Here is a 113,908-nt window from a genome sequence, read left to right on the forward strand (position 1 = left end):
TCGAGGACTTCGTCCGCTGACCCCCGGCGGTGGCAGTCAGGCGGGGAGGTCGGCGGTGGTCAGGAGCGGGGTGATGCGTAGCTCCGCCGCAACAGTCGGCGCGCACCCGGCTACCACCGTGGCAGTGCCGACCGGTTCGGCTCCTCGCGCCACGCAGATCTCGTAGAGGGCGCGTACCTGGGCGGCCGTGTCCACCCAGTCGTCCACCACCAGCACCCGGTCGCCCGGGCCGAGGTGCCGGTCACGCACCCCGAGGTCCATCCGTCGGCCACGGAAGTCGGGGGGACTCTGCGCCCACGTCAGCGGTCCCGCGGGCAGCCGTCCGTCGCCCGGCTTGTGCGCCGCCACGAATCCCACGCCGAGGGCGGTGGCGGCCAAGGGTCCGAGGAGGAACCCGGTGACGGCGGGGGACACCACCACCGTGGGACGGGCCGCCCGGAACGGCGCGACCAGTGCGGGTCCCAGGGCGGCCAGCGTCGCCGGATCCCGCCACCACCCGGAGATGTCGCTGACCAGGTGGCTCGCACCGGGACCAGGGTCGATCCAGGCGAACGTCTCGACGAGGCGTTTTCTCAGCTCAGCGGGCATGGCATCATCCTGCGCCAGGCGAACCCCGAAGACCGACCCGGCCGGCCCACCGCGGATCGGATGATCGGCTTCACGTATCACCGCAATTACGGTCAAAGCATCATGATCACGTTGACTTCGGAAGTGCTTCTCTCGTTATGGTCCGACCCGGTTTGACCCGCTGAGGAAAGGACCGGGCTGGTGGCTGGCAAGCACTCCCGTACCCGCAGATTCACCTCGCCGGCCGGTCTCACGGCCAGCGCCGTGGTGGCGGTCGCGCTCGCCGTTGGAGGAACCGTCGGCGCCGTACGGCTGACCGCCGGTTCGGAGCCGGCGCGACCGGCGGCGATCGACCTGTCGCCGACCATCGAGACGAGTGCCCCTGTCACCGGCTCGCCGAGTGCCAGCGCCAGCGCCAGTGCCTCGCCGAGTCCCACGGCGAGCCCGACGCCGAAGCGCACCGCGCAGGCACCCTCACGCAGCAAGCAGCGTACGGCCAGCCCGACGCCGAAGCCGACGGCCAAGAAGACGACGGCGCGCCCGGTGGTGGACACCGGCTCCTGCGGTGCCTCCTTCTACTGGCAGGGGCAGATGACCGCCAACGGCGAGACGTTCAACCCGGAGGCGATGACGGCCGCCCACAAGACGCTGCCCTTCAACACGAAGGTGCGGGTGACCAACCCGGCCAACGGCAAGTCGGTCACCGTCCGGATCAACGACCGCGGTCCGTTCATCGAGGGGCGCTGCCTTGACCTGGCGCGGGCCGCGTTCGCCGAGATCGCCTCGCTCGACCTCGGTCACATCGAGGTTCGCTACGAGGTGCTCGGCTGAGCCGGTGGAGCGCCGCGATCGGTTCCGGCTCGGGATCCGCGCGGCCAGATACCTCTCGTCCGAGGGGCCAGGGTCGTTCTTTCGCTCACGTCCATCGGGCATGCTGTCGGATGTACGTACGCAACTCCTCCAGCCGGGCCGCGGCCCGCTGAGCCCCGGATCCCGCGCCGGCCTCGGCGCGGCCCTCGTCCTGCTCGCGATCGTCTCGGCGGTCGAGTTGGCGGATGGCCGCGCGGCGAACTACATCGCCCTGATGGTGGCCGCACCCTTCCTGGCCGCCGCGCTCGCCTCCTGGCGGATCGTGCTCGGCGTCGGTGCCGCCGCCTCCGTGCTGGGGGCGGCCTTCGCCCTGGCCGAGCGGACGGCCTCGCTCTCCACGGCGGTCGCCGTGGCCGGCATCGCGCTGGGGACCGGCATCGCGGCGGCGGTGGCGGCGGTACGCCAGCGCCAGGCGGAGCAGATCGCCGAGTTGTCGAAGCTGGCCATGGTGGCGCAGCAGGCAGTGCTTCGCCCGCTGGGGCCTCGGGTGGGCGCGCTCTCCGTGGCCGGCCGGTACATATCGTCGACCGCCACCGCTGAGATCGGCGGCGACCTCTACGAGGCGATCGAGACGCCGTACGGCGTCCGGATGATCATCGGAGACGTGCGCGGCAAGGGTCTGGAGGCCGTCCGGCTGGCGAGCATCGTGCTCGGCTCGTATCGGCACGTGGCGTACGAGCGGGCCGATCTGCGGGCCGTCGTCACGGACCTGGACCGGGCGGTGGCGCGCAACGTCGGCGACGAGGACTTCGTCACCGCCGCCTTGGTCGAGGAGCGGGGCGGCACCCTCACCATCGTCAACTGTGGCCACCCCGCGCCGCTGCTGCTGCGCCACGGCGCGGTGATCTCGCTTGAGCCGCCGGCGCCGGCACCTCCGCTGGGCTTCATGCCGGTGGTCCGGCCCCGGGTGGAACGGCTGGAACCGGGCGACCGGTTGCTGCTGTTCACCGACGGGCTCGGTGAGGCCCGGCGGGACGGCGAGTTCTTCCCCACCGCGGACCGGGCCTGGCGGCTGCTCGGCCACGGCACGGTCGGTGACGGTCTGGCCTCGCTGGAGACCGCGCTGGTCGAGTGGGTGCACGGTCGGCTCGACGACGACATCGCGCTGGTCCTCATGGAGTACACGGGCTCGCCGGGCGATGCGACGGCGGCGGTGCCGAGCTGGGAGGTCGGCGCGGCCGAAGGGTGACGTCCGATCCGGGTCACGATGGCGATGTCCACGGCTGGCCGGAACCTGAACGGCGGGTGTGTAATGCCTGTCACTTCCGGAACCGGGTTGTCGCTACCTACCCGCGAGTAATAGAGTCTCGGTTACTGATCGGTAACACCTGTCCGGAAGCGGGGCCAGCGAGATGACCCACTACAAGAGCAACCTTCGGGACCTCGAGTTCAACCTGTTCGAGGTGTTCGGGGCGGACCGGGCGTTCGGCCAGGAGCCGTACTCCGACCTCGACGTCGACACCGCCCGGAGCTTCCTCTCCGAGGTCGACCGGTTGGCTCGCGAGGACCTGGCCGCCAGTTACCAGGACAGCGACCGCAACCCGCCGGTCTTCGACCCGGGTACGCACACCGCGCCACTGCCGGAGTCGTTCAAGAAGTCGTACCGGGCCTTCATGGAGTCCGAGTTCTGGCGCCTGGATCTGCCCCCGGAGCTGGACGGCACCAACGCCCCCCGGGCGCTGTGGTGGGCGCTCGCCGAACTGGTGCTCGGTTCTAACGCCCCGGTCTGGATGTACGCTTCCGGCCCGTCCTTCGCGCACGTGCTGCACGTCGAGGGCACCGAGCAGCAGAAGAAGTGGGCCAAGCTCTTCGTCGACCGGCAGTGGGGCTCCACCATGGTGCTCACCGAGCCGGACGCCGGCTCGGACGTGGGTGCCGGTCGTACCCGCGCGATCCCCCAGCCGGACGGCTCGTGGCACATCGAGGGCGTCAAGCGCTTCATCACCTCCGGCGAGCACGACCTGAGCGACAACATCGTCCACTACGTGCTGGCCCGCCCGGTCGGGGTGGACGGTGTGGGTGGCCCTGGCACCAAGGGTCTGTCGCTCTTCGTCGTGCCGAAGTACCACTTCGACGAGAACACCGGTGAGCTGGGCGAGCGCAACGGCGTCTTCGCCACCAACGTCGAGCACAAGATGGGCCTGAAGGTCTCCAACACCTGCGAGATGACCTTCGGCGAGCACGGCGTACCGGCCAAGGGCTGGCTGCTGGGCGAGAAGCACGACGGCATCCGGCAGATGTTCATGATCATCGAGTACGCCCGGATGATGGTCGGCACCAAGGCCATCGCCACCCTCTCGACCGGTTACCTGAACGCCCTGGAGTACGCGAAGAACCGGGTGCAGGGTGCCGACCTGATCCAGTCGGCCGACAAGACCGCACCCCGGGTGACCATCACCGCACACCCCGACGTGCGTCGCTCGCTGCTGCTGCAGAAGGCGTACGCCGAGGGCCTACGGGCGCTGGTCCTCTACACCGCCACCTGGCAGGACAAGGTCGCCATGGCCGAGGCGGCCGGCGACGAGAAGGCCACCAAGCTGGCCAAGCGAGTCAACGACCTGCTTCTTCCGCTGGTCAAGGGCGTCGGCTCGGAGCGGGCGTACGAGCTGCTCGGGCACGAGTCGCTGCAGACCTTCGGTGGCTCCGGCTTCCTCCAGGACTACCCGCTTGAGCAGTACGTCCGAGACGCCAAGATCGACACGCTGTACGAGGGCACCACGGCGATCCAGAGCCTCGACCTGATCTTCCGGAAGATCGTTCGGGACAACGGCAAGGCCCTGATGGCCGTGGCCGGTGAGATCCAGGAGTTCATCGCCACCGAGGTCGGCAACGGCCAGCTCAAGGAGGAGCGTCAGGCGCTCGGCAAGGCTCTTGCCGAGATCCAGAACATCCTCGGCGTGATGACGGGTTGGCTGGGCGAGGCGCAGGGCGGGGACACCCGGTCCCTCTACAAGGTCGGGCTGGGCAGCCGGCGGTTCCTGCTGGCGATCGGCGACCTGGTCGTCGGGTGGCTGCTGCAGAGGCAGGCCGACGTGGCGCTGACGGCTCTCGCCGGTGAGGTGACGGCGGCGGACAAGGCGTTCTACACCGGAAAGGTGGCCGCCGCCCGGTTCTTCGCCCGTGAGGTGCTGCCCCGTATCGGCGCCGACCGGCGCATCATCGAGGGCACCGACCTGGACGTCATGGACCTCCCGGAGGAGGCGTTCTGAGTCACGGGGCACCCGACCGCGACGCACGGTGGTAGCGGCGTCGCGGCCCGTGCCAGCGCGACAGCCGGCGGGCTCAGCCCGCCGGCTGTCGTCGTTCCGGCGCCCGGCGACGGACCGCTCGGCGGCGTTCGCGTCCCGGCCGTGCGGGTAATCGCGGGGCGGGCGGGTAACCGTCGCGGACCAGTCCGAGTACGCCCAGAGCAACCGCACGGGGGAGTGCCGCGCACATGGGCATTGGTAGTGGGATCTTCCTGATCGCGATCGGCGCGATCCTGACCTTCGCCATCCGGGCCAACGTCTGGTGGGTTGACCTGCGGGCGGTCGGTTGGGTCTTCATCCTGGCCGGGCTGGCCGTGCTGCTCACCACGCTGTGGTTCTGGCAGGATCGCCGAAAGCGGGCACGGACCCTGATCGTGGAAGAAAACCGACTGTCGCACCCGACCGCGATGATGCCGCCACCTCCCGATCCACCGCCACCGACCGCGCCACCGAGCTGAGCGGTCGGCCTCGGCCGCCCGGACTCCGGCACACCGTACGTCGCTGAGCGATCTCAGCCGCGTGCGGTGTGCCGCCTCTCGATCCCGGCCGAACCTCGGCTCACGTCGGCCCAGGGCGCGGTCGTCCGGTGCACCGCGATCCCACTGGTACGCAGCCCTTCCGGGTCCGCCCGGAGCGGATCGAGCAGTTCGGACAGCAGCGAGATACCCGGGTTGTGGGCGATCAGCAGAACCGTCGTCGCGGCCGGTGGCACCCGGCGGATCAGGTTCAACAGATCCTCCGGGTGCGCCTCGTACGCGTCGGGTTCGTAACGGATCACGGGAGCCGGACCTGCGGGGCCGCTCTCCGGTGGTGATCCGGTGATGCCCAACTGGACGCCGTGCCACGTCTGTCGGGTGCGCAGGGCCGGCGAGCAGAGCACCACGTCCGGCAGCAGCCCGTGCCGGGCAAGCCACGCGCCGGCCGCGGCGGCATCGGCGCGACCACGGGTGGCCAGCGGACGATCGACGTCGGGGCATTCCGTTGTGGGCTGTTCGGCCTTGGCGTGCCGCAGCAGCACCAGTGTCCGCTCCGGTGGCCGGCTGTCCGTCATGTCTCCAGCTTGCCCGATTGGCGATCTCGCTGCCGGGGTAAGTCGTCCGTGCCGCAACCTCATCCGTGGCCGCGGCGGAGTGGATGTCAGCTTCGATAGCCAAGGAGTCGACGAGATGGGCATCGGTGGCAGTATTTTCCTGATCGCGTTGGGTGCGATCTTCGCGTTCGCCGTCGAGGCGGACCTGGGCTGGCTCAACCTGAGCGTCGTCGGCTGGGTGCTGATGCTCGCGGGCGTCGCCGGCCTGATCGTGACCCTTTACTTCTGGAACTCGCGTCGGCGTACGGTCGTCGCCCCGGTACGCGAGGAGCGGGTGGTGGCCGACCGCGCGGTGCCGGTCCAGGACGACCGGGTGGTCCAGGAGTACCGCGAGGTGCGCCGACCCGGCCCCACGGTCTGACGTTCGGCGAATGGCCCGATGGGGGCGGTGGGCAACGAGGCCCATCGCCCCCATCGTCGTCGAGCGCCTGTTCAGGCGAACAGCGCGAAGTAGATGGCGATGTGGTGGCAGATCGCGGCGACCAGCGTGCAGGCGTGGAAGAACTCGTGGTGGCCGAAGACGGTGGGCCACGGGTTGGGGCGGCGCAACGCGTAGAAGACCGCACCGACGGTGTAGATCCCGCCGCCGACGGCGAGCAGCACCAGGGCCGTCACTCCACCCTGGTGCAGGATGTCGGGCAGCATCGCCACCGACACCCAGCCGAGGGCCAGGTAGAGCGGTGCCGATACCCAGCGGGAGGCGTGCGGCCAGATCAGTTTGAGCGCCACCCCGGCCAGGGCACCGCCCCAGACGACCGACAGCATGACGACGGCGGCGCGGGTCTCCAGCAGCAGGAGGCAGAACGGTGTGTACGTGCCGGCGATGAACAAGAAGATCATCGAGTGGTCCATCCGGCGCATGACCTGGTAGCCGCGCGTCGACCACACCCGACGGTGGTACAGCGCGCTGGTGCCGAAGAGACCGCAGACCGTGAAGCTGTAGACGGCCGAGCTGATCAGCGGTGTCCAGCCGGGACGGACGGCGGCGATCGAGCAGAGCACGATGCCGCAGACCAGGGCGACGAAGAACGCGTACGTGTGCAGCCAGCCGCGCATCCGGGGTTTCCCGATGTCGACCGGCTTGAGCCGGGGGCGTGCTGAGGTGGTCACATCCTCAGGTTACGGCACCGTAGGTTACTTTCGGGTAGTGCAACTCGTCACGCTGTCCGACCAGCGGAGGACGCGTAGCGGACCGCTCTTCCGGGAGGATGGCGGGATGCGGATCAGACCGGTCGGCACGCACGCCCTCCTGCTCGATTTCGCCTCGCCCGAGGACACCGTCCCCACGGCCGCACCGGGGCGGGACAGCGACGTGGCGGCCGCCGTCGAGGCGTGGCGGGCAGAGCTGTGGCACCGACGCGACCTGGGCGAGCTGGTGGCGGTCGAGATCGTGCCGGCCGCCGCCACCGTGCTGCTCGACGGAGTACCGGACCCGCCGGCCGCGGCCGCCCGACTCGCCACCTGGACACCCGCCGCGCTCTCCGCCAGCGCGATCGATGCCGCGGACGCCGCCATCTCCGAGCCCGCCCCCGCTCAGGCCGACACCACCCGGGCCGCCGCTGCTCAGGCCGCCGCCGTCACGGCCGCCGTCGAGGTTGCCACCGGGGAGGCCGTCGAGCAGAGCCGTCTCGTCGAGGTTCCCGTGACATACGACGGGGAGGACCTCTCCCGGGTGGCCGACCACTGGGGGATGGACGTGTCGGGCGTCGTCCGGCGCCTCGGCGACACCGAGTTCCGGGTGGCCTTCTGTGGTTTCGCGCCCGGCTTCGGCTACCTCACCGGGCTACCGGCCGAACTGGCGGTGCCCCGGCTGGCGACCCCCCGCCCCCGGGTACCGGCCGGGTCGGTCGCCCTGGCCGGCCGGTACGCTGGGATCTACCCCTCCGCCTCGCCCGGTGGCTGGCTGCTGGTCGGGCGGACCGACCTGACCCTCTTCGACGTCACGGCAGACCCACCGGCTTTGCTCGGTCCGGGCACCCGGGTCCGGTTGGTGCAGCGGTGAACGGTGCCGTCGAGGTGCTCCGGGCCGGCGCGTTGACCACCGTGCAGGACCTCGGCCGCCCCGGCTGGGCACACCTCGGCGTGCCCCGCTCCGGTGCGCTCGACCCGGCGGCCCTACGGCTGGCCAACCGCCTGGTCGGGAACTCGGAGCAGGCGGCCGGGCTGGAGATCACCCTGACCGGCTGTGCACTGCGCCCCACCCGGGCCACCACGGTCGCCGTGGTCGGTGCCGAGGCCGACGTGCGGGTCGGTCACCGTCCCGGCGACACCGGACGCCCACTGGCCGTGCCGGCCGGTGCGGTGCTGCGCGTCGGTCCCGCCCGACGTGGCCTGCGCTGCTGGCTCGCGGTGGCCGGCGGTATCGCCGTCGCACCGGTGCTGGGCAGCCGGTCCACCGACACCCTCGCCGGGCTCGGACCGGCACCGCTGCGCGACGGCGACCTGCTGCCGATGGGCGCACCCGCCGGTCCTCCCGCCCCGGTCGACGTCACCGTGCCCGTCGCGCCCGCGACGGAGCTGCGGCTCGCCGTACGCCTCGGTCCCCGGCACGACTGGTTCACCCCGGCGGCGCTGGACCGGCTGCTCGGCACCGCGTACGAGGTGAGTCCGTTGAGCAACCGGGTCGGCGCGCGACTGAACGGCGCGTCGCTGCCCCGCGCGGTGGCCGGGGAACTGCCCAGCGAAGGTCTCGTCCTCGGCGCGGTGCAGGTGCCGGCGGACGGTCAACCGTTGATCTTCCTCGCCGACCATCCCACCACCGGCGGATACCCGGTCATCGCGGTGGTGGACGACGTGACCCCGCTCGCGCAGGCCCGCCCAGGCACTACGGTGACATTTCATGGACCTCAACGCTGACCTCGGCGAGGGCTTCGGCATCTGGCGTCTCGGCGACGACGACGCGCTGCTCGGCCTGGTCACCTCCGCCAACGTCGCCTGTGGCTTCCACGCCGGCGACCCGGCCACGATGCGCCGGGTCTGCGCCGCCGCCGCCGAGCGGGGGGTCGCGATCGGGGCCCAGGTCGGGTACCGGGACCTCGCCGGCTTCGGCCGGCGGCACATCGCGTACGAGTTCGCGGAGCTGCGCGACGAGGTCCTCTACCAGCTCGGGGCGCTCAACGCGTTCTGCCGGGCGTACCGCACCCGGGTGCGCTACCTCAAGCCGCACGGGGCGCTCTACCACGCGGCGGCCGGCGAGGAGATGCCGGCGGCGGCCCTGGTGGCGGCGCTCGACGACTACGACCCGGAGCTACCCGTGCTCTGCCCGCCCGGTTCGGTGCTCGCCCAGCTCGCCCAGGGCGCCGGCATCCGGGTGGTGGCCGAGGGCTTCGCCGACCGCAACTACCTGCCCAACGGGCGCCTGGTGCCGCGCACCTCGCCGGACGCGCTGGTCACCGACCCGCAGGAGGTGGCCCGGCGGGCGGTGCGGATGGCCACCGAGCGCGTCGTGGTGACCGTCGACGGCGGTACGGTCCCATGCGCGGTGGAATCGGTGTGCCTGCACGGCGACAGCCCCGGCGCGGTGGACGCCGCGGCACTCGTCCGGGCCGCCCTCGTCGACGCCGGAGTCACCCCCGCCCCGTTCGCCTGACGTGCAAGGAAGGGCACCCTGTTAACGCCTGGTGGGGGTAAAGGGGCCCTTCCTAACAAGCGGCCGGGCCTCAGCCGGCGTCCATGCCGCGTAGCACCAACGGCAGGCGGTTGGCACCGCCGTCAACCACCCGCACCGGTACGCCCCAGTCCTGCCGGGTCAGATGGCAGGCCGCATGCTCCACGTCGGCGTCGCAGGTGGCCGCCTGAGCGGTCACCTGGAGCACCCCGTCGGTCACCGTCGCGTCGATCACCAGGCGGCGGGACAGCTCCGTGCCGGTACCCGCCCCCTCGACCAGCAGTTCTGGTGGCGACGCGGAGACCACGAGCCGGGTGGACGGCCCGAACGTGTCGTCCAACTTCTGCCCGGGAGCCGGCGTGAAGACGACATCCAGCATGACCTCACCCGCGGCCAGGTCCGTGGGCCGGCGCTCGGTGCGGTGCCGCGGACCGTCGACGGTTTCCGCACCGGCCGCCGAGAGCGCACCCGGGGCCAGGCGGGTGATCCGGTGTGCCGCCGACTCCACCACCAGCACGGCACCGGCGGGGGTGAGCACCAGGTCGCTCGGTTCCGCCAGGCCGGTGGCGACGGTGGCGACCCGATCACCAACCGGGTCGTAGCGGCGTACGGCGCCGTTGTACGTGTCGGCGATCAGTACCGAGCCGTCGGGCAGGGCGCATACGCCGAGTGGGTGCTGTAGCAGAGCCTGCGCCGCCGGCCCGTCCACGTGACCGAAGTCGAACAGGCCCTGGCCGACGGCGGTGCCCAGGACGCCGTTCTCGACGTAGCGGACGGCGCTGGTCTCGCTGTCGGCGACCCAGAGCCGCGTGCCGTCGGTGGAGACGGCGAGCCCGGACGGCTGGGCCAGCCATGCCTCGGCCAGCGGCCCGTCGCGCAGCGCCTCCACGGTGGTGCCGGCGTACATGCCGGCGGTGCGCTTGATCGGGTCGAACCACCAGAGCTGGTGGATGCCCGCCATGGCGATGACGATCTTGTCGTCGTACCAGGCGAGGTCCCAGGGGGACGAAAGGTCGATCGAGAGGGCGTCGTGCGCATGGTCGTCGACGGTGGAGCGCCACTGCCGCCCGGTACCGGCCACGGTGACCACCTCACCGGTGGCCAGCCGCACGCCACGCAGCAGGTGATTGACGGTGTCGGCGACCACCAGGTCGTAGCCGGAGACCTCGGCCACGTGCGGCGGGAGCAGGCAGAGCCCCTGCGGCTCGGAGAAGGTCGCCGCACCGGCGGGACCGTCCGCCCGGCCTCGCTCGCCGGTGCCGATGGTACGGAGGACGGTCTCGCCGTCGGCGGCCAGCTCGACCAACCGGTGCCGGGCCGAATCGGAGACCAGCAGGCCGCTCCCGTCGGGCAGGGCCACCGCCTTGCCCGGAAAGCGGAGCACGGTCTCCGGCTCGGCGACCGGGACGTACGGACCGTCGCCCCGGTGCAGCGTGCCCTTGGCCTCGTGGGTGGCGATCAGGTCGTCGATCAGCCGGGCCAGCCCTTCGGCGTGGCCCTCGCCCGCCATGGTGGCCACCACGTACCCCTCCGGGTCGATCACCGCGAGGGTCGGCCAGGCACGGGCCGCGTACTGCTGCCACATGTCCAGCTCAGGATCGTCGAGCACGGGGTGGTGCACGCCGTACCGCTCGACGGCGGCGGCCAACGCGTCGGGATCCTTCTCGTGCTCGAACTTCGGCGAGTGCACGCCGATCACCACGAGGACGTCGGCGTACTTCTCCTCGAGGGGACGCAGCTCGTCCAGCACGTGCAGGCAGTTGATACAGCAGAAGGTCCAGAAGTCCGCGACCACGATCTTGCCGCGCAGGTCGGCGAGCGTCAGCTCCCGCCCGCCGGTGTTCAACCAGCCCCGCCCTCGAAGCTCAGGAGCCCGTACCCGTGCACTCATACCCCCATCGTGCCCTACCGGCGTAGGTCAGCCGGATCGAAGGGGAGGGCCGAAGTCACCGGGCGAAACGAGGCGGGGCCACGGTTGCCCGTGACCCCGCTGTCGTCAGGCGTGAGATCACCCGCCGGTCGACTCCTTGAGGCAGAGCACCGGGTTGGCGGTGGCACCACGAAGGTCCACGTGCGGCATGGCCGGATCGGGGCACTTGTCCTTCGACTCGACCTTCGACACCACGCTGAACGCCTCCGGCTCGGTGCAGTCGGCGGCCACGGCGGTGGTGCCGGAGCGCTTGACGCAGGAACCGACCGGCGGGTCGAAGGCACCCGACTCGTCCGACCCGCCGATCATGCCGAGGAGCATGAGCAGACCGAGCGGGATGGCCAGGATGAGCACGGCTGCGACCAGTACCGCGGCGAGCACCCGCCCGTTGCGTACCTTCGGTGCCGGGGCTTCCGGAGCCGGCTCGGCGACCGGCTTGAACGCGTCGAAGCGGCCCTGATCCGCGTCACCCGGACCGGAACCCGGACCCGGGCTCCACGGCGGCGCGGACTGCGGCGGCGGGGGGAACGCCGAGTTGTGCTCGCCGCCCGGCTCGGACCGGACGGGAGCGCCGTAGGCACCGCCCGGACGCTCGGGCGGGCCGCCGAACGGGTCGTTGCCCGGCCCACCGAACGGGTCGCGCGGCGCACCGCCGAACGGGTCGGCCGGGCGCTCCGGCTCGGCGTGCGGCCGTACACCGTTGACCGGCCGGTTGGTCGGCGGCGCGTCGACGAAGGACGGCATCCCCGGAGGGAAGGCCGGCGGGGCAGCCGGCGAGGCCGGGGCGGCCGGACCCGCGAAGGCGTTCGGCCCGCCCATCGGCTCCCGGTCGACGAAGCGCGGCTCCGGGGCCTGCTCGAACCGGTCCGAGCCTTGATCGTTGCGCTCCATGCTCTGGTCGAACCGGCCCGGGCCCTGGTCGAAGCGGGGCACCAGCGGCTGCTCGACCTGCTCCTGGGCCGGCTCCTCGGTGTGCTCGGGGCGGGTCGGCCGGCCGTACACCCTCGGTTGCGGCGCGGACGAGCCGGCCGGGCGGGCCGCGTGGTCGGCCGGGGGCATGACCCGGCTGGAGAGCGGTACGGAGGCGCTCGCCGCGACACCGCCGCCGGCCGGCGGAGTGGCCCGGCCCTCGGCCTCCGGAGAGGTGCGGGGTGCCGGGATGGCCGGGGACTGCGGGTCGTCCTGCCGAGCCTCGGGTTGCCCCCAGGCACCTCCGCCGGCCGACCCGGCCGACCCGGCCGGGTTGTCGGTGAACGGCGTGGGCTGACCGAAGTTGGCGGGCGGTGTGGCGGCCAGGCTCGCGCCCGGCACCCGCTGCTCCTGGGGCGGCAACGGCACCATGTTGGCCGGCGAGATGCCCGGGGCAGGCGCGGGCTGGTAGGCCGGGCCGTCGTCGGAGCTGCCCGCGTCGGGCGCGGCATCGGTACGCGGTGCGGCGGTCTCCGCCGCCTGACCCCACGCCTCGCCGGGTGCCCACGGCTCGATGTCGGGCATGGAGGACCGGTCGCCGGCGGTACGCGAGGGAAGCGGCTCGGCGGACGGGCTCCAGGACGGCGGCGGGCCGCCCACCGGGGCGCCCCCGGCCCAACCGGTCGACTCGTCGCGCCCGGGGGTGGCCCAGTCGGGCTGCGCCGGCCGGTCGCCGCCGGGGTGCCGACCCTCTGCCGGCTGCTCGGCGGCCCAACCGCCGGGGGTGGGCTCCTGCCGTTGACCGGTCGCCCAGGCGGGCTGTTCCTGCTGCTCCGCAGGCCATGCCTCGGCGCGCGGTGACCCGTCGGTGGGCCGCTGGCCCGGGTCGGCGGTCGGCACCTGGGCGCTCGCTCGGGCCGCCGGTTCGCGGCCGGGCATCGGCTGCTCGGGCTGCGCCCAGGCGGGCTGGGCGGACTCGGAGTGACCCGCAGGAGGGGCCCAGCCGGGAGCATGGCCGTCGGCTCGCGGCGCGGTGGCCCAGTCCGGCTGCTGGCCGGTCCATCCGCCGGCCGACTCGGAGTTGGCCTGGCCAGGCGCGGGCTGACCATTGGCCCAGTCCGGCTGGGTGGTCGCCGGCTGGTTCGCGGCCCAGTCGGGCTGGACCGACGTCGGCTGGTTCGGCGTCCAGTCCGCAGGGGGCGCAGCGTCCCCAGTGGCGGGTTCGGTGGCCCAGGCGGGTCCGGTCTGGCCGCTGCTGGCCCAGGCGGGCTGATCCGATGTGGGCGGTCCGGCCGGGGCCCAACCGGGGGCTGGTTGCTGCGGCTGGTCTCCCTGGGCCGCCCACGCCGGCTGGTTGCCGGCGGGCTGGTCCCAGTTGCCGGGCGTCGTGGCTTCCGCCTGTCGGGTCGCCTGGCCGCTGCCCCACGCACTGCCCTGCTGGTTCGCCCAGGCGGGCGCGGACGTGTCCGGACGGGCGGGTGGTGGCGGAGCCCAGCCGAGGTCGGGGGCGGATGCGCCGTACCCGTTGTCCTGCTGAGCCGGTCGGTCGCCGTACGGCGCCGGTCCGCCGCCGCCCGGCGGCACCTCGTCCGGCTCCTGGCCGGGGCGGTGCGGGCCCTCGGACGTCATGCGTGCGCCTCCTCCATCACATGTCGGCCGCCGTCGCCGATGGTCTCGGCAGGGCAGCCGGCGGTGCCGGCGTACCGGCCGTGCCGGCTCCCCGCACCGTATCCCGGTGACCGCTGGTGGGCTTCCGGGGAGCTTCGATCGTCACTGTCCGTCGCCGGGTGGTGTCGAGGTGCTTCTATCGCCTCGGCCTGTCCCCGGGCGTGGACGACGACCGAGCCCCACCGTACCGGGCGCTGCGTCGGGGCGGTATCCCGGTGTCAGCGGCCGGTCGTAACGCCGACGGCCCGCCCGGTGTGCCCGGGCGGGCCGTCGATCTGGAGGAGGCGGATAACGTCGTGCGGCGTCAGTACATGTGACGCTGGGCGATGGCGCGGATCTCGTCGCGAACCGCGGGCGAACTGGCGGAGCGCAGGGCCCGCTCGATGGCGCGGGCGCGGCGGTTGGCGTCGCGGCGGTTGCGGATTCGCTCGATCATGCTCATGGTGTCTCTCCTCCTGGACTATTCGGTTGTTGTCCCGTCGTCCTCTCTATTGAAGCGCACGCGAGGGCGGATCGCCAGCGATTGTTAGGTGAGCTTGACCACGAGCCTACGAATCTTAGGCTAGCCGCACCGTCTGACGGCCTTTTCTTCACCGATTGGCAACGGCCGGTGTGCCGGGCGTCAACCCGTGGCACACCGGCCGTCACCGTCCTTACGGTCAGGTCCAGGCGAGCAGCGCCGCCTCCGGATCGGCGAGGAAGTCGCCCACGTCGCGGAGGAACTTCGAGCCCAGCTCACCGTCGATGATCCGATGATCGAAGGAGAGACCGAGCGTGGTGACCAGCCGCGGCTTGACCTTGCCCTTGTGGACCCAGGGCTGTTCGCGGACCGCGCCGAAGGCCAGGATCGCCGACTCACCCGGGGGCAGGATCGGCGTACCGGTGTCCACCCCGAACACCCCGACGTTGGTGATGGTCAGGGTGCCGCCCGACATGTCGGCGGGCGAGGTCCTGCCGGCCTTGGCGGTCTGCACCAGATCGGTCATCGCGTCGGCCAGCTCGCGCAGCGTCAGCCGACCGGCGTCCTTGATGTTCGGCACGATCAGGCCGCGCTCGGTGGCCGCCGCGATACCGAGGTTGACGTACTCCTTGACGACGATCTCGTCGCCGGCCCAACTTGAGTTGACCATCGGGTGCCGCCGGACGGCCAGCAGCACCGCCTTGGCGACCAGCAGCAGCGGTGAGACCCGTACGTCACGCCACTCCCGCCGCCCGCGCAAGCGGTCCAGCGCCTTCATCGACCGGGTCACGTCGACGGTCAGGAACTCGGTGACGTGCGGGGCGGTGAAGGCCGAGCGGGACATGTTCTCGGCGGTGAGTCGACGTACGCCCTTGACCGGGATGCGCTGCTCGCGGTCGGCGCCGAAGCTCGCGGCCGAGCTGGCCGCGGCGGTCACCGTCAGCGGCTCGGCCGCCGCCGGGGCTGCCGCCGCCCGCTGTACGTCCTCCCGGGTGATCGAGCCCGACGGCCCGGACCCGGTAAGCGTGCCCAGGTCGACCCCGAGGTCCTTGGCGAGCTTGCGGACCGGCGGCTTGGCCAGGACCGGGCCCGCGCTCCGACCGTTGCCGTTGACCCCGGACACGGGCCCGGCCTGGACCGGAGCCGCGACGACCCGCGCCGGTGCGGCCTGGACCGGTGCGGCCTGGACCGGTGTGGCCTGGGCCGGTGTGGCCTGGGCCGGTGTGGCCTGGGCCGGTGTGGCCTGGGCCGGTGCGGCCGGAGCGGACGCGGCCGGGGCGGAGCCCTTGCGCGGGCGACGCTTGGCCGCCGTGGTGCGCGGGCCGTAGCCGACGAGAACGGCGGTACGGCCGCCTGGGGCGGGACCGCCGATCAGGCCCGGCTCGACCGCGCCCTCGGCCGGTGCCACCTCGACGGCGGCCAACGACGCCGCTGACGGGGTGGGCAGGTCGGTGGCGGGTGCACCGGTGGTCGACTGCTCGACCGGGCCGGCGCCCGGGTCGGTGTCGATCGCGATGATCGGGGTGCCGACCTCGACGGTGGTGCCCTCCGGGTGGAAGATCGCCTGAACCTGGCCGGCCCACTTCGCCGGGATCTCCACGGCCGCCTTGGCCGTCTCCACCTCGACGATCGGCTGGTTCAACTCGATCGTGTCGCCCACCTTGACCAGCCAGGCGAGGATCTCGCCCTCGGTCAGGCCCTCGCCCAGGTCGGGCAGGTTGAACTCCTTGATCCGCGACATGCCGCTCACCAGCCGAAGGTGCGGTCGACGGCGTCGAGCACCCGGTCGAGGTCGGGAAGGTACTCCTCCTCCACCCGGGCTGCCGGGTAAGGAGTGTCGAAGCCAGTCACTCGCAGCACCGGCGACTCCAGGGAGTAGAAGCACTCCTCGGTGATCCGGGCCGCGATTTCCGCGCCCATGCCCAGGTTGCCCGGAGCCTCGTGCACCACCACCGCGCGGCCGGTACGCCGCACCGACTCGTACACCACACCGAGGTCCAGTGGGGAGAGCGTGCGCAGGTCGATGACCTCCAGGTTCCGCCCGTCCTCGGCCGCGGCGGTAGCCGCGTCGAGGCAGGTACGCACCATCGGGCCGTACGCGAGCAGGGTGACGTCGGTGCCGGCCCGCGCGACCCGGGACGAGTGCAGCGGGTACGCCTCGGTCAGCGGGGCGTCCAGGTCGACCTGCCCCTTCTCCCAGTAACGCCGCTTCGGCTCCAGGAACACGATCGGGTCGTCCGAGGCGATGGCCTGCTGGATCATCACGTAGGCGTCCTGCGGGCTGGCGCAGGAGACCACCTTCAGCCCGGCGGTGTGGGCGAAGTAGGCCTCGGGCGACTCCGAGTGGTGCTCCACCGCTCCGATGCCGCCGCCGAACGGGATCCGGATCACCATCGGGATGTTCAGCTTGCCGCGCGAGCGGTAGTGCATCTTCGCCACCTGCGAGACGATCTGGTCGTACGCCGGGTAGACGAACCCGTCGAACTGGATCTCGCAGACCGGGCGGTAGCCCCGGATGGCCAGGCCGACCGCGGTGCCGATGATGCCCGACTCGGCTAGCGGGGTGTCGATCACCCGCTGGTCGCCGAAGTCCTTCTGCAATCCGTCGGTGATCCGGAAGACGCCGCCGAGCTTGCCGACGTCCTCGCCCATGATGACGACCTTCGGGTCGTTCTCCAGGGCCCGGCGCAGGCCGACGTTGAGGGCCTTGCCGAGGGTGAGCGTCTCCGTGGCCATCAGTGCGCGCTCCCCTCGAACGACTCCAGGTACCGGCTGAACTGCGCGCGCTGCTCGTCCAGCAGCGGCGACCCGTTGGGGTAGACGTGGTCGAACATGGTGGCCGGCTCCGGGTTCGGCATGGCCAGCACCCGCTCACGCAGGTCCACCGCCTCGCGGCGGGCCTGCTCGTCCACCTCGGTGAGGAATCCGGCGTCGGCGATCTTCTCCCGCTCCAGGAAGGCCTTCATCCGGGCGATCGGGTCCTTGGCCTGCCACGCCTCGACCTCGCTGGCGATCCGGTAGCGGGTCGGGTCGTCGGAGGTGGTGTGGGCGCCCATCCGGTAGGTGTACGCCTCGATCAGGCTCGGGCCCTGCCCGTGCCGGGCGTTGTCCAGGGCGTGCCGGGTCACCGCGTACGTGGCCAGCACGTCGTTGCCGTCGACCCGGATGCCGGGGAAGCCGAAACCGGCGGCGCGCCGGTAGAGGGGGATGCGCGTCTGCCGCTCCAGCGGTTCGGAGATGGCGTACTGGTTGTTCTGGCAGAAGAACACCAACGGGGAGTTGAACACCCCGGCCCAGACGAACGCCTCGTTGACGTCGCCCTGGCTGGTGGCGCCGTCGCCGAAGTAGGCGATCACCGCCTCGCCGTCGTCGGTGCCGGTCTTGCCGTCCATCGCGACGCCCATGGCGTAACCGGTCGCGTGCAGGGTCTGCGCCCCGATCACGATCGTGTACATGTTGAACTTGAACTCGTTGGGGTCCCAGCCACCCTGGTCGACCCCGCGGAACAGGCCCAGCGGCATGATCGGGTCGATGCCACGGCAGTAGAGCACGCCGTGTTCGCGGTAGGTGGGGAACGCCATGTCCTGCGTACGCAGCGCCCGGCCGGAACCGACCTGGGCCGCCTCCTGGCCGAGCAGGCTCGCCCAGATGCCCAGCTCACCCTGCCGTTGCAGGGCCGTCGCCTCGGCGTCCAGCTTCCGAACCAGCACGAGGTCGCGGTAGAGGCCGCGGTACTCCTCGTCGGTGAAGTCGACGCGGTACTCCGTGCCGTCCGGGCCGGTCACGCTCTCGATCCGCTCACCGGCGGGGGTGAGCAGCTGTACCAGTTCCGGATCGCCGGTCGTGGCCTTCCTGGATCGGGGCGCGGCTCGCCGGCCGCGGGCCGGGGCCCCGGGGTCGCCCTTTGCCATCCGTCTCTCCCTGTCGTGTCTGCGTCGGCACCGGGGGGTCACCCGGCCGCGCGACTCGTGCGCCCGCCCCGGCTGGTGCCGGGATGGTTCCTGGCGGCCGCGCCTGACCCCGGTGGGGGTTGCCGCGCGGCGTGAGCCGGATTCTGGCCGAACCCGGTTCGGGAGCGCCGGCGCCCAGTCGCGCCTACCGCGTGGGTGCGCGGAGGTCGCGGCTGCGCTGCCGTCGTAGCCCATTTTCGCATCAGAGGTGAGGCGTCCCACACTCCGCCTGCCCCGCATCCAGTGGCCGGCCCGCTTCGTTACCTGAAGCACCGGAGTGTCGGGTCCAGCGACGCGCGAACGATCCGGTCATGGTTCGTCACCATTCGGCCAGATACGCGTGTCGACACGCGGTGTGGGGTTGGCTGACGCAGAGTCACTGGCACACGCTGATCGCGCGGGCCGGATCCACCTTCGGCGGCCCGTCGGGGTGCGCGTCGGGCGGCCCCGACCAGGGCGACGACGAGGAGTGCGTGGTGTCCGTACCAGGTGAGAATCCCGGGACGCCGATCCTCGGCCGGCACCGGGCAGCCGGCGGCTACCGCCGGGTGGTGGGTGCACACCGGGCCGTGCGTACCGCCGGACCGAGCCGGGGTTATCTGCTGACGGTGGCGCTGCTCGCCGGCACGGCCTCGATGCCCGTGCTCGCCGCGATCAGCACCGGCTCCGCGACGGTCGGCAGTACGGCGCTGCCGGACGGCAGCACGCCCTTCATCCCGACACCCTCCGTCGGTCCGGTGGTGGTCCCGCCGCCACCCACCGCTGCCCCGACGCCCGCCGTGACCGCGATGCCCTCGGTCGAACCGGCGGCACCGCCGGTCAACCCCGTGGTGCCGACGCCACGGACGACCAACGGCACCCCGATCGAGCATCTGCCGGCGCGCCGACCCGAAGCGCCGACGACCGTACCGGCGCCCCGCCCGCCCACCACCACACCGGCCCCCCACCCGGCGCCCACCCCGACCCGGACGCCGACCCCCGCGCCGGCTCCGACCAGCGGATCACCCACGCCGACCGACGATCCGGACCCGCCGACGGCCTCGGCCGACCCGAGCGACCCCGTCGACCCGGGACCGCCGAGCGACCCGCCGACCACGGACCCGAGCGCGTCGAGCGAGCCGTCCGCGTCCGCCGACCCGAGCGCGTCGAGTGATCCGCCGCCGACCACCGAGCCGAGCGCGTCCACCGACCCTTCCGCGTCGACCGCTCCGAGCGCTTCGGCCACACCCGACGGGTCGACGCCGGAGTCGTCGCCGGCCAGCCTGGTCACCGAACCGCTGCTGCCCAGCACCCCCGAGCGCAACGGGAGTGCCCGTCCCCGGGCGCGGATCCGCCTACGGGACCGGTGCCGGCCCGGTGCCGGTTCCACGGACGGTGCCGGGCGCCCGGTGGCCCGCTGACATCGAGGCCGGTGACCTCAAGTCAGCCGTCGTCGGCGAGGCGGTGCCGGTTGGCCTCGATCCAGGCGTCCAGAGCGGCCGGGTCGTCCGGGTCGATGCCGTCGGCCATCAACTGGGCCACCGCGGCGGTGGCCGGGCTGCGCCGCTCACCGGTCGCGTAGAGCCGGACGAACTCCGGCACCATCTCCTCGATGGCGGCGTCCGTCGCGGCCACGGCCGACTCGGGCAGCCCACGCCTGGCGGCTGCGTACCCGGCCCAGGCGCGCAGTACCCGGGGCAGCATCGCCGCGTCGTCCATGTCCAGCACGGCCCGGCGGTGCACCCAGTCGAGCAGGAAGAGGCCGGCGACGGTCGGGCTCCAGCGCAGCGGATCGGCTTCGGGGAAGGTGGCCGCGTGGTCGAGCAGCAGGCCCAGGCAGAAGTGCAGGGAGGCCAGCTCGGCGCCGTCGACTTCGTCCAGACCGGCCCGCGCCGCGTCCGGTGAGGCCAGGAAGCGGCGGATCTCCGTGGCGCGAACCGTGTCCGGCAACGGTTCGTCGACCTGCCGGGGCGGTGGCTCGGTACCGGCGGGCAGGACCGCCAGCCGGGCCCCGACGAGCGCGCGGTCGGTGGCCAGCGAGGCAGCACCGGGCAGTTGACCCAGGTGATCGGTGACCGCCAGGTGCCGACCCACCTCGTCGCGCATCCGGGTGGGGCTCTCCTCCCGGAACCAGGTCAGCTCGTCCTCGGCGCAGAGCTGCCGGACCTGCTCCAGGATCCGATCGGCCGGGCCACCGACGAAGACGTCCTTGGTGATGCCGATGTTGTGGTCGATCAGGGCCACCAGGGCGTGCTCCGGCCCTCCCGCGGCGTCGTCGTAGGCGAACGTGGCCAGGTAGGAGGTCTGGTCGCCGTAGACGTCGCCGTACGCCCAGGTGCCGGTGAGGTGCACCTTGCCGAGCTGCCCGGACCACGCCGGCGCGGTCGCACCCGGACGGACCCGGTCCGCGCCGGCCGCGTCGGGCACGAGGGCCGCGAAGACGGCCCGGACCGTGGTCGCCGCGACCGTCCGCCGTCGCGAGGTGGCGGCGAGGAAGCCGCCCACGAAGTCGCGTACCGCCGTCTCGCGGTCCGTCTCGGCGACCTCGTACACGCTGCCCAGCAGGGCCGCACCGAGCATCTCCGCGTCGAGGGCCGAGTCGAGCTTGGTCACGTCGCGTGCGGCGTGCAGCACCGCGTCGTAAGGGGTCTGTGGCGTGGCCATGACCCCGACCCTACGCCGCTCACCAGTCGGTGACCCGCTGACCGAGGCGACCGGCGAGGCGTGACCGTACGCACGGCGCGGCGTTGGCGCCGTGTCGACCGGCTCACCGGTGCCGGGCGACCTCCAGGACGGTGCGCGCGTCGGCGTGCGCGGCGATCACCGCCCGCACCGGCGCCAGCACGTGCTGGTCGCCGACATCGGAGATGGCCCGGGTCAGCCGGGTCTGCGCCCGTTGGCGGGCCTGTCGGGCGGCCCACCTCACCAGCGGACGGGTCAGGGCGGCGACCAGCAGCCCGGTCAGTAGCCCGCCGAGCAGCAGCAGCGTCGGCACCGGCACCTCGCCGACCATCGGGTGCCGCAGTTCCGGCAACCCCAGTGCCCGCATCCCGTAGCCCAGGACCAGCCAGCCCAGCCCGGCCACCGCGGCGAGCGTCACCAGCCACTGCACCCCGCCGACCAGTCGCCACCAGGTGCGTGGCCGGTCCATGCCGAGGTCGGTGCCGGCCAGCGCGCGGTCCAGGGCGTCCGGCAGGTCGCCGAGACGGGATCGGGCCGCTGCGGCCATCGCGTCCGGCCAGGCGTTCGGCAGCCCGTCACCGGCCCGCTCGGCCACCGTCCGCAGCGCCAGCGCCAGCGCGGACTTGTCGGCCGCACTGGGCTCGGGTACCGCCGTGGCGGCGATCAGGCTCTCCTCCGGGCCGGCGGCCTGCCGATCGGGCAGGTGCAACCGGCGCAGCGGATCGGCACGCAGCCGCCGCCACAGCCGCATGACCGGCCAGCCGGTGGCCGCCGCAGCCCGGTGCCGGTAGGCCCGCTCGACCGCCTCCACGACCGTCGGCACCCCCGCCGCCGCGCAGAGGGCGCGGTCCAGCGCGGAGACCGCCGGATCGTCCGCGGCGAGCGCCGTGCGGGGTGCCCCGACCATGTCGTCCAGCGCGTCGACGACGGCGTCCACGTCGCCGGAGAGCCGGCGCAGGGCGGCCTGCCGTTCGGCGACGGTGCGTTGCAGCGCCGCCCGCAACCCCTCCGGGCCGTCCGGGTCGGCGACGGTGGTGGCCAGCAGGGGCACCCCGCCCAGCCCGTCCGCGTCGAGCAGGCGGCGAAGGTCGGCCAGCACCCTGGGCACCTCGGTCGGCGGCAGCCGGTCGGTCTGGTTGAGCACGACGAGGGTGACGTCCCGGTGCCGGTGGAACTCGCGGAGGTAGCCGCGGTGCATGACCCGGTCGGCGTACTTCTGCGGGTCGACCACCCAGACCACCAGGTCCACGAGGCCGAGGAGGCGGTCCACCTCCAGGCGGTGCGACTGCTCGACCGAGTCGAAGTCCGGCAGGTCGAGCAGGATCAGCCCGTGCAGGGTGGACTCGTCGTCGCCGTCGAGCAGGCTTTCCCGTACGAACCGGTGGCGGGGCAGTACGCCGAGCCAGTCGAGCAGCCGGGTGCCGCCGTCGAGCGGGCCCCAGACGCAGGCGTGCGTGACACCGGTGGTGGGTCGGCGTACCCCGACGGGTGAGAGATCCATCCGGGCCATGGCGTTGAACAGGCTCGACTTTCCGCTGCCGGTCGCACCGGCCAACGCCACCACGGTGTGGTCGCGGGACAGCGCCAGCCGGGTCCCGGCCCGTTCGACCAGGGTGCGGGCGGGCACCAGCGGAGTGTCCGGCAGGTGACCGTCGACGATGCCGAGGAACCGTCGCACCGCCTCCAGCCGGGCGACGAGCTGATCGGCGTCCACCCGCCCGTCGGCGATCCGCAGCGCCTCACGGAGGCGACCGCCCATGCCGGTCACGGCCGCTCCCCGTCGGTCACCGGGGCGTCGACGCCCACCGTCTGGCCGCTGAGCACTGGTGCGGCGTCGACGAAGCCGCTGCCTAGCCGGGCCGCCTCGACCCGCTCGGCCGCCTCGCGCAGCGCCGTCGCGGTCCGGGCCTCCGGCCGGGCCTGCCGGGTCCGTACGAGATATCGGGCGGCCTCCTGGTCCAGCAGCACCACCACCCGCTCCAGCAGGTCCTCCCGGGCCTTGCGGGCCAGCGTACGCACGGCCTGGTCACCGAAGATCGCCTGGAGCACCGCCTGACCGGCGATGGTGGTGCCGGCCCCGGTGGCGACCTCCAGCCCGGTCGGGATGAAGGCCGTGGAGGCGAAGACCGCGATCATCACGGCCAGTCCGGTGGCGTTCACCGCGTACGCCGCCGTCCGGGCCACGAAGCGCCGGTCGCCACCCTCGGCCCGGACCAGCTCCAGCACGCCGCGCTGCCAGTCGCGGACCAGCCGCTCGGCGCGTTCCGGCAGGTCGGCGGAGTGGTGGGCGAGGTCCGGTTCGAGCAGTGCCGCACCGGCCGGGTGCGCCTTCCAACCGGTGTACGCGTGTTCGGCCGCCTCGGCGGCCACGCCCCGCAGCAGGGTGACCAGTTGCGACTCGATCGCGTCCTGCAGCTCGACGGCCGGGGCCGGACGGCGGGAGAAGGCGGCCATGACCCGGTCCCGCAGGCGGCCGATGCGCGCCTCCAGGGTGCGGAAGAGGTCGCTGGTGCCGACGAACTCCTGCCACCGGGCGAGCACCTCGCCGCGCAGCAGCCGGCCGTCGCGCAGTCCCTGCTCGACGGTCCGGTTCGCGGCCCGGTACGCCGCCCGCACCCGATCGTCCATCGCGTCGGCGGCGGCCAACTGCTCGTCGACGGCGCCGGCCAGGCTCTCGACGGTGGGTTGCAGGAGAGCCAGCGCGCCACCGAGCGTCTGCCGGACCACCGCCGAGCGGGCCTCCGCGTCGGCGGCGAGCCGGGCGAACCAGTCCGCCAGCGGCGCGGTGTTCCGGCCGGGCAGCAGGCCCTGCCCGTCGACCCAGGTCTCCGGAAGCACGAACAGCGGCGCCGAGTCGAGTCCTTGCTCGGCTAGCATCTCGGCGAGGTGGGCGGCGACCTCGTCGGTCGCCTCGGCCGGCACCCGGTTGAGCACCAGGGCCAGCACCGCGCCCCGGGCCCGGGCACCGTGCAGCAGCTCCCAGGGAACGGCGTCGGCGTAGCGGGCGGCGGTGGTGACGAAGAGCCAGAGATCGGCGGCGGCGAGCAGCTGGCTGGCCAGTGCCCGGTTGGCATCCACCACCGAGTCGATGTCGGGAGCGTCCAGGAACGCCAGCCCGGGTGGGAGCGCCGGGGCGGTGACCAGGTGCAGGGTGCGGGGGTCCTCGCCGGGCTGGTTGGTGCGGGTCAGCCCGGGCAGCAGGTCACCCCGGCGGAACCAGGCCGAGTCGGCCGGGTTGCAGACCAGCACCGGGGAGCGGGTCGTGGGTCGCAGCACCCCGGCAGCGCTGACCCGGGCCTGCACCAGGCTGTTGACCAGGGTCGACTTGCCGGCACCGGTGGATCCGCCGACCACCACGAGCAGCGGCGCGTCGAGACGGGCCAGGCGTGGCAGCAGGTAGTCGTCGAGCTGGTTGGCGAGGGCGGCGACGGTACGGGTGGCCGGCTCGGCCGAGGGTAGGGCCAACGGGAATCGGGCCGCCCCGATCGCGGCGCGCAGGCCGGTCAGGGCGTCGGGTAGGGCATCGTCCCCGGTGGCCGCGGGCCGGTCCTCCCCGGCGCCGGTGGATCCGGTGCGGGCTGCGACGGCGGGCGCGCCGGACAGTGAGGCGGAATCGCCGTGCGTCGTCACCGCTAAAGCGTGCCCGACCGACACAAGGTAAGACAACCGGTCGGTAGGACTGACGAGTTGCGTCACTTCGACTCAACCCTGACTTGACGATTGCCCGGGGCGTGGCACTATTGAGTCAAGTTCACTCAACTTGAGGTGGGGTCGCTGCGGGTGGCTCCCGCCGCGCAGCGCGACGGGAGGGCCCGTCACCTGCTCAACGTCACGAAGCGAGGAAGCGAAGATGGCACGTGCGGTCGGTATCGACCTCGGCACGACGAACTCCTGCGTCAGCGTTCTGGAGGGCGGTGAGCCCACCGTCATCGCCAACGCTGAGGGCTCGCGGACGACCCCGTCGATCGTCGCGTTCGCCCGCAACGGCGAGGTACTCGTCGGCGAGGTCGCCAAGCGTCAGGCGGTGACGAACCCGGACCGGACGATCCGGTCGGTCAAGCGGGAGATCGGCACCAACTGGTCCGTCGACATCGACGGCAAGAAGTACACCCCGCAGGAGATTTCGGCCCGGACGCTGATGAAGCTGAAGCGGGACGCCGAGGCCTACCTGGGCGAGCAGATCACCGACGCGGTGATCACCGTCCCGGCCTACTTCAACGACGGCCAGCGTCAGGCCACCAAGGAGGCCGGTGAGATCGCCGGCTTCAACGTGCTGCGGATCGTGAACGAGCCGACTGCGGCCGCCCTGGCGTACGGGCTGGACAAGGGCTCCAAGGAGCAGACCGTCCTGGTCTTCGACCTCGGTGGCGGCACCTTCGACGTGTCGCTGCTGGAACTGGCCGAGGGCGTCATCGAGGTCAAGTCGACCAGCGGTGACAACCTCCTCGGTGGCGACGACTGGGACCAGCGGATCATGGATCACCTGGTGAAGACCTTCCGGGGCGAGCACGGCATCGACCTGTCGCAGGACAAGATGGCGATGCAGCGGCTCAAGGAGGCCGCCGAGAAGGCCAAGATCGAGCTGTCCGCCGCCACCACCACCAACATCAACCTGCCGTACATCACCGCTGGTGCCGCCGGCCCGCTGCACCTGGACGTGACCCTGAGCCGGGCCGAGTTCCAGCGGATGACGCAGGACCTGCTGGACCGCTGCAAGGGCCCCTTCGAGCAGGCCGTGAAGGACGCCGGGATCAAGGTCTCCGACGTCGACCACGTGATCCTCGTCGGCGGCTCGACCCGGATGCCGGCCGTGACCGACCTGGTCAAGCAACTCACCGGCAAGGAGCCCAACAAGGGCGTCAACCCGGACGAGGTCGTCGCCGTCGGCGCCGCCCTGCAGGCCGGCGTGCTCAAGGGCGAGGTCAAGGACGTCCTGCTGCTCGACGTGACCCCGCTGAGCCTGGGCATCGAGACCAAGGGCGGCATCTTCACCAAGCTGATCGAGCGCAACACCACCATCCCGACCAAGCGGTCCGAGGTGTTCACCACCGCCGACGACAACCAGCCGTCGGTGCTGATCCAGGTCTTCCAGGGCGAGCGCGAGATCGCCGCGTACAACAAGAAGCTCGGCACCTTCGAGCTGACCGGCCTCCCGCCGGCCCCGCGCGGCGTGCCGCAGATCGAGGTCACCTTCGACATCGACGCCAACGGCATCGTCAACGTCCACGCCAAGGACCTGGGCACCGGCAAGGAACAGAAGATGACGATCACCGGCGGCTCCTCGCTGCCGAAGGACGACATCGAGCGGATGCGCCGGGACGCCGAGGAGCACGCGGAGGAGGACAAGCGCCGCCGCGAGGAGGCCGAGACCCGTAACGTGGCCGAGGCCCTGCAGTGGCAGACCGAGAAGTTCCTCGCCGAGAACGGTGAGAAGCTCCCCGCCGAGAACCGCGAGAAGCTCAACGAGGCCCTCGGCGAGCTGCGCGGCGCCCTCGGTGGCAGCGACATCGAAAAGATCAAGTCTGCGCACGAGCGGCTCGCGCAGGTCTCGCAGGAGGCGGGCTCGCTGCTCTACGCCCAGCAGGCCGAGCAGGCCCAGCCGGGCGGCGAGGCGGGTGCCGGCGCGACCGGTGCGACCGGCGGTGCGCAGGCCGGCGGTGCGCGGCCCGGTGCGGACGACGTGGTCGACGCGGAGATCGTGGACGAGGACAAGAAGTGACGGTCCTGGCCACCCGAGCTCACGGGCAGAGGGATGAGGTAGTCGTATGACGGAGAAGCCACGAGCCGCCGACCCGGATCACACCGGGTCGGCGCCGGGTGGCTCGGCGTCCGAGCCGGCCACCGGCGACACGCCGCGGGTCGTCATCCGCAACAACCGCAAGATCAGCCAGATCCGCGAACCCGACGGCACGGCGGCGGACGCCGGGCCGGACGTTCCGGCGGAGGGCCTGGTCGAGGAGGCCGAGGTCGTGGTCGACTCGATCGAGGTCGAGGCGAGCGCGCTGAGCGAGGCGTCGGCCGCCGCGGGTCCGCCGGTGGTGGACTCTCCGGCCGAGCCGGTCGAGTCGTCGTCCGAGACGGCCGGCGGTGGCGGGTTCGGCGCCGAGTTGGAGGCGCTCCGCGCCGAGCTGGACGAGCGCACCCGCGACGTGCAGCGGGTGTCCGCCGAGTACGCCAACTACCGCAAGCGGGTCGAGCGCGACCGCGCGCTGGTCACCGAGCAGGCGACCGGATCCGTGCTCGCCGCGCTGCTGCCGATCCTGGACGATCTCGACCGGGCCCGGGAGCACGGTGACCTGGTCGGTCCGTTCGGTTCGGTGGCGGAGCAGCTCGTCACCGCGTTGGGCAAGTTCGGGCTGACCCCGTTCGGCGAGCAGGGCGACCCGTTCGACCCGACGCGGCACGAGGCGGTGGCCCACCAGACCTCGGCCGATGTCACCGAGCCGACCTGCGTGCAGGTGATGCGTCGGGGCTACCAGATCGGTGAGCGACTGCTGCGGCCCGCGATGGTCGCGGTCGCCGACCCGGAATAGTGCGCGACGGTGACCCGGCCGCCCCGCCCGCCGACCCCCGGCGGGCGGGGCGGACCGGGCCCGGAGCCGGGGAGGAGGTGTACGGGTGAGTTCGAAGGACTGGATCGAGAAGGACTACTACGCGGTCCTTGGCGTGGCGAAGACCGCCCCGGCTGACGAGATCAAGAAGGCGTACCGCAAGTTGGCCCGCGAGTCGCACCCGGACCACAACCCCGGCGACGCCAAGGCCGAGGAGCGCTTCAAGGCGGTCTCCGAGGCGTACGCGGTGCTCGGTGACGACGCGAAGCGCCGCGAGTACGACGAGATGCGCTCGCTGTTCGGCTCGGGCGCGTTCCGGCGCGGCGCCCGCCAGGCCGGCCAGCCGGGCGGTGTGCCGTTCGATGTCTCCGACCTGTTCGGTGGCCAACAGCCAGGTGGCGGCCGGTTCGCCGGGGGCGGCATCTCCGATCTGTTCAGCTCGATCTTCTCGGGCGGTGGCGGGGCCGGAGGCGCGCCCGGTCCGGCGCGGGGTCGCGACATCGAGACCGAGGTGGCGCTCGACTTCCACGACGCGGTCCGGGGGGTGACCCTGCCGCTGACCCTGCGGGCGCCCGGCGTCTGCGACACCTGCCACGGCAACGGTGCCAAGCCGGGCACCGTGCCGCGAACCTGTCCGGTCTGCCACGGTGCCGGGGTTACCAACCGGAACCAGGGTGCGTTCAGCTTCTCCGAGCCGTGCCGCAACTGTCAGGGCGTGGGCACCGTGGTGGACGAGAAGTGCCCGGAATGCCAGGGCACCGGCGGGGTCACCAAGACCCGTACGCTCAACGTCCGCTTTCCCGCCGGGGTGGCCGACGGTCAGCGGATCCGGCTGGCCGGCCGGGGCGAGCCCGGCGAGCGCGGCGGCCCGGCGGGTGACCTGTTCGTGCACGTCAAGGTCCGGCCGGACGAGGTGTTCGGGCGCACCGGAGACGACCTGACGCTGACCGTCCCGATCACGTTCGCGGAGGCGGTCCTCGGCACCGACCTGCGGGTACCGACCCTGGACGGTGCGGTGACCCTGCGGGTGCCGCCGGGTACGCCGAGCGGTCGGATCCTGCGGGCCCGGGGCAAGGGCGTCAGCCGCCGGGACGGCCAGATCGGCGATCTGCTGGTCACCCTCGACGTGGTGGTGCCGGCGCGGATCTCTGACGAGGCACGGGCCGCCCTGGAGACGTTCGCCGAGCAGACCCCGCCGGCGGCCCGGGAACATCTTGACGCGCGGGTGCGTCGATTCGGTTGATCGGTGATGCGGTCCGGAGGTGAGCGGGATGGACGGGTTCGTCGGCTCGGATGACCCGGCATACGAGGCCAAGGTGCTGATGATCTCGGTGGCGGCGCGGATGGCGGGGATGCACCCGCAGACGTTGCGCCAGTACGACCGGCTCGGCCTGGTACAGGCCGGACGGGCGGCCGGTGGTGGGCGCCGGTACAGCGTCCGCGACGTGGTGCTGCTGCGTGAGGTGCAGCGGCTCAGTCAGGACGACGGCGTCAACCTCGCCGGGATCAAGCGGATCATCGGGTTGGAGCGTCTGCTGGAGCAGGCGCAGCAGCGGGTGGCCCAGTTGGAGGCCGAACTCGACGCCGCGTACCGCCGGATGGCCGAACTGGAGTCGCTGGCTCGCTTCCCCGGCCGGGATCTCGTGCCCACCAACCAGACCTCGACCGCGCTGGTGGTGTGGCGTCCCCGGCGCGGCCCTGGGCGTTGACGCGCCCTGCACCGGCAAGGAGGCGTGGTCCCATCCGGGGCCACGCCTCTTTCGCTTCCTCCCGGCACGATCTGCTCGTGTTCCGGCAAATCCGAGCGGCGGACAGGTTGTCTCGACTAGCCTTCGGGAATCAGGTCTAAACCATCTCAATCCGGACTCCGATCTGGCGGGGGGAGCCATGACGGAATCGGCGAAGAAGGTGGCCGAGGAGGCGGAGCAGCGCCTAGACAGCCTGGCCGAGAAGGTCCGTGGCCGGTTCGACCGGATCACCACGGGGCGCTTCTCCGACCAGATCCGAGCCGGCAGGTTCAGCGGCCAGGCCGGCCGGGGTGGGCACGGTGCCGGTCAGGCGCGCACCGACCAGCACCGCCGCGAGCGGGGCGGATCGCGCTGACGGTCCGCCGACGTGCGGGCCGGGAGCCACGGGGGGTCCCGGCCCGTTCGGCGCGCTCAGAGCCGGCGGTTCTCCCGCACCAGGCCGCCCTCGCACCACTCCCGGTAGACGAACAGCTCCGGTCGGGTCAGCAGCACCCGGCTGTTGTGCGCCCAGGTGCGCATCATCTCGTCGCCGTTGCGCTCCGCCTGATCCACCAGCTTGCGGAAGCGACGTTTCGGGTGTGCCCGGAAATTCGTCCGGATCCCGTCGGCGGCGTAGATGTAGAGGCAGTGCAGCGCGAACCGACGCGCCGGACAACGGGTGTCCATCGCCAGATCGAACAGCGTCATCACCAGCCGGTCACCGGAGACCAACAGGTCCCAGTCCGGCGGCATCGACGTCAACGGGACCGAATCGGGGTGGTAAGCCCACGCTCGCAACTCCGCCGGGGTGGGGTCGACGGGGTTGGCGAAGCCGTGGAACGCTGACTCCTGCACGCTCACCGGCCAACCTTCCGCTTTCGCCCGCGGGGGCGCCCGCCCACCGCGAACCCTGGCTGCTGGGGCGACACGTTAACGCGGTACCGGTGAGTACCGGTAGCCCCTGCGGGAAGCAATTCGGCATCTGTTGGTCGGCGGGGGGTGTCCGGACGGTCAAACCGGACGATGAGCGGTCACGATCCGTCGATCGCCGCGGCGGCCGCGCGGGCCCGCTGCGCCCTCGCCCGTGCCCGCAGCCGCCCCTTGAACCAGGCGAGGTCGGGAAGTCGGGCCAGCATCGGTCCGGCGATGACCGTGATCAGCACGTACGTCGCGGCGAGCGCCGCCAGCTTCGGTGAGACGCTGCCGGAGGCCACGGCGATTCCGGCGATGACGATGGAGAACTCACCCCGGGGCACCAGCACCAGACCCGCCCGCCAACGACCCGGCTCGGCGATGCCCGCCCGCCGGGCGGCCAGATAGCCGGTCAGCGTCTTGGTCACCATGGTGGCCAACGCGAGCAGCAGCGCGGGCAGCAGCACCGGCGGGATGTGCCGAGGGTCGGTGGCGAGCCCGAAGAAGACGAAGAACACCGCGGCGAAGAGGTCACGCAGGGGAGTCAGCACCTCGGTGGCGTGGTGGGCCACCGGTCCGGAGAGCGCGATGCCGACCAGGAACGCACCGACCGCCGCCGACACCTGGAGCTTCGCCGCGATCCCCGCCACCAGCAGGGTCAGCCCGAGTACACCGAGCAGCAGCGCCTCGGCGCTGCCGGCCGAGAGGGCCCGGGAGAGGACGGTGCCGTAGCGCAGGGCGACCACCAGCACGGTGATCACGGTCAGCACCGCGACGGCGAGCGATACGCCGCCCTTGACGAAGCCCACCCCGGCCAGCAGCGCGGTGAGCAGCGGCAGGTAGAAGGCCATCGCCAGGTCCTCGATGACCAGTACGGAGAGGACGACCGGCGTCTCCCGGTTACCGAGCCGGCCCAGGTCGGCCAGGATCTTGGCGATCACCCCGGACGACGAGATCCAGGTGATCCCGCCGAGCACCACCGCGGCCACCCAGCCCCAGCCGAGCAGCAGCGCGAACGCCGCTCCCGGCAGCGCGTTGAGCACCGCGTCGAGCAGCCCTGCCGGTGCGGCCGAGCGGAGATTGCCGAGCAACTCGTCGGCCGAGTACTCCAGGCCGAGCATCACCAGCAGCAGGATCACGCCGATCTCGGCCCCGACGGCGAAGAACTCCTCGCTGGCGTCCAACTCCAGCACGCCGCCGTGCCCGAACGCCAGCCCGGCCAGCAGGTAGAGCGGGATCGGGGAGAGCCCGAACCGGCGACTGAGCCGGCCCAGCAGACCCAGCAGGAACAGCAGCCCGCCGACCTCGATGAGCAGGTTGCTGAAGTCGTGCATCCGGGCCTCAGCCGGCGGGATCGTCGGCGGCGAAGATGGCGTTGGCCCCGTCCAGACCCTGCCGGTTGCCGACGATGACGAGCACATCGCCCGCCGCGAAGCGGAAGCCGGGCTCCGGCGAGACGATCACCTCGCCGGAGCGCAGGATCGCCACGATCGAGGCGCCCGTGCGGGTGCGTACCCGGGCGTCGCCGAGAGGCCGGTTGACGTAGGTGGAAGAGGCCGGGATGGCGATCTGCTCGGTGAGCAGCCCGGCGGCCTGCTCGCGCAGCCCGGAGAGCTGCCCGAGGATCAGTGACGCGCCCAGGATGTCGGCCAGCGCCTCCGCCTCGTCGTCGGTGAGCGGGATGTCCGCCGCCGAACCGTCCGGGTCGTCCGGGTCGTACAGGACGAGATCACGACGGCCGGTCCGGTGGGAGACGACCCCCAGTCGCCGGCCGGACTCAGTCATCATGTCGTGACGCACGCCGATCCCCGGCAAGGCAGTCTGTTCGACGCGTACTCGCACGCGCTCAGGCTACTCTCGCGACGGAGGCCGAATGAACACGCGTCGGGCCCGCCCACTGATCCTGTCTGCGCTGGTGGTGGCACTTGCCGGCTGCTCGATCGGGGACGTCCGCCGAACGGCGCCGGCACCCGAGCCGACGCTGGCGGGCAGCGCCTCCCCGCCGCCGGTCCCGAGGCCCGTGGCGGAGACCCGCACCACCCGCCTCGCGGTTCCCGAGCTGTACGACCCGGCGTACGTCGAATTCGTCGACGCCGAACGCGGGTACGCACTCTTCGCCACCTGTGACGGCCGCCCACCCGGTCCGGACTGCCCCGCCCTGCTCTGGTCGACCAATGACGGCGGCCGATCCTGGCAGCGGCTGCGCCACCCGAGGTCGGTGGCGGAGAACCAGCAGTTGTACGCCACCGTGGACGTGCTCGCCCTCTGGGCCGAGCCGCACGGCTGGTGGACCTCCACCGATGGCGGCGAGACCTTCCGGCACAGCCCAGGAGAGGTTGCCCCGCCCGAGTGGCAGGAGGCCCAGGGACGGTTCCAGCTGATCGAGGAGTCGGGCAAGGTGGGTCACTGGCAGGCCGGCGTGTTGCGTCCGCTGCCCAACCAGCCGCCGGTTCCCGTGGTGCATACAGTCACCGACGGCGGTCCGCGCGGCGTCGGTTCGGCCTACCATCCCCTGATCGTGGCGGGGCTGACCGAGGACGGCAGCCCGTCGGTCGCGTCGTCGTGGGACGGCGACACCTGGGAACGGGCGAAGGTGCCGCCACCCGAGGGAGAGATCGGCGTGCTGCGCGCGGCGGTGACGCCGGACGACCTTTGGCTGATCGGCGAGCGGCCCGACCGGACGGGCTTCCCGGCGCTGTGGCGGCGCACCGGTTGGACCGAGTGGTCCAGGGTGCGGGCCGAGGGGCATCCGGACGCGGGCCGGGTGGTGCCGCTGGGCAGCAGCACGGCGGCGGTGATCAGCCCACGGGGTGCGGGCGCGGTGATCGGCGACCGCTACCTGGACCTGCCCTGGCCGGTCACCGCCGAGCACTCCCTACGGGTCTTGTTCGACGGAACGCTGTTCGCCGCCGCGCCACAGGGTGTCCTGCTCGGTACGGGCCTGCTCGCCGAGCGGACCTGGGTGGCCGTGAACCTGGAGACCGACTGAGGCGATGTGACTCACATCACGGCCGCAAGGTTGAGTGGAATAGACTCAACTCTGGTTCTGTCGGTACCAGTGGACACACCGATCCGGGGGAGCCCATGAACACCGAACGCCTCACCACCAAGAGCCGCGAGACCATCACCGGCGCCGTCGCCCTGGCGAACCAGCGGGGGCACGCCACCGTCGAACCGTGGCACCTGCTGCTGTCGCTGCTGGACACCGAGGGCTCGACCGCTGCCGGCCTGCTGCGCGCCGTCGGGGCCGACCCGGCCGAGCTGCGCCGGGCCACCCTGCGGGCCGTCGACGCGCTGCCCGCCGCGCGCGGCTCCAGCATCGCCGAGCCGACCCTGGCCCGCGAGTTCGTCAACGCCATCGGCGCCGCCGAGCAGATCGCCCGTCCGCTCGGCGACGAGTACACCTCCACCGAGCACCTGCTGGCCGGGCTGGCCCGGGTCGGCGGTGCCGTGTCCGCCGCGCTCAAGGCCGCCGGCGCCACCGAGGAAAGCCTGGTGGCGGCCTTCCCGACGGTACGCGGCGGAGACCGCCGGGTGACCACGGCCGATCCGGAGCAGACCTACCAGGCGCTGAGCAAGTACGGCGTCGACCTGACCGCGAGCGCCCGGGACGGCAAGATCGACCCGGTGATCGGCCGGGACTCCGAGATCCGCCGGGTGATCCAGGTGCTGTCCCGGCGTACCAAGAACAACCCGGTGCTGATCGGCGAACCGGGCGTCGGTAAGACCGCGATCGTCGAGGGCCTGGCCCAGCGGATCGTGGCCGGCGACGTGCCGGAGTCGCTGCGCGACAAGAAGCTGGTCTCGCTCGACCTCGGGGCCATGGTCGCCGGGGCCCAGTACCGGGGCCAGTTCGAGGAGCGGTTGAAGTCCGTCCTGGAGGAGATCAAGAACTCGGACGGGCAGGTCATCACCTTCCTCGACGAGCTGCACACCGTCGTGGGTGCCGGCAAGGGCGAGGGCTCGATGGACGCCGGCAACATGCTCAAGCCGATGCTGGCCCGTGGTGAGCTGCGCATGGTCGGCGCCACCACGCTGGACGAGTACCGCGAGCACATCGAGAAGGACCCGGCGCTGGAGCGCCGCTTCCAGCCGGTGCTGGTCGGCGAGCCCACCGTGGAGGACACCATCGGCATCCTGCGCGGGCTCAAGGAGCGCTACGAGGTGCACCACGGCGTACGCATCACCGACGCCGCCCTGGTCGCCGCCGCCGCGCTCTCCGACCGGTACATCACCGACCGCTTCCTGCCCGACAAGGCGATCGACCTGGTGGACGAGTCCGCGTCCCGGCTCCGCATGGAGATCGACTCGCGTCCGGTCGAGGTGGACGAGATCGAGCGGGCGGTACGCCGGCTCGAGATCGAGGAGATGGCGCTGGCCAAGGAGCCGGACGCCGCCTCCGCCGAGCGCCTGGAACGGCTGCGCAAGGAGCTGGCCGACAAGCGGGAGCAGCTCACCGCCCTCTCCGAGCGGTGGCACCTGGAGAAGAGCCACATCACCAAGCTCTCCACCGCCAAGGAGGAGCTGGAGCGGCTCGGTGGCGAGGCCGAGCGGGCCGAGCGCGATGGCGAGCTGGAACGCGCCGCCGAGCTGCGGTACGGCCGGATCCCCGCCCTGAAGGCCGAGTTGGCCACCGCCGAGGAGGAACTGGCCCGGCTCCAGTCCGCCGGCGCGATGCTCAAGGAGGAGGTCGGCGCGGACGACATCGCCGCGGTGGTCGCCTCCTGGACCGGTATCCCCGCCGGCCGGCTGCTCGAGGGTGAGACCGCCAAGCTGCTGCGGATGGAGGAGTCGCTGGGCGACCGCGTGGTCGGCCAGGCCGAGGCGGTGGCCGCGGTCTCCGACGCGGTGCGTCGGGCGCGTGCCGGAGTCGCCGACCCGGACCGCCCGACCGGCAGTTTCCTCTTCCTCGGCCCGACCGGTGTCGGCAAGACCGAGCTGGCCAAGGCGCTCGCCGAGTTCCTCTTCGACGACGAGCGGGCCATGGTCCGCATCGACATGAGCGAGTACGGCGAGAAGCACTCGGTGGCCCGTCTGGTCGGTGCCCCGCCCGGCTACGTCGGATACGAGGAGGGCGGCCAGCTCACCGAGGCGGTACGCCGCCGGCCCTACTCGGTGATCCTGCTGGACGAGGTGGAGAAGGCCCATCCGGACGTCTTCGACATCCTGCTCCAGGTGCTCGACGACGGCCGGCTCACCGACGGCCAAGGCCGTACGGTCGACTTCCGCAACGCCATCCTGATCCTCACCTCGAACCTCGGCTCGGCGGTGATCAGCGACCTCACGCTGGCGGAGGAGCAGCGCCGCGAGGGCGTTCTGGCGGTGGTCCGGTCGCACTTCAAGCCGGAGTTCCTCAACCGGCTCGACGACATCGTGGTCTTCGCCGCACTCCAGGGACAGGACCTGCGGGCCATCGTGGACATCCAGCTGGCCCGGCTGCGCCGCCGGCTCGCCGACCGCCGGTTGACGTTGGAGGTCACCGACGAGGCCCGCGGCTGGCTCGCCGAGCACGGGTACGACCCGATCTACGGTGCCCGCCCGCTGCGTCGCCTGGTCCAGTCGGCCATCGGCGACCAGCTCGCCAGGGCCCTGCTCGGCGGCGAGGTCCGCGACGGTGACACCGTGCGGGTCGACCTGCGCGACAGCAGGGACGGCCTGTCGGTGACGTCCGCCTGAATGTCGCACCGGGCCCGCCTCCAACGGGCGGAGGCGGGCTCCCCGGGCGAGGATGGAGACATGTTCGGGATGCGGCGCAAGAAGGAATCGGAGTTGGCGACGGCAGTCGCGGAACTCGGCCGTGCCGGAACGCTGGCGTTCGGCGGGGTGGGTATCGCGGGAACGCTGCTGCCGGAGACCGAGGCGTACCGACGCGTCGCGGCCGCCGTGGCCGACCGCCCGCAGGAGGTACGCGATCTGCTCGACCGGCTGCTCACCACCGGTGCCCCCGCGGGCCGCGTGTACGCCGCCACGCTGCTGGAGCGACTCGACCCGGCGGCCGGCCGGGCGGCCTGGACGACGTTGCGGGGGGATCCGGCGGAGCTGAGCACCATCACCGGCTGCGTCATGGGCAGCACCACCGTCGGGGAGTACGCCGCCGAGCGTCTCACCGGAGCATGATCCGTCCGCCCGGTCGGGTCCGCCCGAACGGCGCTGCCGACGCTTGCGGTCCGGCCGTACCGTCCCGGGCATGACCGCGACCGCCGAACCGTCGGCAGCCGTGCCCCCGCCCCGTCCGCCCCGCCCCGGTACCGTCACCGTGGCCTTCTGGCTGCAACTCGCCGCCGTGCTGATCCTGCTCGGGCTGATCGCCCTGTTGGTGGCGCAGGCGATGCAGTGGAACGCCGCCGTCGACCGGGCGGTACGCCAGGTGCCCACCGCCGATCCCGACGAGGTGAGCGCGGAGCGCTGGGGCAGCCTGATGATGATGGCGGTGCCCGGTGTGCTCGCCCTGCTGCTGGCGCTCTGGTTGGCCGTCACGGCTCCGTTCGTGCGCCGGGGCAGCAACACCGCCCGGACCATGGTCTTCGTGGCCGGCGGCCTGCAACTGCTGCTCTGCGTCGTCCAGGGCTGTGCCGGCGCGTTCGTCATTCCGTTGGGCCTGGCGTTCGCGGTGTCCGAGGGACCGTACATCGACGAGACGTATCCCGACGACGGGCCGCCGCCGGAGGACGACTTCTGGCACGAATCGGACTTCAGCGAGGCCCTGTACAGCCAGACGAACCCGTTCGACTCGGTCTTCTTCCCGCTGGCCGGCCTCGGTGTGGTGCTGGTGTTCCTGCTGACCGTGGTGGTGGTGCTGCTGCTGGCGTTGCCGCCGGCTCACCGCTGGTTCGTGCCACGGGCCGAACCGGCCGGCACCTGGCCGCCGACCGGCGGCGGTGATATCCCCAACGCCTACCTGGCCAGCTATCCGGTGCCCCCGGGTCACCCCGGCTACCCGGCGCCGCCTGGGCACCCGCCGTATCTCGGCTACCCGCCGCCGGTCCACCCGGTGCCGCCCGGTTATCCGGTGCCACCCGGCTATCCGATGATTCCCGGCCATTTCCCGTTCGGACCGGCCGTGCCCGGGTATCCGCCGCACGGGTCCGTCCAGCCGCCCGGGCATCCGCCGTCGGCTGTCCCACCCGCCCCGGACGACGCCACCGCTGCCGGCAGCGGCACCGGGACGCCCGATGGAGGTGGATCCGACGATGCCACCTCCGGTGAATCGGGCGAGGGTGCTCGGTAGTCGGCTGGCGGGATCCACCCCGCACCCCGGATCATGGTGGTCAGCGTCTCCGCCGACCTGACGCGGGAGGTGACCGGTGGACGGGGTATCGGCGTACCTGATGATCGGTGGCCTGGTCGGGCTGGCCGTCGTGGTGACCGTGCTGTGGTGGCGGTGGAGCCGGGCACGACGGCCGGCCGGCCGACAGCGGCTCCGGCACGGTGGCGGGCCGCGACGTGATCCGCGTCGGATCGAGGTCGGCGACATCGTCGAGATCGGCGATGTCGTCTACTCCGTGCGAGGCTCGATCCGTCTGGTCGAAGGCGAGTGGAGCTGGGCTCAGCACCTGCTCGACGACCTCGACGAGCACGGCGGTCGGCGCCGACTCTCCGTGGCGGAGGACCCCGGCTTCGAGCTGGTGCTGTGGGAGTCGACGCCACGCGGCGGCACCGTCACGCCGGGCGCGCCAGAGGTGGAGCTCGGTGGCCGGCGCTACAGCTGGCACGAGTCCGGTCAGGCCCGGTACACCGCCTCCGGTGACACCGGGCTGCATCCCAGCGGCACGATGCGCTACCACGACTACCGGGCGCCGGGCGGGGCACGGTTCACCTTCGAGGCGTACGGCGAGGCGGGCTGGGAGATGGCCCGTGGCGAACGACTGGACAGCGGCGAGGTGACCGTCCACCCGCAGAGCGGGCCCTGAGCCGGTAACCGGCCGCACCGGCCCGAACCGTCCGACCGATGCCCGGAGCGCCGGTGGTCGGTGACGCGCGCGCCGATCGGCGTCATGCCGTGCCGGGATGGCCCGTTGCCGTTACGGTGAAGCGCGTTCCAGGGAAGGAGAAAGATGGTCGATCCTCAGAACACCCCGGCCCGGTCGCGGCCGGGTGTGGTGACGATATCCACCTACCTGCTGTTGCTGTTCGCGATCTGCCAGCTGATCGGCGTGATCATCTCGCTGGCCACCATCGGCACCGTCCGTGAGGTGATGGAGGACGCCTACCGGGACTCCACGGTCGAGGGGGCGCAGAACGTCGCCGACATCGTGGTCGCCGTCGGCGTCGGTACCGCCATCTTCCTGCTGGTGGCGGCGTTCGCGTTGTTCGGCCTGGGCCTGATGAACCTGCGTGGCAAGAACGGCACCCGGATCGCCACCTGGATCGTCGGTGGCATCCTGTTCTGCTGCACCGGGTTCAGTCTGCTCAGTGGGCTCGCCGGCGGATTCAGCCAGCCCGGCGACACCAGTGGCGACATGCCCAGCGGCGAGGAGATCCAGCGTCGGCTGGAGGACGCGCTGCCGGGCTGGGCCACGCCGGTCAGCACCCTGCTCGGGGTGATCAGCCTGCTCTCGCTGCTGGCGGCGCTGATCCTCCTGGCGCTGCCGAAGGCCAACGAGTTTTTCCGCAAGCCGACCCAGCAGTGGGAGCCGCCGACCCCCGGCGGCACCTACCCCAACCAGCCGGGCTACCCGCCGGCGCCGGGCTACCCGGGCACCACGCCGGCCGAGCCCGGATATCCGGGCACCCCGCAGCAGCCGGCCGACCCTGGTTACCCGGCCAGCGGCGGCCAACCGACGGCCGGCGAGCCGGGCAGCCAGACCCCACCGTCAAATGGGCCGGAACAGCCCGGTACGCAGCCGCCCACCGATCGCCCCGGCTGACCGCCGGTGAGTAGCGCGGGTGTCGATGGACCTGACCGAAGGCTTCGACACACGCGTTAGGCACGACCACGACGGGTCCCTCCGAGTAGGTTGCTTCCCGAACGCCTACCGGAGGGACTCGTCGTGTCGTACCCCGAACAGGCACCGGCCCGCCGACCGGCCGCGGTCGTGCTGGCCGTGGTGACGCTGGTGGTGATGGCGCTCGGCGCGCTCGCGTTCGCGGTGGCCGGCCTGACCTCCGTCAGCGGCACGGTCAACCGGTTCCGGGTCGCGGCCGGGGCCGGGGCCGATCCCGGACAGGTCGACGCGGTGGCGGCGCTGCTGCGGGCCTCCGTCGTGGTATCGGCGGTGCTGAGCATTCTCGCCGGTCTGCTCCTCGCCGGCCTGGCGCTCGGCCTGGCCGCCCGTCAGCCCGCGGCCCGGGTGGCCACGTGGGTGGTCGCCGGGCTGGGCATGTGCTGCGGGTGCGGCGGGATCGCCACGCTGATCGTGCAGCGCGCGACGCCCCTCGACCTCGGCGACGACCGGGCGACCGCCGAACTGCTCGCCCTGGTCCCGGACGCCCATCCGTCCTGGTGGATTCCGCTCACCGCCACCCTTTCGGTCGCCCAGGTGCTCGGTTACCTTGTGGTGGCCGTGCTGCTGGCGCTGCCTTCGGCCGCCGCCTGGTTCCGGCGTCGGTCGACCTCCCAGCCGCCCGCACCCCCGCACCAGCCGCCCACCCCACCGTTCGGACCTCCACCCGCGCCGTACCCGCACCAGCCGCCGCCGTACCAGCCCTACCCGCCGCCCGGGGCGCCGACGTCGCCCCCGTACCCGCCGAGGTGATGACGCCCGTGACGCCCGACCGGACGACCAGCGAACGATGGGCGTTGATCACCGGGGCCACGGCCGGTATCGGGGCGGCGTTCGCCACCCGGCTCGCCTCCGACGGATGGCACCTGGTGCTGGTCGCCCGCGACACGACCCGGTTGGCGGGCCAGGCCGCCGAGTTGACCGGCCGGTACGGCGTGGAGACCGAGACCATCACCGCCGATCTGTCCACCGACGACGGTTGCGCCGCGGTCGAACGACGGCTGGCGGACGGCCCGGCGGTCGGGCTTCTGGTCAACAACGCCGGCATCAGCCTGAACAAGCCGTTCCTGCGGTCGTCGGTGCAGGACGAGACCCGACTGCTGCGGCTGAACGTGCACGCGGTGATGCGGCTGACCCTCGCCGCGCTGGGCACGATGACGGAACGGGGCGAAGGGGCAGTGATTAATGTCTCTTCCGTTGCGGGTTTCGGCGCGGTGATGCCAGGTTCGACGTATTCGGCCAGCAAGGCGTGGGTCACGAACTTCAGCGAGTCCGTCGGGCAGTCCGCCCGCCCCTTCGGCGTACGCGTGATGGCGCTCTGTCCCGGCTACACCCGCACCGAATTTCATCAGCGAGCCGGCATCGACATGTCGAAAACCCCCGCATGGATGTGGCTCGACGCGGCCGATGTGGTCGACGAAGCCCTGCGTGACCTGCGGAAAGGCAAGTTGGTAAGCGTCCCGTCGTGGAAGTACAAGGTGGCCGTGGCGGGGTTGCGACACGCCCCGCGCCGGCTGCTCGACGTGGTCTCGCGGGACACCCGCGGGCGGATCGGCCGCGATCGCCGTTGACCCGCGGGTGGGCCGGCCGGGGCGGTCCGATCAGGGTGACGTCACTCGATCCGTCAGCATGATCGACGTAGCGTAACCGAACATCGCCACTCATCGGTCCCCCGGAAGGGTTGCCCACGGTGGCCCGCACACGCGGCACACAGACTTGCGCAGTACCCTCTATCGCCATGGGGGACCACGACGACCTGCGTAAATTCATCTCCGACCTGGCTGTGGTCCATGGACGGGTGATGCTCTCCTCGGGACGGGAGGCAGACTGGTACGTCGATCTGCGTCGCGTCACGCTGCATCACCGGGCGGCACCGTTGGTGGGTCGGGTGATGCGGGACCTGACCGCCGACTGGTCGTACGACGCGGTGGGCGGCCTGACCCTGGGTGCCGACCCGATCGCGTTGGCGATGCTGCACGCAGCCGGGCGTCCGTTGGACGCGTTCGTGGTCCGCAAGGCGGGCAAGGCGCACGGGTTGCAACGTCGGATCGAAGGGCCGGACGTGGCAGGTCGTCGGGTGCTGGCGGTGGAGGACACCTCCACCACCGGGGGAAGTGTGTTGACCGCTGTCGAGGCCCTTCGCGAGGCCGGGGCCGATGTCGTGGGAGTGGCGGTTATCGTTGATCGTGGTGCCGGCGACGCGGTGCGAGCCGCCGGATTGCCCTATCGGGCGGCCTATACGTTGGCTGACCTCGGCCTTGTGGCGTAAAAGTCTGCCGATTCGGACCTGCTGATATGCAGGCGGATCGATGCTGCTGGTGGAAGGATGGAATGCGTGGGAACTGCGTTGGCCGAAATGACTATGCCTCAGATCTCGCCGCTTGCCGGCGAGCCGATCGAACGTGCCGACGCCGAGCGGCTGGCGGGGGTCCTCAAGGCCCTCGCCGACCCCGCTCGGCTGCGGCTGCTCAGCCTGATCCAGTCGGCGCCCGAGGGCGAAGCGTGCGTGTGTGACCTCACCGCGCCGCTCGGCCTCTCCCAGCCGACCGTCAGCCACCATCTGCGCATCCTCACCGAGGCCGGCTTGCTGGAGCGGGAGAAGCGCGGTGTGTGGGCCTACTACCGGTTGGTTCCGAGCGCGATCGCCACGATCGCCGACCTGCTGACCCCGCCGCGTAAGCGAGCCACCAAGAAGGCTCGCTGAACCGGACCGCTTGGTGGCCGCCCGCTCGGGCAGCCACCAAGCGGTGGGTGTCAGCGGACGTGCGGCGTCTCGTACGTCTCCTCGGTGAGATCCCGGGCTGCCCGGCGTAGCCGGCGACGCTCGGCGATGATCATTGCCGAGACCACGGCGACGCCGAGCAGGAACAGCGCGATGATGGACGGGATGTTGTCGCCCGGCGCGTGCAGGGCGCGGTCCTCGGACTGCCACGGCCACAACGCGCGCAGGCTGCCCAGGATGACGCCAGCAAGCACTGCCAGGGTCATCCGGCGATGCCGTTCGAGCAGCCACTGGAGCAGCTTGACGAAGAGCGCCGGGCCGATGACCATGCCGGTCGCGAAGACCGCCAGGTAGCCGAAGTCGCGGTCGTTGACCGCATCGATGGTCGGCTCGTACAGGCCGATGGTGAGCAGCAGGAACGACCCGGACACCCCGGGCAGCACCAGCGCGCAGACCGCGACCGAGGCCGCCACCAGCACGATCAGTGGATGCGGCTCGATGGTGGCCTGGGGCAGTCCGGTCAGCACGAAGGCCGCCACCGCGGCGACCAACAGGGCGAACACCTCGGTGCCGCGCCACGACCTACCGACCATCGAGATCGGCACCAGCACCGAGGCGAGGACCAGCCCGAGGAAGAGCCCCCGGGTCTGCTCCGGGTGATCGGCCAGCAGCGGCTCCAGCAGCTTCGCCGCGATCAGCAGGCCGGGCAGCATGCCGATCAGCAGCGGGATCACCACCTCCCAGTGCACCTGCCGCAGCTGATGCCCCGCCCGTGTCCAGCCGCGCCCGCGCGGGACGTCGGACACCGCGTACCGCACGGTGTTCACCAGGTGCCCGGCGGACGCGATGACCCGCTCGTAGACCCCCGTCACCAGCGCGATCGTCCCGCCGCTGACCCCTGGCACGGCCTCGGCCACGCCGATGGCCGCGCCGCGCAGGACATGGCCTACCCGTTCGCCCAATGCCATGAAGATTCCGTTCCGTGAATCGCTGTACCACCGGCCCGTGTGGCGTCCGCCACGGTCACTCAGGCTACCGGTGCGTCCGCCGCCGGCCCGGCCAGGTCACAGACGCGGGTCTACCGGCTCGGATTCGCAGGCCAGGATCGCGAAGACCAGCTCGTGGCGACGCCACAACGGAGCGCCGTCGACCAGGGCGTCCAGGGCGGCCAACCCGAGCGCGTGCTCGCGCAGCGCCAGGCCCCGCTTGCGGCCGAGCGACCGGCGTCGCAGGGCGGCCAGCTGCTCCGGTTCGGTGTACTCGGGGCCGTAGATGATCCGCAGGTACTCCCGGCCCCGGCACTTGATGCCCGGCTGGAGCAGCGAGCCACGCTCGCTACGGGCGGCCGGGCCGGCGTACGGCTTGACGACCATGCCCTCGCCGCCGGCCGCGGTCAGCGCCAGCCACCAGTCGGTCGCCTCCCGCACCGCCCCGGCGTCGGACAGCTCGACCACCCGACGCCGGGTCGGCGTGAAGAACTCCGGATCGGCCGCGCAGAGCCGGTCGGCCAGCGCCAGATGCCAACCGTGGTCGCGGTCGCCGTAGCTGGCCTTCGCCCCGGCGAGCACCGCGAACGGCGCGAGCCGCACGCCGCGTAGCCCGTCGGTTGGTCCCACGTAGGCCCGGTACGCCGCCGTGTAGGCGGTCACGTCGGCCAGACGGCGGATGGTCCGCTCGCGTAGTCCCGCCACATCCAGCCCGCGGTCGGTGGCGGCGTCCAGCGTCGCCAGGGCCGCCGGCAGGGCGGCCCGTCCGGCGGCACCGACACCGGCGTACTGCTCGCGGATGAGGCCGGCGGCCTTGGCCGACCAGGGCAGCAGCTCGCAGTCGAGCAGCAACCAGTCCGTCCCCAACTCCGCCCAGAGGCCGGCGGAGGTCACCGCCGCACGCACCCGGTCCAGCAGCTCGATGTCGAGCGGGCTGCCGAAGAACGGCCGGCCGGTGCGGGTGTACACGACCCCGCCGCCCGACCCGAACGGACCGCCCTCCGGCTCCCGGCAGACCAGCACCACGGCCCGGGAGCCCATGTGCTTCTCCTCGCAGACGACCCGGTCCACCCCGGCCGCCCGGTAGTCGGCGAACGCCTCGGCCGGATGCTCCAGGTATCCGTCCAACTGCGACGTCGAGCAGGGTGCCATGGTCGGCGGCAGCCACACCAGCCTGAGCGGGTCGACCGCGAAGCGGCTCATCACCTCCAGCGCGGCGGCGGCGTTCTCGGCCGGCACGGTCAGCGAGCCGTACGCGTGCTCCACGTGCCGCCGACCGGTCACGTCGGTCAGCTCCAGCACCTCGTCCGGCCGGGTCGGCGCGGCGGTCAGCGGGCGGACCGGGGCGTACCACTCGCGCTCCGCCGGCACCGTGACCAACTCCCGCTCCGGGTAGCGCAGCGCGGTCAGCCGACCACCGAAGACGCAGCCGGTGTCGATGCAGATGGTGTTGTTGACCCACTCCGGCTCCGGGGTGGGGGTGTGGCCGTAGACGACCATGGCCGAACCGCGGTACTCCCGCGCCCACGGGTAGCGCACGGGCAGGCCGTACTCGTCGGTCTCGCCGGTGGTCTCCCCGTACAACGCGAAGGCTCGCACCCGCCCCGACGCCCGGCCCTGGTACTCCTCCTTCAGCCCGGCGTGCGCCACCACCAGCCGGCCGCCGTCGAGGACGTAATGGCTGACCAACCCGTCGACGAAGGCGGCCACCTCGGCGGTGAACTCGGCCGGCTCCGCGTCCAGTTGCTCCAGCGTCTCGGCCAGGCCGTGGGCCACCTTGACGTTCCGGCCGCGCAGCTTACGCAGCAGCTTCTGCTCGTGGTTGCCGGGCACGCAGAGCGCGTGCCCGGCCGCGACCATGCCCATCACCAGGCGGAGCACCCCGGGTGAGTCCGGGCCGCGGTCCACCAGGTCGCCGACGAAGACGGCGGTACGCCCCGACGGATGCGTCGCGTCCACCGCCCGGCCCGCGTCGTCGCGGTCCAGCTGCCAGCCCAGCCGGGTCAGCAGCGTCTCCAACTCGGCCCGGCAGCCGTGCACGTCGCCGACGATGTCGAACGGACCGGTCAGCTCGCGCCGGTCGTTGAACAGCCGTTCGTAGCGGATCTCGGCGGCCTCGATCTCGTCGATGCCGCGCAGCACGTGCACCTTGCGGAAGCCCTCCCGCGCCAACTGGGCGTGGCTGCGCCGCAGATCCCGGGACATCCGGGCCAGCACCTGCCGGCCGAAGGTGCGGTCGGCCCGGGCCTCGGTGCGCTCCCAGGCCAGTGCCTCCGGTACGTCCAGCACGATCGCCACCGGCAGCACGTCGTGCTCGCGGGCCACCCGGACCAGGGCAGCTCGGGCGTGCGGCTGGAGGTTGGTGGCGTCGACCACGGTGAGCCGGCCGGCGCGCAGCCGCTTGCCCGCCACGTAGTGCAGCGCGTCGAAGGCCTCCGCCGAGGCGGACTGGTCGTTCTCGTCGTCGGCGACCATCGCCCGGAACGCGTCGGAGGAGAGCACCTGGCTCGGTAGGAAGTGTCGGCGGGCGAAGGTCGACTTGCCGGAGCCGGAGATCCCGACCAGGGCCACCAGCGCCAGCTCGGGAAGGTCGAGCACGGTCATCTGCACTCCTGCTTGGACGAAAGGAAGGGCCCCCTTTTAACGCCTCCGGTAGAGGAGGGGCCCCTTCTTAACATCAGGTCCGGGTGAACACGGCCAGTTGGGTGGGGGCACCGACCTCCGGGTCGTCCTCACCGACGCCGTGCACGACGGCCGAGTAGCCGTACGTGGCACCGACCCGTCGCACCCACTCGGCGAACTCGGCGCGGGTCCACTCGAACCGGTGGTCGGCGTGCCGGAATGCGCCCGCCGGGAGCCCCTCGTAGCGCACGTTGTGCTCCCTGTTGGGCGTGGTCACCACGACCGTCCCCGGTCGGACGTAGCCGAACACGGCATCCTCCAGCGCCGGCAGCCGAGGCGGATCGAGGTGCTCGACGACCTCCATCAGTACCGCCGCGTCGTACCCTCGCAGCCGTTCGTCGCGGTAGGTCAGCGCGGACTGCCGGAGCGTGACACGGGCGCGCTGACGCTCCGGCAGCCGGTCCAGCCGCAGCCGCCGGGCGGCCAGGGCGAGGGCCTGGGTGGAGACGTCGGTGCCGACGATCTCGGTGAACCGGTGGTCGCCGATCAGCGTGGCCAGCAGCGCTCCGCCCCCGCAGCCCAGGTCCAGCACCCGGTGGGCGCCCGAGTCGACCAGCGCGGCGTGTACCGCCTCACGGCGGCGGGCGGCCAGCGACGCCCGGGGCGGTGACCCGGCCGGCGCTGCGTCGTCCACCCCGTCGTCGGCGACCGGCTCGTCGGTGGGTCGCTGGGCGGCCAGCCGCTCCAGCGCCTGCCCCTCCAACGCCCGCCGGTGCGCCAGGTAGCGGCGGACGATCAGCCCCCGCTCGGGATGGTCGGACAGCCAACCGTCGCCGGCCCGCAGCAGCTTGTCCACCTCGTCCGGAGCCACCCAGTAGTGCTTCGCGTCGTCCAGTACGGGTAGCAGCACGTACAGGTGGTTGAGCGCGTCGGCCACCCGCAGGTTGCCGGTGAGGGTCAGATCCACGTACCGGCTGTCGCCCCACTGTGGGTGTAACTCGTCGAGCGCGATGGCGGTGGCGGTCACCGTCCAGCCGAGCGGGCCGAACAACCGGGCGGCCACGTCGGAGCCGCCGCGGCAGCGCAGCACCGGAACCCGGACCTCCAACGGGATGTCACTGGCCGCCAGCTCGGGGCGCTCCTTGGACGCGCCGCGCAGCGCCGAGCGGTAGACCTTCGACAGCGCCGAGGCGAGCAGGCTGGACGCGGCGTACGGCCGGTCGTTGACGTACCGCCCGAGGGTGAAGCTCTCCGGTGTCGCGGTCGACCTCCGGCCGCGGCCCGGGGCGGCGGCCAGCTTCAGCGGGTCGACGTCGAGCAGCAGCGCGGCCGTGCAGCGCTGTTCGTCGGCCTCCGGGTAGAAGACGTGCGCGGTGCCGACGGGCACGTCGAAGGTGTGCACCCGGTCCGGATGCTTGATCAGCAGGTGACCGAGGTCCGTCGCCGGCTGGTGCGTGGTGGTGAGGGTGAGCAGCACCCGCCCATGGTGTCAGCCCTCTCGATCTTGCGTCGCCCCGTTTCCGGCGGTGCGGGGCGTACGTCAGCGGTAGTCGTCCTCGTCGGCGCCGACCACCCGGGCCTGTTCCATCGCGTCCCAGTCGTCGACCTCCAGGCCGCGGTGCGGTTCGACCTCGACCAGGCTCGGGTCCACCACGGCGGCCTGCTCCACGGCGTCGGCCGGCTCGGCCTCCAGGTCGCGCTCCTCCGGGCTGAGGTGGTCGCCGGGGGCGAAGTCCTCGTCGGGCTGGCCCATTCGATGCCTCCGGGATGTCGGCGGTCCGGTACCCACCCACCGTACGGGGTGTGCCGGTGGTCCGCTGGGAACCGCCGGCCGCCGAGCCGGTGAGGGTACGCCGACGCCGCGTCCGAGTCGGCCGAATCGGCCCACCGGCGACTGCCGCCGGTGCCAGGATGGTCCCGTGGGCTTCCTCATCCGACTGGCGACGACCGCCATCGCGCTGTGGATCACCACGCTGATCGTGCCCGGGGTCGAGGTGACCGGGCGTACCGGCTACGACACCGCGTTCACCCTGATCGTCGTGGCGTTGATCTTCGGTCTGGTCAACGCGGTGCTCAAGCCGGTCATCAAGGTCGTGGGTTGCGTCTTCTACCTGCTGACCCTCGGCCTGTTCGCGCTGGTGGTCAACGCCCTGTTGTTCCTACTGACCGACCGGATCGCCCGGGCCCTCGAGCTGCCGTTCCACGTGGACGGCTTCTGGGCGGCGTTCTGGGGAGCCATCGTGATGGCGGTGGTCACCTGGCTGATCAGCGTCGCGGTGCCGGACCCAGCGGACCGGCGGTGAACCGGCCCGGTTGTGCCCCTCCGGTCGCGCTACGGGATACTGCCCGCGGAGGACAGCGCGGTCCGGCGCACCACGGTAGTACGGGCGGCCGCACGGCCGGCGCACCACGTTAGAACAGGCGGCCGCACGGCCGGGCCCCTACGGAGAACAGCGGCCGTACGGCCGACAGCGGCAAGTAAGGAGCGTTCGACATGCCCATCGCTTCCCCCGAGGCTTACGCCGAGATGCTGGACCGCGCCAAGGCCGGCCGGTACGCGTACCCGGCGATCAACGTGACGTCCTCGCAGACGCTGAACGCGGCGCTCAAGGGCTTCGCCGACGCGGAGAGCGACGGAATCATCCAGGTCTCCACCGGCGGCGCGGAGTACCTCTCCGGCCCCTCGGTCAAGGACATGGTCACCGGCGCGGTGGCGTTCGCCGCGTACGCGCACGAGGTGGCCAAGAAGTACCCGGTCAACATCGCGCTGCACACCGACCACTGCCCGAAGGACAAGCTGGACAAGTTCGTCCGGCCGCTGATGGCCATCTCCCAGGAGCGGGTCAAGCGCGGCGAGGAGCCGCTGTACCAGTCGCACATGTGGGACGGTTCGGCCGTGCCGGTGGCGGAGAACCTGGAGATCGCGGCCCAGCTGCTCGACGAGGCGGCCAAGGGCAAGATCGTCCTGGAGATCGAGGTCGGCGTCGTCGGTGGCGAAGAGGACGGCGTCGAGAACGCCATCAACGACAAGCTCTACACCACCGTCGAGGACGGCCTGGCCATGGTCGAGGCGCTCGGCCTGGGCGAGAAGGGTCGCTACATGGCGGCGCTGACCTTCGGCAACGTGCACGGCGTCTACAAGCCGGGCAACGTCAAGCTCCGGCCGGAGATCCTGAACAACATCCAGGAGGCGGTCGGCGCCAAGTACGGCAAGGAGAAGCCGCTCAGCCTGGTCTTCCACGGCGGCTCCGGCTCGCTGCTGTCGGAGATCCGCGAGGCGCTCGACTACGGCGTGGTGAAGATGAACATCGACACCGACACCCAGTACGCCTTCACCCGTCCGGCGGCGGACCACATGTTCCGCAACTACGACGGCGTCCTCAAGGTCGACGGCGAGGTCGGCAACAAGAAGATGTACGACCCCCGGGTGTGGGGCAAGGCGGCCGAGGCGGGCATGGCCACCCGCGTCGCCGAGGCCTGCGAGCACCTGCGCTCCACCGGCACCACGATGACCAAGTGACGTACTGACGTCCTGACGACGACGGCCGGCTTCCGGGCGGAGCCGGCCGTCGTCGCGTCTGTTAACAAGGGGCCCTTCCTCTACCGGAGGCGTTAATAAGGGGCCCTTCCTTACGCCGTCAGCAGGCTGACGGCCTCGTGCACGTCGTCGGTCAGGTGCACCGTGTCCGACAGGTCACCGAAGGGCGAGGTGGCCAGCAGCGGGCGCAGCAGCGACTCCACCGGCAGTTCCTTCGTCCAGTAGGCACGATCCAGGAAGACGTACGCGCCGCTGACCCCGTCGGTGCCGTAGTAGGTCTTGGTGGCCGCCTGGAACACCTCCTGCACCGTGCCCGCCCGGCCGGGCGCGAAGACGATGCCGCCCCGGGCCAGCCGCAGGATGGTGTCCTCCCGGATCGCGTTGGAGAAGTACTTCGCGATCCGGCCGGCGAACAGGTTCGCCGGCTCGTGACCGTACAGCCAGGTCGGGACCGCTAGCCCGCCGCAACCCGCCCAGTCCAGGTCGCCGGTGGTCAGCGCGGCCGAGTCCGCCCGGTAGGCGGTCACCGGCTCGGTGCCGTTTCCCGGCGGCGTGACCGACCGGCCGAAGAGTTCCCGTACCCGCAGCGCCGCCGCCGTGTAGCGGTCGTGATCGGTGTAGTCCGGCGCGGTGGCCAGCAGATCGATGGCCGCGTCGAGGTCCTCGGCCGGCCGGGTCGACAGGTACGCCCCCAGGTTGGCCGCCTCCATCACCCCCGGGCCGCCGCCGGTCACCACCAGCCGGTGTGCCCGCGCCAGTTCCCGACCCAGCACCGCGGCCATCCGGTACGCCTCGCTGCCCCGGCGGACCGCGTGCCCACCCATCACCCCGACCACCGACTGCGGCCCGTGGGTGGTCAGCCACGCCCGGGTGGCGTCGGCGAGCGCGTTGTCCACGCCGTGGTCGTGCAGCCGCTGGCCGAGCGCCTCCCGGACGTCGGGCAGCGCCCCACCGTGCGCGCGGAAGTGCGCGTACACCCGGGTGTCGTACATCGCCGCGAAACCGCCGTCGGAGAAGCCGGCGGCGAGTTCCTCCGGGGTGTAGAGGTGGGGCGGCTGGGTCGGGTACGGCAGCCCGGAGAACGGCGGCACCACGTTGGCACCCCGCCGGACCAGGTCGGCGCCGACCTGGCGGGAGGCGAAGCGGCAGCCGACGAAGAGCGTCCCGGCCACCTCGACGCCGGTGAGGTCGGGGACGGGTTCCAGGTCCAGTCGGAGCCCCTGCACGGTGAGCCCGACCAGGCTGCCGGTGGCCAGCCGCCGGTCGAACTCCGCCCGGGTCTGGATCTCGTCTGTCCAGGTGTGCGGCTCGATGACGTCCGCGGGGGGTGGAGTCGGCATCGGGCCATCCTGCCGGGCGGACGCAATGCCACGGACACGACCCCGGAACCCTGGTCCGGAGACGGGAGCCCGGCGGCCTGGCCGGGCTCCCGCACTTCCGGTTCCTGGGGAGGCTCCGGATCCACAGTTGTAGTGGATCCGGCCGGACAGCGGCATGGGCCGCAGGCGTGACCGACCTCTCGGCCGTTCAGCCGACCGGCTCCCCGGACCCCCTCGCGAGCCGATGTCGGAAGCGGGTTGAATGGGACGATGCAGAACCTCCTACCTGAGCCGCCCGCCACGCTCCTGCCCGCCAACGTCGAGGCCGACTCCGAGCTGGCCGCGGCCGAGCAGGCCGACAGCGACGAGGCCTTCGCCGAGGTGGCGGCCCGGTACCCGACGCACAGCGCGGCGTGGGCCGCGCTGGCGGCCCGGGCGTTCGCGCAGGGCCAGGTGGTGCCGGCGTACGCGTACGCCCGCACCGGCTACCACCGGGGCCTGGACCAGCTACGTCGCAACGGTTGGAAGGGGCACGGGCCGGTGCCGTGGTCGCACGAGCCGAACCGCGGCTTCCTGCGCTGCCTCTACGTGCTGTCCCGGGCGGCCGACGCGATCGCCGAGTCGGACGAGGCGGCCCGCTGCGCCCAGTTCCTCCGGGACTGCGACCCCGCCGCCGCCGACGCGCTGGCCAGCGACTGAACGTCTCTCCGACCTGTCGCCATCGCCGGCCCGGGTACGTCCGGACCGGCGGCGACGGGTCGTCCGCTAGAGTCCCTCGGCCACCGAGGCTGCGATCTTGAGCCAGGCGTCCCGGGTGGCGGCCGAGAGGTGGGCGTACCGGAGCGGCTCGCCGGTGTCGATGAGCCGCTCGTACGGGGCCAGCAGCACCGCCCGGGTACGCGCGGCGAAGTGCTCCTGGATCGCGGGCAGATCGATCTCCTTGCGCGACGGCGGCATGGAGACCACGGTGACCGCCTGCCGGACCAGCCGTTGCCGTCCGCTCTGCTCCAGGTGGTCGAGCATCCGGGCGGCTGTCTCGGCCGAGTCGTTACGGGCCGACATGGTGACCACCAATTGGTCGGTGGCGTCCATCGCGGCCTGCCAGTTCTGCGCCCGGACGTTGTTACCGGTGTCCACGAAGATCAACTTGTAGAACCGGCTGACCACCTCGCGGATCTCGCCGAAGGCCGCGGCGGTGAGCATCTCGCCGCCGGTCGCCGACTCGTCCGAGGCCAGGACGTCGAACATCCCTTCGCCCTGTGAGCGGACATACTGGGACAGATCGCCGACCCGTCCGTGCGCGCCGTGGAACTGGCCGAGATCCCGCAGCAGGTCGCGCACCGTACGTGAGTGGAAGTCCTGTTGGGCGCGCATGCCGAGGGTGCCCTGGGTCTCGTTGTTGTCCCAGGCCAGCACGTATCCGCCGCGCTTCTGACCGAACGTCATCGCGAGCAGCAGGATGGCCACGGTCTTGCCGGCGCCACCCTTCGGGTTCACCACGGTCACCTGCCGTAGCCCGCCGAAGTTGCGGCGCACCGTCTCGATGTCCTTCTTGAGCTCCAGCTCGTGCCGCCCCGGCGGCAGCTTCACCAGACCGGTCTTGTTGACCACGGCGCGTACGCCCATCGTCGCGACCGGGTCGGCGGGACGCACCTGCCGGCGGCGGGCGAAGTCCTCAGCGGTGGGTGGGGCACCCACCTCCGGGCTCCAGGTCGGCTCCGCGTACGCCGGGGGTACCCGGGACGCGGTGTTCGTCGCCGGGTAGGGCTGCTGCGGTGCCGGCGCCACCGGCGGCGGCGCACCCTGCTGCCAGGGTGCGGGGTTCCAGGCCGGCTGTGGCGGGAACGGACCGGGTGGCGCTGCCGCGTACGGCGGCTGGACGGCTGCGTGCCCGGGCTGGGGCGGCACCCCGGAGCCGCTGTCCGGCGGCTGCGGACCAGCGGTCGGCGACGCGGGATGCGCGCCGGTGTCGGTCGGCACCGGTGGCAGGGGAGCGCCGGGCTGTGGCACCGGGGCGGTGCCGTGCTGCGGCGTCGGCGGCGTGGTGACGGGATGTGGACCGGGCTGTTGGGGCAGCGGCGGCAGCGGCTGCGGAATCGGTGGCAGCGGCTGGGCCGGCCCGGCCCAGGTGGGGCGCGACGTGCCGGCAGCGGGATCGGCGGGCGCGGCCGGGTCCGAACCGGAGCGCTGCGGCGGGTGGGCCCATGGCGATTCCGCCTGCGGACGGGACGACGACGGTGCCGGACTCTCGTCGGCGTCGGCCACCGTGGGGTCCGCCGGTTCCCGGGGTCCGGGTTCGGCCGGCTCGCCGTCCCGCGGAGTGGCGAGCGAGGTGGACCGGTCCAGGGTGAAGGGCAGGTCCAGGTCGACCTGCGCCGGCTCGGGCTGCGGTGCCGGCTCCCAACCGGTGGCGGTCGGTGCGCCGCCGGTCAGTGAGGGATAGTCGGCGGGCGAGGGGGGCTGGCCGGTCGTCGCGCCGGGCGCGTGCATCGGCCGTCCGGCCGTGTGCAGCGGCCCGCCGACCGTGGGTGGCAGCGGCCCGCCGGCGGATGGCGGGGTCGGGTCGGCAGTCGGCTGCGGCGGCGGCCCTGGGTCGGCGGGTGGCTGCGTCGGCCGGCCGCTGGGCGGCGGATCGGTCGGCAGTCCGGGCGACGAATGCGTGGGCGGGGGCGGCAGGGTGGGCGGCACCGGTGGTGGCGCACCCCATGAGGGCGAGCCGATGCCGTCGAGCTGCTCCGGTGGCCAGAGTGGCTCGATGTCCCGTTCCGGCATCCCATGCTGGCCGGGCACGTGCACCCGGTCGGAGTTCTCGTCCACCACGGTTCCTCCCCGATCCTCCTGACGAGGATAGGCCCACCGGCTGACCCGGGCCCGATGCGGCGACCGGTCAGGCCGTCCAGACCGCCCAGGCTGCCGGCTCGGTCCACCAGGACCGCTTGCGCGTCAGTTGGCCCGCTACACCGTCGTCCAGGTACGGCAGCTTCGCCTCGTCCCGCGGCAGCACCGAGGTGGCCCGGCCGCGCGCCCGCCTGACCTCCAGGCGTACCCGGCGCCGACCCAACCGCGACCGGGTGACCACGGGTACGGCCACCGCCACCTCGACCAGTCCGTCGGTCGGGTCCGGCCCGGCGAGCAGGGTGACGTCGTCGAGTCGGGCGTACCCGCCGGCGTTGCCGATCGCGCAGGCGAGCAGCGGTTCGTCACCGTTGGACAGCACGGTGTCGTCCACCTCCACCCGGCCGCGCCAGGGCAGCGGCCGCCCGTCCTCACCGGCGGCGCCGAGCAGGGCGCCGTCCAGCGTCACCGAACCGCCGTCATGACGTAGCAGGTCGAGCCGGCGCGGCGTGCCGTCGAGCACGGCGGCGGCCACCGCCGCTGGATCGCGGGGCAGCCCGAGCTGCGCGGCGAGGTCGCGGTGCGTGGTGCTGCCGGCCGGATCGAGCGGCAGTACGCCGACCGGTGGCAGATCGGGCACGGTCCGGTTCCCGGCCAGGTCGTCCGGACGGCGGCTGGGTGGCGGTGCGTACCGTCGGACGAGTCGGCGTAGCACAGCGCGCAACTGTGCGTCACCGGCGACAGCGACCACGAGTCGGGTCTTGGTGTCGGCGTCCGGCCAGGTGAGGCCGTCGGGTCGGGGCGGCCCGTCCAGCCGGGCCAGCACTGCGTCGATCTCCGCGTCCGAGCGGGCGGTCACCGTCTCGACCCGGGCACCGCGGGAAGTGAGAGCGTCGGAGCAGGCCAGCACGGGTACGCGCGGGGTCTCGCAGCGCTCCTCGCGATCCTTGGCGGCGTCGGTGGCACCGCCGCAGCAGGCTCCGCCGCTGCCACACCCGGCTCCCGGAGCGTCCCGCTCCGAGCCCAGGGTGAGCAGCACCACGTCGTACACGGGTAGCTCCTCCTGCTGTCCCCGACGCGACCCCTGCCGGTCGTGCCGTCACTACTTGTTAACCTGACACCCCGGGCTCGCTGACCGGTCGCCATCTGGCACCCGAGCCTTCTGGAGGCGAGAAGATGCCAGCGATCGTGCTCATCGGCGCTCAGTGGGGCGACGAGGGCAAGGGCAAGGTTACCGACCAGCTGGGTGATCGGGTCGACTACGTCGTCCGCTACTCCGGCGGCAACAACGCCGGCCACACGGTGATCACCCCCGACGGGCAGAAGTACGCGCTGCACCTGATGCCCTCGGGGGCACTCTCCCCGAACGCCGTGATCGTCATCGGCAACGGGGTGGTGGTCGATCCGAAGGTGCTGCTCAGCGAGATCGACGGCCTGGCCGAGCGGGGAGTGGACGTCTCCCGGCTGCGGATCTCGGGCGACGCCCACCTGATCATGCCGCACCACCGGGCGCTGGACCGGGTGGTCGAGCGCTACCTGGGCAGCTCTCGGATCGGCACCACCGGCCGGGGCATCGGACCCGCGTACGGCGACAAGGTGGCCCGGATGGGCATCCGGGTGCAGGACCTGCTGGACCCGGGCATCCTGCGCAAGAAGCTGGAGCTCGCGCTGCGCGAGAAGAACCAGGTGCTGTTCAAGGTCTACAACCGCAAGGCGATCGACGTCGACGCCACCATCGAGGAGTACCTCGAGTACGCGGAGCGGCTCCGGCCGTACATCGCGGAGACCCGGGCGATGCTCTGGGACGCGCTGGACCGGGGCGACACCGTGCTGTTGGAGGGCGCCCAGGCCACCATGCTCGACATGGACCACGGCACCTACCCCTTCGTCACCTCGTCGAATCCGACTGCCGGTGGGGCGTGCGTGGGTGCGGGCATCCCGCCGATGGCGATCACGAAGGTGATCGCGGTGAGCAAGGCGTACACCACGCGGGTCGGTTCCGGCCCGTTTCCCACCGAGCTGTTCGACGACAACGGTCAGCACCTGCGCAAGGTGGGCCACGAGTACGGCACCACGACCGGCCGGGAACGGCGGTGCGGCTGGTTCGACGCGGTCGTCGCCCGGTACGCCTGCCGCCTCAACGGGGTCACTGATCTGGTGATCACCAAGCTGGACGTCCTCACCGGCCTGCCCACCGTGCCGATCTGCGTCGGCTACGAGATCAACGGCAAGCGGGTCGACGACATGCCGATGACCCAGACCGACTTCCACCACGCCACCCCGATCTACGAGGAGCATGACGGCTGGTGGGAGGACATCACCAAGGCGAGAACCGAGGATGACCTCCCCGAGAACGCCAAACGCTACATCGCCCGCATCGAAGAACTCACCGGCACCCGCGTGAGCGTCGTAGGCGTAGGCCCCGGCCGCGAAGAAAACGTGACCCGCCACCCCCTCCTCCCCTAACACCTCGCCGACGAGGGTTGCCTCGATTGAGTTATCCACAGGCGGGCGGTCGGTTTTCCACAGGGGGTTTAGTCGATCTCCGTGGGCCGGGACAGTCGGCTGGGTGGATGCTTTGACGGTGGCCCGGCAGGTGGCGGCCACTCAGGACTGGGTGATCACGCTGGCTCAAGCCCGCGCCGCCGGGCTGACAGTGCACGAGGTGCATCGTCTCTGTCGTGCGGGCCGGTGGCGCGCGGTGGCCAGAGCTGCCTACCTGGTGGATGCTGATCTGCACGACGGTGTGCCCCGCCGGGCTCGGATCAGGGCGGCGGTCGCGTCCTTCGGCCCCGAGGCGGCTGCTGTTCTCGCCACGGCCGCCGAGTTGCACCAGATCGCAGGCCCCGCGGTGACGGAGGAAATTCACGTTTCGCTTCCCGCTGTCGCCGCCCGGCCGGCAAGGTTGACCGATCCTAGGGTCACGTTGCACCAACTCGCCCTTCAGCCGACGCAACTCGTCGCGGTGAACGGGATCCCCGCCACGGGGCCGGTGAGGACAATCGCTGATCTCATTCTGAGGCTGGCGCGCTATCCGGCGGTGTGCCTCGTCGATTCCGCACTCAACCAGGGGTTGGTCAGCGATGATGAGCTGCCCGAGATCCATCAGCTCATCCGGGGACGACGCGGCGCGGTGGCGGCACGTGGTTACCTGGTCGAGGCGGATGGCCGGGCACAGTCTCCGCTGGAGACGCGTACCCGGCTCCGGTGCGTCGACGGGAGGGTTCCACCCGACGTCCTCCAGTTGGAGATACGAGATCAGGACGGCTATCTGCTCGGCATTGGTGATCTGGGTTGGCGCCGGCATCGAATCGTCGCGGAGGCTGACGGGAGAGGGGCGCACAGCGCACCCGACGCCGTCTTCGCTGACCGCCGTAGGCAGAACCGACTGCTCAACGCCGGCTGGGCCGTTCTCCGCTTCACCTGGTCCGACACCCTCCGAGCCGACTACATCCCCTGGACCGTGCGACAAGCCATGAAGGCGGCCGCCGAACGTGGTCGATCATGAAGTTATTGCCGGTCGCACGGCGCGTCGTGGACAACAACTTCATGATCAACCGGGGTGGATGGAGGGTCGGTAGGATGACTCGGCGTGCGGGTTCTTCTTCTTGGTGGTGGCGGGCGGGAGCATGCGCTCGCGCTGAAGTTGGCCGATGATCCGTCCGTCGAGGCGCTGATCGCGGCACCGGGTAACCCGGGGATCGCGGCGGTGGCGGAGTTGCGGTCCGTCGATCCGGTCGATCCGGTGGCGGTGGCGGGGCTCGCCGTCGACGTGGGCGCGGACCTGGTCGTGATCGGGCCGGAGGCGCCGCTGGTCGCCGGGGTGGCCGACGCGGTCCGGGCCAAGGGCATCGCGGTCTTCGGGCCGTCGGCCGAAGCGGCCCGGTTGGAGGGCTCCAAGGCCTTCGCCAAGGAGGTGATGACCGCCGCCGGTGTCCCCACGGCACGCGCGTACACCTGCACCGACGAGGCGAGCACGGCGGCTGCTCTGGACGAGTTCGACCCGCCGTACGTGGTGAAGAACGACGGGCTCGCCGCCGGCAAGGGCGTGGTGGTCACCGACGACCGCGCCGCGGCCGAGGCGCACGCGCGGGAGTGCGGCCGGGTGGTCGTCGAGGAGTTCCTCGCCGGTCCCGAGGTGTCGCTGTTCGTGATCACCGACGGCGAGGCGGCGGTGCCGCTGCTGCCGGCGCAGGACTTCAAGCGGGTCGGTGACGGCGACAGCGGCCCGAACACCGGTGGCATGGGGGCGTACGCGCCGTTGCCGTGGGCACCCGCCGGCCTGGTGGACGAGGTCATGCGTGACGTGGTGCACCCGACGCTTGCCGAGATGCGCCGCCGGGGCACGCCCTTCTCCGGCCTGCTCTACGTCGGATTGGCGATCACCGCCGACGGCCCCCGGGTGATCGAGTTCAACGCCCGCTTCGGTGACCCCGAGACCCAGGTGGTGCTCGCCCTGCTGGAGACGCCGCTGGGCGGGTTGCTGTACGCCGCCGCCACCGGCTCGCTGGCCGAACACCCGCCGCTGCGCTGGCGTACCGGCGCCGCGGTGACGGTCGTGGTCGCCGCCGAGGGCTACCCGGCGGTCCCCCGCACCGGTGACGTGATCACCGGTGGGGAGCAGCCCGGCGTGATCCACGCGGGCACCGCCCGGGCCGCCGACGGTGCCCTGCTCTCCGCCGGTGGCCGGGTGCTCTGCGCCACGGCCACCGGCCCGGACCTGGCCGCCGCCCGGGACGCCGCCTACCAGGTGGTACGCGGCATCGCGCTGGCGGGCTCACACCACCGCCGGGACATCGCCGCAGCAGCGGTCGACGGCCGGGTCGCCCTTCCCGTCTGACGGGCGTGGGGTGGACGGTGTCCGGACGCTGCTGACGGCGCTGGCGCTGGGCGGTGCCCTGCTGATGCTGGCCGCCGGGATCGACCATGCCGCTCGCCCGGGACCGGTCCGCGCACTGCTGGCGCGACAGGGGCTCCTTCCGCCGGCCCTGCGGGAGGCGGCCGCCCCCGTGCTGGGCGCGGCCGAGATCGTTGTGGCGGTGGGGGCACTCGGTCTCGCCGGGCTCGCTCCGGGCTGGGCCCCGGCCGGGTACGCCGTGCTCGCCTTCGCCTACGCGCTCCTGGCGGGCTACGCCGAGCTGCTGCGCCGCCGGCGGCCCGGGATGCCCTGTGGTTGCCTGCCGGGTGCCACCACCACCGCCGGGCTGCCGGTGATGGTACGCGCCCTCTTCTTCGCGGTGGCCACGGCGATGGCCGCCGTCGTGACCGGGGCCACCGGGGCGGGCACCGACGCCAGTACCTCCCTACGACCCACACTGGAGCTTTGGCTGGCGGCGGGCGTGACAGCGACGGCCGGATGGCTGGTGCCGGCGTTGTTCGGCGTCGAGTCGCCCGTCGTCGATCCACAGCGAGACCGGCAGCGGGGCGGGTAGCGAGACCGGAAGGCCCCTGAAGAGTCCACTTTGGTGGCGCTTCACCACGATTGAAGGTGGTGGCCGGGCTGTGTGCCATAGGGGCAGCATGCCGACATTGACTCATATGCCTCGCGGGGCGATGACCTGCTGATGTCGTTGCTACGGTCTGCCCAGGTCGAGAAGGGAGACCGCGGTGCCCGTTCAAACTCTTGAGCTGGTCGCGCCCAGCTCCGCGGTGGTCCAGGTGGAACTCGCCGAACTTCCCCGGGTCACCAGCGTCGCGGCCCAGGTTCGTTTCGCCGGTGGTGCGTACGGCCGTGGCTTCCAGATCGGCCCCCGCGGCTACCACGACTTCGCCTGCACGTACATGGTCGCCGCGAACCCGGTGGACCGGTTCCTCGTGCACGGCCGTGAGCTCGTCGTCTCGGAATCGCTCGACAAAGGCACCTCGGTCGCCACGCTGATCGGCGACTATCACGAACTCATGACGGTCTTCGGCGGGCCCGCACCGCGCCGCGAGAAACTGGTCGAACTCTTCTCCAGCCTGGAAGTCACCGACCAGGTGCGGGGCATGGCGCTGCGGCCGAAGCGGGAGACGCTGCTCGGGGTGATGAGCGAGCACATCTCGCTGTTCGCCGAAGGGCTCGGCTCCCTCTCCATACCCGGACCCGGCGACGCCTTCCGGCAGCAACCCCGCCATCAGGGCGCCCGGACGCAGTTCGGCGAAGTGTGGCGCGCGCCGCTGCCCGGGGTGGCGGCACCGACCGCGTTGGCCGACTACACCTTCACCCTCGGCTTCCCCTCCGCCGTCGCCGAAGTGGTCTTCGTGGACGACGCGACGGCGTCGGAGGCCGAGCAGATGGTCTGGCTGGAGCAGGTCAACATCTCCTGGTCGGCGGCCTGATGCCCGCCTCGACGGCGCTGACGATCCTGAGTTGGACCGCCATCCTCGTCCTCTTCCTGGCGGTCGGAGCGCTGCTGCGTGAGGTTCGCATGCTCCGGGCGCTGGTCGTCCGCGACCTCAGCTACTCGGCCGCCGGTCCGGACCTGCTGCTGACCGGGGCCGTCACGGGAGGGGACGACCGGGTCGTCCTCGCGTCGGACACGGGCTGCCCACTCTGCGGTGCGGTGACCGCGCGACTGGCGGAGTTGAGCGCCGAGGCCGGCGTACGCCCGGTGCTGCTGACCTACGAGCAGGTCGAGCAGTGGCCGGCGGCGGTGCGACAGGCGTACGACGTCGTCTCGGACCGTGGCGAGTGGCAGAAGATCGCCCACCTGAACCCGCCGGTGCTGATGGCCGTCCGGGCCGACGGCCAGGTCGTCGACCTCGCGCTGCCGGTCGACGTGGGGTCGGCCGAGCGGCAGTTCGACACGCTCCACAGGAAGATCCAGAGCAGCGAGGGGAGCTCGACATGGCGTTGACGCTCGACCAGATTCCTGACATCTCCGTCGCTCCGCCCGGCGCCGCCAGGAGCGCCGCGCTGACCGTCCGGGTGAAACCTCGGCGGCGAACGGTGCTCCGGGGGATCGCGTTCAGCGCGTTCGCGGTGGGCGGGTTCGCCGCCACCGCCACCGCCCGGTTCTCGTCCCCGGCCCACGCCGAGACCGGGCCGGGGGGCCTGACCGGCTGGGACCGCAACGACTGCAAGGACGCCTACCCGAACGGCTACAACGAGCAGAAGGACAACGTCGGGGCGCACACCAGCCGGGCGGGCGCCTGCTTCGGCGGCGCGTACCGGGGCAGCACGTACTGCGCCTCGGGCTGGCACCGCTCCGGCACCGTGCGGGACTCGCCGGCCACCTACTACTACAAGCCGGTCTCGAACGCCTGCGGCGCCGGTACGACCAAGAAGAACGCGTGGCGGTGGACCACCCCGGACGGCGTCTGGTGGCGTTGCTCGGACGGCAACACCACCGTCTCGGCCGGCGGCACCAGCAACACCTACTTCACCATCTGCCGGTACTGAGCGTGCTCCGGCACCGACGTGCCGCGCTGCGGCGGCGAATCTGGCATCCGCTCACCGGGCTGGCCTGGGTGGCCGGGTTGACCGCGACCGTGGCCGCAGTCGGTCTGCGGTCCGACGGTCCGGCCACCGCGCTGGCGCTCGCGGGTTGCCTCGGCCTGACCGCCGGGTTCGCGACCAGCGGCTCCACTTGAAGTAGAAACTCGGCCGCCGTGCTGAGCTCGCCGGTCTGGCGAGGTCTACCTGCCTGCTACTTCTGCCTCGGGCTCGTTGCCGGTGGCGTCGTCATCGCGTCGGCGCTGCTGTTGGTCGGCTCCCTGCTGCGGGCGCCACTTCCGCAGCCGGTGCGGGTCGGCTGTCTGCTCGCCGCCGCCGCCCTGGTCGCGCTGCGAGAGTTTGGCGTGCTCCGGTTCCGGTTGCCGGAAAACCGGCGCCTGGTGCCGGAGAGCGTCTTCCGGCTGGGCCGCTTCGCCGGGCCGTTCCAGTTCGGCCTGGAGATGGGGACCGGTGTACGGACGTACCTGCCCAGCGGGCTGGCCTACCTGACCGCCCTCCTGCTGCTGCTCTTCGCCACTCCGCCGCTGGCGGTTGTCGCCGGCATCGGCTTCGGTCTGGGCCGTTCGTTGATGACCACCTCGGCGCTGCTCTTCGACCACGACGGCGGCTGGAACCTCGAATGGGGTCATCGGGCCGGCGCGGTCACGCGGGTGCTCCTGATCACGTACCTGTCGGCGCTGATGGTGCTCCTCCCCTCGCTGTCGTGAGTCGTGCCGCCCGTCAACGGGAAAACGGACGGGCGGCACTGCAACACGGCGCACCGGTGGTGGCGTATTACCGGTGAGGGAGGTGGGATGGACGCCGACGAGTTCGAGACGTTCGTACGCGAGTCCGCACCGGCACTGCGCCGGTACGCGCGCGCGGTCGCCGCGGATCCGGACCAGGCGGAGGATCTCCTCCAGGACACCTACGTGCGGATGGCCACGGCGTGGCACCGCCTCCTGGCCGAGGGCAATCCACTCGCGTACGCGAAGGTCACGATGGTCCGCCTGCACGTCAGCCGGCTACGGACGATCGTGCGCCGGGCCCGGCTGAGCCCGATCGCAGCATCGCTGGTGGCGGACGGCGGGTTCGGCCGGGTGGACGACGGCGACCAACTGCGCCGGCTGCTCGCGGGGTTGCCGCCGTTGCAGCGGGTGGTGCTGGTCATGACCTATCTCGACGACCTGGACGACGAGTCGATCGCGGGGGCGATCGGTCGTCGTCCGGCGACCGTCCGATCTCTGCGCCATCGCGCCCTCGGCACCGTGCGTGCCGGGTTGCCGGTCACCCCGGTGGGTACCGAACGGGAGGTAGCGGGATGACCGACATCCGGGACGCCCTGCGCGAGGTCTGGAACGCCGACTCCGGGCAGCCCGCCCGTGACCCGCTGCCGGCGGTGCGGGCCCGACTGCGCCGTCGCCGCCGGGTCCGGGCCACCGCCGCCGCGCTTGCCTCCTGCGCCGTGGTCGGGACAGCGGTGTTCGCCGCCGCGACGGCCCAGTACGACGAACCGCCGCCACCTGTCGCCGGGCCGCCCGCCAGCCCGGTCGCGCCCGAGCTGCGTGGCCTGCCGTCCGATCTGCGGCCGGTCGATCCCACCGATGCGGTGCTCCGGATGGCCCGGCCGCAGGTGGTGCCGGCGGGCGTCCGTTCGGCGTACGAGGGAGGGGGGCCCGTGACCCGGGTGGTGGTGGTGTTCGATTTCGAGGCTCCGCCGGGCCTGCCCGGCACGCCGCGCGAGGTGACCGTCCCGACCGGAGCGCAGGTGCTGGCCACGGACGACCCGGCGACGTCCACGGCGTACCTGTCGGCGTGGGCGCCGGACGGCCGCAGCTGGTTCATGGCGGTGACGGCGGACGAGGTCGAGGTCCGGTCGTCGGCCCTGGACGCCCTCATCGAGGCCAATCTCGGCTGACACCATCGGTCCCTGAGCCTGACCGGTCAGGCCGGCGGGATCGGCCGATCGGCCACCGTTGGGCGTTGACACGTCGTGTCACGATCATCGTGCCGGCGGCCGACAGGACCACCGGGACGGGGAGGGAGATGCGGTGACCGGCTTTCTCGGCGCGGCACTCAGTTTCCCGACGGTGCTGTTCAGCTTCCTCCTGGTGGTCGTCGTCGGGTACTGGCTGCTGGTGCTGACCGGGGTGCTGGATCTCGGCGACGATCTGGACGTCGACGGTGTGCCCGGCACCTTCCTCGCCGGCCTCGGCCTGGGTGGTGTGCCCAGTGCCGTCATCTTCTCCCTGCTCGTCGCGGTGGCGTGGTTCGTCAGTCTCGCCGGCACCGCACTGCTCGACGGGCTCGGTCTCGGCTCGGGCACCCGGATCGCCGTGTCGGTCGGTGTCCTGCTGGCCGCCGCGCTCGCCGCCCTGCTGGTGACCCGCCTGGTCGCGGTGCCCCTGAGCCGGCTCTTCCCGACCGAGACGGACGCCACCCGGCACTCCTTCGTCGGTCGCCTCTGCGTGGTACGCACCGGTACGGTCACCGCCGACTTCGGTCAGGCCGAGGTGACCGCCGCCGACGGTTCGTCGGCGGTGGTGCAGATCCGGCAGCCGGGCGAGGAGCGGATGCCCGCCGGCAGTTCCGCCCTGATCTATGACTACGACACCGAGGGCGAGTTCTTCTGGGTGATGCCCGCCGGCCCCGCCTTCGACCCGATGAGACACAACCGCACCTAGCCACCCATCGACCAGATCGGGACGGCCGGTCACCCCCTTCCGCCGGCCCGCCCCACGCTGCCCCTGAGACGCCTCGAAAGGAGGATGCGCGGCGTCGTGCCCGGCCTGTCCGCCGGTCGCCGACGCGTGCGCGCCCAGCTATGGATGTCATCACCACCGGTATAGGTGTACTCCTCGCCGTCGTCCTGCTCGTCGCGCTCGGCGTGGTGTTCATGGTCAGTCGGCTGTTCCGCAAGGTCGAGCAGGGCAAGGCCCTGATCGTCTCCAAGGTCCGGCGGGTCGACGTGACCTTCACCGGCGCGGTCGTGCTGCCCGTCCTGCACAAGGCCGAGATCATGGACATCTCGGTCAAGACGATCGACATCGAACGGACCGGTAACGAGGGCCTGATCTGCCGCGACAACATCCGGGCCGACATCCGAATCACCTTCTTCGTCCGGGTCAACAAGACCGTCGAGGACGTCATCAAGGTGGCGCAGGCGATCGGTACCGCGCGGGCCAGCGACCGGGAGACGTTGCAGGAGCTGTTCAACGCGAAGTTCTCCGAGGCGCTCAAGACCGTCGGCAAGCAGCTCGACTTCGTCGATCTCTACACCAAGCGCGACGAGTTCCGGGACCAGATCATCCGGGTCATCGGCACCGACCTCAACGGCTACAGCCTGGAGGACGCGGCGATCGACTTCCTGGAGCAGACGCCGATGGCGCAGCTCGACCCGAAGAACATCCTCGACGCCCAGGGCATCCGGAAGATCACCGAGCTGACCGCGCTGGAGCACGTGCGGACCAACGAGTTCCGGCGCAGCGAGGAGAAGGAGATCACCCGGCAGAACGTCGACGCACGGGAGGCCATCCTGGAGCTGGAGCGCCGGCAGGCGGACGCGGAGGCCAAGCAGCGCCGCGAGGTCGAGACGGTACGGGCGCGGGAGGAGGCCGAGGTCACCCGGGTACGCGCGGAGGAGCGGCTGCGGGCGGAGACCGCGAACATCCGTACCGACGAGCAGCTGGGCATCCAGCACGAGAACCGGGCGCGGGAGATCGCGGTCGCCGAGAAGAACCGCGAGCGGGTCATCGCCATCGAGACCGAGCGGATCGAGAAGGACCGCCTGCTGGAGGTCATCGGCCGGGAGCGGGAGACCGAGCTCAGCACGATCGCCAAGGACAAGGAGGTCGAGGCCGAGAAGCGGGCCATCGCCGAGGTGATCCGGGAGCGGATCGCGGTGGAGAAGACCGTGGCCGAGCAGGAGGAGAACATCAAGCGGCTGCGGGTGGTCGAGGAGGCCGAGCGGACCCGGCAGGCGCTGGTGATCCAGGCCGAGGCGGAGGCGCAGGAGAACCTGGTCAAGGACATCAAGGCGGCGGAGGCCGCCGAGGCGGCGGCGAAGCACAAGGCGCGCGAGGAACTGGTGCTGGCCGAGGCCCGGCAGCAGGCCGCGGAGCTGGAGACCCGGGCGAAGATCCGGCTGGCCGAGGGCGTCCAGGCCGAGGCGGCCGCGGCCGGGCTGGCCGACGTGCAGGTTCAGGAGCGCAGCGCTGAGGCGATCGAGAAGGTCGGGCGCGCCGAGGCCGCGGTCGAGCGGGAGAAGGCCGTGGCCGCCGCCGAGGCGGTACGCGAGAAGCTGAAGGGCGAGGCCGAGGGTCTCACCGAGAAGGCCGCCGCGATGGCCGCGCTGGACGACGCCACCCGGGAGCACGAGGAGTACCGGCTGCGCCTGGAACTGGAGAAGGAGGTCCGGCTGGCGGGCCTGGACACCCAGCGCCAGGTCGCCGAGGCGCAGGCCAAGCTGGTCGCCACCGGCCTGGAGAAGGCGAACATCGACATCGTCGGCGGGGACAGCGTCTTCTTCGACCGGCTGCTCAGCTCGATCTCGTACGGCAAGAGCGTGGACGGTTTCGTGGCCCACTCGGACGTGGCGAAGAACCTGGCCCAGCCGTGGCTGGACGGCAGCGCCAGCTTCACCGACGACCTGGCCCGCATGATCGGCTCGATCGACAGCGCCGACGTGCAGAACCTCACCCTGTCGGCGTTCCTGATGCAGCAGATGCGCTCCGGCGGCGTGGACCAGGGCAAGCTCCAGGAACTGCTGAAGGCCGCGCAACGGCTCGGTGTGGCGGAGACCCCGGTCGCCGCCCTCACCGGCCCACGGCAGCGCGCCGGTGAGTGAGCCGACCGCCGGTCCGGTCGCCGTCGGGCCTACGCCCGGCGACGCCGGACCGGCACCGGCCGGCGCGGCGGCAGTGGCCGGCGAGGGGCCCAACGGTGCCCGGCCGGGACTGGACGACGGCAGCTACGAGGTGCTGCGCCGGCGGCTCGCCGGGCAGGCGGCGGAACTTGCCCGGCGGGCGGAGGCACTCAACGCCCGCCGGCTGGAGGTCTTCGGCAGCACCGAACTGCGGCTGCTGAGCACCGAGCGGATCCGTACCGAGCACAACTGCGTACCCCGGGACATCGTCTCGGTGGGCGGGCTGATGCTCTTCGGCTACAACGTCTTCATCGGGTTGAAGCCGGAGACCTCCGTCGACGACGTCTTCTCCCTGCACCGCTTCACGAGGGAAACCGGCGGCTCCGGCCCGGATCCGACCGGACCGGAGGTGACCGGTTTCCGGTTCGACGAGGCGGGTCACGACGAGCTGCCCGGGCTGCTGCGCGACCCGCAGTTCGTCCGCGACTTCGGTGAGCTGTACCGCTACTACCGGCAGGCTCGGCTGCTGCAACTGCGCCGGGTCGACGGCCGGCTGCTGGCGGTGTTCCAGACCGGACCGCGCACCGAGGACATCCGCGTGCTGCGGTGGCGCGTCGGCGTCGACGGCGTGCCCGAGTACCTGGACAGCCGGGGCGAGCGGGACCACGTCTTCCCACCGTCGCACGACTTCGAGTGGACCGAGACGACCCGTGAGGACCACGTCCTCGGCCGGCACCCGCACATCTCCATCGACGGCCAGGTCTTCGTGGAGACGGTCGGCGGCACGCTCACCGTGAAGGTGGAGAACAACACCGAGGTCGGCGAGGGCATCTACAGCGAGCCGGTGGACGAGCCGTTGCAGAGTCTCGCCGACGCCGACGTGCACTGGGCCCGGGTGGGTCCGCTGATCCTGCTGCGGCTGCGGCCGTACAAGGAGACGCAGTGGCGGCATCTGGTGTTCAACACGCTCACCCGGGAGGTGGTCCGGCTCGACGGCATCGGCGTCGCCTGCCAGCGACTCCCGGAGGACCACGGCATCATCTTCCCGGGCGGATACCACCTGGTCACCGGGGTGACCAGGACCTTTGACACCGACGTCGCCGGCCTGGAGTTCGAGCGGGTGGTGCGTTCGCCCAACGGCGAGGACGTGCTCTACGTCTTCCACGCCCGCGCCGACGGGCGGACCCTGCTGCTGCCGTACAACGCGATCCGCAAGGAGGTGGCCGCACCGGTCCCGTGCCACGGCTTCTCGCTCTTCGACGACGGCACGCTGGTGGTGTTCCGGGCGGTGTCCGAGGAGCCGACCCGGGTCCACCCGATGCAGGTCTGGCAGACGCCGTACGTCTCGGACGCGTACGCGGCGGCGCAGCCCGCCGGCACCGGGCCGCTGGAGCGGGTGGGCAACGCCGACCTGGTACGCGGCATCTCGGACTGCCTCTCGGCGGCCAGGATGGTCGACGGCACCGCCACCGCCGGGGTCTACGAGGCGCTGATCGCCGCCTGCGCCCGGATCGCCGACCACTACCACTGGCTCGGTGAGGACGAACTCGGTGACCTGGCCACCCCGCTGACCGGGCTGCGTCGTACCGCCGCAGCCGTGCTGGAGGAGCACGAGAAGGTCCGGACGCTCACCGAGCGGGCCCGGGCCGAGCTGGACGACAGCGCCGAGCAGATCGCCTCGCTGGCCCGCCGGGCCCGGGGTGAGGCGCCGCTGACCGCCGACGACTGGGTCACCCAGCTGGGCGGGTTGCGCCGCGCCCGGGGACACCTGGAGACCCTGCGCGAACTGCGCTACGTCGACCACGCCCGGATCGACGAGCTGGCCGAGCGGCTGGACGAGGAACTGGCGGCGGCCGGCCGCCGGGCGGTGGAGTTCCTGCGCCGCGACGAGGCGTTCGGCGGATACCAGCAGGAGGTGGAGCGGCTGGCCGCCAAGGCGGCCGCGATCGGCACGGTGGCCGAGGCCGGCACCGTGCGCGACGAGCTGGCCGCCCGTACCGACGGCCTGCAGACCATCACCGACGTGGTCGGCGGCCTGGATATCGCCGACGCGACCGTCCGGACCGGCATCCTGGGCCGCGTCGGTGAGGTGCTGGGTGCGGTCAACCGGGCCCGCGCCGTGCTGGACAAGCGGCGCCGGGAACTGGCCGCCGCGGAGGGTCGGGCCGGCTTCGCCGCCGAGTTCGCCCTGCTCGGGCAGGCGGTGACCGGTGCGCTGGCGGCGGCGGACACCGCCGAGCGCTGCGACGAGCAGTTGGGCCGGTTGCTGCTGCGGGTGGAGGAGCTGGAGTCCAGGTTCGGCGAGTTCGACGACTTCCTCGCCGAGCTGGCCACCCGGCGCACCGACATCTACGAGGCGTTCTCCTCCCGCAAGCAGGCGCTGCTCGACGAGCGCGCGCGCCGCGCCGACCGGCTCGTCGCCTCCGCCGAGCGGATCCTGGTCAGCGTGCACCGCCGGGCCGGCACCCTCGGGTCGCTCGACGAGATCAACACCTACTTCGCGGCCGACCCGATGGTGGGCAAGCTGCGCGCGGTGGTCGAGGAGCTGCGTACCCTCGGCGACGCGGTGCGGGCCGAGGAGCTGGACGGCCGGGTCCGGGCCGCCCGCCAGGAAGCCGGTCGCGGCCTGCGTGACCGCCTCGACCTGTACGCCGACGGCGGCGAGACGATCCGGCTCGGCCGGCACCGCTTCGCGGTGAACACGCAGCCGATCGACGTGGCGGTGGTGCCGGCCGAGGGCCGGATGGTGGTGGCGGTCACCGGCACGGACTACCGGGCTCCGGTACACGACGAGGAGTTCCAGCAGACCCGCCGGTTCTGGGATCAACTCCTGGTCTCCGAGTCGGCGCAGGTGTACCGGGCCGAGTACCTGGCCACCGCGATCCTCGCCGCCGCCGAGGCCGGCCGCGACGGGCTCGACCTGGACGCGCTGCACGCGGCGGCGGTGGACCCCGACGAGCTGCGTGAGCTGGTCCGGGGGGTCGCCGAGACCCGCTACGACGAGGGGTACGAGCGCGGCGTGCACGACCACGACGCGGCCGAGATCCTGCGGGTGTTGCTGCGGCTGCATGCCGGCGCGGGACTGTTGCGCTACCCGCCGACCGACCGTGCCGCCGCCCAGCTGTTCTGGCGCCACGGCACCGACGAGCCGCTCCGGACAGCCTGGACCGCCCGCGCCGCCTCGCTGGCCCGGGCGCGGGCACGGTTTGGTCGCCCGGACGGCGAGGACGCCGCCGACCTGCTCTGCGGTCAGTTGGCCGAGGCGATCGACGGTTTCCTGCGGGATGCCGGACTGCCGGTGCCGCCGGGCGGGACCGCGGTGGCCGGCGAGTACCTGTTCGAGGAGCTGTCGGCGCCGCCGGTACGGTTCGTCACCGGCAACGGCGCGCGTACCCTGCTGGACCGGTTCCGGCGGGCGCTCGGCGGCCCGCAGTCCCGCTCGTCCCGCGAGTTCGACGACGACCTGCGGGCCCTCGGTGAGGACCTGGCCGGTCGGTACCAGCTCATCGGGGCGTGGCTGACCGCCTTCCTGGCCGCCGACGACGGGGACCGGTCCGGGTACGACCTGCCCGAGGCGATCGCCATCGAGCTGTGCGGCCCCGAACTGGCCCGCGAGGACAGCGCCGCCACCATGACGGAGAGCGTCGGCGGGCTGCTCGGCGCCCACCCGCGCATCGAGGGCTCCACGCTGGCGGTGCGGCTGGACGAGACGCTGGCCCGTACCCGGTCGTTCCGCACCGAACTGGTCCCGGCGTACCGGGACTACCAGCGCCGCCGCAACACGCTGGTGGAGGTCGAGCGGGAGCGGCTGCGACTGGAGGAGTACCGGCCGAAGGTGATGAACGCCTTCGTCCGCAACCGGCTGCTCGACGAGGTGTACCTGCCGCTGATCGGCGACAACCTGGCCCGGCAGCTCGGCGCGACCGGGGACGGCAAGCGGGTCGACCAGTCCGGACTGCTGCTGTTGATCTCACCGCCCGGCTACGGCAAGACCACCCTGATGGAGTACGTGGCCAGCCGGCTCGGCCTGGTCTTCGTCAAGGTCAACGGGCCGGCTCTGGGCTCGAAGGTCACCTCGCTCGACCCGGCGGAGGCGCCCGACGCCACCGCCCGGCAGGAGGTGGAGAAGATCTCCTTCGCGCTGGAACTGGGCAACAACGTGCTGCTCTACCTGGACGACATCCAGCACACCAACCCGGAGCTGCTGCAGAAGTTCATCTCGCTCTGTGACGGGCAGCGCCGGATGGAGGGCGTCTGGGAGGGCCGCACCCGCACGTACGACCTGCGTGGCAAGCGGTTCGCGGTCTGCATGGCGGGCAACCCGTACACCGAGTCGGGGCGACGCTTCCGGGTGCCGGACATGCTCGCCAACCGCGCCGACGTGTGGAACCTCGGCGACGTGCTCTCCGGTCGGGAGGAGGTCTTCGCGCTCAGCTACATCGAGAACGCGCTGACCTCGAACCCGGTCCTGGCACCGCTCTCCGGCCGGGATCGTGCCGACCTGGAGCTGCTGGTCCGGATGGCCCGGGGCGACGACACGGTGCGGGCCGACCAGCTGTCCCACCCGTACGAGCCGGTGGAGCTGGAACAGGTCGTCTCGGTGCTGCGCAAACTGCTCCGGGTGCAGCAGGTGGTGCTGGCCAACAACCAGGCGTACATCGCCTCCGCCGCGCAGTCCGACGACGCCCGCACCGAGCCGCCGTTCCAGCTGCAAGGCTCGTACCGGAACATGAACAAGCTGGCCGAGCGGATCGTCCCGGTGCTCACCGACGAAGAGCTGGAAGCGGTGATCGACGACCACTACCTGGGTGAGGCGCAGACCCTGGCGGCGGGCGCGGAGTCCAACCTGCTGAAGCTCGCCGAACTGCGCGGCCGGCTCACCCCCGAGCAGGCCGCCCGCTGGGCCGAGGTGAAGGACGCTTTCCAGCGTTCCCGGGCCCTCGGTGGAGCCGGCGACGACCCGGTGGACCGTGCCGTCGGCGCGCTCGGCCTGCTCGCCGACCGCGTCGGCGGAGTCGCCACCGCCATCGGCCGCGCCGCCGAGCGCTGAGGCATCGAGGTCACGACTTGCGGCAAGTGGGGCCGTCCCGTCGACGTGATGGCCCGATTTGCCGCAAGCCGTGGCACGTGGGCCGGCGGGCCGGCGGGCCGGCGACGTCAGCCGTAGTAGCGGCGGAGTTCGCGGGTGAGCACCTTGCCGGTGGCGTTGCGGGGCAGGTACTTGACGAAGACGACGTCGCGGGGCACCGAGAAGCGGGCGAGGTAGTGCCGGACGTACTCCCGGACCGCCTCGGTATCGAGGGTCTCGCCGGGATACAGGGCGAGGAAGGCGGCGAGCCGCTGGCCGTACTCGGGGTCGGGGACGCCTATGACGGCGGCCTCGCGTACCTGGGGGAGCTGGGTGAGCAGCTGTTCCACCTCGGCGGGAAAGACGTTCTCGCCACCGGAGACGATCATGTCGTCGGCGCGGCCGTCCACGAAGAGCAGGCCGTCGGCGTTGACCCGACCCAGGTCACCGGTGTCCAGCAGCCCGTCGTGCCGGTCCCGGTCTGCGCCCGAGGTGTAGCCCTCGAAGAGCATCTCGTTGCCGACGAGGATCCGCCCGACCCGGCCGCCGGGCACCGGCTGACCGTCGTCGTCGAGGATGGCCAGCCGGGTGCCGTGCGGTGGTCGCCCGGCCGTGGTGGGTGCCTGGCGCAGGTCGGCGGGGGTGGCGATGGAGGCCCAGGACGCCTCGGTCGAGCCGTACAGGTTGTAGAGCACGTCGCCGTAGGTGTCCATGAACGCCGCCGGCAGGCCGCCGGGTAGTGCCGAGCCGCTCACGGCGACCACCTTCAGCGGTGGTCGGGGCTCCGGCGCCGGCATCTCCATCAGTCGTTGCAGCATCACCGGCACCGCGAACAGCGCCTGGCAGCGGTGCCGCACCAGGGCGTCCAGGGTGGCGGCCGGGTCGAACCGGCGGTGCAGCACGATGGTGGCCCGCAGGGCGAAACAGACCTGCAGGGCCGCGTACCCCCAGGTGTGGAAGATCGGGGCGGCGATCAGCACCCGGTCCCGTACGTGCAGCGGGATGCGGTCGATGATGGACACCAGCGGGCCGAATCCGTTCGGGGTGGGCCGCCGGGCACCCTTCGGCGCACCGGTGGTGCCGGAGGTGAGCACGATGATCCGGCCGTCCCGCTCGGGCGGGTGTAGTTCGCCGGGGAGGGCGGTGGTGATCAGTTCCTCGCGGGCCTGCTCGTCGAGGCGGTGCAGTTCCGCCGGCAGTCCGAGGGTCCGTTCGGTGAACTCGTCGTCGTGCACCAGGACCCGAAGGTGCTGCTCCTCCGCGACGGTGGCCAGCTGCGCCGGGGAGAGACCGGTGTTCACCAGCACCGCGTCGGCGCCGAGCAGGGTGGCGGCGACGATGGTCTCGATCAGCCCCGGGTGGTTGCGGCCGAGCACGGCGATCCGGTCGCCGGCCTGGACGCCGAGTCCGGCGCGCAGCGCGCGGGCGAGCCGCATGGACCGGTCGAGCAGTTCGGCGTACGTCAGCTCGGCGCCCTGGTCGTCGATGACCGCGACCCGGCCCGGGTCCCGGGCCGCCGCCTGGCGCAGTTCGCCGGCGAGGCTCCAGCCCCACTTCCGCAGCGCGCTGAGCTGTGATGCGACGCGGATCGGGCGGCCCGGGGCGAGCAGGCCCCGCCGCGTCAGCGTCGCGACGATGAACGGCAGGTCCATGCCCGCGTACCTCCTGGGGGTCAGCGGATCTGCATCCCGGAGATCGCCCGGGAGATGACCAGCCGCTGGATCTCCGAGGTGCCCTCGAAGATGGTGTAGATCTTGGCGTCGCGGTACCAGCGCTCGACCGGGTGGTCCCGCAGGAATCCCGCGCCACCGAGCAACTGGACGGCCTTCTCGGTGACCGACACGGCCACCTCACCGGCCTTGAGCTTGGACATCGAGCCCTCGCCCGCGGTGAACGGCCGGTTGTTGCGGCCCATCCAGGAGGCCCGCCAGACCAGCAGCCGGGCGGCGTCGATCTCCATCCGCATGTCGGCCAGCGCGAACGCGACCGCCTGGTTGGTGATGATCGGGCGGCCGAACTGGACGCGCTCCTTGGCGTACTCCAGGGCGTACTCGTAGGCGGCCCGGGCCACGCCGAGCGCCTGCGCGCCGACGGTGGGTCGGGACAGCTCGAACGTACGCATCGCGGCCTGTCCGGAGGCGCGCTGCCCGGACCGGGCGCGGGCGAGGCGCTCGTCGAGCGCCTCCTTGCCGCCGAGCAGGCACCGACCGGGCACCCGGACGTCGTCGAGGAAGACGTCGGCCGTGTGCGAGGCCCGCAGGCCGAGCTTGCGCAGCTTGCGGGTGGCGCTGAGCCCGGCCGTGCCGGGCGGTACGACGAAGGCGGCCTGACCGCGCGAGCCCAGTTCCGGCTCGACCGAGGCGGTCACCACGTGCACGTTGGCGATCCCGCCGTTCGTGGCGTACGCCTTCTGCCCGCGTAGCACCCACTCGTCGGCCGCCTCGTCGTAGATCGCCCGGGTACGCATGGCGCCGACGTCGGAGCCGGCCTCCGGTTCGGAGGTGCAGAAGGCGGCGACGGTGGGTGAGTCGACGTCGCCGAAGCACTGCGGCACCCACTCGACGAGCTGGTCCGGGGTGCCCGCGCCGTAGATGGCGGCGACCGCGAGCGAGGTGCCGAAGATGCTCAGCCCGATGCCGGCGTCACCCCAGAACAGCTCCTCGCTGGCGATCGGCAGGGAGAGTCCGGTGGGGTCGGCCCAGCAGGTGGCGAGGAACTCGAAGCCGTAGAGCCCGACCTTCGCCGCCTCCTGGATGATCGGCCACGGTGTTTCCTCGCGGGCGTCCCATTCGGCCGCGGCCGGGCGCACGACCTCGCTGGCGAAGCCGTGCACCCAGTCACGCAGATCCCGCTGTTCCTCGTTCAGGTCTAGCGAGAACTCGACCATGTCAGGCCTTGGGGATGTCGAAGAGGTTGGCGATGTTCGCGGCCAGGCCCAGGTCGCCCTTGGCCTTGAGCTTGCCGGTCATGAACATCATCACCGGGTTGGCGCCGCCGGAGACGACCTTCAGGAACTCGACGGGACCCAGGGTCAGGCTCAGCCGGGGGTCGTGCTGCGGGGTCTCGTTGACGGTGCAGGCGCCGTCGGCGATGACCACCTCGTAGGTGTCGGTGCCGCCGTCGGGAGCACCGGTGATGTTCCAGTGGATGACCGCGTTGGTCGAGCCGGCCCGGTCGGCGCGGAACAGCTGCGGCATCCGACCGAAGACCTCGCCGAGGATCTTGCCGCGCAGGTCGCCCGACATCACCTCGGCGAGCTTGCTCTCCGGGGTGTTCTTGACGAGCTGGGCGAACTCCTTCGGGCCGACGTTGGCGAAGTTGGCCGGGTCGAAGTCAGTCATGGAAAAGCACCTCTCGGACAATGGCTACTCGTGCGTAACCTTACGCATGAGTAGGTATGCTCGCAAGGTGTCCACCGGTCCCGCCTTCAAGCGCCTCCCCCGCGCCGTACGGCAGCAGCAGATGCTCGATTCCGCCGTACGGGTCTTCTCCCGGCGCGGGTACCACGGCTCCAGCATGGACGAGATCGCCGAGGAGGCCGGCATCTCCAAGCCCATGGTGTACGCGTACCTGGGCACCAAGGAGGAACTCTTCGTCGCCTGCCTGCACCGCGAAGGTACCCGGATGATGGAGGCCATCGCCGGTGCTGCCGCCCCCGACCTGCCCGCCGACGAGCGGCTCTGGCGTGGGCTGCGCGCGTTCTTCGGCTTCGTCGGCGCCCACCGGGACGGTTGGGCGGTGCTCTACCGGCAGGCCCGGGCCGAGCAGCCGTTCGCCCGCGAGCTGGCCGCGATGCGGGCGCGGCTGGTGGAGGTGGTCGCCGGGATGTTCGACCACGGGCTGCGCGCCGAGGGGCGCGAGGTGGCCGACACCGAGCTGGAGGTGGTGGCGTACGCGCTGGTCGGCGCGAGCGAGTCGCTGGCCGACTGGTTGGCCGACCACCCGGAGGCCGATCCGGAGCGGACCGCCACCCGGATGATGAACGTCGCCTGGCTCGGTGCCGGTCAACTGCTCCGCGGTGTCACCTGGCATCCGCCCGAGGCGTAGCGCTCAACCACGGACGGCCCGGTGCCGGGCGCGACGCCGCAACCAGCGGCCCAGTTCCAGCAGCAGGGTGATCGCGATCGACAGGCCGATCCCGGTCAGGATGCCGTGCAGCGGACTTTCGAACGCCAGACCGCCGAAGGTGCCGAGCAGCACGCAGTACAGCGCCCAGGAGACCGCCGCGATCACGTCGAAGGGGAGGAACGACCGTAGCGGGTACCGGATCGCCCCCATGGTCAGGGTGACCGCGGTCCGTCCGCCCGGAAGGTAGCGGGCGATGATCAGGATCGAGCCGCCGCGTCGGCCGACCGCACGTCGCGCCCACTCCGAGCCGGCCCGGCGTCGGCTGTCCGCCGGAGAGTGGTCCAGCCGCCGCGACCCACCACCACGCCCGATCCCGTAGGAGACGTGGTCCCCCGCGACCGCGCCGAGTGCCGCCGCCACCAGCACCAGCGCGGCGTTCGGCTCGCCACCGGTGGCCAGGACGGTGGCGGAGATGACCGCCGCCTCTGCCGGCACCAGGGGAAAGATCGCGTCGATCGTGGTGAGACCGAAGAGCAGCAGGTAAACCCACGGTGAGGTGAGCGTGTGGCGGAGCAGGTCGAGCGCGGCCTCCATGGACCCATGCTCGCCGTCGGGCGGGCGCACCGGGGCGGGACGGACGGATCAGCGCCAACGGGGCCTTCCGCCCGAAGCCGCCATCACCCGGATCGCCGTACCGCCACCGGGTCGGGTGGTGCCCAGCCCGACCTCCCGGACGGTCTTGTCCTGTGCCGTGGGCCCGTGGGAGGTGAGCACGACGGGCACGCCCAGGGCCTGCTCCACCGCCGTGGGCCAGTCGGTCGGCGCTGCCTCGTCGTAGACCGGTCCGGTCCGCAGCAGGCGGGCGGTGAGCGCCGCCTGCCGGTCGAGGTCGCCGGCCGGGCCCGGCGCCAGCCCGTCCAGGCCGGCGTAGCGGCGGCAGATCCGCAGGTCGAGGCCACGCTCGGCGAGATCCAGGTGGGTCAGCGCCAGACCGTCGACCCCACCGGCGACCGCCAGGGCGTACGCGTGGGCCACCGCGTCGAAGTGGCCGAACCGGAAGTGGCCCTGCCACGGGTTCGTCGGGTTGTGCGGGTCGGTCAGCCGGAGCGCCGGATCCTCGGTCACCAGCGGCCCCGGCCCGTGTCGGGTGGTGACCGTCCGCAGCACCCCGATCCGGGTCGCCACCCCGGCCAACCCCGCCTCGGCCAGCAGCGCCTCGGCGTTGGCGGCGGTCGTGGTGCTCCACGTCGTGTACGGGTGGAAGCCGTGCCACTCGTCCAGCAGCACCCCCTGCGCACCCTCGAACACGCACGGCCCGGCGCGTAGCTCCCCGGCGAGCCAGTCCCGCCCCACGATCGTCACCCGCTCGGCGAACGCCCGGTACGCGGGCAGACAGTCGGAGACCGGCGGGGCGTCCAGCGGGCCGAGTTCGGCGCAGAGCCGGTCCCGCAGTGCGGTCAGCCGGCGGCGCAGCAGCTCCGGGCTGCGGCAGTCCGCCACCCGGGGTGCCTGGTCGGGGTGGGCGAGGCCGTACGCGACCGCCTCGCCCACCCCCAGCCCGCAGGAACCGTGCCGGTCGGCTCCACGGGCCAGCTCACGGGCCCGGTTCGCGGCCCGGTGGTACGGGGTGGCCAGCAGTGCCTCCCCGTCCACGGTCAGCCGGTCGAGCGCGTCGGGTACCCCGACGGCGGCGAGGTGGTCCGCCTCGGCGGCCAGCGCCAGCGGGTCCACCACCACGTGCCGGGACAGGTGACTGCGCACCCCGGGATGGAAGGTGCCGGCTCCGAACTGGGCGAACGTGTGGTGTCGGCCGTCGCGCAGGACGACGTTGTGTGCCGCCTGCGCGCCCCCGTTGAACCGCACCACCGTCCGCACCGGCCGGGTCGCGCAGAGCCAGTCCACGACGGTGCCCTTGCCGGCGTCGCCGTACCCGAGATCGACCACGATGACGTGCGACGAGTCCACCGCCGCCCGGCTCACAGCCGCACGACCCCGCGGCCGGTGGTCCGGTTGGCCGGCAGTTCCGACACCTCGACCCGGGACCCGGGATCGAGCCGCGCGAGCGCCTTCGACACGGTCGGGGTGGCCGCCGACCCGGTGCGGTCCAGGTCCCGCAGACCCTGGTCGAGGTCGATGGCCTGCTCGCCGAGACCGACGGTGAGCGCGATCGTCTCGCAGACCGCGTTCAGGTCGTCCAGTTCCAGGGCGTGCTGGCCGAGCAGGTCGCGCCAGAAGTCGAGCATCCGGCGGTTACCCGAGTAGTGGCTGCCGGCGGGCAGGAGGTAGTAGGTGTCCCACCGGCGGGTGACCTCGTCGACGATCTGCCGCAACGGCACGTCCTCGCGCAGGTCGTCATCGAGCAGCCGGTTCACCTCCGCGGCCTTCACCTTGGGGTACGCCAGTTCGTCGCCGATGACGAACAGGTAGCCGCGGCGGCCTCGCTTCTCCCAGCTGTCGGTGACCGTGCGGCGGGCCATGAAGTACAGGGCCAGCTCGTACGACTCCCGCATCTGGCCGCCACCGCCGCCCTCCAGCACGATCCGGCCGAGATCGTCGTCCATCCGGTTGTCGGATTCGAACTGGCCCACCTGCAACGGCACCCGGTCACAGGTGGCGTCCCCGATCGCGCCGAACATGATCTGCGGGTCGCGGGCGTACCCCTGACGCAGCAGCAGGCCCAGCAACTGCGGCAGCTTGGCCTGGAGGACGCGGGGCACGTGACCCATCGAGCCGGTCACGTCGAAGAGCACCGCGACCGGTGTCGTACGGGGGTGCTCCGCGCAGTCGCGGCTCTCCCGCACCGCGCCGCGCGGGTCCAGCGCCGGATGCACCACCCGCGCCCCGCTGTCGCTGTAGGAGAAGGCGCTGGTGCCGGTGGCCCGGCGGTACCGGTCGGCGGCGTCGTACACGTCGGTGGACCATGTTCCGCTGCCCATGGCAGCCTCCTTAGGGATTGAGGGTGAAGGGGCGGAAGGTGCGCGGCCCGTAGCGGCGGTGCAGCACCTCGTCGAGTTCGCGTAGCAGCCCCCAGGCGTCGTCGGGGCGGGCGCGCAGGAACCGCTGCCGGCAGCCCTGAGCGAAGTCGAGCAGTTGGCGCGGGGCGTCCCGATTCATCAGCCAGGTCATGCAGCGGGTGGCCATGAAGATGTCGGTGCCGGGCCCGCAGGGGCGACGATCCGGAACCTCCGGCGGATACCAGGTCTCGTGATCGGGCACCATCGCCGGCACGGTGCCGCCGGGCTCGGTGGAGAAGCACCAGTCGACCAGCACCAGGCCGTGTGCGTCGGGATCGATGAGTACGTGCGACGGGAGCACCGCGCCGTGCACCACGCCCGCCCGGTGCGCGAGACCGAGGGCGACCAGCAACCGTCGCCACATCCACGCGACGTCACGGGCGTCCAGCCCGTCCGGGTACGCCCGCTTCACCTCGACCAGGCTGTGCAGGGCGGGTGCGGTGCCGAGCACCGAGATCCGGCGTTCCGCCCCGGTGTCGGCGTCGCGGTGGGTGAAGGCGTCGACCAGCCGTGGCACGTACGGCAGCCAGCGTGGGTCACCGCGCTCGGCGAGCGTGCGCAGAGCGCGCTGTTCCCGGACCATCAGGTCGTTGTCGGCCGCGTCGCGTGGCAGCTTGAGCAGTCGGTCCGCGCCGACGTCGTACAGGTCGGCGAGGTCGCCGGAGTACGCGGGCCGGCCGCACCGGTAACCGCGCAGCACGGCCACCCGGCGGGCCCGCCAGCGCGTGGTGACCCGGAGGAAGGCGTCGGTGGCGGCGGCGCGGATCCCCGGCCCGACCCAGCCGAGCCGGTCGGGGTGCAGGGCGCCGACAAGCTCCCGGTAGCGCCGCTCCGGCGCGTCGCCACCGAACAGTTCGTGGTCGTCGCGGGCGGCGGTGACCAGGCGAATCGCCTCGTCGGTCCTCATCGCACCGTCTCCTCGCGCGCCGGGCGGAGCAGCGCCGGGTGCAGCAGCCGCGCGTCGCCGGCCCGGTAGAGCCGGGCGCGCGGGCCGCCTCGGGTGCCGCCCCGTTCGGTGCTGGCGCCGGTGCTCTCCACGAAGCCCGGCACCGAGAGCACCTTGCGGTGGAAGTTGCCGGCGTGCAGCGGATGACCCCAGACCGTCTCGTAGACGGCCCGCAGGTCCCCGATGGTGAACTCGGCTGCCAGGAAGCGGGTGGCCAGCGGGGTGTATTCCAGCTTGGAGCGCGCCCGCTCCAGGCCGTCGGCGACGATCTGGCCGTGGTCGAAGGCGAGTTGCCGGTTGGTCAGTTCGGCGACCGGTGTCCAGGCCGCCTCGTCGGCGTCGGTGCCGGCCATCGCGTCCGGCAGGTCGGGGGCGAAGGCGAGATGGGCGATGGAGACGATCCGCATCCGGGGGTCGCGGTCCGGCGCACCGTAGGAGGCCAGTTGTTCGACGTGGACGCGGCGCAGCGGTTCGCCGTCGAGCCCGGTCTCCTCGGCCAACTCTCGTCGGGCGGCGGTGGCCAGGTCCTCGTCGGGCCGGACGAACCCGCCGGGAAGCGCCCAGTGGCCGGCGTACGGCTGCTCACCGCGGCGGATCAGCAGCAGGTGCAGGGCGCCGTCGCGGATGGTGAGGGCGACGACGTCGACGGTGACCGCGACCGCCGGATAGTCGCGCGGGTCGTACGTGGCGAGGAAGTCCTGCTCGTTCACGCTCAATCACTCTCACTTCGAGAACGTCTCTATGTGAGAAGAACTTAGCGGAAAAGGGAGGGCCGGGCAAGTACCCGGCCCCCGCTCAGCGGATGGTGCCCACCAGATGCGGGCGACCACGCCGGTCGTGCAGACCGAAATCCCAGCCCGGGCCCGCCGAACTGGCGCTGAACGCCACCGTGCCGGGCAACGGCACCGGCAGCTTGAACGCCACCTCAACCGTGTACGCGTCGGGTAGGCGGCTCTCCAGTGCCGCGAGACAACGTGCCTTGCTCCACATACCGTGCGCGATGGGCCGGGGAAAGCCGAGCAGTCGTGCCCCGAGCCGCGAGGTGTGGATCGGGTTGTGATCGCCGGAGACCCTCGCATAGTCCGTACCCACCCTTGGCGTCACCTGCCAGCGGGCGGTGGCGGTCGGCGGCGCGGGCCGTTCACCGCGGTCGCGCCGCTCACCGCCGCCGTCCGGGGCGCGCTGGCGGCCCAGGTACGTCGAGACGCCGCGCCACACCTCCTCGCCGTCGATCGACCCGACGAGGACGACGTCCACCTGCCGCCCCCGGTCGTGCGGGCGCAGGTTCTCCGCCCAGGTGGTGAAGTCCAGTCGGTCGGTGACGGTGACCGGCCGATGCACGGTGATCCGGTTGCCGACGTGCACCACCCCGGTCAGCGGAATCGGGAACTCCGGCGCGGTGATCAGCCGCAACGCCAGCGGAAAGCCCATGACGTGCGGAAACGTCGCAGGCAACCGGTCGGCCAGGCGGAACCCGCAGACCCGGTCGTAGTCGGCCAGCCGCTCCGGATCCACCGGCACCCCGCCGACGGCCAACTCGACCGCCGGCACCCCGGCACCACGTCGGCCACCCAGCCCCGGCACCGCGTTGAGCAGCGCCCGCCGGTACAGCGGACCGGCCGCCGGCAGCCGGGACAGTTCCACCCGGGCCCGCGCCGCCGGCTCCGCAGGGCCGGCCGCGGTGCCGGCGGGACCGTCACCGACTGCGCGCGTACCGGCCTGGCTCGTCCCCGCCGGGTCCACCACCGGCGGGTCGGCGTCACCGCCGGCCGGGGCGAGGCCGGACAGGTCGTGGGTGGCCTCCAGGTCTCCGCCGCCTGCCGGTCCGGCGAGCGCGGCGGCCCGGATCTCCGGTGTCAGGACCTCGGTCGGTCCGTCGATCAGCTCGCCGACCGACAGGTCGTCGACCGGCTCGTCGCCGCGTCTGCGCCTGGCCATCACGCCCCCAGCAGGCTCTGGCCGCAGACCCGGACCACGTTGCCGCTGACCGCGCCGGACGCCGGCCAGGCGAGCCAGCCGATGGTCTCCGCGACGTCCACCGGCAACCCACCCTGCGACAGGCTGTTCATCCGCCGGCCGGCCTCGCGCAGCATCAGCGGGATCCGGGCGGTCAGCCGGGTCTCGATGAACCCGGGCGCGACGGCGTTGACGCTGATCTGCCGCTCCCGCAGCAGCGGCGCGAGCGAGTCGACCAGCCCGATGACCCCGGCCTTGCTGGTGGCGTAGTTGGTCTGGCCCCGGTTACCGGCGATCCCGGCGATCGAGGAGACGCCGATGATCCGGCCGCCGGCCGGAATCAGCTCGCGCTCCAGCAGCAGGTCGTTGATCCGTTCCTGGCTGGACAGGTTGACGTCGATGACCTGGTCCCACCGGTCGGCGTCCATCCGGCCGAGGGTCTTGTCCCGGGTGATGCCGGCGTTGTGCACCACCACGTCCACCCGGCCGTGCCGGCTGGCCAGGTGCTCGGCGAGTCGGGCCGGCGCGTCGGCGGCGGTCAGGTCGAGCTGCACCGCGCTGCCGCCGATCTCGTTGGCCACCGAGGCCAGCTCGTCCCCGGCGGCCGGGACGTCCAGCGCCACCACGGTCGCGCCGTCGCGAGCCAGCACCCGGGCCAGCGCCGCGCCGATGCCCCGGGCCGCGCCGGTGACCAGCACCACCTGTCCGTCGAGTGGGCGGTCCCAGTCCGCCGGTGCGGTGGCCTGCCCGGCACCGACCCGGATCACCTGCCCCGAGACGTACGCGGACCGACCCGACAGCAGGAACCGCAGGGTCCCCTCCAGGCTGGTCCAGGTGCCCTCGTCGGCGTCCCGCGTGACGTACACCAACTGGGCGGTGATGCCTCGACCGAACTCCTTGCCGATGCTGCGGGTCAGCCCCTCCAGGGCCCGCTGGGCGGTCGCCTCGCGGGGCGTACCGCACTCGGTCGGCGGGGTGCCCAGCACGATCACCCGGCCGCTGGGCTGCACCGCCCGGGCCTGCGGGTGGAAGAAGTCGTAGAGCTGGCGCAGTTGGGACGAGTCGGTGATCCCGGTAGCGTCGTAGACGAGAGCGGCGCTTTCCGGCGTACGACCGGTGTCCGGGTCCGGCACGGCGGTGGCCGGATCGCGCAGGGCGAGCCCGGCGGCGGCCAGGGCCTTGCCGACCGGTTCGGTGAGCCGCCCACCGGCGGCGGCACCGAGCAGGACCAGCCCGGGCAGGATCGGCTCGCCGGGTGCGTGCCGGCGCAGTCGCGGCGGATCGGGCAGCCCGAGGCGCTTGACCAGCGCCCGCCCGGCCCCCGACTGGACGAAGCTCGCATACCTGTCGGTCATAGGCGTAGCCTACTGGTGAGTAAGGTGTGGGCAACACTTTCGAGGAGGCGGATCGTGCAGAACGTTCGACGGGTCGCGGTCATCGGTGGCAACCGGATCCCCTTCGCCCGCTCCAACTCGCGTTACGCCAGCGCCTCCAACGCCGACATGCTGGGCGCCGCCCTGGACGGGCTGATCGCCCGGTTCGGCCTGGCCGGGAAGCAGGTCGGCGAGGTGGTCGCGGGCGCGGTGCTCAAGCACTCGAAGGACTTCAACCTGACCCGTGAGGTGGTGCTCGGCTCGAAGCTCGACCCGCGCACCCCCGCGTACGACATCCAGCAGGCTTGCGGCACCGGCCTGGAGGCCGCCATCCTGGTCGCCAACAAGATCGCCCTCGGCCAGCTCGACGTCGGTATCGCCGGTGGCGTCGACACCACCTCCGACGCGCCGCTCGCCGTCAACGAGGACATGCGCCGCACCCTGCTCAAGCTGAACTCGGCCCGCACCCTCGGCGAGCGGCTGCGGATCGCCGCGAAACTGCGCCCGGCCCAACCGTTCAAGCCGGAGATCCCGCGCAACGCCGAGCCGCGCACCGGCCTGTCCATGGGCGAGCACGCCGCACAGACCGCGCTGCGCTGGAACATCGACCGGCAGGCGCAGGACGAGCTGGCGCTCCGCTCGCACCAGCGACTCGCCGCCGCGTACGACAAGGGGTTCTTCGACGACCTGATGACCCCCTACCTGGGGCTGACCCGCGACCAGAACCTCCGCCCCGACACCACCCTGGAGAAGCTGGGCGCGCTGCGACCGGTCTTCGGTGCCAAGGGTCCCGACGCCGAGCGGGCCACCATGACCGCCGGCAACTCCTCACCGCTGACCGACGGCGCCTCGACGGTGTTGCTGGCCAGCGAGGAGTGGGCGCGCGAGCACAACCTGCCGGTCCAGGCATGGTTCTCCTGGTCGGAGACGGGCGCGGTGGACTTCGTGCACGGTGACGAGGGGCTGCTGATGGCGCCCGCGTACGCGGTGCCCCGGTTGCTCACCCGAGCCGGACTCACCCTGCAGGACTTCGACTACTACGAGATCCACGAGGCGTTCGCCTCGCAGGTGCTGGCGACCCTGGCCGCCTGGGAGTCCCCGGAGTTCTGCAAGGACCGGCTCGGCCTCGACGCCCCGCTCGGTTCCATCGACACCGACAAGCTCAACGTGAACGGCTCCTCGCTGGCCGCCGGTCACCCGTTCGCCGCCACCGGCGGCCGGATCGTCGCCACCCTGGCCAAGCTGCTCGCGGAAAAGGGCAGCGGCCGCGGCCTGATCTCGATCTGCGCCGCCGGCGGCCAGGGTGTGACCGCGATCCTGGAACGCTGACCTTCATTCGCCGTTCGTTCACGCCGGAGCCAGTCGCCCGCCACCCGGTTGCGGGAAGGTGAGCGCCCGCGCACGTGCCGTGCGCGGGCCAGGTGGCCAACGCGTCCGGAACGGGGCCGGCAGACGATGGAAACGAGCGCAGCCGGGGAGATCACGCTGTCCGTGGTCATCCCCATGTTCAACGAAGAGGACGTGATACCCGGTCTCGTCGCGCGGCTGCGGCCCGTGTTGGACGGGCTGGACACCGCCTACGAGGTGGTGGCCGTCGACGACGGTAGCCGGGACGCCACTGTGGAGCTGCTGACCGCGCAGGCCGTCGCCTGGCCCCAGCTGCGGATCGTGCGGCTGCGCCGCAACAGCGGCCACCAGGCGGCGCTGACCGCCGGGCTGCACCGGGCCCGCGGCCGGTGGGTGGTCAGCCTCGACGCCGACCTCCAGGACCCGCCGGAGAGCATCCCCGAGATGCTGCGCCTGGCCCGAGCCGGAGCCGATGTGGTGTACGGGGTACGCGCGGACCGCAGCACCGACACGTTCTTCAAGCGGCGCACCGCGCAGGCGTACTACCGGCTGATGCGCCGGGTCGTCGGCGCGGAGGTGCCCGCGCAGGCCGGCGACTTCCGGATGATCAGCCGCGAGGTGGTGGAGACGCTGCGCCGGCTGCCCGAGCGAACCCCGGTGTACCGGCTGCTGGTGCCCGCGCTCGGCTTTCCCAGCGCACAGGTGCGCTACGTACGCGAGGCCCGGCACGCGGGCCAGACCAAGTATCCGCTGCCCCGCATGATCGCGCTGGCCTGGGACAGCGTCGCCAACTTCTCCGCCGCGCCGCTGCGCCTGGCCACCTGGCTCGGAGCGGGCAGCTTCCTGGCCTGCCTGGCGCTGATCGCCTTCGGTGTCATCGGGCACCTGCGCGGGGTGACCATCCCCGGCTGGACCTCACTGTTCGTCGCCGTGCTGCTGCTCGGCGGGGTCCAACTGGTCTGCCTGGGCCTGCTCGGCGAGTACGTGGGGCGGATCTACGCCACCGTGCAGAACCGACCGACGTTCCACGTCGGCGCGGACTCCGCCGAATCACCGGTGCCCGCCGAGCCCGCGGAGGCCACCCGGGACGCCCAGCCGGCGTCGCGGGTGGGTGCGCCCCGGCCGGTCGCCGCCGCCCGTGGCTGAGACGCGCTCGTCGGCACCCGGGTCGCCGGCGGTCGTCGAGCCGCCGGGCGTGACGCGGCCGGCGGTGGAGGTCGACGCGGAGCCGACCGACGGCGAGCCGGCCGCGCCGGGCGAGCCGCGTCGCCATGGTCACCGGCCGGTCACCCGCCGAGTGGTCGTGGTGCTGCCCTGGCTGGCCGTGCTCGCCGCGCTGCCCCTGCTCTGGTGGCGTGGTGGCGTGCCGGTCGCCGACATCGCGGCGTTCGGCGCGTACTGGGCGCTGGCCCTGGTGCTGCCGGGGACACTGATCCACCGGGCGCTGCGCGGTAGCCGGGGCAGCCTGCCCGAGGATCTCGGCCACGGCGCGGCCACCGGCCTGCTGCTGGAACTCGCCGCGTGGGCGTTGGCCGCCGCCACCGGGGCCCAGTCCGTGCTTCGCTGGTGGCCGTTGCCGCTGGTGGTGGTGTTCCTCGCGGTGCCCCGGCTGCGGCGGCACTGGCGCACCGCCGCACCCGGCGGGCCGCGCGGCGGCTGGACGGGTCCGGCCTGGGGCCGACCACCGCCGGTCGCCTGGCACTGGGCGGTCTGCGCGGTGCTCGCCCTGGTCCTGATCTGGGGGTACGCCAACTGGCGGCTGGTGCCGCTGCCTCCGGCGGACCACGCGTACTACCAGGATCTGCTCTACCACCTGGGGCTGGTGCACGAGCTGACCCGGGACATGCCATTCGCCCTGCCGCACGTCGCCGGGGAATCGCTGCGGTACCACTACCTGTCCGACGCCCACATGGCCAGCGGCAGCATGATCACCGGAGTGTCCCCCGCAGTGGTGCTGCTGCGGCTGTGGCTGGTACCGGTGGCCTGGGTGGCGGTGCTGGTCACCGCCGGGCTGGCCCGGGATCTCGCCGACCGCTGGTGGGCCGGCCCGCTGGCCGCCGGGGCCGGGTACCTAGGCGCGCCACTCGCGCTCGGCTCACCGCTGGCGCTGACCGGGGCCGTTCCGCTGTCGTACGCCAGCCCTTCGCAGACGTACGCGCTGCCGCTGCTGGTGCTGCTCGTCGGCTGCTGCGTACCGGTGTTGCGCGGCCGATCCCTCGGCGGCGGCTGGGCGCTGGTGCCCGCGCTCGGCCTGGCCTGCGCGGGCGCCAAGTCCAGTGTGCTGCCGCCGCTGATCGCCGGCCTCGGGCTGGCCCTGCTGGTGGCGTGGTGGCGGGGCCGGCGGGTGCCGTGGCGGGGGCTGGCGCTGATCGGCACGCTCATCGCGGCCATGGCGGTCGGCTACCGGCTGTTCGCCGGCGGCGGGGCGGGCACGCTCCGGGCACAGGCGCTCGGGCTGATCCGCTTCATGCTGCCCTACCAGCAGACGTACGGCTCGGACGACGGCGCCCAGTTCGGCGGCCTGCTCCCGCCCGACCTGGACGCCGCCGGGCGGTCCGGCTGGCTGCTGGCCTTGGCCCTGTTCGGCGCGTGGCTGCTCGGGCAGGGGCCCCGGCTGATCGGCGTGCTGCTGCCGGCCAGCCCGACCGGGCGCGGCGACCCGGCCACCTGGCTGCTCGCCGGTACGGTAGCCGCCGGCACCGCCGCCGCCTGGCTCACCTTCCACCCGTCGGCCAGCCAGGCGTACTTCTGGATGGCGGTCATGCCGCTCGGTGCGGTGCTGGCCGGCTGGCTGCTGGCCCAGACCCGGGCGCCCGGGCCCGCGGTGGTCGTCGCCGGCGTGCTCGGCGTGCTGGCGGAACTGCTCGTGCCGCCGCTCGACCCGCCCACCGCACCGGAACCCCGCACGGTGCCCAGCGGGCCGGCGCTGGACGCCGCCGTCGACGGCTGGCTGTCGGTGCTCGGCTGGTCTGCGCTCCGGTACGCCGCCCTCGTCGCCGTGGCCGCCGCGCTCGCCATGGCAGTGGCCGCGCTGCGGGCTCGGCGACCAGCCGGCGGCCTGGCGCTCGTCGGTCCGGGCGGCAGCGGTCCGATGGTCGCCGAGGTGGCTGGCCGGCGCGGTTCCACCGCCGGTCCGCCGGGTCGGCTCGCTCCGGCGGCCGTGGCCGGGGTGGTGGCCGCGCTGCTCGGGGCCGGTCTCGCCGCCGGGATCGACCATTCGGTACGCGACGCCCTGGCCGACCCGCAGCCGCCCACCGAGGTGGAGCGACGGTTCACGGTCACCGCCGAGGAGATGCGGGCCGCCCTCTGGCTGGACGCCAACACCGGCCGAGACGATGTGGTGGCGACCAACGTGCACTGCCGGCCGGTGCACACCACCCCCCGCTGCGACGCCCGCGCCTTCTGGGTGACCGGGCTGGGCGGACGGCGGGCGGTGGTGGAGAGCTGGGGTTACACCGACGCGGCGCTGGCCGCGCACGGTCGCGACAACCTGGCGTACCCCCGGCAGGCCCCGCCCGATGCCGAGCTGTTCGCGCTCAACGCGCGGGTGTTCACCGCCCCCACCGCCGCCGACCTGGAGCGGCTGCGCCGCGAGCTCGGGGTGCGCTGGCTGCTCACCGACCGCCGGGCCGGCGCGGTCTCGCCCGAGCTGGCCCGCCTCGCGCCGGTCCGGTACGCGGCAGGTCCGGTCACCATCCACGAACTGCGCTGACCCGGTCCCGTCCGGCTGTCCAGCCGTACCCCGCCGGGAGGCCGGACGGCGGTGCCGGAGAATGGCGGGGTGACGACGATCCCGAACGTGCTCGCCAACCGGTACGCCTCACCCGAGCTGGTCACCCTCTGGTCGCCGGAGGAGAAGATCCGCCTGGAACGCCGGCTCTGGCTGGCCGTACTCCGGGCCCAGCGGGACCTGGGCGTGGCGGTCCCGGACGGGGTGGTCGAGGCGTACGAGCGGGTGCTCGACGACGTCGACCTGGCCTCGATCGCGGCGCGGGAGCGGGTGACCCGGCACGACGTGAAGGCGCGGATCGAGGAGTTCAGTGACCTCGCCGGACACGAGCACGTGCACAAGGGGATGACCTCCCGGGACCTCACCGAGAACGTCGAGCAGCTCCAGGTGCGCCGCTCGCTGGAGCTGATCCGGGACCGGGTGGTGGCGACGCTGGTCCGGCTCGCCTGGCACGCGCACGAGTACGCCGACGTGGTGATGGCCGGCCGGTCGCACAACGTGGCGGCGCAGGCCACCACGCTGGGCAAGCGCTTCGCGTCGGCGGCCGAGGAACTGCTCATTGCGTACGAGCGGCTGGAGGACCTGATCGACCGGTACCCGCTGCGGGGGATCAAGGGTCCGGTGGGTACCGCCGCCGACCAGCTCGACCTCTTCGACGGCGACGCGGACAAGGTCGCCGAGCTGGAGCGGCGGGTCGCCGAGCACCTCGGCTTCAGCCGGGTGCTGGACAGCGTGGGGCAGGTCTACCCGCGTTCGCTCGATTTCGACGTGCTCTCCGCGCTGGCGCAGGTGGCGGCGGCGCCCTCGTCGCTGGCCACCACGATCCGGCTGATGGTCGGCCAGGAGTTGGCCACCGAGGGCTTCAAGCCGGGTCAGGTCGGTTCCAGCGCGATGCCGCACAAGATGAACACCCGCTCCTCCGAGCGGGTCAACGGCTTCGCGGTGATCATCCGCGGCTACCTGTCCATGGTTGGCGAGTTGGCCGGCGACCAGTGGAACGAGGGGGACGTCTCCTGCTCGGTGGTGCGCCGGGTCGCCCTGCCGGACGCCTTCTTCGCCGCCGACGGCCTGTTCCAGACGTTCCTCACCGTGCTCGACGAGTTCGGCGCGTACCCGGCGGTGATCAACCGGGAACTGGAGCGGTTCCTGCCGTTCCTGGCCACCACCAAGATCCTGGTGGCGGCCGTCCGCCGGGGCGTCGGCCGGGAGGTCGCCCACGAGGTGATCAAGGAGCACGCCGTCGCGGTCGCGCTGGCCATGCGGGAGAAGGGCGCCCTCGACAACGACCTCTTCGACCGCCTCGCCGCCGACCCCCGCCTCGGTCTCACCCGCCCCGAGATCGACGCCCTGGTGGCCGACCGCGCCGCCTTCGTAGGCGCCGCCCCCACCCAGATCCAGGCAGTAACCGCAAGAATCACCAAAATCGTCGAAACCCACCCCCAAGCCGCCGCCTACTCCCCACCCCCCATCCTCTAACCCCCAGCCCCCCGTTCGGTTGATCATGAAGTTGTTGTCGCCGACACGCGGTGCGGGCGACAACAACTTCATGATCAACGAGTTGAAGAGGGCTGGGCGGAGGTCGTGGGTCACTCGCGGGTGGGGGTTTCGGGGGCGGTGGAGAGGGTGGGTGCGCTGGGTGGTTCGGCGAGCTTGCCTGGGGACTCCGCGAAGGCGGGCTCCTGGGCGGTTTCCGCCGCCACCAGGGGCTGGTCGGGGGGCATGACGTCGGGGACCTTGGGCGCCACGATCACGGCCGTGCCGTAGGCGCAGATCTCCATCCACATCTCGCCGCAGTCGCGGCTGTCGAACCGCATCCCCACCACGGCGTTCGCACCGAGCCGCCGGGCCTCCTCGCCGAGCCGGGCCACCGAGTCGGTACGCCAACGGGTGAGGTTGTCCGGCGCCATCGGGTCGTACGCGCCACCGCGCAGGTTCTTCACTCCCTCGCGGTACGGGTTGCGGGTCCTGGCCATGGAGGAGACCACTTCGCCGAGGATCTGGCGGATCTCGTAGCCGGGTAGTTGATCCGTCGTCACGACCAGCACGTTTCCGATGCTGGCAGGCGCGGCTGCGGCGCATCGTGAGCCTTGTTCACCTGCTCGGATGCTGAAAAACAGCGCGGCGCGGACGGCGGGCGCAGGGCCCACCATCCGCGCCGCCGGGGGCGCTAACCGTCAGACGCCCGAAACGGACCGGATCCAGGCCCGGTTGTACGCGACGCTGCCGTAGTTCTGGATGCTCTGGCCGTCGGCGGTGGAGGCCACGCCGACCTGGAGCCCGTTGTAGAACTGCGGACCACCCGAGTCGCCGCGCCAGGCGTTGCCGTTGATCCGGGTGCTCCGGATCGCCTGCCCGCCGTACGCGTCACTCACGTTCGTGCTGGTGACCTGGACGTTCGCGGTCTTGAGCTGGGTCGAGGCCGAGCAGCCGCTGTAGCAGGTCATGCCCCAGCCGTAGATCGAGTTGGTCGAGCCGACCGGCGGGTTGCTGGAGGCCAGGCTGACGTAGCTGGTGCTGACCGAGCTGGACAGGCGCATCAGGGCCACGTCGTACTGACCGTAGGTGGCGCTGACCGTGCGGGTGACGCCGCCGGAGGTGCGGTTGACGCTGCCCACCCGGACCGACATCGTGCCGCCGAGGCAGTGCCGTGCGGTGAGGACCCACTGCGGCGCGATGATCGTGCCGGAGCAGGTGAACGAGCCGTTGCTGAAGACCGCGGCGGCCCACGGCGCCGAGGAGACGGTGCTGCCGCCGATGATGTACGGGCTGACGGGTGAGGCGACGGCGCCGGAGCTGGCGCCGAGCACGCCGGCCATGGCGGTGGCGAAGACCGCGATCAGGGATCGGATGCGCATCGGTGGGGCTCCTTCGGGGTTTCCAGGACCCGGGGTTACCGGGACGGGCTGCGGTGGCGGACGGGGGTGATCCGCCACCGTCAGACGGCGATAAATCGACGTCTGACGATGTACCGTAGGGCCCGGTGAGGTGTTTCACAAGAGGCTCATTCAAACAAGCTGATGTAACAGTTGGATTTCCCGTCGCCGGCCCCCGCCCGGCCGGCGACGCCCCAGGCTGCTCCGCGACACGGCTCGGGACCGACCCGCCGGACAGTCCGGCAACAATGCCGTATCGGGATCGCAACGAACCCGTATCGGTACCGATGACGCTGTGCGGACAGCGCCGCGCGTCGCCCGGTGGGCTCCGGCCGGTGCGTCTGGCGCGGCATCTGCCAGGTACGCTGGCTGCGCTCGCCCGTTGTGGGTCGGCACCCAACTGCGTACACAGTCAGGAGTGCCCAGTGCCTCGCGTCGTCGTCGACGTCATGCTCAAGCCCGAGATCCTCGATCCTCAGGGCCAGGCCGTCGCAAACGCGCTGCCCCGGCTCGGCGTCAATGACGTCGCCTCGGTACGGATCGGCAGGCGGATCGAGATCGACTTTACCGGTGAACCGGACCTGGACCGGGCCCGGGAGATCGCCGACAAGTTGCTCGCCAACCCGGTCATCGAGGACTTCACGGTCCGTCTGGTCGAGACCGACGAACCCGCGGAAGCCCGGTCGTGACCGCCCGGGTCGGCGTGGTGACGTTCCCCGGTTCGCTGGACGACGGGGACGCGGCTCGGGCCGTCCGGATCGCCGGCGCGGAACCGGTGCGTCTCTGGCACGGCGAGGCGGAGCTGCACGGGGTGGACGCCGTCGTCCTGCCCGGCGGCTTCTCCTACGGCGACTACCTCCGCTGCGGTGCCATCGCGCGGTTCGCCCCGGTGATGGAGAAGATCATCGACGCGGCCGGCGGCGGCCTGCCGGTGCTGGGCATCTGCAACGGCTTCCAGATCCTCTGCGAGGCTCACCTGCTGCCCGGCGCGCTTACCCGCAACCAGCACCTGCACTTCCGCAACCGCGACCAGATCCTGCGCATCGAGGCGACCGGCACCGCCTGGACGAACACGTTCCAGCCCGGCCAGGAGGTCCTGATCCCGGTCAAGAACGGCGAGGGCTGCTACGTCGCCGACCCGGCGACGCTGGACGAGCTTGAGGCCGAGGGTCGCGTCGTCGCCCGCTACGTCGGCGGCAACCCCAACGGATCTCAGCGGGACATCGCCGCGATCACCAACCCGGCCGGCAACGTGGTCGGCATCATGCCGCATCCCGAACACGCGGTGGAGGCGCTCACCGGCCCCTCCCTCGACGGCCTCGGCTTCTTCACCTCGGTGCTGAAGCACCTGGTGGGGGCGCCGGCGTGACCGTCCGCGGCGGGATCATCGGTCGGCTCACCCGCCCGTCGGGCGGCGAGCGCAACAAGGAGACGTCATGACCACGCATCCGGACCCGGTGCGGGAGACCCCGGAGGCGGTCCCGGCGCAGCCGGCCGTCGCGCCGCCGGCCGCCCCGGCCCGGCACGCCGTCGCGCCGGAGGCCACCGAGTGGGCCGGCGGGATGGACACCGTGCCGCGCGCCGCGGGCACCCCGGAGGAGCTTCAGCCGTACGCGGAACTGGGGCTCCGGGACGACGAGTACGACCGCATCCGGCACATCCTGGGCCGCCGGCCGACCCAGTCCGAGCTGGCGATGTACTCGATCATGTGGAGCGAGCACTGCTCCTACAAGTCCAGCAAGGTGCACCTGCGGCAGTTCACCGAGAAGGCCCCGGCGAGTGACCGGCTGCTCGCCGGCATCGGCGAGAACGCCGGCGTCGTGCGGATCTCCGACGAACTGGCGGTGACCTTCAAGGTCGAGTCGCACAACCACCCGAGCTTCGTCGAGCCTTACCAGGGTGCGGCGACCGGTGTCGGCGGCATCGTGCGGGACATCCTCGCCATGGGCGCCCGCCCGGTCGCGGTGATGGACCCGCTGCGCTTCGGTGCGGCCGACCACCCCGACACCGCCCGGGTGCTGCCCGGCGTGGTCGCCGGCGTCGGCGGGTACGGCAACTGCCTCGGCCTGCCCAACATCGGTGGCGAGGTGGTCTTCGACCCCTGCTACCAGGGCAACCCGCTGGTCAACGCGCTCTGCCTCGGCGTACTGCCGGTGAGCCGGCTGCAGAACAAGGCCGCCGTCGGTCCGGGCAACGTGGTGGTGCTGATGGGCGCCAAGACCGGCCGGGACGGCATCGGCGGCGTCTCGGTGCTGGCCAGCGCCACCTTCACCGAGGGCAGCGAGCAGCGCCGCCCGTCGGTGCAGGTCGGTGACCCGTTCATCGAGAAGCTCCTGATCGAGGCGTGCCTGGAGCTGTACGACGCCCAGCTGATCGCCGGTATCCAGGACCTCGGCGGCGCCGGGCTGACCTGCGCGCTCACCGAGACCGCGGCGGCGGCCGGCACCGGCATGCGGGTCTGGCTGGAGCGGGTGCCGCTGCGCGAGCCGTCGATGGAGCCGCACGAGATCCTGGCCAGCGAGTCGCAGGAGCGGATGCTCCTGATCGTCGAGCCCGCCAAGCTCGACACCGTGCTCAAGACCTGCGAGAAGTGGGGCGTGCTGGCCACCGCCATCGGCGAGGTCACCGCGCCCGAGTCCGACGGTTCGCCCGGCCGGCTGCTGATCACCTGGCGGGATCACCTGGTGGTCGACGTACCGCCGGGCTCGCTGGTGGACGACGGACCGGTCTACGCCCGGCCGATGCGCGAACCGGCGGACCTCATCCTGCTCCAGGCCGACCGGGCCGAGACGCTGCCGCGACCGAGCGACCCGGACACGCTGCGCGACACCGTGCTGCGCATGATCGCCTCGCCGAACCTCGCCGACAAGACCTGGGTGACCGAGCAGTACGACCGCTACGTGCTGGGCAACACGGTGCTCGCCCAGCCGGAGGACTCCGGCGTGATCCGGATCGACGAGCAGACCGGCCTGGGCGTGGCGCTGTCGGTGGACGGCAACGGCCGGTACGCCCGTCTCGACCCGTACCAGGGCGCCAAGCTCGCGTTGGCTGAGGCGTACCGGAACGTGGCCGTCACCGGCGCGTCGCCGATCGCCGTCACCAACTGCCTGAACTTCGGCTCGCCGGAGGATCCGGGCGTGATGTGGCAGTTCGCCGAGGCCGTACGCGGCCTGGCCGACGGCTGCGCCGAACTGGGCATCCCGGTGACCGGCGGCAACGTCAGCTTCTACAACCAGACCGGTGCGGCAGCCATCCACCCGACGCCGGTCGTCGGCGTGCTCGGTGTGCTGGAGAACGTGGCGGACCGGGTGGCGTCCGGCTTCGTTCCGCGCCCCGGCGGCGACCACGACCAGCTCTTCCTGCTCGGCGAGACGCACGTGGAACTCTCCGGCTCGGAGTGGGCCTGGGTCACCCACGAGCACCTCGGTGGCGTACCCCCGCACGTCGACCTGGCGCGCGAGAAGCAGCTCGCCGGCCTGCTGGCCGACGCGGCCCGGGTCGGCCACCTCAGCTCCGCGCACGACCTCTCCGACGGCGGCCTCGCGCAGAGCCTGGTGGAGTCCTGCCTGCGCCACGGCGTCGGGGCACGGGTCGCGGTGCCGGAGCGCTTCGAGGGCAACTCGATGCCGTTCGTCTTCCTGTTCAGCGAGTCCGCCGGCCGGGTGCTCGTCTCGGTGCCGCGCGGCCACGAGAAGGCGTTCACCGCGCTCTGCGGAGAGCACGGCGTGCCGTGGGAGCTGATCGGCGTCACCGATCCCACCGGCGGCGCGCTGGAGGTGCACGGCCAGTTCCGGATCGGCCTGGACGAGTTGCGCGAGGCGCACACCGGCACGCTGCCGGGCCTCTTCGGTGGCGTGCAGCCGTTCGAGGTGACCGCCCCGGGCGCCGCCGAGGTCGAGGTCGTCATCGACGGATCCCCCGCCGGGGACGTCGACGTCGACGCGGATTCCGAGGCCGACGCCGCATCGCACGCCGACGTGGCCGCCGCGACGACCACCGACCCGGAGCCGTCGGCGTCGGACGACGCCGCACCGGCGTCGCCCGAGGCCGCTGCGGGGGGTCCGACCGACGGGCTGGCCGAACGGCCGGCCGAGCGGGCCACCCCGCCGGTCCGTACCGATCGAGTCGAGGCGACTCCGTCGACGGCCGAGGCTGCCGCCAGCCAGGAGGAATCCGGGGCGGACGCTCCGCAGCACGGTGCCGCCGAGCAGCGCTCTGCGCCTGACGAGCGCTGAGGCGTTGGCCGCGGCCGTATACGCCCAACCCGGATCCGGGGTCCGGTTCGACTGGGGTCTGGCGGGCGCGGCCGAACTCGGTCGCGTCTGCGCGGCCCTGGTGGTGGTGGACGTGCTGTCGTTCACCACCACCGTCGAGGTGGCGGTGGGACGCGGGATGCGGGTGCACCCGTTTCCTTGGGGCGAGCAGGCCGCCGCCTACGCGCGCCGGATCGGCGCGGTCGCCGCGACCGGCCGCAGGCAGGTCACCCACGAACACCCGTGGTCGCTGTCCCCGGCCGCGCTGAGCCGGGCCCCGGTGGTACGTGACCTGGTGCTGCCGTCGCCGAACGGGTCGGCCATCAGCGCCGCCGCCAGCGCCACCGGGTTACCGGTGGTCGCGGCCAACCTGCGCAACGCCCGCGCCGTCGGGCGTTGGCTGACCAACCAGGGGTACGGCTCGACTGCCGCGCCGATCGGCGTGGTGGCCGCCGGCGAACGGTGGCCGGACGGATCACTGCGTCCGTCGGTGGAGGATCAGCTCGGTGCGGCGAGCGTGCTCGACGCGCTCTCCGGGGCACCGGGCGGGCTCTCGGTGGAGGCGGCCATGACGCTGGCCGCGCTGGCCAGCACTCCGGACGTGCCGGCGGCGGTCCGTGGCTGCGTCTCCGGTCGTGAACTGACCGAGGGCGGCTTCGCCGAGGACGTCGAAATCGCCGTACGCCTCGCCAGCTCCACCGTAGTCCCGCTGCTCCGCCAGGGCGTCTTCTCCACCGCAGCCTGACCGCAGCTCGTCGGCGGACCATGGCACGGCCGATGCCGCCCTACACCCGTGGAGATCGCCCTAGTCGTCCAGCCAGTCCAGGCGACGGCCGCCGCGGTCCTGCGGGGCGCCGTCGGGGCGACCGCGGCCGGCCTGCGCCGGGTCGCCGTGACCGCCACCCTGGCTACCGCCGTAGCCGCCGCCCTGACCACCGCCGTAGCCGCCGCCCTGACCACCGTCGTAGCCGCCGGCTTGACCGCCGCCGTAGCTGCCGCCCTGGCCGCCTCCGTAGCCGCCGGCCTGGCCGCCTCCGTAGCCACCCTGGTCGTAGGCGTTGTCGTAGCCGCCGCTCTGGCGGGGAGGTTCCTGACCGCCGTAACCGCCGTCCGGACCGCCGCCGTAGCCGCCCTGGCCGTAGCCGCCGCTCGGCGGTGAGTCCTGGCCGTAGCCGCCATTGGCCTGACCGCCGCCGTAACCGCCCTGGTCGTAGCCGCCGTCGTACCTGGTGTTGTCGTAGCCGCCGCGCTGGTGCCCGGATTCCTGACCGTAGCCACCGGTCGACTGGTCGTAGCCGCCGTTGGGTTCCGCGCCGTACCCGCCGGAGGGTGCCGCACCGTAGCCGCGGGTGGAGTCGCCCTGCGCGTATCCGCCGCCCGGCTCACCCTGCCCGTAGCCGCGCGTCGAGTCGCCCTGGCCGTAACCGCTCCCGGCCTCGCCACCCCGTCCGTAACCGCCGGGCTCGGACTGGCCGTAGCCCTGTCCGGCCTCCGGCTGGTACACCCCGGTCGCGTACGGATCGGCGGGAGCCGGGTACGTGGTTTCCTCGCCGTTGTAGCGGCCGGTCGGCTCGTCGTACCGCTCGCCGTAGCCGCGGCTGCCGTAGCCACCACCGGACGACGGGGCGTTGCCGTAGCCGCCGCCAGAGGACGGGGCGTTGCCGTAGCCGCCGCCAGAGGACGGGGCGTTGCCGTAGCCGCCGCCGGACGAGGGGGCGTTGCCGTAGCCGGGAGTGCCGTAACCACCCGGCTCGTCGCCGTAACCGCCGCCGGACCAGCCACCCGGGCCGCTCGCCGCACCGTACGGCTGCGGCGGTGCGCCGTAGGGGTCCGGCGGGACGTCGTCCACGACCGGCTGGTGCATCATCGTCGGCGCGTTGGCCAGACCGGGGCCGCCGACCATGGTCGGGTCCGGTGCGCCGCCGACCCGGTTCACCACCCGGGTCTGGTCGTCGGCGCTGGCGAACGAGCCACGGGCCGCCGGGACCGCACCGGCCGGGGCACCGGCAGGAGCGTCGCCCTCGGGCTCGGCGTCCTCGTTCTCCTTGCGCTTCATCCAGAGCAACACGATCGTGCCGACACCGACGGCCACGAAGAGGCCGCCCAGCAGGATCAGCAGCCAGTTGCCGAAGCCACCGGAGTCCTCGTTGGAGGCCGGGGCCTGGGCAGCGGCGCTTTCGCCGGGCGTCTCCTCCTCCTCGCCGAGTTCGTCTTCGAACGGGTCCTCGGTCGGCAACGCCGATTCGCTGGCCGAGGGGGTGGCGCTCGGGCTGGCCGAGGCCGCGATCGGCAGGGTGATCCGGCGACCGGTGATGCTCTGCCCGGCGTTGGCGGTAAAGCTCGTCACGGCGTTCTGGTTGTTGGCGCTCGCGCCGATGTCGATCCGCCCGGGAGCGATCGGGTTGTCGGTGCTGCCGGTGAACCGGAAGTTGCCGTCCCCGTTGGTGTTGGTCTCGCGCTGCTTGCCGGCGCTGTCCTTGAGCAGGACCAACGCGCCCGACACCGCCTCGCCACCCTGGTTGACGACCTTGCCGGAGATCGACCGCACCGTCTGCGGCGCCTGCGTCGTCGGCGGCGGCGCATTGGGGCCCCGCACCGTCATGTCGCGCTCGTCGCTGCCCTGGTCGCCGCCAGCACGGGCGGACACGCGCACCCGTCCGGACCGTTCCTGTCCGGCCGGCACGTCACCCGCGACCAGGTTGACGGTGATCGAGACGTCTTCCCCCGCTCCGATCACCCGAGCCGGGATGTTGCACTCACCCTGGCAGCTCAGACCGTTGAAGGTGCCGACGGAGATGCTGAACGGGGTGGGGGCCTCGTTGTTGTTCTTGACGGTGAACGTCATCGACGTTTGCTGCCCGGTCTGGAGGGAACCATTGGGCAGGTTCGTGATCTGCACGTCCGGGTTGGCGGCCAAGGCGGGTGTGGCTGGGACGGCGAGCAGGGCGCCGATCATCAGCGCCACGACCACACCGGCCCGTTTGTGCCAGGCTCGTCGGTGTGTTGACACGTCCACCGCCTTCCGGACTGACCTCCCCTGACCGGCGGGTGCCGGGCGGGGGAACATCACGGTACGAATACGCCGTCGGCAACTATGCCTTGTCGGGGCGGATCGGCGCGACCCAGGGCCAGCGTGACGCTCGGCGCCGTCACGCCGTATCGTCCCGTCGTGTCCTCTCCGTACATTAAGTCCGCCCCGGTAGCGGCGGCGCTGTCGGCGCTCGATGAGGGGCACGCGCCCGAACGGTCGGTGCTCCGCGAGGCGGTCAGGGCCTTGTTGACCCTCCTCGCGGACCGCGCCCCCGGCCGATCGGTGGAGGTGCGTGTCCCACCTTACGGTGCAGTTCAGTGTGTTCCCGGGCCACGACACACCCGCGGTACTCCGCCCAACACGGTGGAGATGGATTCGGAAACCTGGCTCAGGTTGGCCACGGGGCGACTCGACTGGACACGGGCGGTCACTGAGGGTCGTGTAAAGGCGAGTGGGGCTCGCGCTGACCTCTCTCCGTATCTGCCGCTCGAACTGGGGTGACAGGTGAGGCTGGATGACACAAAGCGGTACCACTGTGACTGTATGTGGCGACATGGATTCGCGTACACTGTCAGGCGACGACAGTGTGGTCCCGGCCGAGGAGTGCGGAACAGCCCCCCGTGGTTCCGTCAGGCCAGTCCAGACCAGCAAGAGGGAGCGGCAGGTGCCCCGAGGCGACGGCCGGCTGAGCCACGACCTTGATCCCCAGCGACCCGGCCCCCAGGACGCATGTGGTGTCTTCGGTGTCTGGGCCCCCGGGGAGGAGATCGCCAACCTGACCTACTTCGGGCTGTACGCGTTGCAGCACCGGGGTCAGGAGGCGGCCGGAATAGCGGTCAGCGACGGCTCCGGCGTGGTGGTCTACAAGGATCTCGGCCTGGTGGCCCAGGTCTTCGACGAGCCGACCCTGGCCAGCCTGCGCGGACACCTCGCGATCGGGCACACCCGGTATTCGACGACGGGTGGTTCGACCTGGGAGAACGCTCAGCCGACCATCCGGGCCACCAGCGCTGGCACCACCATCGCGCTGGCACACAACGGCAACCTGGTCAACACCGCCGAGCTTCAACGGGAAGCGGTCGAGCAGGGGCAGAGCGCGGACGGTTCGACCAACGACACCTCGCTGGTCACCATGTTGCTGGCCAGCCGACCGGATCTCTCCGTGGAGGCCGCCGCGCTGGAGGTCCTGCCGCGCCTGCGCGGCGCATTCAGCTTCGTCTTCATGGACGAGTCCACTCTCTACGCCGCCCGCGACCCGCACGGGGTGCGCCCGCTGGTGCTCGGCCGACTGGAGCGCGGCTGGGTGGTGGCCAGCGAGACGGCCGCGCTGGACATCGTCGGTGCCAGCGTGGTCCGCGAGGTCGAGCCCGGTGAGCTGCTCGCGATCGACGCCGATGGGCTGCGCTCCACCCGGTTCGCCGCACCCGAGCCCAAGGGCTGCCTCTTCGAGTACGTGTACATCGCCCGTCCGGACGCCACCATCGCCGGGCGCAACGTGCACGCCGCCCGGATGCAGATCGGTCGCCAGCTGGCCAAGGAGCATCCGGTCGAGGCCGATCTGGTCATCGGGGTGCCCGAGTCGGGCATCCCGGCCGCGATCGGTTACGCCGAGGAGTCGGGCATCACCTACGGTGCCGGCCTGATGAAGAACCCGTACGTCGGGCGCACCTTCATCCAGCCGTCGCAGACGCTGCGTCAGCTCGGCGTCCGGCTCAAGCTCAACCCGCTGCGGGAGAACGTGCGGGGCAAGCGCCTGGTCGTGGTCGACGACACCATCGTCCGGGGCAACACCCAGCGGGCGATCGTACGCATGCTGCGCGAGGCTGGTGCGGTGGAGGTGCACGTACGCATCTCGGCACCGCCGGTCGCCTGGCCGTGCTTCTACGGCATCGACTTTCCCACCCGGGCGGAGCTGCTCGCCAACGGTCTCGACAATGACGACATCCGGCGCTCCATCGGTGCGGACACGCTGGGGTACGTCTCGCTGCCGGGCCTGATCGCCGCGACCGAGCAGCCGAAGACCCGGCTGTGTCGGGCCTGCTTCGACGGGGAGTACCCGATCGAGCTGCCCGTCGGCAACATGATCGGCAAGCACGTGCTCGAAGGGATCGGCCGTCGGGTCGCCAACACAGCGACCGACGACGTCGAGCCCACCGAGCAGCTCGTTCCGCCACTCGTCGCCACTCCGGGCGGCGACGGCAGTTTCGGCGACCTGAAACCGTCGGCGACCACACACCGCCCGTAGCACCACCCGGCCGCGGCGTCGGTCACCGTCGAACGCCACAGCCGAGAACCACAAAGGGGAGAACCGTGACGCACGTGTCCGAGCGCAGCGGCGCAGGAAGCAGCCCGAGCGGCGCTGGCGGGGACCGTCAGCCCTGGACGGCCGGTTCCGGCCGCCCGGCGCGCAAACGCGCGGTCTCGTACGCGGACGCCGGCGTGTCCATCGAGGCGGGTGATCGTGCCGTGGAGCTGCTCAAGTCCAAGGTGAAGCAGACCCGTCGGCCGGAGGTGATGGGCGACCTCGGTGGCTTCGCCGGCCTGTTCCGGCTGGACACCACGAAGTACAAACACCCGATCCTGGCCTCCTCCACCGACGGCGTCGGCACCAAGCTGGTGATCGCGCAGCAGATGGACATCCACGACACCGTCGGCATCGACCTGGTCGCGATGGTCGTCGACGATTTGGTCGCGTGCGGGGCGGAGCCGCTGTTCCTGCTGGACTACATCGCCACCGGCGAGGTCGTGCCGGACAAGGTCGCCGAGATCGGCGCCGGCATCGCCGACGGCTGCCGGTACGCGGGCTGCGCGTTGTTGGGCGGGGAGACCGCCGAGCACCCGGGTGTGCTGCGCCCCGACGAGTACGACATCTCCGCCACCGGTGTCGGTGTGGTGGAGGAGAGCGAGATCCTCAGCTCCGAGCGGGTCGAGGTGGGCGACGTGGTGATCGCCATGCGCTCGTCGGGTCTGCACTCGAACGGGTACTCGCTGGTCCGGCACGTGCTGCTCGGTGCCGGCCGGATGCGGCTGGACGTGGTGATCGACGACTTCGGTCGCCAGCGCACCCTCGGCGAGGAACTGCTCACCCCCACCAAGATCTACGCGCAGGACTGCCTCAAGCTGATCGCGGAGGCGGACGTGCGGGCCCTGGCCCACGTCACCGGCGGTGGCATCCCCGGCAACCTGGTGCGGATTCTGCCGGAGCACGTGGACGCCGTGGTCAACCGGTCGACGTGGAAGCCGCAGCCGGTCTTCGACCTGATCCAGTCCAAGGGCCGGATCGAGGACCCGGAGATGGAGGCGACCTTCAACATGGGCGTCGGCATGTTCGCGATCGTGTCGGCGGAGGACGCGGACCGCGCGCTGGCCACGCTGACCGGACGTGGCGTCGACGCGTGGCAGGTCGGCGAGATCATCGAGGGCACCGGCACGGTGCAGATGGTCGGTCAGCACACCCGAGGATGATCACCCTGCGCTGATCGTCCGACCACCTGATCAGGGCTTCACCCGAGTGGCCGTCGCGGCCTAGCCTGAAGGGCACCCTCGAAAGCTGTGGGGCGCGCCCGTGCCGGGTCGCGCCCGGCAGCCCAAGACCGTTACGGAGGAGGGCGATGGCTGCGCGGGGACGGTCATTGGGTGGGATGCGGGGCCTGGCCACCGTCCCGTCGTACGTCGTCATGCAGCCCACCACGCTCTGCAACCTGGACTGCGCCTACTGCTATCTGCCGTTCCGGGCGGCGGACCGGCGGATGCCGGTCGCGGTGGCCGAGGCGGTGGCCGCCTCGGTGAACCGGTGGGCGTCCGTCGACCGGTTCTCGGTCGTCTGGCACGGTGGCGAGCCGCTGGCCGCCGGCCGGGAGCGGCTGGCCGCGCTGATGGCGCCCTTCGGGCCCGAGGTGGAGCACCATGTCCAGACCAACGCCACCCTGATCGATGACGCCTGGTGCGAGTTCTTCGCCACCCACCGGATGCGGGTCAGTGTGAGCGTGGACGGGCCCCGGGAACGCAACGGCGAGCGGGTGACCCGGGCGGGCCGGCCGGCGTACGACCGGATAGTCGGCGGGGTGGCCACGTTGCGCCGGCACGGGGTGCCGTTCTCGGCGCTCGCGGTGGTCAACGACCCGTCTCCCGGCCGGGCCACCGAGCTGTACGACTTCTTCCTCGACCTCGGTTGCGAGGTGCTCGGCGTGAACATCGAGGAGACCGAGGGAGTCAACACCCGGAACAACGCCCACGAGGCTCCCGCCGTGACCGGGTTCTGGGCCGAGCTGGTCTCGGCCTGGCGACGCGACCCACGGATCCACCTGCGGGAGGTGGAGTGGTCGTTGCGGTACGCCGCAGCGGTGCTGGACGGCACGGCTGACGACCTGCTGCCCAGCCGGCTCGACCCGATACCGACCGTGGCGTACGACGGCTCGGTCGTGGTGCTCTCGCCGGAACTGGCCGGCTTCACCGACCCTCGTTACGGCGATTTCTCCAGCGGAAACGTGCTCACCACCGCGTTGCACACCATCCTGGCCGACGCGGAGCGCACGCCCTGGGTCGGCGAGTTCGTCGATGGGGTGGAGGCGTGTCGCTCCTCCTGTCCGTACTTCGGCTTCTGTGGCGGAGGCCACGCGGCCAACCGCTACTTCGAGCTGGGCCGTTTTGACGTTACGGAGACCGAGCACTGCCGCAACAGCAAGATCCGCCTACTGGAGGGAGTGTTGGAGCATGCCCGAGACCACCAGTCACCGGGAGCCTGAGACCGTGACGGAAGACGGCCCCGACCGGGTCGCCGACCGGGTGCGGGAGGCCGCTAACGGGCTCAACGCCCTGCTCCACGAGGCCGAGATCGCGCGCCAGCTACGGGCGGAGGTGGCGGGTGGCGACGGGGCCAGCGCGGTCTGCGCCTGGAACCACTTCGAGAACATCCCGACGTTCTACAACTGGAACAACCGCCCCCGCTGAGCCGATCGGAGTGGAGGGCCCGCCACGTCACTGGAGCATCGTCCGCCCGTGGTGGGCCCTCGACTCGTCGGTGCTGCACACCGCCGCGTAGCGGGCACATACGTGAGCACGCGGGGAGTTACCGCGTGCTCAGATGTGACCGGGGGTCAGCGGGTCGGACGAACCCAGGTGTCCGGGTCGTCGTCGGCATGGTCCTCGTCATCGTCGACGTACTCTTTGTAGTCGTCGTCGAAGTTGCGGTCCGACTTGCCGCTGCCGCCGAGTTCTCGCTGCAAGGCGGCGAGGTCGGTGTTCGGGGAGTGGTACTTCAGCTCCCGGGCCACCTTTGTCTGCTTGGCCTTAGCACGGCCGCGCCCCATGGCTCGACCCCCTCGCACAGAATGCGGGGCAGCCCGAAGGCGGGCCCCGATGACGTCAGGCATCTCTCGTGGCTCTTACGGTACATGGGGATGCCACCGTTCGGCACCTCGGGTTACCGCTGACCGCGACCGCGCGTTGCGGCCGTGTGGTCGGCACCCATCCTACCCGGTAAGGAGCGATGCCGGGAACGGTCGTGACATAGGGCAAATCTCCACGAACGCGTCGTATCTTCAGCTTAGCCGGGCCCGCCGGCCGAGGGCGGACCACCGGCCCGCCCTCGGCGCGTCGTCAGCGCAGGTGAATCGCGCGCAGCCGACCGATCTCGGCCATCCGGCGCTCGGCCAGCCGGTCCGCCGCGACGGCCGGCGGAACGCCGTCGGTGTCGGCGAGGCGGAGGATCTCCCGCGTGGTGTCGTAGATCCGGGTGGCGCGCAGCTTGGCCCGCTCGAAGTCGAAGCCCTCGATCTCGTCCGCGACCTGGATCACACCGCCGGCGTTCACCACGTAGTCGGGCGCGTAGAGGATGCCCCGCTCGGCGAGCAGCTTCTCCACGCCGGAGTGGGCGAGTTGGTTGTTGGCCGCTCCCGCGACCACCTTGGCCCGCAGTGTCGCCACGGTGTCGTCGTCCAACGCGCCACCGAGGGCGCACGGGGCGTACACGTCGATGTCGGCGGCGACCAGTGCGGAGACGTCGTCGACCAGGGAGACCTGGGGGTGGGTGGTGCGCGCCCAGTCCAGCGCCCGCGGGTTGACGTCGGTGGCGACCACCTCGGCCCCGTCCTCCAGCAGGTGACCGACGAGGTACTTGCCGACCTTGCCCAGCCCGGCGACGCCGACCCGCCGGCCGTGCAGCGTCGGCACGCCCCAGACGTGCTCGGCAGCCGCCCGCATGCCCTGGAACACGCCCCACGCGGTGAGGATCGAGGAGTCGCCCGCCCCGCCGTGCTCGACGCTGCGGCCGGTGACGTACCGGGTCTCGCGGGCGATCACGTCCATGTCCGGCACGTAGGTGCCGACGTCGCAGGCGGTGTAGTACCGGCCACCCAACGACTCCACGAAGCGGCCGTAGGCACGCAGCAGCGCCTCACTCTTGATCTGCTCGGGGTCGCCCCAGATGACCGCCTTGCCACCGCCCAGGTCCAGGCCGGCGAGGGCGTTCTTGTACGCCATGCCGCGGGAGAGGTCGAGCACGTCGGCGAGCGCGGCCTCTTCGCTGTCGTACGGATAGAACCGGGTGCCGCCGAGAGCGGGACCCAGCGCGGTGGAGTAGATGCCGATGATCGCCTTCAGGCCGGTCTGCTTGTCCTGGCAGAACACGACCTGCTCGTGACCCGTGGACCCCGGGTCGTCCGTGGTGGCGAATACGCCCATGACTGGCTCCTGTGTCGGCGGGCGCCCTTGTGAGGCGCGGACCTGGTCAACGCCGGCGGGGATGCTGCCGGTGCTGCGAGCCTAGTATCGGCACGCGCCGCGCCGCTCTCCCCAGTAGCGGCCGTCCCGTCCTGCGGGCGGTCCCGTCCGGCCCGCCGTCGTCACGAACACGGACCGGTTGCCGGCCTTGCCCGGGTTGGCGCCGCGCCGCGCCGCGTCACCCGGTGACGCCGAGCAACGCTCGGCTTGCCGTTCGTGGGAGGATCGCGCCGTGCCGTCGCTCTTCGCTTCATACCTGCGCGTGTACGAGCCGCTGACCGCCTTCGACCGGGATCGTCAGTCCTACTGGCGTCGCTATGTCGAGCAGGGGCGGGCGGTGGCTCCGGTGGAGGGACCGGGCCGGCAGCGGACCTCGGTGATCGAGGCGCTCGGCGCCGGTTGGACGCGGCTGCCCGACCTGCCGGACGAGGCGTACGTGCTGGAGACCGACGAGACCCTGCTGGTGTGCCCGTGGAACCTGCGGATCCGGGTCGCTGAGGCGGCGTTGAGCGCGCGGGACGGCGTGCCGCCGGTGCTGGCCGACGCCTTCGTGCCGCCGGTGCTGGCGGGGCAGGCCAAGGCGGTGGTGGAGGACTGGCGCAGCGGCGCCCGGGTGCTGGAGCACGGCGTCCCCCGGGTGCACGAGCAGATCGCCACCTGGGGCGTGCCACTGCGCTGGTTCGTGCTCTTCGAGGCGCAGGAGCGCAACCACGTGACCGTCCCCGGCCGGCGCTCACTGCGCTTCCGGACGGAGATCTCCAAGGCCCGCCGTCGGTCGTCCCGGGCGCTCGCGGTGCTCCGCAAGTCGGTCGGCGACGCGCCGATCACCGAGGCGGTCGAGGAGGCCGCCCGCTGGCTGGAGGAGTTCCACCCGCGTTCCGTGGTGGAACTGGACTACGGCGGGCTGGTCGAGCTGCTCTCGGACGAGACGCTGGCCGAGGACGACTCGCCGGAGTTGGTCGCGGCCGGGCTGGCCGGGCTCGCCCAGGGCGAGGCGGAGGAGGCGTCGGCGGCGTACGACAAGCTGGTCGCCCGCTGGCGCGCGGTGCAACTCCTGGAGCGCTGCAATTAGGGGCTTGATGTCCCAATTTCATGGCAAAACACGAGGCTCCTTCGTAGTTGACGCATCACGAACCGTGATCATGAGTCCGAATAAGGTACTTTCTGTGGTGTAAAAGTCGTATAAATCGGGCATGGTTCATCCGTCCGTCTAAGGACGTTCGGCCGTTCGGCCCATGTCGGACATCGGGGACTAGCCGGACCATGGGAGACGCGTCGGCCGGCGGGACCCCGGCCGATGTCTATACATGTGGAGGAGTGACCGATGGCATCGCGAACGCACGAACCAGAGCCGCTACTCACACCGGCCGAGGTGGCGTCGATGTTCCGTGTCGACCCGAAGACCGTGACCCGTTGGGCGAAGGCTGGCAAGCTCAGTGCCATCCGGACCCTCGGCGGCCACCGTCGCTACCGCGAGTCCGAGGTCAGGGCACTGCTGCAGGGGCAGATCCCGCAGCAGCGCCAGGGGGACTGACCCACGCGGTCGGATAGCAAGCTTCACGAAGGGCGGCGGACGCGTTCCGCCGCCCTTCGGCGTGCCGGGCCCGCGAGATCCGGGACGCCGGCCAGCGCCGTCAGTCGGTCAGCTCCACCCGGATCCCCACCGTGCCGCCCTCGCCCCGGCGCAGCCGGCTACCGAGCAGGGTCAACCGGCCGATCACCCGGTACTTCTGCTTGATCAGGCTACGGATGCGGTTGGTCGCCCCGGGGTCGTAGAGGCTCGCCCGGGCCGGCACCGCCTCGCCGTGTGGCCGGCCGCGTACGTCGCAGGGCGCGACCGTGACGTCTCCGCTGCGGCGGATCCGCTTCACCTTGCCGGCGTCGGCCGCCGACCAGACCGCCAGGGCGTCGCCGTCGCGGACCGCCCAGACCGGAGTCGGCACCGCGCGACCGTCCTTGCGGAAGGTCGTCAGGAGGATGTACTTCTCCGCTGAGAGGCGGTCCAACATGGTCACGCCGACAGGATACGGGCGCGGCGGCCGGCTGAGCGGCCGGATAGCGTGAAGCACGTGACGGGCGAGCCACGGATCGGTGACGTCTTCGGGGAACTGCTGCGCGACGCGCTGGCCGTGGCCACCGGGATCGGCCCGCGGCCGCTGGCCGGTGGGCGTCTGCCCCGCCCCGTCATCGAGATCATCGAGCGGGACGACGGGCTGGTCAACGGCGCACCCGCCGCGCACTATCTCGACGGACCCCAGGACTGGCAGCCGCACGACCACCGGGCGGTCGAGCGGGTGCGCGGGACGACGCTGGACGTCGGTGTCGGCGGCGGGCGGATCGCGCTGCTGCTCCAGGAGCGCGGGGTACCGGTCACCGGGCTGGACACCTCACCCGGCGCGTTGCAGGTGTGCCGCCGTCGGGGCGTACGCGAGCTGGTGCACGGCACGGTCGACGAGCACGCCGCGAGCGGGCGGCGGTACGACACCTTCCTGCTGCTCGGCAACAACCTGGGCCTGATCGAGGGGCGGGAGCGGGCACCGGCCTTCCTGGCCGCGCTGGCCGCACTGGCCCGCCCCGGGGCGCAGGTGATCGCGCACGGCACCGACCCGTACGGCACCCGCGATCCGGTGCACACCACCTACCACGAGCTGAACCGGCGACGGGGCCGCCTCGGCGGGCAGTTGCGGCTGCGACTGCGCTACCGCGAGCTGGGTACGCCGTGGTTCGACTATCTGGTCTGCTCGCCGGAGGAACTCGCCGCGCTGGTGCACGGCTCCGCGTGGCGGTTGGTCGACGTCGACGACCGGGACGCCCCGTACTATCTGGCCACCCTGCGGCTGGCCGGCGGCTGAGCCGGCGACGTCGAGGAGCGGACGACGACGGGCCCTCGTCGCGCCGCCATGGGCGTCGGCGGGGGCCCGTGCGGCGGCCGTTCAGACCCGGACGGTCGGCGGAAGCTCCTCCGGGGGGAGCCCGCCGTCGCCGTCGACGATCTCCTCGGGCTGGCCGTCCTCGTCGATGTCGACCATCGTGACGTCGACCTTGCCGTCCCCGTCGGTGTCGAACTGGAACAGGTCGGCCTTCCCGTCGCCGTCGGTGTCGACCACCCACACGTCGGTGCGGCCGTCGTTGTTGGTGTCGGCACGCAGCAGCTCGACGCGCTCATCGCCGCGCGTCTCCACGATTCCCTCGGCGTCCGCGCCCTCCACGGTCTCCGGTGCCTGGCTCATCTGCTCGTCCTTCCCTCGGTTGTCGGCGGTCTGTACCCGATCCCGTCCGCCCCCACGCATGGGACCGGGGCCGGCGCTGCATAGGGTCGCAGCATGACTGAGCGGAGCGTACGGGCTGACGCCCGGCGTGGCGGTGATCCCGCGCGTCGGCGGCTTCAGCGAGGGACTCATTCTCACTGTGCGGTGGTGTCGCGATGACGGAACGGTTCGTGGTGGTGGGTGCCGGCACGATGGGTCTCGGCATCGCGTACGTGGCGGCCGGCAGCGGGCACGCGGTGGAGCTGGTCGAGGTGGACCGGGAGCGCGGCGACGCGGCGGTGTGGCGGCTCGGTGAACTCTGGGAACGGGCCGTGGGGCGCGGCAAGCTCACCGCCGAGCAGGCCGGGGCCAACCGGGCCCGGATCACCCTGCGGGCGGGGCTGGCCGAGGTGGCACCGGCACCGGACGTCCTCGTGGAGGCGGTACCGGAACGACTCGACCTCAAGCGGGCCGTGCTCGCCGAGGCGGAGGCGCTACGCCCGGCATTGCTGGGCAGCAACACCTCCAGCATCCCGATCGCCGACCTCGCGGCGGGGCTGACCGTTCCGGAGCGCTTCTGCGGGCTGCACTTCTTCAACCCGGTCTGGGCGATGGCCCTGCTGGAGATCGTGGTCGGGCCGGCCACCGCGCCGGAGACCACGGACGCGGCCGTCGCGCTCGCCGGCCGGCTGGGCAAGGACCCCGTCGTGGTACGCGACATGCCGGGCTTCGCCACGTCACGCCTTGGCGTGACCCTCGGGCTGGAGGCGATCCGGATGGTCGCCGACGGAGTGGCCAGCCCCGCCGACATCGACAAGGCGATGGTGCTCGGCTACCGGCATCCCGTCGGGCCGCTGGAGCTGACCGACCTGGTCGGCCTGGACGTGCGTCTGGACATCGCCCGTACGTTGCAGGCCGCGTACGGGGACCGGTTCGCCCCGCCACCGCTGCTGGTGGAGCTGGTCGCCGCCGGCCGGCTGGGCAGGAAGTCCGGGCAGGGCTTCTACCGCTGGACCGACGGCGTGCGCTCGGGCGGCACCGAGCCGTTCGAGTCCACCGGCGGCGCTGCCGCGGGACCGACCTCGGGCCGTGCCGACTCGCCACGGGAGGAGGCGCGATGAGCGGGCTGCGCGTCGAGGAACGCCCGGACCGGCTGGTGGTCACGTTGGACCGGCCGGAGAAGCGCAACGCCATCGACACCGACCTGATCGCGGCCCTGCACGAGGTCTGCGCCGAACTGGAGGCCCGCCCCCGGATGCTGTTGCTGACCGGCGGCACCGACGGGATCTTCGCCGGTGGAGCGGACATCGCGCAGCTGCGGGAGCGCGGCCGGCTGGACGCCCTGGCCGCGATCAACTCGGCGGCCTTCGCCCGGATCCGGGCGCTGCCCATGCCCACCGTGGCGGCGATCGACGGCCCGGCGCTGGGCGGCGGCGCCGAACTCGCGTACGCCTGCGATCTTCGGGTCTGCTCGGAGCGGGCGGTCTTCGGTCAGCCCGAGGTGCGGCTCGGCATCCTGGCCGGCGCCGGTGCGACCCACCGGCTGCCGGCGCTGGTCGGCGAGGCACTCGCCAAGGAACTACTGTTCACCGGCCGGCGGGTGGACGCCGCGGAGGCGCTGCGGATCGGCCTGGTCAACCGGGTGGTGGCCACGCCGGAGGAACTGCTGCCGACCGCCCACGCCCTGATCGACGAGATGGCCAGAGCCTCGGCGCTCGCCCTGCGACTGACCAAGCTCGCCGTCGACGCCCCGGCCGCCGCGCATCCTCAGCTGGATCTGGTCAGCCAGGCGGTGCTCTTCACCGACGAGGAGAAGCAACGCCGGATGACCGAGTTCCTCGAACGGCGGCGCGGGCGCTGAGCCGCCCGGAAACAGCGACGGCCGCACCGTGCTGCGGTGCGGCCGTCGGTGTGCGGTGGATCAGCGGGCCAGCGCGGCCAGCGGTACGTCGGCGTCGGCGAGCGCCTGGATCACCGCGACGGACTCGCTGAAGCCGATGATCAGCACGGCGTCCGCACCGAACTCCTTGATCTGCTTCGCGCCCTCGGTGAAGTTGATCGGGGCGGCCTCGGCGTCCTCGCCGGGCTCGTAGCCGAGCAGCTTGACCTTGTCGCCGCCGAAACCGGCCCGTTCCAGCTCGGCCCGGACGACGTCCTGGAGCCCTTCGCCGTAGGAGTCCTGCCGCGCCACGAGGGCGATCTTCTGCGGGCCGTCCCGGAGGATCACGTCGGCCAGCGCCCGCCCCTGGAGGCTGTCCGGCGGGGCGGTACGGAAGTAGAGCCCCTTGTCGTCCGCGTCGGTCAGGCTGGCCGCCGTGTTCGACGGGGAGAAGAGGATCAGGCCGGCGTCCACCACGTCGGGCAGCACGGCCGCGGAGATACCCGAACCACCGGCACCGATGATCACGTGCACGCCGGCGTCGACATGGCTCGCCACGGTGGCCTTGGCCACGGTCGGGTTGGTGCCGTCGTCGCCGTCGATCCAGACCACGTCCGTGCCGAGCACCCCGCCGGCAGCGTTGACCTCCTTGATCGCCAGCGCCGCACCGGCCGCCAACGGCGGGTTGGCCAGCGCCAGGTCACCGGTCTTGGGCAGCAGACCGCCCAGAACCAGCGGCGCGCCGCTCGCCGGATCAACGCTGGTGCCGAGCTGCCGCTTGCCCTTCGGCGGCGACTTCCGGCTGGCCGTCGACTCGTCACCGGCTCCGACGAACTCCGTCTTGGCGTCGTTGAGCTGCTGGCCGTCGAAGTGCAGGGTGGCGTAACTGGCGGTGGCCGGCTCGCCCGCGTCGGTGAAGCCGGCCCGGGTGATCGACACGCTGCGGTACTCGATGTCGGTTCCCTCGCGGGCCAGCCGCAGGCACTGGTTCACGGTGGTGCAGCGCGTGCCGTTGTTCGTGACGCCCACGATCTGCTTGGCGATCGCCGAGGGATCGGTCGACCCGGCGAGCTGTGCCGCGAGCGCGCTGATCACCACCGCGTCGTACGCCTCGGCGGCGTAGAGGTAGTCGGTCAGCCTCGGATCCACGGACCGTAGCCGGTTCTTGAAGTCCTCCGGCAGCGGCGTGAGCGGGGTGGTGCCCTTCATCCCGTCGACCAGGTCGGCACGATCCTTCAACTCTTCGGGGTACGAGTTGAGCATGTTGCCGTCCGTGCCGTAGAGACGCACCTGTTGGGCGGTCGCCTCCTCGGGCTGGTCATCCCCGCAGGCGCTGGTGGCGAGCAGGACCGTGGCGCAGACAGCCAGGATGGCCGTCCGCGAGCCGCGTGACATGTGCATGGTCGTCCTTCCTCGGGCGAAGGTCCGCTGCGCAGACTAGCGTGCCGTGACGGGCGGCGGGACCGTGGAGGCGGGTCTATCCGCAGGTCGACTCCACCATGTGCGGAGAGTAATCACGGTGGGCGCCTTGACCGGCACTCGTACTGTGCGGTCCGTGACCGACTCGCCACAGCAGACGTTCGAGGACGCCGCCGCCATCCTCAGCTCGGCGCTCGACGGGGACTCCGACGCGGTGGTGGGGACCTTCGACGCGGTGGTTGACCGGGCCGGCCTGACCGGCGCGTACGACGTGGCGTGGTGCCTGGCCGCGACGATGGTCGGCGATCCGGTGCCGCCCGGGGCCTGTGCGCTCGACTTCCCCGGCATCGACCAGGCCGGGTACGACGCCCGGTGGGTGGCGCGTTTCGTCAGCGCGTACGCCAATGCCGACCTCGACACGGCTCGGGCGCTGTTCGGCGCGGCGGCCGCCGACGGGCTGCTCCCGGAGTGTCTGCTCACGCTCGCCGGTTCGACCGTGGCGACGCTGCGGCATCGGGCCGCCTGACCGGTCCCGGCGGTCGTCGCGGCACTCATGCGGGTGAGTGGATCAACGCCGCGGCGTAGCGGGAGAGCAACTCGTGCCAGCCGGCGGTCAGCGCCCGCCGGTAGCCGTCGGCGGCCGTGCCGTGCCGGTCGAAGTGCCGGTGCGCCACCTCGACCAGGGTGCCGGAGTCGGTGGGCGTGAAGAGCACCTCGACCTCGCTGGCCCGTGCCGGGTCGGGCACGGGCACCCGATCCGCACCGATCTGCCAGGCGAACACCAGGCGGCGGGGCGGATCCCAGGTCAGCACCCGCCCCCAGTCGGTTCGGAAGCCGTAGGGGCCGATCTCGTAGAGCATGCCACCGGGCCGGGGCTCCATGCCCAGCTCGGCCAGGAGGGTGGGGCCGGACCAGGTGTACTCCATCACCCACCAGTCGGCGAGCCGGCCGGTGAACACCTCGTACGCCCGCTCGGCGGAGGCGGGGACGAAGAGGGTGCTCCGGAGCGCGAACCGCTCATGATCCTGCTGGATGTCGGCAGGATCGGCCATCCCCTGTCCCATAGGCCCGGACCATACCGGCTCATGCCCGGGTGTGCAGCTTTCCCCGATGCCTGTCCCGCCTGATGATCGTCGTGCCGACGGCCTCGAATCGATCATGTGCTGTCGATACGCGTCGTCGCCGGGATGGCCGCCCGCAGAGCGGGTATGCGCGGCGGGAACGTCGCCGGGTGGTCCGCGACGGTGGAGGCGGAGCGGGACATGGCAGACAGCGAAGAGGCCCCGGTGCGCGGGTTCGGGCGGACGGTCGGGCAGGGCCGCGGTGCCGAGCCGGAGCCCGACGTGCTGCTCGACGTCCCGCAGGTCTCGGTCAATTCGCTTCAGCTCTCCGTGGACCGGCTGGAGGCCGACCTGTCCCTGCGCGCCCGGCTGGCCGGTCTGCTCCAGCTCGACGCCGGCGTCCGCGTACATGTCGAGGGGGTTGAACTCGACATCGACGGCGTGGAGGCGCAGGCCCTGCTCAAGGTGCGCCTGGAGAAGCTGGTGACGATCCTCGACCGCGCACTTACCACCATCGACCGGAACCCGCAGGTCATCGACGCGCTCGCCGGTACCGCCGACGTGGCGCTCAAGGACGTGGACCGCGCGACCGGAAAGGCTGCCCGGTTGAGCGAGGAGTTGGCTGCCGCGGTCGGGCCCGCCTCCGGGCAGGCCGTGGGCCAGCCCGATCCCGCGCTGCGGCGGACCGGGCCGATGCCTCCGGCCACCTCCCCGCCCGCCACTCCGGCGAGTCAACCGCCCGCCGCTCCGGCGAGTCAACCGCCCGCTCGACCGGGCCGGCCCACCGCACCGGGAGCCGTCGCCGGTCCGTCGGGTCCGACAGCCGAACGGCCGGACCCGACCAGCGGACATCCGGGCGGAGCCACCGACGACCTCGGTCAGCAGGTGGGCGCCATCGGGGCGGTCGCCGACCGGACTCCCCGACGTGAGCTGGAAGACGGAGATCAGAGTCAGGACCGGGACCGTGCGCCGGCTCAGGGTCGGGACCGGGGCCAGGCTCGGGAGGACGGTCGACCGGCCGGCGCGGGTGACCGGGGCGACGATGAGACCGCGCCACCGGAAGACGGCCCGCCCGGTCACGGCGAGACGTCCGGCACGCGGCAGTTCGCCGAGCAGGCGGGGGAGACCCTGCTACAGGCCGGTCGTAGCGTGTGGGAGGCGATCCAGAGCGGTGTGGCGCAGCACCGACAGCAGGATCGATGACGGGCCGGCGGCCTGGCTCAGAGCGGCGGCGACGCCGCCACGAACGACCCCTTCCCCTGGTGAACCTCGATCCAGCCACGTTCGTCAAGGAGCCACAGCGCCCGCTTCACCGGAGTGTCTGAGGCTCCGTACTGCTGACACAGCTCGGCGATGGACGGCAGCTTGTCGCCGGGTTTGAGTGATCCGGCGCGGATCGACGACACGACGTCATCGACTATCTGCTTGTAGACGGGTGTACGTGGCATGGGGGCACCTCTCGTCAGCCCCTCAAGACTGCCACTCGACCCGACACACTGAGGACCCTATGTTGACGCTGGGCACTTAGAATCCTATGTTGCGTGTAGGGCCTCTCGTCAGCAGCGGTGGCCCGGTCGGGGCGGGAGCGGTTCCCCCGTGTCGCTCCCGCCCCGGCTCTTCCGACGCTCCTACGAGCGGGAGGCCCGATGGTCAAGCCTGGTGACGATGAGCAACTCCCAGCCGCACGTTCGGTCGCGTACGGTCGGGCGCCTCTCCCGGACGGTGACCGGGTGCCCGTGCCGCTGCCGCCGCGGGCCGACCGTGCCGAGCGCGTACGGCTGATCGCCTGCCTGGTGGTGGTCGTGCTCGGCGTCCTGGTCGGGGTCCTCCGATGACGTCGATGTACGACCCGGTGAGCCCGTCCCTGGTCGCCGGCATCGCGTCGGTGATCGTCGAGCGGCACCAGGACGGGGGCACCTGTCAGCAGTGCGGGGCGGAGGGCTGCACCCAACTCGCCTGGGCGCAGCCCGTGCTGACCCGGTGGCGCGCCGAGCGTCGGGCGTGGATCGCCGAGCACGACCGCCGGTCCGCCGGTTAGGCGTACGAGCCAGGGTGACTCAGCCGGCCAGTCGACCGAGGCCGGGCAGGAAGCGCCCGACTCGTCCCGCGTAGCGACGGTAGGCGTCGCCGTGGGTGGCGATCAGATAGGGCTCCTCCACCGCGCGGACCTGCACCTGTAGCGCCACGATCAGGACGCCCAGGGCGACCAGCGCCGCAACGTTGGGCACCATGAGGGTCAGGCCGAGCATGGTCACCGCCATGGCGGTGAAGATGGGATTGCGGGCGTACCCGAACACCCCACCGGTCACCAGTTCGGTGCGTTCGGACGGGTCGACTCCGATGCGCCACGAGGCGCCCATGGCGAGTTGGGCGGCGAGGGTCGCGCCGATGCCGGCCACGGCGACGACGAAGCCGGCGACGTGCAGCGGTTGGTGATTCAGACCGGGTAGCGGGGGCAGGCCGGCGAGAGCGGCGGCCGGGCCGGTGAGACCGAGCACGAGGGCGGCGACGAACAGCAGCTTGGCCCACC

At 72.1% G+C, this 113,908-nt stretch carries 106 protein-coding genes and 1 pseudogene (2 of these 107 cut by a window edge); 63 read left to right on the top strand and 44 right to left on the bottom strand.

Going from position 1 to position 113,908, the window contains the following annotated elements; translation table 11 throughout:
• Positions 1-20: the 3' end of an alpha/beta hydrolase gene (locus SM447_RS04580; RefSeq protein WP_474571451.1), read on the top strand. 496 nt of this gene lie to the left of the window's left edge; only the last 20 of its 516 coding nucleotides appear in the window; its start codon lies off the left edge, out of view; its stop codon occupies positions 18-20.
• Positions 21-36: 16 nt separating this feature from the next.
• On the opposite strand, the gene SM447_RS04585 is transcribed toward SM447_RS04580, so the two are convergent.
• On the bottom strand, positions 37-588 hold the full coding sequence (locus SM447_RS04585) for a phosphoribosyltransferase family protein (RefSeq protein WP_474571452.1): 552 nt from the start codon (positions 586-588) through the stop codon (positions 37-39).
• A 180-nt stretch (positions 589-768) separates the two neighbouring features.
• On the opposite strand from SM447_RS04585, the gene SM447_RS04590 reads away from it, so the two are divergent.
• From SM447_RS04590 to SM447_RS04605, 4 genes are all read left to right on the top strand, one after another.
• Entirely contained in the window at positions 769-1,398 is a 630-nt protein-coding gene (locus SM447_RS04590; RefSeq protein WP_474571453.1) for a septal ring lytic transglycosylase RlpA family protein, read from the top strand.
• 100 nt (positions 1,399-1,498) lie between these two features.
• Entirely contained in the window at positions 1,499-2,626 is a 1,128-nt protein-coding gene (locus tag SM447_RS04595) for a PP2C family protein-serine/threonine phosphatase (protein WP_474571454.1), read from the top strand.
• Between the two features lie 163 nt (positions 2,627-2,789).
• Entirely contained in the window at positions 2,790-4,646 is a 1,857-nt protein-coding gene (locus SM447_RS04600) for an acyl-CoA dehydrogenase (protein WP_474571455.1), read from the top strand.
• A gap of 227 nt (positions 4,647-4,873) precedes the next feature.
• A complete protein-coding gene (locus SM447_RS04605; protein ID WP_043961115.1) occupies positions 4,874-5,143 on the top strand; it encodes a DUF6458 family protein in 270 nt (89 codons plus the stop codon).
• 53 nt (positions 5,144-5,196) lie between these two features.
• Here SM447_RS04605 and SM447_RS04610 read toward each other — a convergent pair whose 3' ends face one another.
• On the bottom strand, positions 5,197-5,736 hold the full coding sequence (locus SM447_RS04610; protein ID WP_474571456.1) for a SixA phosphatase family protein: 540 nt from the start codon (positions 5,734-5,736) through the stop codon (positions 5,197-5,199).
• 115 nt (positions 5,737-5,851) lie between these two features.
• Between SM447_RS04610 and SM447_RS04615 the strand changes: the two genes are divergently transcribed.
• Positions 5,852-6,136, top strand: coding sequence for a DUF6458 family protein (locus SM447_RS04615; RefSeq protein WP_474571457.1), 285 nt, complete (start codon positions 5,852-5,854; stop codon positions 6,134-6,136).
• A gap of 71 nt (positions 6,137-6,207) precedes the next feature.
• Here SM447_RS04615 and trhA read toward each other — a convergent pair whose 3' ends face one another.
• Positions 6,208-6,885, bottom strand: coding sequence for a PAQR family membrane homeostasis protein TrhA (gene trhA / locus SM447_RS04620; RefSeq protein WP_474571458.1), 678 nt, complete (start codon positions 6,883-6,885; stop codon positions 6,208-6,210).
• Between the two features lie 106 nt (positions 6,886-6,991).
• Between trhA and SM447_RS04625 the strand changes: the two genes are divergently transcribed.
• From SM447_RS04625 to SM447_RS04635, 3 genes are read left to right on the top strand one after another with little or no spacing between them, the layout of a single operon-like run.
• Entirely contained in the window at positions 6,992-7,777 is a 786-nt protein-coding gene (locus SM447_RS04625) for a 5-oxoprolinase subunit B family protein (protein ID WP_474571459.1), read from the top strand.
• Positions 7,774-8,631, top strand: coding sequence for a 5-oxoprolinase subunit C family protein (locus SM447_RS04630; protein WP_474571460.1), 858 nt, complete (start codon positions 7,774-7,776; stop codon positions 8,629-8,631). The genes SM447_RS04625 and SM447_RS04630 overlap by 4 nt, the downstream gene beginning before the upstream one ends.
• On the top strand, positions 8,615-9,364 hold the full coding sequence (locus SM447_RS04635) for a LamB/YcsF family protein (protein WP_474571461.1): 750 nt from the start codon (positions 8,615-8,617) through the stop codon (positions 9,362-9,364). Before SM447_RS04630 ends, SM447_RS04635 begins: the two co-directional genes overlap by 17 nt.
• A gap of 70 nt (positions 9,365-9,434) precedes the next feature.
• On the opposite strand, the gene SM447_RS04640 is transcribed toward SM447_RS04635, so the two are convergent.
• The 10 genes from SM447_RS04640 to SM447_RS04685 all read right to left on the bottom strand — a co-directional run bounded on the left by SM447_RS04640 (position 9,435) and on the right by SM447_RS04685 (position 24,590).
• Positions 9,435-11,273 (bottom strand): NHL domain-containing thioredoxin family protein, encoded by a 1,839-nt coding sequence (locus SM447_RS04640; protein WP_474571462.1) that lies wholly within the window; start codon positions 11,271-11,273, stop codon positions 9,435-9,437.
• Between the two features lie 117 nt (positions 11,274-11,390).
• Positions 11,391-13,850 (bottom strand): LppU/SCO3897 family protein, encoded by a 2,460-nt coding sequence (locus SM447_RS04645; RefSeq protein ID WP_474571463.1) that lies wholly within the window; start codon positions 13,848-13,850, stop codon positions 11,391-11,393.
• Positions 13,851-14,193: 343 nt separating this feature from the next.
• Positions 14,194-14,331 (bottom strand): hypothetical protein, encoded by a 138-nt coding sequence (locus tag SM447_RS04650; protein WP_474571464.1) that lies wholly within the window; start codon positions 14,329-14,331, stop codon positions 14,194-14,196.
• Positions 14,332-14,548: 217 nt separating this feature from the next.
• On the bottom strand, positions 14,549-16,090 hold the full coding sequence (locus SM447_RS04655; RefSeq protein ID WP_474571889.1) for a dihydrolipoamide acetyltransferase family protein: 1,542 nt from the start codon (positions 16,088-16,090) through the stop codon (positions 14,549-14,551).
• Between the two features lie 5 nt (positions 16,091-16,095).
• Positions 16,096-17,085 carry an alpha-ketoacid dehydrogenase subunit beta gene (locus tag SM447_RS04660; protein ID WP_474571465.1) on the bottom strand — a complete coding sequence of 330 codons (990 nt, stop codon included), beginning with the start codon at positions 17,083-17,085 and terminating at the stop codon, positions 16,096-16,098.
• Positions 17,085-18,260, bottom strand: a complete 1,176-nt coding sequence (gene pdhA / locus SM447_RS04665; RefSeq protein ID WP_474571466.1) for a pyruvate dehydrogenase (acetyl-transferring) E1 component subunit alpha — start codon at positions 18,258-18,260, stop codon at positions 17,085-17,087. Before pdhA ends, SM447_RS04660 begins: the two co-directional genes overlap by 1 nt.
• Before the next feature lie 634 nt (positions 18,261-18,894).
• Complete coding sequence (locus tag SM447_RS04670; protein WP_474571467.1) at positions 18,895-19,569, bottom strand: hypothetical protein; 675 nt, start codon at positions 19,567-19,569, stop codon at positions 18,895-18,897.
• 152 nt (positions 19,570-19,721) lie between these two features.
• Positions 19,722-20,942 (bottom strand): hypothetical protein, encoded by a 1,221-nt coding sequence (locus SM447_RS04675; RefSeq protein ID WP_474571468.1) that lies wholly within the window; start codon positions 20,940-20,942, stop codon positions 19,722-19,724.
• A gap of 103 nt (positions 20,943-21,045) precedes the next feature.
• The gene (locus tag SM447_RS04680) at positions 21,046-22,719 is read right to left on the bottom strand and encodes a GTPase (protein WP_474571890.1); all 1,674 of its coding nucleotides are present in this window, start codon (positions 22,717-22,719) and stop codon (positions 21,046-21,048) included.
• Positions 22,720-22,724: 5 nt separating this feature from the next.
• Positions 22,725-24,590 (bottom strand): ABC transporter, encoded by a 1,866-nt coding sequence (locus tag SM447_RS04685; protein WP_474571469.1) that lies wholly within the window; start codon positions 24,588-24,590, stop codon positions 22,725-22,727.
• A 220-nt stretch (positions 24,591-24,810) separates the two neighbouring features.
• On the opposite strand from SM447_RS04685, the gene dnaK reads away from it, so the two are divergent.
• The 5 genes from dnaK (at position 24,811) to SM447_RS04710 (ending at position 29,614) form a co-directional block, all read left to right on the top strand.
• The gene (dnaK, locus tag SM447_RS04690) at positions 24,811-26,679 is read left to right on the top strand and encodes a molecular chaperone DnaK (protein WP_474571470.1); all 1,869 of its coding nucleotides are present in this window, start codon (positions 24,811-24,813) and stop codon (positions 26,677-26,679) included.
• A 46-nt stretch (positions 26,680-26,725) separates the two neighbouring features.
• Positions 26,726-27,493: a nucleotide exchange factor GrpE gene (gene grpE / locus SM447_RS04695; protein ID WP_474571471.1), complete on the top strand. Its 768-nt coding sequence runs from the start codon at positions 26,726-26,728 to the stop codon at positions 27,491-27,493.
• A gap of 85 nt (positions 27,494-27,578) precedes the next feature.
• A complete protein-coding gene (dnaJ, locus tag SM447_RS04700) occupies positions 27,579-28,754 on the top strand; it encodes a molecular chaperone DnaJ (protein WP_474571472.1) in 1,176 nt (391 codons plus the stop codon).
• 28 nt (positions 28,755-28,782) lie between these two features.
• Positions 28,783-29,220 carry a heat shock protein transcriptional repressor HspR gene (locus SM447_RS04705; RefSeq protein WP_474571473.1) on the top strand — a complete coding sequence of 146 codons (438 nt, stop codon included), beginning with the start codon at positions 28,783-28,785 and terminating at the stop codon, positions 29,218-29,220.
• 178 nt (positions 29,221-29,398) lie between these two features.
• A complete protein-coding gene (locus SM447_RS04710; RefSeq protein ID WP_474571474.1) occupies positions 29,399-29,614 on the top strand; it encodes a hypothetical protein in 216 nt (71 codons plus the stop codon).
• A gap of 56 nt (positions 29,615-29,670) precedes the next feature.
• Here SM447_RS04710 and SM447_RS04715 read toward each other — a convergent pair whose 3' ends face one another.
• The 3 genes from SM447_RS04715 to SM447_RS04725 form a co-directional block, all read right to left on the bottom strand.
• On the bottom strand, positions 29,671-30,099 hold the full coding sequence (locus SM447_RS04715; protein ID WP_204027617.1) for a hypothetical protein: 429 nt from the start codon (positions 30,097-30,099) through the stop codon (positions 29,671-29,673).
• Positions 30,100-30,269: 170 nt separating this feature from the next.
• Positions 30,270-31,484, bottom strand: coding sequence for a cation:proton antiporter (locus tag SM447_RS04720; protein ID WP_474571475.1), 1,215 nt, complete (start codon positions 31,482-31,484; stop codon positions 30,270-30,272).
• A 7-nt stretch (positions 31,485-31,491) separates the two neighbouring features.
• Positions 31,492-31,992 (bottom strand): cation:proton antiporter regulatory subunit, encoded by a 501-nt coding sequence (locus SM447_RS04725; protein WP_474571476.1) that lies wholly within the window; start codon positions 31,990-31,992, stop codon positions 31,492-31,494.
• A 31-nt stretch (positions 31,993-32,023) separates the two neighbouring features.
• Here SM447_RS04725 and SM447_RS04730 point away from each other — a divergent pair, with 31 nt between their 5' ends.
• From SM447_RS04730 to SM447_RS04775, 10 genes are all read left to right on the top strand, one after another.
• On the top strand, positions 32,024-33,139 hold the full coding sequence (locus SM447_RS04730) for a beta propeller repeat protein (RefSeq protein WP_474571477.1): 1,116 nt from the start codon (positions 32,024-32,026) through the stop codon (positions 33,137-33,139).
• Positions 33,140-33,234: 95 nt separating this feature from the next.
• A complete protein-coding gene (clpB, locus tag SM447_RS04735; protein WP_474571478.1) occupies positions 33,235-35,826 on the top strand; it encodes an ATP-dependent chaperone ClpB in 2,592 nt (863 codons plus the stop codon).
• Between the two features lie 60 nt (positions 35,827-35,886).
• Positions 35,887-36,267, top strand: a complete 381-nt coding sequence (locus SM447_RS04740; RefSeq protein WP_474571479.1) for a hypothetical protein — start codon at positions 35,887-35,889, stop codon at positions 36,265-36,267.
• Positions 36,268-36,337: 70 nt separating this feature from the next.
• Entirely contained in the window at positions 36,338-37,378 is a 1,041-nt protein-coding gene (locus SM447_RS04745; RefSeq protein WP_474571480.1) for a hypothetical protein, read from the top strand.
• A gap of 76 nt (positions 37,379-37,454) precedes the next feature.
• Positions 37,455-38,060, top strand: a complete 606-nt coding sequence (locus tag SM447_RS04750; protein ID WP_474571481.1) for a DUF4178 domain-containing protein — start codon at positions 37,455-37,457, stop codon at positions 38,058-38,060.
• A gap of 144 nt (positions 38,061-38,204) precedes the next feature.
• On the top strand, positions 38,205-39,017 hold the full coding sequence (locus tag SM447_RS04755; RefSeq protein WP_474571482.1) for a hypothetical protein: 813 nt from the start codon (positions 38,205-38,207) through the stop codon (positions 39,015-39,017).
• A gap of 123 nt (positions 39,018-39,140) precedes the next feature.
• Positions 39,141-39,845, top strand: coding sequence for a hypothetical protein (locus tag SM447_RS04760; protein WP_474571483.1), 705 nt, complete (start codon positions 39,141-39,143; stop codon positions 39,843-39,845).
• Entirely contained in the window at positions 39,845-40,663 is an 819-nt protein-coding gene (locus tag SM447_RS04765; RefSeq protein ID WP_474571484.1) for an SDR family NAD(P)-dependent oxidoreductase, read from the top strand. Before SM447_RS04760 ends, SM447_RS04765 begins: the two co-directional genes overlap by 1 nt.
• Before the next feature lie 167 nt (positions 40,664-40,830).
• Complete coding sequence (locus SM447_RS04770; RefSeq protein ID WP_474571485.1) at positions 40,831-41,361, top strand: orotate phosphoribosyltransferase; 531 nt, start codon at positions 40,831-40,833, stop codon at positions 41,359-41,361.
• 57 nt (positions 41,362-41,418) lie between these two features.
• The gene (locus tag SM447_RS04775) at positions 41,419-41,796 is read left to right on the top strand and encodes an ArsR/SmtB family transcription factor (protein WP_203999000.1); all 378 of its coding nucleotides are present in this window, start codon (positions 41,419-41,421) and stop codon (positions 41,794-41,796) included.
• Between the two features lie 50 nt (positions 41,797-41,846).
• On the opposite strand, the gene SM447_RS04780 is transcribed toward SM447_RS04775, so the two are convergent.
• The 4 genes from SM447_RS04780 to SM447_RS04795 form a co-directional block, all read right to left on the bottom strand.
• The gene (locus tag SM447_RS04780; protein ID WP_474571486.1) at positions 41,847-42,782 is read right to left on the bottom strand and encodes a DUF368 domain-containing protein; all 936 of its coding nucleotides are present in this window, start codon (positions 42,780-42,782) and stop codon (positions 41,847-41,849) included.
• 96 nt (positions 42,783-42,878) lie between these two features.
• A complete protein-coding gene (locus SM447_RS04785) occupies positions 42,879-45,404 on the bottom strand; it encodes a polynucleotide kinase-phosphatase (protein ID WP_474571487.1) in 2,526 nt (841 codons plus the stop codon).
• Positions 45,405-45,477: 73 nt separating this feature from the next.
• On the bottom strand, positions 45,478-46,899 hold the full coding sequence (locus SM447_RS04790; RefSeq protein ID WP_474571488.1) for a 3' terminal RNA ribose 2'-O-methyltransferase Hen1: 1,422 nt from the start codon (positions 46,897-46,899) through the stop codon (positions 45,478-45,480).
• 63 nt (positions 46,900-46,962) lie between these two features.
• The gene (locus SM447_RS04795) at positions 46,963-47,175 is read right to left on the bottom strand and encodes a hypothetical protein (RefSeq protein WP_474571489.1); all 213 of its coding nucleotides are present in this window, start codon (positions 47,173-47,175) and stop codon (positions 46,963-46,965) included.
• Between the two features lie 166 nt (positions 47,176-47,341).
• Between SM447_RS04795 and SM447_RS04800 the strand changes: the two genes are divergently transcribed.
• Positions 47,342-47,725 (top strand): phage holin family protein, encoded by a 384-nt coding sequence (locus SM447_RS04800; RefSeq protein WP_474571490.1) that lies wholly within the window; start codon positions 47,342-47,344, stop codon positions 47,723-47,725.
• 191 nt (positions 47,726-47,916) lie between these two features.
• Positions 47,917-48,942, top strand: a complete 1,026-nt coding sequence (gene fbaA, locus SM447_RS04805) for a class II fructose-bisphosphate aldolase (RefSeq protein ID WP_474571491.1) — start codon at positions 47,917-47,919, stop codon at positions 48,940-48,942.
• Between the two features lie 110 nt (positions 48,943-49,052).
• On the opposite strand, the gene SM447_RS04810 is transcribed toward fbaA, so the two are convergent.
• Positions 49,053-50,300 carry an LOG family protein gene (locus SM447_RS04810; RefSeq protein ID WP_474571492.1) on the bottom strand — a complete coding sequence of 416 codons (1,248 nt, stop codon included), beginning with the start codon at positions 50,298-50,300 and terminating at the stop codon, positions 49,053-49,055.
• 249 nt (positions 50,301-50,549) lie between these two features.
• Between SM447_RS04810 and SM447_RS04815 the strand changes: the two genes are divergently transcribed.
• Positions 50,550-50,978: a DUF3151 domain-containing protein gene (locus SM447_RS04815; RefSeq protein ID WP_474571493.1), complete on the top strand. Its 429-nt coding sequence runs from the start codon at positions 50,550-50,552 to the stop codon at positions 50,976-50,978.
• 66 nt (positions 50,979-51,044) lie between these two features.
• Here SM447_RS04815 and SM447_RS04820 read toward each other — a convergent pair whose 3' ends face one another.
• Both SM447_RS04820 and SM447_RS04825 read right to left on the bottom strand, forming a co-directional pair.
• A complete protein-coding gene (locus SM447_RS04820; protein WP_474571494.1) occupies positions 51,045-53,099 on the bottom strand; it encodes a MinD/ParA family ATP-binding protein in 2,055 nt (684 codons plus the stop codon).
• 67 nt (positions 53,100-53,166) lie between these two features.
• Complete coding sequence (locus SM447_RS04825) at positions 53,167-54,165, bottom strand: diacylglycerol kinase family protein (protein ID WP_474571495.1); 999 nt, start codon at positions 54,163-54,165, stop codon at positions 53,167-53,169.
• A 125-nt stretch (positions 54,166-54,290) separates the two neighbouring features.
• Here SM447_RS04825 and SM447_RS04830 point away from each other — a divergent pair, with 125 nt between their 5' ends.
• The 14 genes from SM447_RS04830 (at position 54,291) to SM447_RS04895 (ending at position 70,442) form a co-directional block, all read left to right on the top strand.
• Positions 54,291-55,580, top strand: a complete 1,290-nt coding sequence (locus tag SM447_RS04830; protein WP_474571496.1) for an adenylosuccinate synthase — start codon at positions 54,291-54,293, stop codon at positions 55,578-55,580.
• 103 nt (positions 55,581-55,683) lie between these two features.
• Positions 55,684-56,622: a hypothetical protein gene (locus tag SM447_RS04835; RefSeq protein WP_474571497.1), complete on the top strand. Its 939-nt coding sequence runs from the start codon at positions 55,684-55,686 to the stop codon at positions 56,620-56,622.
• A gap of 84 nt (positions 56,623-56,706) precedes the next feature.
• Positions 56,707-57,954: a phosphoribosylamine--glycine ligase gene (gene purD, locus SM447_RS04840; protein WP_474571498.1), complete on the top strand. Its 1,248-nt coding sequence runs from the start codon at positions 56,707-56,709 to the stop codon at positions 57,952-57,954.
• 10 nt (positions 57,955-57,964) lie between these two features.
• On the top strand, positions 57,965-58,546 hold the full coding sequence (locus SM447_RS04845; RefSeq protein WP_474571499.1) for a MauE/DoxX family redox-associated membrane protein: 582 nt from the start codon (positions 57,965-57,967) through the stop codon (positions 58,544-58,546).
• A gap of 175 nt (positions 58,547-58,721) precedes the next feature.
• Positions 58,722-59,432: a hypothetical protein gene (locus tag SM447_RS04850; protein WP_474571500.1), complete on the top strand. Its 711-nt coding sequence runs from the start codon at positions 58,722-58,724 to the stop codon at positions 59,430-59,432.
• Positions 59,432-59,950: a hypothetical protein gene (locus SM447_RS04855; protein WP_474571501.1), complete on the top strand. Its 519-nt coding sequence runs from the start codon at positions 59,432-59,434 to the stop codon at positions 59,948-59,950. The genes SM447_RS04850 and SM447_RS04855 overlap by 1 nt, the downstream gene beginning before the upstream one ends.
• Positions 59,941-60,495, top strand: a complete 555-nt coding sequence (locus SM447_RS04860) for a hypothetical protein (protein WP_474571502.1) — start codon at positions 59,941-59,943, stop codon at positions 60,493-60,495. Before SM447_RS04855 ends, SM447_RS04860 begins: the two co-directional genes overlap by 10 nt.
• Positions 60,496-60,497: 2 nt before the next feature.
• A complete protein-coding gene (locus tag SM447_RS04865) occupies positions 60,498-60,686 on the top strand; it encodes a hypothetical protein (RefSeq protein ID WP_474571503.1) in 189 nt (62 codons plus the stop codon).
• An 18-nt stretch (positions 60,687-60,704) separates the two neighbouring features.
• Positions 60,705-61,256, top strand: coding sequence for a hypothetical protein (locus SM447_RS04870; protein ID WP_474571504.1), 552 nt, complete (start codon positions 60,705-60,707; stop codon positions 61,254-61,256).
• A gap of 87 nt (positions 61,257-61,343) precedes the next feature.
• Positions 61,344-61,853: an RNA polymerase sigma factor gene (locus SM447_RS04875; protein ID WP_474571505.1), complete on the top strand. Its 510-nt coding sequence runs from the start codon at positions 61,344-61,346 to the stop codon at positions 61,851-61,853.
• Positions 61,850-62,446: a hypothetical protein gene (locus SM447_RS04880; RefSeq protein WP_474571506.1), complete on the top strand. Its 597-nt coding sequence runs from the start codon at positions 61,850-61,852 to the stop codon at positions 62,444-62,446. The genes SM447_RS04875 and SM447_RS04880 overlap by 4 nt, the downstream gene beginning before the upstream one ends.
• Positions 62,447-62,579: 133 nt before the next feature.
• On the top strand, positions 62,580-63,212 hold the full coding sequence (locus SM447_RS04885) for a hypothetical protein (RefSeq protein WP_474571507.1): 633 nt from the start codon (positions 62,580-62,582) through the stop codon (positions 63,210-63,212).
• A gap of 140 nt (positions 63,213-63,352) precedes the next feature.
• Entirely contained in the window at positions 63,353-65,374 is a 2,022-nt protein-coding gene (locus SM447_RS04890; RefSeq protein ID WP_474571508.1) for a flotillin family protein, read from the top strand.
• Positions 65,367-70,442, top strand: a complete 5,076-nt coding sequence (locus SM447_RS04895; protein WP_474571509.1) for a DNA repair ATPase — start codon at positions 65,367-65,369, stop codon at positions 70,440-70,442. Before SM447_RS04890 ends, SM447_RS04895 begins: the two co-directional genes overlap by 8 nt.
• 107 nt (positions 70,443-70,549) lie before the next feature.
• On the opposite strand, the gene SM447_RS04900 is transcribed toward SM447_RS04895, so the two are convergent.
• The 3 genes from SM447_RS04900 to SM447_RS04910 are packed head-to-tail and all read right to left on the bottom strand — an operon-like array spanning position 70,550 to position 73,801.
• A complete protein-coding gene (locus SM447_RS04900; protein WP_474571510.1) occupies positions 70,550-72,112 on the bottom strand; it encodes an AMP-binding protein in 1,563 nt (520 codons plus the stop codon).
• Positions 72,113-72,132: 20 nt separating this feature from the next.
• Positions 72,133-73,347 (bottom strand): acyl-CoA dehydrogenase family protein, encoded by a 1,215-nt coding sequence (locus SM447_RS04905; RefSeq protein WP_474571511.1) that lies wholly within the window; start codon positions 73,345-73,347, stop codon positions 72,133-72,135.
• A 1-nt stretch (position 73,348) separates the two neighbouring features.
• Positions 73,349-73,801 carry an SCP2 sterol-binding domain-containing protein gene (locus tag SM447_RS04910; protein WP_203999058.1) on the bottom strand — a complete coding sequence of 151 codons (453 nt, stop codon included), beginning with the start codon at positions 73,799-73,801 and terminating at the stop codon, positions 73,349-73,351.
• A gap of 67 nt (positions 73,802-73,868) precedes the next feature.
• Between SM447_RS04910 and SM447_RS04915 the strand changes: the two genes are divergently transcribed.
• Entirely contained in the window at positions 73,869-74,507 is a 639-nt protein-coding gene (locus SM447_RS04915; protein WP_474571512.1) for a TetR/AcrR family transcriptional regulator, read from the top strand.
• 3 nt (positions 74,508-74,510) lie between these two features.
• On the opposite strand, the gene SM447_RS04920 is transcribed toward SM447_RS04915, so the two are convergent.
• The 7 genes and pseudogenes from SM447_RS04920 to SM447_RS04950 all read right to left on the bottom strand — a co-directional run bounded on the left by SM447_RS04920 (position 74,511) and on the right by SM447_RS04950 (position 81,799).
• Positions 74,511-75,122 (bottom strand): DedA family protein, encoded by a 612-nt coding sequence (locus SM447_RS04920; protein WP_474571513.1) that lies wholly within the window; start codon positions 75,120-75,122, stop codon positions 74,511-74,513.
• A gap of 48 nt (positions 75,123-75,170) precedes the next feature.
• On the bottom strand, positions 75,171-76,508 hold the full coding sequence (locus SM447_RS04925) for an adenylosuccinate synthetase (protein WP_474571514.1): 1,338 nt from the start codon (positions 76,506-76,508) through the stop codon (positions 75,171-75,173).
• Positions 76,505-77,464: a hypothetical protein gene (locus SM447_RS04930; protein ID WP_474571515.1), complete on the bottom strand. Its 960-nt coding sequence runs from the start codon at positions 77,462-77,464 to the stop codon at positions 76,505-76,507. The genes SM447_RS04925 and SM447_RS04930 overlap by 4 nt, the downstream gene beginning before the upstream one ends.
• Positions 77,465-77,474: 10 nt before the next feature.
• Positions 77,475-78,449 (bottom strand): protein kinase family protein, encoded by a 975-nt coding sequence (locus SM447_RS04935; protein ID WP_474571516.1) that lies wholly within the window; start codon positions 78,447-78,449, stop codon positions 77,475-77,477.
• Entirely contained in the window at positions 78,446-79,204 is a 759-nt protein-coding gene (locus SM447_RS04940; protein ID WP_474571517.1) for an NUDIX hydrolase, read from the bottom strand. The genes SM447_RS04935 and SM447_RS04940 overlap by 4 nt, the downstream gene beginning before the upstream one ends.
• 6 nt (positions 79,205-79,210) lie before the next feature.
• A pseudogene (locus tag SM447_RS04945) lies at positions 79,211-80,132 on the bottom strand (MaoC/PaaZ C-terminal domain-containing protein).
• A 293-nt stretch (positions 80,133-80,425) separates the two neighbouring features.
• Complete coding sequence (locus SM447_RS04950) at positions 80,426-81,799, bottom strand: 3-oxoacyl-ACP reductase (RefSeq protein ID WP_474571518.1); 1,374 nt, start codon at positions 81,797-81,799, stop codon at positions 80,426-80,428.
• A gap of 54 nt (positions 81,800-81,853) precedes the next feature.
• On the opposite strand from SM447_RS04950, the gene SM447_RS04955 reads away from it, so the two are divergent.
• The 4 genes from SM447_RS04955 to purB all read left to right on the top strand — a co-directional run bounded on the left by SM447_RS04955 (position 81,854) and on the right by purB (position 88,370).
• Positions 81,854-83,146 (top strand): acetyl-CoA C-acetyltransferase, encoded by a 1,293-nt coding sequence (locus SM447_RS04955; RefSeq protein ID WP_474571519.1) that lies wholly within the window; start codon positions 81,854-81,856, stop codon positions 83,144-83,146.
• 126 nt (positions 83,147-83,272) lie between these two features.
• The gene (locus SM447_RS04960; RefSeq protein ID WP_474571520.1) at positions 83,273-84,310 is read left to right on the top strand and encodes a glycosyltransferase family 2 protein; all 1,038 of its coding nucleotides are present in this window, start codon (positions 83,273-83,275) and stop codon (positions 84,308-84,310) included.
• Positions 84,303-86,876, top strand: coding sequence for a hypothetical protein (locus tag SM447_RS04965; protein WP_474571521.1), 2,574 nt, complete (start codon positions 84,303-84,305; stop codon positions 86,874-86,876). The genes SM447_RS04960 and SM447_RS04965 overlap by 8 nt, the downstream gene beginning before the upstream one ends.
• Before the next feature lie 69 nt (positions 86,877-86,945).
• Entirely contained in the window at positions 86,946-88,370 is a 1,425-nt protein-coding gene (gene purB, locus SM447_RS04970; RefSeq protein WP_474571522.1) for an adenylosuccinate lyase, read from the top strand.
• A gap of 110 nt (positions 88,371-88,480) precedes the next feature.
• Here the strand turns inward: purB and SM447_RS04975 are convergent, their stop codons facing one another.
• Both SM447_RS04975 and SM447_RS04980 read right to left on the bottom strand, forming a co-directional pair.
• A complete protein-coding gene (locus SM447_RS04975; RefSeq protein WP_474571523.1) occupies positions 88,481-89,044 on the bottom strand; it encodes a YbjQ family protein in 564 nt (187 codons plus the stop codon).
• Positions 89,045-89,068: 24 nt separating this feature from the next.
• Positions 89,069-89,749: a S1 family peptidase gene (locus SM447_RS04980; protein WP_474571524.1), complete on the bottom strand. Its 681-nt coding sequence runs from the start codon at positions 89,747-89,749 to the stop codon at positions 89,069-89,071.
• 443 nt (positions 89,750-90,192) lie between these two features.
• Between SM447_RS04980 and purS the strand changes: the two genes are divergently transcribed.
• From purS to SM447_RS05000, 4 genes are all read left to right on the top strand, one after another.
• Positions 90,193-90,456 carry a phosphoribosylformylglycinamidine synthase subunit PurS gene (gene purS, locus SM447_RS04985; RefSeq protein ID WP_210939093.1) on the top strand — a complete coding sequence of 88 codons (264 nt, stop codon included), beginning with the start codon at positions 90,193-90,195 and terminating at the stop codon, positions 90,454-90,456.
• Entirely contained in the window at positions 90,453-91,136 is a 684-nt protein-coding gene (gene purQ, locus SM447_RS04990; RefSeq protein ID WP_474571525.1) for a phosphoribosylformylglycinamidine synthase subunit PurQ, read from the top strand. Before purS ends, purQ begins: the two co-directional genes overlap by 4 nt.
• 67 nt (positions 91,137-91,203) lie before the next feature.
• Positions 91,204-94,002, top strand: a complete 2,799-nt coding sequence (gene purL, locus SM447_RS04995; RefSeq protein WP_474571526.1) for a phosphoribosylformylglycinamidine synthase subunit PurL — start codon at positions 91,204-91,206, stop codon at positions 94,000-94,002.
• Positions 94,003-94,006: 4 nt separating this feature from the next.
• On the top strand, positions 94,007-94,765 hold the full coding sequence (locus SM447_RS05000; protein WP_474571527.1) for a 2-phosphosulfolactate phosphatase: 759 nt from the start codon (positions 94,007-94,009) through the stop codon (positions 94,763-94,765).
• Between the two features lie 60 nt (positions 94,766-94,825).
• On the opposite strand, the gene SM447_RS05005 is transcribed toward SM447_RS05000, so the two are convergent.
• Positions 94,826-97,030: a carboxypeptidase regulatory-like domain-containing protein gene (locus SM447_RS05005; protein WP_474571528.1), complete on the bottom strand. Its 2,205-nt coding sequence runs from the start codon at positions 97,028-97,030 to the stop codon at positions 94,826-94,828.
• 159 nt (positions 97,031-97,189) lie between these two features.
• Between SM447_RS05005 and SM447_RS05010 the strand changes: the two genes are divergently transcribed.
• The 5 genes from SM447_RS05010 (at position 97,190) to amcA (ending at position 102,001) form a co-directional block, all read left to right on the top strand.
• Complete coding sequence (locus SM447_RS05010; protein WP_474571529.1) at positions 97,190-97,552, top strand: sterol carrier family protein; 363 nt, start codon at positions 97,190-97,192, stop codon at positions 97,550-97,552.
• 163 nt (positions 97,553-97,715) lie between these two features.
• Entirely contained in the window at positions 97,716-99,296 is a 1,581-nt protein-coding gene (gene purF / locus SM447_RS05015; RefSeq protein WP_474571530.1) for an amidophosphoribosyltransferase, read from the top strand.
• 65 nt (positions 99,297-99,361) lie between these two features.
• On the top strand, positions 99,362-100,516 hold the full coding sequence (gene purM / locus SM447_RS05020) for a phosphoribosylformylglycinamidine cyclo-ligase (RefSeq protein WP_474571531.1): 1,155 nt from the start codon (positions 99,362-99,364) through the stop codon (positions 100,514-100,516).
• A 176-nt stretch (positions 100,517-100,692) separates the two neighbouring features.
• A complete protein-coding gene (amcB, locus tag SM447_RS05025) occupies positions 100,693-101,796 on the top strand; it encodes a cyclophane-forming radical SAM peptide maturase AmcB (RefSeq protein WP_474571891.1) in 1,104 nt (367 codons plus the stop codon).
• Positions 101,765-102,001 (top strand): multiple cyclophane-containing RiPP AmcA, encoded by a 237-nt coding sequence (gene amcA, locus SM447_RS05030; protein ID WP_474571532.1) that lies wholly within the window; start codon positions 101,765-101,767, stop codon positions 101,999-102,001. The genes amcB and amcA overlap by 32 nt, the downstream gene beginning before the upstream one ends.
• A gap of 146 nt (positions 102,002-102,147) precedes the next feature.
• Here amcA and SM447_RS05035 read toward each other — a convergent pair whose 3' ends face one another.
• Positions 102,148-102,360: a DUF3073 domain-containing protein gene (locus SM447_RS05035; RefSeq protein ID WP_474571533.1), complete on the bottom strand. Its 213-nt coding sequence runs from the start codon at positions 102,358-102,360 to the stop codon at positions 102,148-102,150.
• A 289-nt stretch (positions 102,361-102,649) separates the two neighbouring features.
• On the bottom strand, positions 102,650-103,732 hold the full coding sequence (locus SM447_RS05040; RefSeq protein WP_474571534.1) for a Glu/Leu/Phe/Val family dehydrogenase: 1,083 nt from the start codon (positions 103,730-103,732) through the stop codon (positions 102,650-102,652).
• 271 nt (positions 103,733-104,003) lie between these two features.
• Here SM447_RS05040 and SM447_RS05045 point away from each other — a divergent pair, with 271 nt between their 5' ends.
• Together SM447_RS05045 and SM447_RS05050 are read left to right on the top strand one after the other, a co-directional pair.
• Positions 104,004-104,843: a DUF8083 family protein gene (locus SM447_RS05045; protein WP_474571535.1), complete on the top strand. Its 840-nt coding sequence runs from the start codon at positions 104,004-104,006 to the stop codon at positions 104,841-104,843.
• A gap of 252 nt (positions 104,844-105,095) precedes the next feature.
• On the top strand, positions 105,096-105,305 hold the full coding sequence (locus SM447_RS05050; RefSeq protein WP_007073996.1) for a BldC family transcriptional regulator: 210 nt from the start codon (positions 105,096-105,098) through the stop codon (positions 105,303-105,305).
• Positions 105,306-105,405: 100 nt separating this feature from the next.
• Here the strand turns inward: SM447_RS05050 and SM447_RS05055 are convergent, their stop codons facing one another.
• A complete protein-coding gene (locus SM447_RS05055) occupies positions 105,406-105,786 on the bottom strand; it encodes a PPOX class F420-dependent oxidoreductase (RefSeq protein WP_474571536.1) in 381 nt (126 codons plus the stop codon).
• 54 nt (positions 105,787-105,840) lie between these two features.
• Between SM447_RS05055 and SM447_RS05060 the strand changes: the two genes are divergently transcribed.
• Positions 105,841-106,623: a class I SAM-dependent methyltransferase gene (locus tag SM447_RS05060; protein WP_474571537.1), complete on the top strand. Its 783-nt coding sequence runs from the start codon at positions 105,841-105,843 to the stop codon at positions 106,621-106,623.
• 81 nt (positions 106,624-106,704) lie between these two features.
• On the opposite strand, the gene SM447_RS05065 is transcribed toward SM447_RS05060, so the two are convergent.
• Positions 106,705-107,001: a hypothetical protein gene (locus SM447_RS05065; protein ID WP_474571538.1), complete on the bottom strand. Its 297-nt coding sequence runs from the start codon at positions 106,999-107,001 to the stop codon at positions 106,705-106,707.
• Positions 107,002-107,195: 194 nt separating this feature from the next.
• On the opposite strand from SM447_RS05065, the gene SM447_RS05070 reads away from it, so the two are divergent.
• A complete protein-coding gene (locus SM447_RS05070; RefSeq protein ID WP_474571539.1) occupies positions 107,196-108,140 on the top strand; it encodes a 3-hydroxyacyl-CoA dehydrogenase family protein in 945 nt (314 codons plus the stop codon).
• Complete coding sequence (locus tag SM447_RS05075) at positions 108,137-108,880, top strand: enoyl-CoA hydratase/isomerase family protein (protein WP_474571540.1); 744 nt, start codon at positions 108,137-108,139, stop codon at positions 108,878-108,880. Before SM447_RS05070 ends, SM447_RS05075 begins: the two co-directional genes overlap by 4 nt.
• Positions 108,881-108,940: 60 nt before the next feature.
• Here SM447_RS05075 and SM447_RS05080 read toward each other — a convergent pair whose 3' ends face one another.
• Entirely contained in the window at positions 108,941-110,299 is a 1,359-nt protein-coding gene (locus SM447_RS05080) for an ABC transporter substrate-binding protein (protein ID WP_474571541.1), read from the bottom strand.
• 154 nt (positions 110,300-110,453) lie between these two features.
• Between SM447_RS05080 and SM447_RS05085 the strand changes: the two genes are divergently transcribed.
• The gene (locus SM447_RS05085) at positions 110,454-110,843 is read left to right on the top strand and encodes a hypothetical protein (protein ID WP_474571542.1); all 390 of its coding nucleotides are present in this window, start codon (positions 110,454-110,456) and stop codon (positions 110,841-110,843) included.
• Positions 110,844-110,868: 25 nt separating this feature from the next.
• Here SM447_RS05085 and SM447_RS05090 read toward each other — a convergent pair whose 3' ends face one another.
• The gene (locus tag SM447_RS05090) at positions 110,869-111,381 is read right to left on the bottom strand and encodes an SRPBCC family protein (RefSeq protein ID WP_474571543.1); all 513 of its coding nucleotides are present in this window, start codon (positions 111,379-111,381) and stop codon (positions 110,869-110,871) included.
• A gap of 198 nt (positions 111,382-111,579) precedes the next feature.
• Between SM447_RS05090 and SM447_RS05095 the strand changes: the two genes are divergently transcribed.
• Entirely contained in the window at positions 111,580-112,581 is a 1,002-nt protein-coding gene (locus tag SM447_RS05095) for a hypothetical protein (RefSeq protein ID WP_474571544.1), read from the top strand.
• A gap of 17 nt (positions 112,582-112,598) precedes the next feature.
• Here SM447_RS05095 and SM447_RS05100 read toward each other — a convergent pair whose 3' ends face one another.
• Positions 112,599-112,826, bottom strand: coding sequence for a winged helix-turn-helix domain-containing protein (locus SM447_RS05100; RefSeq protein WP_474571545.1), 228 nt, complete (start codon positions 112,824-112,826; stop codon positions 112,599-112,601).
• A gap of 383 nt (positions 112,827-113,209) precedes the next feature.
• On the opposite strand from SM447_RS05100, the gene SM447_RS05105 reads away from it, so the two are divergent.
• Positions 113,210-113,416 carry a hypothetical protein gene (locus SM447_RS05105; RefSeq protein WP_474571546.1) on the top strand — a complete coding sequence of 69 codons (207 nt, stop codon included), beginning with the start codon at positions 113,210-113,212 and terminating at the stop codon, positions 113,414-113,416.
• A 19-nt stretch (positions 113,417-113,435) separates the two neighbouring features.
• On the opposite strand, the gene SM447_RS05110 is transcribed toward SM447_RS05105, so the two are convergent.
• Positions 113,436-113,908, bottom strand: partial view of a methyltransferase family protein gene (locus SM447_RS05110; RefSeq protein WP_474571547.1) — the 3' portion only. Its footprint extends 133 nt past the window's final position; 473 of the gene's 606 nt are visible here — the last part of the coding sequence; its start codon lies off the right edge, out of view; its stop codon occupies positions 113,436-113,438.

It is taken from the genome of Micromonospora aridisoli, assembly GCF_056150025.1.

Bases quoted from the DNA above. Each gene is read 5' to 3' on its own strand.
- SM447_RS04770 (WP_474571485.1), top strand. From the start codon at position 40,831: ATGGGGGACCACGACGACCTGCGTAAATTCATCTCCGACCTGGCTGTG.
- SM447_RS04705 (WP_474571473.1), top strand. From the start codon at position 28,783: ATGGACGGGTTCGTCGGCTCGGATGACCCGGCATACGAGGCCAAGGTG.
- SM447_RS05080 (WP_474571541.1), bottom strand. From the start codon at position 110,299: ATGCACATGTCACGCGGCTCGCGGACGGCCATCCTGGCTGTCTGCGCC.
- fbaA (WP_474571491.1), top strand. From the start codon at position 47,917: ATGCCCATCGCTTCCCCCGAGGCTTACGCCGAGATGCTGGACCGCGCC.
- SM447_RS04960 (WP_474571520.1), top strand. From the start codon at position 83,273: ATGGAAACGAGCGCAGCCGGGGAGATCACGCTGTCCGTGGTCATCCCC.
- SM447_RS04740 (WP_474571479.1), top strand. From the start codon at position 35,887: ATGTTCGGGATGCGGCGCAAGAAGGAATCGGAGTTGGCGACGGCAGTC.
- SM447_RS04935 (WP_474571516.1), bottom strand. From the start codon at position 78,449: ATGAGGACCGACGAGGCGATTCGCCTGGTCACCGCCGCCCGCGACGAC.
- SM447_RS04860 (WP_474571502.1), top strand. From the start codon at position 59,941: ATGGCGTTGACGCTCGACCAGATTCCTGACATCTCCGTCGCTCCGCCC.
- SM447_RS04745 (WP_474571480.1), top strand. From the start codon at position 36,338: ATGACCGCGACCGCCGAACCGTCGGCAGCCGTGCCCCCGCCCCGTCCG.
- SM447_RS04605 (WP_043961115.1), top strand. From the start codon at position 4,874: ATGGGCATTGGTAGTGGGATCTTCCTGATCGCGATCGGCGCGATCCTG.
- SM447_RS04730 (WP_474571477.1), top strand. From the start codon at position 32,024: ATGAACACGCGTCGGGCCCGCCCACTGATCCTGTCTGCGCTGGTGGTG.
- SM447_RS04830 (WP_474571496.1), top strand. From the start codon at position 54,291: ATGCCAGCGATCGTGCTCATCGGCGCTCAGTGGGGCGACGAGGGCAAG.
- amcB (WP_474571891.1), top strand. From the start codon at position 100,693: ATGCGGGGCCTGGCCACCGTCCCGTCGTACGTCGTCATGCAGCCCACC.
- SM447_RS04585 (WP_474571452.1), bottom strand. From the start codon at position 588: ATGCCCGCTGAGCTGAGAAAACGCCTCGTCGAGACGTTCGCCTGGATC.
- SM447_RS04875 (WP_474571505.1), top strand. From the start codon at position 61,344: ATGGACGCCGACGAGTTCGAGACGTTCGTACGCGAGTCCGCACCGGCA.
- SM447_RS04775 (WP_203999000.1), top strand. From the start codon at position 41,419: ATGGAATGCGTGGGAACTGCGTTGGCCGAAATGACTATGCCTCAGATC.
- SM447_RS04910 (WP_203999058.1), bottom strand. From the start codon at position 73,801: ATGACTGACTTCGACCCGGCCAACTTCGCCAACGTCGGCCCGAAGGAG.
- SM447_RS05105 (WP_474571546.1), top strand. From the start codon at position 113,210: ATGACGTCGATGTACGACCCGGTGAGCCCGTCCCTGGTCGCCGGCATC.
- SM447_RS04625 (WP_474571459.1), top strand. From the start codon at position 6,992: ATGCGGATCAGACCGGTCGGCACGCACGCCCTCCTGCTCGATTTCGCC.
- SM447_RS04595 (WP_474571454.1), top strand. From the start codon at position 1,499: ATGCTGTCGGATGTACGTACGCAACTCCTCCAGCCGGGCCGCGGCCCG.
- SM447_RS04890 (WP_474571508.1), top strand. From the start codon at position 63,353: ATGGATGTCATCACCACCGGTATAGGTGTACTCCTCGCCGTCGTCCTG.
- pdhA (WP_474571466.1), bottom strand. From the start codon at position 18,260: ATGGCAAAGGGCGACCCCGGGGCCCCGGCCCGCGGCCGGCGAGCCGCG.
- SM447_RS04795 (WP_474571489.1), bottom strand. From the start codon at position 47,175: ATGGGCCAGCCCGACGAGGACTTCGCCCCCGGCGACCACCTCAGCCCG.
- grpE (WP_474571471.1), top strand. From the start codon at position 26,726: ATGACGGAGAAGCCACGAGCCGCCGACCCGGATCACACCGGGTCGGCG.
- SM447_RS05070 (WP_474571539.1), top strand. From the start codon at position 107,196: ATGACGGAACGGTTCGTGGTGGTGGGTGCCGGCACGATGGGTCTCGGC.
- SM447_RS04655 (WP_474571889.1), bottom strand. From the start codon at position 16,090: ATGTCGCGGATCAAGGAGTTCAACCTGCCCGACCTGGGCGAGGGCCTG.
- SM447_RS04975 (WP_474571523.1), bottom strand. From the start codon at position 89,044: ATGGTGGGCCCTGCGCCCGCCGTCCGCGCCGCGCTGTTTTTCAGCATC.
- SM447_RS04815 (WP_474571493.1), top strand. From the start codon at position 50,550: ATGCAGAACCTCCTACCTGAGCCGCCCGCCACGCTCCTGCCCGCCAAC.
- SM447_RS04765 (WP_474571484.1), top strand. From the start codon at position 39,845: ATGACGCCCGTGACGCCCGACCGGACGACCAGCGAACGATGGGCGTTG.
- SM447_RS04635 (WP_474571461.1), top strand. From the start codon at position 8,615: ATGGACCTCAACGCTGACCTCGGCGAGGGCTTCGGCATCTGGCGTCTC.
- SM447_RS05040 (WP_474571534.1), bottom strand. From the start codon at position 103,732: ATGGGCGTATTCGCCACCACGGACGACCCGGGGTCCACGGGTCACGAG.
- SM447_RS04980 (WP_474571524.1), bottom strand. From the start codon at position 89,749: ATGCGCATCCGATCCCTGATCGCGGTCTTCGCCACCGCCATGGCCGGC.
- SM447_RS04755 (WP_474571482.1), top strand. From the start codon at position 38,205: ATGGTCGATCCTCAGAACACCCCGGCCCGGTCGCGGCCGGGTGTGGTG.
- SM447_RS04905 (WP_474571511.1), bottom strand. From the start codon at position 73,347: ATGGTCGAGTTCTCGCTAGACCTGAACGAGGAACAGCGGGATCTGCGT.
- SM447_RS04780 (WP_474571486.1), bottom strand. From the start codon at position 42,782: ATGGCATTGGGCGAACGGGTAGGCCATGTCCTGCGCGGCGCGGCCATC.
- SM447_RS05035 (WP_474571533.1), bottom strand. From the start codon at position 102,360: ATGGGGCGCGGCCGTGCTAAGGCCAAGCAGACAAAGGTGGCCCGGGAG.
- SM447_RS04680 (WP_474571890.1), bottom strand. From the start codon at position 22,719: ATGGGCGGTCGCCTCCGTGAGGCGCTGCGGATCGCCGACGGGCGGGTG.
- SM447_RS04880 (WP_474571506.1), top strand. From the start codon at position 61,850: ATGACCGACATCCGGGACGCCCTGCGCGAGGTCTGGAACGCCGACTCC.
- SM447_RS05065 (WP_474571538.1), bottom strand. From the start codon at position 107,001: ATGAGCCAGGCACCGGAGACCGTGGAGGGCGCGGACGCCGAGGGAATC.
- SM447_RS05050 (WP_007073996.1), top strand. From the start codon at position 105,096: ATGGCATCGCGAACGCACGAACCAGAGCCGCTACTCACACCGGCCGAG.
- SM447_RS05090 (WP_474571543.1), bottom strand. From the start codon at position 111,381: ATGGGACAGGGGATGGCCGATCCTGCCGACATCCAGCAGGATCATGAG.
- clpB (WP_474571478.1), top strand. From the start codon at position 33,235: ATGAACACCGAACGCCTCACCACCAAGAGCCGCGAGACCATCACCGGC.
- SM447_RS04615 (WP_474571457.1), top strand. From the start codon at position 5,852: ATGGGCATCGGTGGCAGTATTTTCCTGATCGCGTTGGGTGCGATCTTC.
- SM447_RS04785 (WP_474571487.1), bottom strand. From the start codon at position 45,404: ATGACCGTGCTCGACCTTCCCGAGCTGGCGCTGGTGGCCCTGGTCGGG.
- SM447_RS04930 (WP_474571515.1), bottom strand. From the start codon at position 77,464: ATGGGCAGCGGAACATGGTCCACCGACGTGTACGACGCCGCCGACCGG.
- SM447_RS04650 (WP_474571464.1), bottom strand. From the start codon at position 14,331: ATGAGCATGATCGAGCGAATCCGCAACCGCCGCGACGCCAACCGCCGC.
- SM447_RS04660 (WP_474571465.1), bottom strand. From the start codon at position 17,085: ATGGCCACGGAGACGCTCACCCTCGGCAAGGCCCTCAACGTCGGCCTG.
- SM447_RS04610 (WP_474571456.1), bottom strand. From the start codon at position 5,736: ATGACGGACAGCCGGCCACCGGAGCGGACACTGGTGCTGCTGCGGCAC.
- SM447_RS04640 (WP_474571462.1), bottom strand. From the start codon at position 11,273: ATGAGTGCACGGGTACGGGCTCCTGAGCTTCGAGGGCGGGGCTGGTTG.
- SM447_RS04710 (WP_474571474.1), top strand. From the start codon at position 29,399: ATGACGGAATCGGCGAAGAAGGTGGCCGAGGAGGCGGAGCAGCGCCTA.
- purL (WP_474571526.1), top strand. From the start codon at position 91,204: ATGACCACGCATCCGGACCCGGTGCGGGAGACCCCGGAGGCGGTCCCG.
- SM447_RS04675 (WP_474571468.1), bottom strand. From the start codon at position 20,942: ATGGCCACGCCACAGACCCCTTACGACGCGGTGCTGCACGCCGCACGC.
- SM447_RS04855 (WP_474571501.1), top strand. From the start codon at position 59,432: ATGCCCGCCTCGACGGCGCTGACGATCCTGAGTTGGACCGCCATCCTC.
- SM447_RS04645 (WP_474571463.1), bottom strand. From the start codon at position 13,850: ATGACGTCCGAGGGCCCGCACCGCCCCGGCCAGGAGCCGGACGAGGTG.
- SM447_RS05100 (WP_474571545.1), bottom strand. From the start codon at position 112,826: ATGCCACGTACACCCGTCTACAAGCAGATAGTCGATGACGTCGTGTCG.
- SM447_RS04900 (WP_474571510.1), bottom strand. From the start codon at position 72,112: ATGGACCTGCCGTTCATCGTCGCGACGCTGACGCGGCGGGGCCTGCTC.
- SM447_RS04810 (WP_474571492.1), bottom strand. From the start codon at position 50,300: ATGCCGACTCCACCCCCCGCGGACGTCATCGAGCCGCACACCTGGACA.
- SM447_RS05095 (WP_474571544.1), top strand. From the start codon at position 111,580: ATGGCAGACAGCGAAGAGGCCCCGGTGCGCGGGTTCGGGCGGACGGTC.
- SM447_RS04600 (WP_474571455.1), top strand. From the start codon at position 2,790: ATGACCCACTACAAGAGCAACCTTCGGGACCTCGAGTTCAACCTGTTC.
- dnaK (WP_474571470.1), top strand. From the start codon at position 24,811: ATGGCACGTGCGGTCGGTATCGACCTCGGCACGACGAACTCCTGCGTC.
- SM447_RS04720 (WP_474571475.1), bottom strand. From the start codon at position 31,484: ATGCACGACTTCAGCAACCTGCTCATCGAGGTCGGCGGGCTGCTGTTC.
- SM447_RS04920 (WP_474571513.1), bottom strand. From the start codon at position 75,122: ATGGAGGCCGCGCTCGACCTGCTCCGCCACACGCTCACCTCACCGTGG.
- SM447_RS04950 (WP_474571518.1), bottom strand. From the start codon at position 81,799: ATGACCGACAGGTATGCGAGCTTCGTCCAGTCGGGGGCCGGGCGGGCG.
- SM447_RS05075 (WP_474571540.1), top strand. From the start codon at position 108,137: ATGAGCGGGCTGCGCGTCGAGGAACGCCCGGACCGGCTGGTGGTCACG.
- amcA (WP_474571532.1), top strand. From the start codon at position 101,765: ATGCCCGAGACCACCAGTCACCGGGAGCCTGAGACCGTGACGGAAGAC.